94 protein-coding genes, 1 tRNA gene, 1 pseudogene and 1 riboswitch (2 of these 97 running past the window's edge) are annotated in these 113,924 nt (G+C 64.3%); of the genes and pseudogenes, 45 read left to right on the top strand and 51 right to left on the bottom strand.

Annotated features, from left to right (window positions below; all coding sequences use genetic code 11):
• From tnpC to ACTG4X_RS13405, 22 genes and pseudogenes are all read right to left on the bottom strand, one after another.
• On the bottom strand, positions 1-1,006 hold the 5' portion of the coding sequence (gene tnpC, locus ACTG4X_RS13510) for an IS66 family transposase (RefSeq protein WP_440534390.1). 596 nt of this gene lie to the left of the window's left edge; 1,006 of the gene's 1,602 nt are visible here — the first part of the coding sequence; the start codon lies at positions 1,004-1,006; its stop codon lies beyond the left edge, outside the window.
• A gap of 85 nt (positions 1,007-1,091) precedes the next feature.
• Positions 1,092-1,439 carry an IS66 family insertion sequence element accessory protein TnpB gene (tnpB, locus tag ACTG4X_RS13505; protein ID WP_097197973.1) on the bottom strand — a complete coding sequence of 116 codons (348 nt, stop codon included), beginning with the start codon at positions 1,437-1,439 and terminating at the stop codon, positions 1,092-1,094.
• On the bottom strand, positions 1,436-1,831 hold the full coding sequence (gene tnpA / locus ACTG4X_RS13500) for an IS66-like element accessory protein TnpA (RefSeq protein WP_440532379.1): 396 nt from the start codon (positions 1,829-1,831) through the stop codon (positions 1,436-1,438). Before tnpA ends, tnpB begins: the two co-directional genes overlap by 4 nt.
• A gap of 202 nt (positions 1,832-2,033) precedes the next feature.
• Positions 2,034-2,348, bottom strand: coding sequence for a hypothetical protein (locus tag ACTG4X_RS13495; protein ID WP_440534001.1), 315 nt, complete (start codon positions 2,346-2,348; stop codon positions 2,034-2,036).
• A gap of 10 nt (positions 2,349-2,358) precedes the next feature.
• The gene (locus ACTG4X_RS13490) at positions 2,359-2,826 is read right to left on the bottom strand and encodes an SMI1/KNR4 family protein (RefSeq protein WP_440534000.1); all 468 of its coding nucleotides are present in this window, start codon (positions 2,824-2,826) and stop codon (positions 2,359-2,361) included.
• 6 nt (positions 2,827-2,832) lie between these two features.
• Positions 2,833-4,182 (bottom strand): hypothetical protein, encoded by a 1,350-nt coding sequence (locus ACTG4X_RS13485; protein WP_440533999.1) that lies wholly within the window; start codon positions 4,180-4,182, stop codon positions 2,833-2,835.
• A 23-nt stretch (positions 4,183-4,205) separates the two neighbouring features.
• On the bottom strand, positions 4,206-4,604 hold the full coding sequence (locus ACTG4X_RS13480) for a hypothetical protein (protein WP_440533998.1): 399 nt from the start codon (positions 4,602-4,604) through the stop codon (positions 4,206-4,208).
• A gap of 11 nt (positions 4,605-4,615) precedes the next feature.
• A complete protein-coding gene (locus ACTG4X_RS13475; RefSeq protein WP_440533997.1) occupies positions 4,616-22,096 on the bottom strand; it encodes an Ig-like domain repeat protein in 17,481 nt (5,826 codons plus the stop codon).
• A 451-nt stretch (positions 22,097-22,547) separates the two neighbouring features.
• On the bottom strand, positions 22,548-23,813 hold the full coding sequence (locus ACTG4X_RS13470) for a glycosyltransferase (protein WP_440533996.1): 1,266 nt from the start codon (positions 23,811-23,813) through the stop codon (positions 22,548-22,550).
• A 234-nt stretch (positions 23,814-24,047) separates the two neighbouring features.
• A complete protein-coding gene (locus ACTG4X_RS13465) occupies positions 24,048-24,419 on the bottom strand; it encodes a hypothetical protein (RefSeq protein ID WP_440533995.1) in 372 nt (123 codons plus the stop codon).
• A gap of 87 nt (positions 24,420-24,506) precedes the next feature.
• Entirely contained in the window at positions 24,507-24,650 is a 144-nt protein-coding gene (locus ACTG4X_RS13460) for a transposase domain-containing protein (RefSeq protein ID WP_440533994.1), read from the bottom strand.
• Positions 24,650-25,300 (bottom strand): annotated as a pseudogene (locus ACTG4X_RS13455) (IS66 family transposase). Before ACTG4X_RS13455 ends, ACTG4X_RS13460 begins: the two are co-directional and overlap by 1 nt.
• Before the next feature lie 367 nt (positions 25,301-25,667).
• Positions 25,668-25,744: transfer RNA gene (locus ACTG4X_RS13450), tRNA-Pro, on the bottom strand.
• A 26-nt stretch (positions 25,745-25,770) separates the two neighbouring features.
• Complete coding sequence (locus tag ACTG4X_RS13445; RefSeq protein ID WP_440533993.1) at positions 25,771-26,229, bottom strand: MerR family transcriptional regulator; 459 nt, start codon at positions 26,227-26,229, stop codon at positions 25,771-25,773.
• Between the two features lie 64 nt (positions 26,230-26,293).
• Positions 26,294-26,665 carry an integration host factor subunit alpha gene (locus tag ACTG4X_RS13440; protein ID WP_093053063.1) on the bottom strand — a complete coding sequence of 124 codons (372 nt, stop codon included), beginning with the start codon at positions 26,663-26,665 and terminating at the stop codon, positions 26,294-26,296.
• Positions 26,666-26,670: 5 nt separating this feature from the next.
• The gene (pheT, locus tag ACTG4X_RS13435; protein ID WP_440533992.1) at positions 26,671-29,112 is read right to left on the bottom strand and encodes a phenylalanine--tRNA ligase subunit beta; all 2,442 of its coding nucleotides are present in this window, start codon (positions 29,110-29,112) and stop codon (positions 26,671-26,673) included.
• A gap of 38 nt (positions 29,113-29,150) precedes the next feature.
• On the bottom strand, positions 29,151-30,227 hold the full coding sequence (pheS, locus tag ACTG4X_RS13430; RefSeq protein WP_093053069.1) for a phenylalanine--tRNA ligase subunit alpha: 1,077 nt from the start codon (positions 30,225-30,227) through the stop codon (positions 29,151-29,153).
• Between the two features lie 113 nt (positions 30,228-30,340).
• Entirely contained in the window at positions 30,341-30,700 is a 360-nt protein-coding gene (gene rplT, locus ACTG4X_RS13425; RefSeq protein WP_007832499.1) for a 50S ribosomal protein L20, read from the bottom strand.
• A 24-nt stretch (positions 30,701-30,724) separates the two neighbouring features.
• Entirely contained in the window at positions 30,725-30,928 is a 204-nt protein-coding gene (gene rpmI / locus ACTG4X_RS13420; protein WP_007832497.1) for a 50S ribosomal protein L35, read from the bottom strand.
• Positions 30,929-31,090: 162 nt separating this feature from the next.
• Positions 31,091-31,642 (bottom strand): translation initiation factor IF-3, encoded by a 552-nt coding sequence (infC, locus tag ACTG4X_RS13415; RefSeq protein ID WP_426392414.1) that lies wholly within the window; start codon positions 31,640-31,642, stop codon positions 31,091-31,093.
• A gap of 176 nt (positions 31,643-31,818) precedes the next feature.
• The gene (gene thrS, locus ACTG4X_RS13410) at positions 31,819-33,726 is read right to left on the bottom strand and encodes a threonine--tRNA ligase (protein WP_426392412.1); all 1,908 of its coding nucleotides are present in this window, start codon (positions 33,724-33,726) and stop codon (positions 31,819-31,821) included.
• 219 nt (positions 33,727-33,945) lie between these two features.
• Positions 33,946-34,257 carry a putative quinol monooxygenase gene (locus tag ACTG4X_RS13405; RefSeq protein WP_093081669.1) on the bottom strand — a complete coding sequence of 104 codons (312 nt, stop codon included), beginning with the start codon at positions 34,255-34,257 and terminating at the stop codon, positions 33,946-33,948.
• Between the two features lie 115 nt (positions 34,258-34,372).
• Here ACTG4X_RS13405 and ACTG4X_RS13400 point away from each other — a divergent pair, with 115 nt between their 5' ends.
• A complete protein-coding gene (locus ACTG4X_RS13400; RefSeq protein ID WP_440533991.1) occupies positions 34,373-35,335 on the top strand; it encodes a GlxA family transcriptional regulator in 963 nt (320 codons plus the stop codon).
• A gap of 101 nt (positions 35,336-35,436) precedes the next feature.
• Here the strand turns inward: ACTG4X_RS13400 and aceA are convergent, their stop codons facing one another.
• Complete coding sequence (aceA, locus tag ACTG4X_RS13395) at positions 35,437-36,768, bottom strand: isocitrate lyase (RefSeq protein ID WP_093053080.1); 1,332 nt, start codon at positions 36,766-36,768, stop codon at positions 35,437-35,439.
• 206 nt (positions 36,769-36,974) lie between these two features.
• A complete protein-coding gene (locus tag ACTG4X_RS13390) occupies positions 36,975-37,388 on the bottom strand; it encodes a gamma-glutamylcyclotransferase family protein (RefSeq protein WP_440533990.1) in 414 nt (137 codons plus the stop codon).
• A 38-nt stretch (positions 37,389-37,426) separates the two neighbouring features.
• Between ACTG4X_RS13390 and ACTG4X_RS13385 the strand changes: the two genes are divergently transcribed.
• Together ACTG4X_RS13385 and ACTG4X_RS13380 are read left to right on the top strand one after the other, a co-directional pair.
• Entirely contained in the window at positions 37,427-38,350 is a 924-nt protein-coding gene (locus tag ACTG4X_RS13385; RefSeq protein WP_426392406.1) for a DMT family transporter, read from the top strand.
• Between the two features lie 155 nt (positions 38,351-38,505).
• A complete protein-coding gene (locus tag ACTG4X_RS13380; protein WP_093081677.1) occupies positions 38,506-38,949 on the top strand; it encodes an SWIB/MDM2 domain-containing protein in 444 nt (147 codons plus the stop codon).
• 40 nt (positions 38,950-38,989) lie between these two features.
• Here ACTG4X_RS13380 and ACTG4X_RS13375 read toward each other — a convergent pair whose 3' ends face one another.
• Positions 38,990-39,769: an AraC family transcriptional regulator gene (locus ACTG4X_RS13375; RefSeq protein WP_440533989.1), complete on the bottom strand. Its 780-nt coding sequence runs from the start codon at positions 39,767-39,769 to the stop codon at positions 38,990-38,992.
• Positions 39,770-39,872: 103 nt separating this feature from the next.
• Here ACTG4X_RS13375 and ACTG4X_RS13370 point away from each other — a divergent pair, with 103 nt between their 5' ends.
• On the top strand, positions 39,873-40,169 hold the full coding sequence (locus tag ACTG4X_RS13370; protein WP_093081682.1) for a hypothetical protein: 297 nt from the start codon (positions 39,873-39,875) through the stop codon (positions 40,167-40,169).
• Here ACTG4X_RS13370 and ACTG4X_RS13365 read toward each other — a convergent pair.
• Complete coding sequence (locus ACTG4X_RS13365) at positions 40,132-41,859, bottom strand: thiamine pyrophosphate-binding protein (RefSeq protein WP_307614302.1); 1,728 nt, start codon at positions 41,857-41,859, stop codon at positions 40,132-40,134. The two genes, ACTG4X_RS13370 and ACTG4X_RS13365, sit on opposite strands and share 38 nt — an antisense overlap.
• 94 nt (positions 41,860-41,953) lie before the next feature.
• On the opposite strand from ACTG4X_RS13365, the gene ACTG4X_RS13360 reads away from it, so the two are divergent.
• The 10 genes from ACTG4X_RS13360 (at position 41,954) to ACTG4X_RS13315 (ending at position 52,413) form a co-directional block, all read left to right on the top strand.
• Positions 41,954-42,619, top strand: coding sequence for a TetR/AcrR family transcriptional regulator (locus ACTG4X_RS13360; RefSeq protein WP_093053100.1), 666 nt, complete (start codon positions 41,954-41,956; stop codon positions 42,617-42,619).
• A gap of 145 nt (positions 42,620-42,764) precedes the next feature.
• Complete coding sequence (locus ACTG4X_RS13355) at positions 42,765-43,757, top strand: tripartite tricarboxylate transporter substrate binding protein (RefSeq protein ID WP_093053103.1); 993 nt, start codon at positions 42,765-42,767, stop codon at positions 43,755-43,757.
• Positions 43,758-43,785: 28 nt separating this feature from the next.
• Entirely contained in the window at positions 43,786-44,559 is a 774-nt protein-coding gene (locus ACTG4X_RS13350) for an ABC transporter permease (protein ID WP_093053105.1), read from the top strand.
• A 52-nt stretch (positions 44,560-44,611) separates the two neighbouring features.
• A complete protein-coding gene (locus tag ACTG4X_RS13345; protein ID WP_440533988.1) occupies positions 44,612-45,613 on the top strand; it encodes an ABC transporter substrate-binding protein in 1,002 nt (333 codons plus the stop codon).
• Between the two features lie 156 nt (positions 45,614-45,769).
• The gene (locus ACTG4X_RS13340) at positions 45,770-46,549 is read left to right on the top strand and encodes an ABC transporter ATP-binding protein (RefSeq protein ID WP_440533987.1); all 780 of its coding nucleotides are present in this window, start codon (positions 45,770-45,772) and stop codon (positions 46,547-46,549) included.
• Between the two features lie 11 nt (positions 46,550-46,560).
• The gene (locus tag ACTG4X_RS13335; protein WP_440533986.1) at positions 46,561-47,991 is read left to right on the top strand and encodes an enolase C-terminal domain-like protein; all 1,431 of its coding nucleotides are present in this window, start codon (positions 46,561-46,563) and stop codon (positions 47,989-47,991) included.
• Positions 47,992-48,041: 50 nt separating this feature from the next.
• Positions 48,042-49,205 carry a Gfo/Idh/MocA family protein gene (locus ACTG4X_RS13330; protein ID WP_206174280.1) on the top strand — a complete coding sequence of 388 codons (1,164 nt, stop codon included), beginning with the start codon at positions 48,042-48,044 and terminating at the stop codon, positions 49,203-49,205.
• Between the two features lie 11 nt (positions 49,206-49,216).
• Positions 49,217-50,404 (top strand): dihydrodipicolinate synthase family protein, encoded by a 1,188-nt coding sequence (locus ACTG4X_RS13325; protein ID WP_440533985.1) that lies wholly within the window; start codon positions 49,217-49,219, stop codon positions 50,402-50,404.
• A gap of 8 nt (positions 50,405-50,412) precedes the next feature.
• On the top strand, positions 50,413-51,291 hold the full coding sequence (locus ACTG4X_RS13320) for a sugar phosphate isomerase/epimerase family protein (protein WP_093053123.1): 879 nt from the start codon (positions 50,413-50,415) through the stop codon (positions 51,289-51,291).
• 729 nt (positions 51,292-52,020) lie between these two features.
• A complete protein-coding gene (locus ACTG4X_RS13315) occupies positions 52,021-52,413 on the top strand; it encodes a DUF5071 domain-containing protein (RefSeq protein WP_440533984.1) in 393 nt (130 codons plus the stop codon).
• Positions 52,414-52,551: 138 nt separating this feature from the next.
• Here the strand turns inward: ACTG4X_RS13315 and ACTG4X_RS13310 are convergent, their stop codons facing one another.
• From ACTG4X_RS13310 to ACTG4X_RS13300, 3 genes are all read right to left on the bottom strand, one after another.
• Positions 52,552-52,899: a hypothetical protein gene (locus ACTG4X_RS13310; RefSeq protein WP_143042572.1), complete on the bottom strand. Its 348-nt coding sequence runs from the start codon at positions 52,897-52,899 to the stop codon at positions 52,552-52,554.
• A 61-nt stretch (positions 52,900-52,960) separates the two neighbouring features.
• Positions 52,961-53,491, bottom strand: coding sequence for a hypothetical protein (locus ACTG4X_RS13305; RefSeq protein WP_143042573.1), 531 nt, complete (start codon positions 53,489-53,491; stop codon positions 52,961-52,963).
• Positions 53,492-53,608: 117 nt separating this feature from the next.
• Positions 53,609-54,034 carry an Imm6 family immunity protein gene (locus ACTG4X_RS13300; RefSeq protein WP_093053135.1) on the bottom strand — a complete coding sequence of 142 codons (426 nt, stop codon included), beginning with the start codon at positions 54,032-54,034 and terminating at the stop codon, positions 53,609-53,611.
• Between the two features lie 1,020 nt (positions 54,035-55,054).
• Here ACTG4X_RS13300 and ACTG4X_RS13295 point away from each other — a divergent pair.
• Entirely contained in the window at positions 55,055-56,503 is a 1,449-nt protein-coding gene (locus ACTG4X_RS13295; protein ID WP_440533056.1) for an IS1182 family transposase, read from the top strand.
• A gap of 1,177 nt (positions 56,504-57,680) precedes the next feature.
• On the opposite strand, the gene ACTG4X_RS13290 is transcribed toward ACTG4X_RS13295, so the two are convergent.
• Both ACTG4X_RS13290 and ACTG4X_RS13285 read right to left on the bottom strand, forming a co-directional pair.
• Positions 57,681-58,718 (bottom strand): IS110 family transposase, encoded by a 1,038-nt coding sequence (locus ACTG4X_RS13290; protein WP_097197991.1) that lies wholly within the window; start codon positions 58,716-58,718, stop codon positions 57,681-57,683.
• A gap of 290 nt (positions 58,719-59,008) precedes the next feature.
• The gene (locus ACTG4X_RS13285; protein ID WP_440533983.1) at positions 59,009-59,278 is read right to left on the bottom strand and encodes a hypothetical protein; all 270 of its coding nucleotides are present in this window, start codon (positions 59,276-59,278) and stop codon (positions 59,009-59,011) included.
• A gap of 474 nt (positions 59,279-59,752) precedes the next feature.
• On the opposite strand from ACTG4X_RS13285, the gene ACTG4X_RS13280 reads away from it, so the two are divergent.
• The 5 genes from ACTG4X_RS13280 to arsC all read left to right on the top strand — a co-directional run bounded on the left by ACTG4X_RS13280 (position 59,753) and on the right by arsC (position 65,309).
• Positions 59,753-60,847 carry a DNA glycosylase AlkZ-like family protein gene (locus ACTG4X_RS13280; RefSeq protein WP_440533982.1) on the top strand — a complete coding sequence of 365 codons (1,095 nt, stop codon included), beginning with the start codon at positions 59,753-59,755 and terminating at the stop codon, positions 60,845-60,847.
• Positions 60,848-61,115: 268 nt separating this feature from the next.
• A complete protein-coding gene (locus tag ACTG4X_RS13275; protein WP_440534389.1) occupies positions 61,116-63,302 on the top strand; it encodes a TonB-dependent siderophore receptor in 2,187 nt (728 codons plus the stop codon).
• Positions 63,303-63,401: 99 nt separating this feature from the next.
• Positions 63,402-63,570, top strand: a riboswitch (FMN riboswitch).
• A gap of 99 nt (positions 63,571-63,669) precedes the next feature.
• On the top strand, positions 63,670-64,185 hold the full coding sequence (locus tag ACTG4X_RS13270) for a 6,7-dimethyl-8-ribityllumazine synthase (RefSeq protein ID WP_097199467.1): 516 nt from the start codon (positions 63,670-63,672) through the stop codon (positions 64,183-64,185).
• A 32-nt stretch (positions 64,186-64,217) separates the two neighbouring features.
• Positions 64,218-64,904, top strand: coding sequence for a glutathione S-transferase family protein (locus ACTG4X_RS13265; RefSeq protein WP_097199468.1), 687 nt, complete (start codon positions 64,218-64,220; stop codon positions 64,902-64,904).
• Between the two features lie 24 nt (positions 64,905-64,928).
• On the top strand, positions 64,929-65,309 hold the full coding sequence (gene arsC / locus ACTG4X_RS13260) for an arsenate reductase (glutaredoxin) (RefSeq protein ID WP_093057799.1): 381 nt from the start codon (positions 64,929-64,931) through the stop codon (positions 65,307-65,309).
• Between the two features lie 4 nt (positions 65,310-65,313).
• Here arsC and queG read toward each other — a convergent pair whose 3' ends face one another.
• Positions 65,314-66,387, bottom strand: a complete 1,074-nt coding sequence (gene queG / locus ACTG4X_RS13255; protein ID WP_440533981.1) for a tRNA epoxyqueuosine(34) reductase QueG — start codon at positions 66,385-66,387, stop codon at positions 65,314-65,316.
• Between queG and tsaE the strand changes: the two genes are divergently transcribed.
• The 3 genes from tsaE to ACTG4X_RS13240 all read left to right on the top strand — a co-directional run bounded on the left by tsaE (position 66,373) and on the right by ACTG4X_RS13240 (position 68,781).
• Positions 66,373-66,879 carry a tRNA (adenosine(37)-N6)-threonylcarbamoyltransferase complex ATPase subunit type 1 TsaE gene (gene tsaE, locus ACTG4X_RS13250; protein WP_093180203.1) on the top strand — a complete coding sequence of 169 codons (507 nt, stop codon included), beginning with the start codon at positions 66,373-66,375 and terminating at the stop codon, positions 66,877-66,879. The two genes, queG and tsaE, sit on opposite strands and share 15 nt — an antisense overlap.
• On the top strand, positions 66,876-68,342 hold the full coding sequence (locus tag ACTG4X_RS13245; RefSeq protein WP_093057800.1) for an N-acetylmuramoyl-L-alanine amidase: 1,467 nt from the start codon (positions 66,876-66,878) through the stop codon (positions 68,340-68,342). Before tsaE ends, ACTG4X_RS13245 begins: the two co-directional genes overlap by 4 nt.
• Before the next feature lie 151 nt (positions 68,343-68,493).
• Positions 68,494-68,781 (top strand): glycine zipper domain-containing protein, encoded by a 288-nt coding sequence (locus ACTG4X_RS13240; protein ID WP_093057920.1) that lies wholly within the window; start codon positions 68,494-68,496, stop codon positions 68,779-68,781.
• Positions 68,782-68,849: 68 nt separating this feature from the next.
• Here the strand turns inward: ACTG4X_RS13240 and ACTG4X_RS13235 are convergent, their stop codons facing one another.
• A complete protein-coding gene (locus tag ACTG4X_RS13235) occupies positions 68,850-69,518 on the bottom strand; it encodes a DedA family protein (protein WP_093057801.1) in 669 nt (222 codons plus the stop codon).
• 47 nt (positions 69,519-69,565) lie between these two features.
• Here ACTG4X_RS13235 and ACTG4X_RS13230 point away from each other — a divergent pair, with 47 nt between their 5' ends.
• The 4 genes from ACTG4X_RS13230 to ACTG4X_RS13215 all read left to right on the top strand — a co-directional run bounded on the left by ACTG4X_RS13230 (position 69,566) and on the right by ACTG4X_RS13215 (position 74,415).
• Positions 69,566-70,063: an N-acetyltransferase family protein gene (locus ACTG4X_RS13230; RefSeq protein ID WP_440533980.1), complete on the top strand. Its 498-nt coding sequence runs from the start codon at positions 69,566-69,568 to the stop codon at positions 70,061-70,063.
• Between the two features lie 31 nt (positions 70,064-70,094).
• Positions 70,095-71,312, top strand: coding sequence for a dienelactone hydrolase family protein (locus tag ACTG4X_RS13225; protein WP_440533979.1), 1,218 nt, complete (start codon positions 70,095-70,097; stop codon positions 71,310-71,312).
• A gap of 27 nt (positions 71,313-71,339) precedes the next feature.
• On the top strand, positions 71,340-73,250 hold the full coding sequence (gene mutL / locus ACTG4X_RS13220; RefSeq protein ID WP_440533978.1) for a DNA mismatch repair endonuclease MutL: 1,911 nt from the start codon (positions 71,340-71,342) through the stop codon (positions 73,248-73,250).
• Positions 73,251-73,437: 187 nt separating this feature from the next.
• On the top strand, positions 73,438-74,415 hold the full coding sequence (locus ACTG4X_RS13215; protein WP_093057805.1) for an alpha/beta hydrolase: 978 nt from the start codon (positions 73,438-73,440) through the stop codon (positions 74,413-74,415).
• A gap of 19 nt (positions 74,416-74,434) precedes the next feature.
• On the opposite strand, the gene ACTG4X_RS13210 is transcribed toward ACTG4X_RS13215, so the two are convergent.
• Genes ACTG4X_RS13210 through ACTG4X_RS13195 form a run of 4 tightly spaced genes read right to left on the bottom strand, consistent with a single transcriptional unit; the run spans position 74,435 to position 78,406 of the window.
• Positions 74,435-76,681 carry a molybdopterin cofactor-binding domain-containing protein gene (locus tag ACTG4X_RS13210; protein ID WP_440533977.1) on the bottom strand — a complete coding sequence of 749 codons (2,247 nt, stop codon included), beginning with the start codon at positions 76,679-76,681 and terminating at the stop codon, positions 74,435-74,437.
• Positions 76,682-76,691: 10 nt separating this feature from the next.
• Positions 76,692-77,165: a (2Fe-2S)-binding protein gene (locus ACTG4X_RS13205; protein ID WP_440533976.1), complete on the bottom strand. Its 474-nt coding sequence runs from the start codon at positions 77,163-77,165 to the stop codon at positions 76,692-76,694.
• A 36-nt stretch (positions 77,166-77,201) separates the two neighbouring features.
• Complete coding sequence (locus ACTG4X_RS13200) at positions 77,202-77,558, bottom strand: c-type cytochrome (RefSeq protein ID WP_440533975.1); 357 nt, start codon at positions 77,556-77,558, stop codon at positions 77,202-77,204.
• On the bottom strand, positions 77,555-78,406 hold the full coding sequence (locus ACTG4X_RS13195) for an SDR family oxidoreductase (protein WP_440533974.1): 852 nt from the start codon (positions 78,404-78,406) through the stop codon (positions 77,555-77,557). The genes ACTG4X_RS13200 and ACTG4X_RS13195 overlap by 4 nt, the downstream gene beginning before the upstream one ends.
• A 162-nt stretch (positions 78,407-78,568) precedes the next feature.
• Between ACTG4X_RS13195 and ACTG4X_RS13190 the strand changes: the two genes are divergently transcribed.
• From ACTG4X_RS13190 to ACTG4X_RS13175, 4 genes are all read left to right on the top strand, one after another.
• The gene (locus ACTG4X_RS13190; protein WP_093079985.1) at positions 78,569-79,486 is read left to right on the top strand and encodes an AraC family transcriptional regulator; all 918 of its coding nucleotides are present in this window, start codon (positions 78,569-78,571) and stop codon (positions 79,484-79,486) included.
• Between the two features lie 52 nt (positions 79,487-79,538).
• Entirely contained in the window at positions 79,539-80,564 is a 1,026-nt protein-coding gene (gene miaA, locus ACTG4X_RS13185) for a tRNA (adenosine(37)-N6)-dimethylallyltransferase MiaA (RefSeq protein ID WP_440533973.1), read from the top strand.
• Positions 80,561-81,214 carry an ABC transporter ATP-binding protein gene (locus ACTG4X_RS13180; protein ID WP_093057810.1) on the top strand — a complete coding sequence of 218 codons (654 nt, stop codon included), beginning with the start codon at positions 80,561-80,563 and terminating at the stop codon, positions 81,212-81,214. Before miaA ends, ACTG4X_RS13180 begins: the two co-directional genes overlap by 4 nt.
• A 227-nt stretch (positions 81,215-81,441) precedes the next feature.
• Positions 81,442-82,782 carry a TIGR03118 family protein gene (locus tag ACTG4X_RS13175; protein ID WP_440533972.1) on the top strand — a complete coding sequence of 447 codons (1,341 nt, stop codon included), beginning with the start codon at positions 81,442-81,444 and terminating at the stop codon, positions 82,780-82,782.
• Between the two features lie 4 nt (positions 82,783-82,786).
• Here ACTG4X_RS13175 and ACTG4X_RS13170 read toward each other — a convergent pair whose 3' ends face one another.
• The gene (locus ACTG4X_RS13170) at positions 82,787-83,752 is read right to left on the bottom strand and encodes a threo-3-hydroxy-L-aspartate ammonia-lyase (protein WP_435460660.1); all 966 of its coding nucleotides are present in this window, start codon (positions 83,750-83,752) and stop codon (positions 82,787-82,789) included.
• 115 nt (positions 83,753-83,867) lie between these two features.
• Here ACTG4X_RS13170 and ACTG4X_RS13165 point away from each other — a divergent pair, with 115 nt between their 5' ends.
• The 5 genes from ACTG4X_RS13165 (at position 83,868) to ACTG4X_RS13145 (ending at position 88,558) form a co-directional block, all read left to right on the top strand.
• Positions 83,868-84,572, top strand: a complete 705-nt coding sequence (locus ACTG4X_RS13165; protein WP_440533971.1) for a GntR family transcriptional regulator — start codon at positions 83,868-83,870, stop codon at positions 84,570-84,572.
• Positions 84,569-85,444, top strand: coding sequence for a phytanoyl-CoA dioxygenase family protein (locus ACTG4X_RS13160; protein WP_440533970.1), 876 nt, complete (start codon positions 84,569-84,571; stop codon positions 85,442-85,444). The genes ACTG4X_RS13165 and ACTG4X_RS13160 overlap by 4 nt, the downstream gene beginning before the upstream one ends.
• Before the next feature lie 4 nt (positions 85,445-85,448).
• Positions 85,449-86,810: an NAD(P)H-dependent oxidoreductase gene (locus ACTG4X_RS13155; protein ID WP_440533969.1), complete on the top strand. Its 1,362-nt coding sequence runs from the start codon at positions 85,449-85,451 to the stop codon at positions 86,808-86,810.
• 156 nt (positions 86,811-86,966) lie between these two features.
• Positions 86,967-87,329: a YciI family protein gene (locus tag ACTG4X_RS13150; RefSeq protein WP_093057816.1), complete on the top strand. Its 363-nt coding sequence runs from the start codon at positions 86,967-86,969 to the stop codon at positions 87,327-87,329.
• Entirely contained in the window at positions 87,326-88,558 is a 1,233-nt protein-coding gene (locus ACTG4X_RS13145) for an RNA polymerase sigma factor (RefSeq protein ID WP_440533968.1), read from the top strand. Before ACTG4X_RS13150 ends, ACTG4X_RS13145 begins: the two co-directional genes overlap by 4 nt.
• Before the next feature lie 23 nt (positions 88,559-88,581).
• Here ACTG4X_RS13145 and ACTG4X_RS13140 read toward each other — a convergent pair whose 3' ends face one another.
• The gene (locus ACTG4X_RS13140; RefSeq protein WP_093057818.1) at positions 88,582-89,304 is read right to left on the bottom strand and encodes an NUDIX hydrolase; all 723 of its coding nucleotides are present in this window, start codon (positions 89,302-89,304) and stop codon (positions 88,582-88,584) included.
• Positions 89,305-89,390: 86 nt separating this feature from the next.
• On the opposite strand from ACTG4X_RS13140, the gene ACTG4X_RS13135 reads away from it, so the two are divergent.
• The 3 genes from ACTG4X_RS13135 to ACTG4X_RS13125 are packed head-to-tail and all read left to right on the top strand — an operon-like array spanning position 89,391 to position 91,477.
• Positions 89,391-90,008, top strand: a complete 618-nt coding sequence (locus ACTG4X_RS13135; RefSeq protein WP_440533967.1) for a DUF4291 domain-containing protein — start codon at positions 89,391-89,393, stop codon at positions 90,006-90,008.
• Positions 90,009-90,020: 12 nt separating this feature from the next.
• A complete protein-coding gene (locus ACTG4X_RS13130; RefSeq protein WP_093057820.1) occupies positions 90,021-90,581 on the top strand; it encodes an NADAR family protein in 561 nt (186 codons plus the stop codon).
• A complete protein-coding gene (locus tag ACTG4X_RS13125; RefSeq protein ID WP_093057821.1) occupies positions 90,578-91,477 on the top strand; it encodes an ADP-ribosylglycohydrolase family protein in 900 nt (299 codons plus the stop codon). The genes ACTG4X_RS13130 and ACTG4X_RS13125 overlap by 4 nt, the downstream gene beginning before the upstream one ends.
• Before the next feature lie 13 nt (positions 91,478-91,490).
• Here the strand turns inward: ACTG4X_RS13125 and ACTG4X_RS13120 are convergent, their stop codons facing one another.
• Positions 91,491-92,915 (bottom strand): serine hydrolase domain-containing protein, encoded by a 1,425-nt coding sequence (locus ACTG4X_RS13120; protein ID WP_440533966.1) that lies wholly within the window; start codon positions 92,913-92,915, stop codon positions 91,491-91,493.
• An 81-nt stretch (positions 92,916-92,996) separates the two neighbouring features.
• Between ACTG4X_RS13120 and ACTG4X_RS13115 the strand changes: the two genes are divergently transcribed.
• Positions 92,997-95,600 (top strand): FtsX-like permease family protein, encoded by a 2,604-nt coding sequence (locus tag ACTG4X_RS13115; protein ID WP_440533965.1) that lies wholly within the window; start codon positions 92,997-92,999, stop codon positions 95,598-95,600.
• 13 nt (positions 95,601-95,613) lie between these two features.
• Here ACTG4X_RS13115 and ACTG4X_RS13110 read toward each other — a convergent pair whose 3' ends face one another.
• Positions 95,614-98,115: a penicillin acylase family protein gene (locus tag ACTG4X_RS13110; RefSeq protein WP_440533964.1), complete on the bottom strand. Its 2,502-nt coding sequence runs from the start codon at positions 98,113-98,115 to the stop codon at positions 95,614-95,616.
• A gap of 109 nt (positions 98,116-98,224) precedes the next feature.
• Between ACTG4X_RS13110 and ACTG4X_RS13105 the strand changes: the two genes are divergently transcribed.
• The 3 genes from ACTG4X_RS13105 (at position 98,225) to ACTG4X_RS13095 (ending at position 100,950) form a co-directional block, all read left to right on the top strand.
• Positions 98,225-99,310 carry a PLP-dependent cysteine synthase family protein gene (locus ACTG4X_RS13105; protein WP_093177625.1) on the top strand — a complete coding sequence of 362 codons (1,086 nt, stop codon included), beginning with the start codon at positions 98,225-98,227 and terminating at the stop codon, positions 99,308-99,310.
• Complete coding sequence (locus ACTG4X_RS13100; RefSeq protein WP_440533963.1) at positions 99,310-100,380, top strand: lipocalin-like domain-containing protein; 1,071 nt, start codon at positions 99,310-99,312, stop codon at positions 100,378-100,380. The genes ACTG4X_RS13105 and ACTG4X_RS13100 overlap by 1 nt, the downstream gene beginning before the upstream one ends.
• A 96-nt stretch (positions 100,381-100,476) precedes the next feature.
• A complete protein-coding gene (locus ACTG4X_RS13095; protein WP_093079945.1) occupies positions 100,477-100,950 on the top strand; it encodes a YXWGXW repeat-containing protein in 474 nt (157 codons plus the stop codon).
• A 54-nt stretch (positions 100,951-101,004) separates the two neighbouring features.
• On the opposite strand, the gene ACTG4X_RS13090 is transcribed toward ACTG4X_RS13095, so the two are convergent.
• The 6 genes from ACTG4X_RS13090 to ACTG4X_RS13065 form a co-directional block, all read right to left on the bottom strand.
• Positions 101,005-101,991 (bottom strand): branched-chain amino acid ABC transporter permease, encoded by a 987-nt coding sequence (locus ACTG4X_RS13090; RefSeq protein ID WP_176928912.1) that lies wholly within the window; start codon positions 101,989-101,991, stop codon positions 101,005-101,007.
• A 10-nt stretch (positions 101,992-102,001) separates the two neighbouring features.
• Positions 102,002-102,877, bottom strand: a complete 876-nt coding sequence (locus tag ACTG4X_RS13085) for a branched-chain amino acid ABC transporter permease (RefSeq protein ID WP_093057828.1) — start codon at positions 102,875-102,877, stop codon at positions 102,002-102,004.
• Positions 102,878-102,919: 42 nt separating this feature from the next.
• Positions 102,920-104,116, bottom strand: coding sequence for an ABC transporter substrate-binding protein (locus ACTG4X_RS13080; protein WP_093057829.1), 1,197 nt, complete (start codon positions 104,114-104,116; stop codon positions 102,920-102,922).
• A gap of 54 nt (positions 104,117-104,170) precedes the next feature.
• Complete coding sequence (locus ACTG4X_RS13075; RefSeq protein WP_440534388.1) at positions 104,171-105,319, bottom strand: ABC transporter substrate-binding protein; 1,149 nt, start codon at positions 105,317-105,319, stop codon at positions 104,171-104,173.
• Positions 105,320-105,432: 113 nt separating this feature from the next.
• Positions 105,433-106,140, bottom strand: coding sequence for an ABC transporter ATP-binding protein (locus ACTG4X_RS13070; protein ID WP_440533962.1), 708 nt, complete (start codon positions 106,138-106,140; stop codon positions 105,433-105,435).
• The gene (locus ACTG4X_RS13065) at positions 106,140-106,910 is read right to left on the bottom strand and encodes an ABC transporter ATP-binding protein (RefSeq protein WP_093079935.1); all 771 of its coding nucleotides are present in this window, start codon (positions 106,908-106,910) and stop codon (positions 106,140-106,142) included. Before ACTG4X_RS13065 ends, ACTG4X_RS13070 begins: the two co-directional genes overlap by 1 nt.
• 256 nt (positions 106,911-107,166) lie before the next feature.
• Here ACTG4X_RS13065 and ACTG4X_RS13060 point away from each other — a divergent pair, with 256 nt between their 5' ends.
• Entirely contained in the window at positions 107,167-108,366 is a 1,200-nt protein-coding gene (locus tag ACTG4X_RS13060; RefSeq protein WP_440533961.1) for an AGE family epimerase/isomerase, read from the top strand.
• 61 nt (positions 108,367-108,427) lie between these two features.
• On the opposite strand, the gene ACTG4X_RS13055 is transcribed toward ACTG4X_RS13060, so the two are convergent.
• The 4 genes from ACTG4X_RS13055 to ACTG4X_RS13040 are packed head-to-tail and all read right to left on the bottom strand — an operon-like array spanning position 108,428 to position 113,434.
• Positions 108,428-109,990, bottom strand: coding sequence for a DHA2 family efflux MFS transporter permease subunit (locus tag ACTG4X_RS13055; protein WP_093057834.1), 1,563 nt, complete (start codon positions 109,988-109,990; stop codon positions 108,428-108,430).
• 50 nt (positions 109,991-110,040) lie between these two features.
• Entirely contained in the window at positions 110,041-111,375 is a 1,335-nt protein-coding gene (locus ACTG4X_RS13050) for an HlyD family secretion protein (RefSeq protein WP_093057835.1), read from the bottom strand.
• A 54-nt stretch (positions 111,376-111,429) separates the two neighbouring features.
• On the bottom strand, positions 111,430-112,905 hold the full coding sequence (locus ACTG4X_RS13045; protein ID WP_093057836.1) for an efflux transporter outer membrane subunit: 1,476 nt from the start codon (positions 112,903-112,905) through the stop codon (positions 111,430-111,432).
• On the bottom strand, positions 112,898-113,434 hold the full coding sequence (locus tag ACTG4X_RS13040) for a MarR family winged helix-turn-helix transcriptional regulator (RefSeq protein ID WP_093057837.1): 537 nt from the start codon (positions 113,432-113,434) through the stop codon (positions 112,898-112,900). Before ACTG4X_RS13040 ends, ACTG4X_RS13045 begins: the two co-directional genes overlap by 8 nt.
• Positions 113,435-113,510: 76 nt before the next feature.
• On the opposite strand from ACTG4X_RS13040, the gene ACTG4X_RS13035 reads away from it, so the two are divergent.
• A protein-coding gene (locus ACTG4X_RS13035) for an ABC transporter transmembrane domain-containing protein (RefSeq protein WP_307617093.1) crosses the window boundary here: on the top strand, positions 113,511-113,924 show its start. The gene runs 1,371 nt beyond the window's last position; 414 of the gene's 1,785 nt are visible here — the first part of the coding sequence; its start codon is at positions 113,511-113,513; its stop codon lies beyond the right edge, outside the window.

The following is a 113,924-nucleotide window of genomic DNA, read 5'->3' as shown; positions in this document are numbered from 1 at the left end:
GGCTCCAGCAAGCCGCCTCGACCACCCGGCCGTCTTCATACAAGGGGTGGTAGCCAGCGAAGGCATCAGCTTGCAGGATTCCCTTGAAGTGCCGCAGATGGCGCACGGGGTGTTCGCCCCTGCGGTTCGCCGAGTACTGGAACCACACCGCCGGCGGCGCTGTGTCGCCGCTGGGGCGGTCATCCCTCACGTACACCCACAGGCGTCCAGTGCGCGCCTTGGCACCGGCGCCGCCGAGCACGCGGATCGGCGTGTCGTCACCGTGGATCTTGTCAGCCGCCAACACGTAGCGGCCGATGGCTTCGGCCAGCGGGCTCAGCAAGCGTGCCGCCTGCGCCACCCAGTCGGCCAGGGTCGAGCGCTGCAGCTCGACGCCTTCACGGCTGTAGATCTGGCACAGCCGATACAAGGGTGTGTGATCGCAATACTTGCTCACCAGCACGTGCGAGAGCAGCCCGGCGCCGGCCATGCAGCGATCGATGGGGCGACTCGGCGCGGGCACCTGCGTGATCGTGCTGCAGTTCGCGCAAGCGAGCTTGGGGCGAACGTGGCGCACAACATGGAAGCTGCCCGGCTCATAGTCGAGTACCTCCGCGACGTCCTGGCCGATCTCGCGAAGACCGCGGCCGCAGGCCTGGCAGTTGCAACCGCTGTGCGGCGTATGCATCACGGTGCGCCGCGGCAGATGATCTGGCAAGTCGCGCACGCCGGTGCGCTGTCGCGCCTGGCGCTTCTTGCGGCCTTGATCGATGGACGTGACGTTGGAAGGGTGCTTGCCATCAGCGTCGTCTTCGCCCGGCACCGCGGGGGTCACCGCCGGCTGCGCGAGCTGCCCGCCCACGAGTTCAAGCTGAGCGTGTTCAAGCTGCTCGCTGGAGCGGCCGTACTTCATGCGCCGCAAGTACGCCACTTCAACCTTGAGCTTCTCGACGGTCAGCAGCGCGATCTTCAATGCCTCTTGCGAGCGCTGCACTTCGCCGCTGAGCGCGGCGTTGGCGGCAAGCAGTTCCTGCGAGGTCATGGCTACGACTGTGCCGGTCGGTACCTGGCCCTACAACGGGAGTTGTCCTGTCAACTTGGCCGATGCTCCACTACGCCGCTGCGCGTGGCTGCCAGGTGCGCTCGGGTCGGCGCCAGTCGATGCCTTCGAGCAGCATCGACAGCTGCGCACCGCTCAACGAGATCGATCCCGACTCGGCCTGTGGCCAGACGAATCGCCCTCGCTCCAGCCGCTTGGCCAGCAGGCACATGCCGTCGCCGTCACTCCACAACAGCTTGACCAGGTCGCCGCGCCGCCCGCGGAAGACGAAGACGTGGCCGGAGTACGGATCCTCGGTGAGAGCGGTCTGCACCTTCGCCGCCAGCGTGTCCATGCCGCAACGCATGTCCGTCACGCCAGCGGCCAGCCAGACGCGGGTGCCCGCCCGCGGGCCGATCATGCACTCTGGCGCAGCGCGCGCAGGACGCTGCACAGACTGTCTTCGTCGACAGCGCCACGCAGTCGCAATTGCGCGCCGGCGAACTCCAGTTCGATGACGCCAGTCCGCGGTGTCGGTCTCGATGACGATGGGGCAGGCGCAGCGGAAGTCGGAATGGACATGACCTCGGTCGCCGGTGCTACCTCTATCGGCAACAGCACCGCCGGCGGCGCGTCGCCTGCGGCTCGAACATGCTCCCTGCGCCACTTGAACAGCATGTTGGCGTTGATGCCACTGCGCAGCGCGATCGCCGATACGGACGCGCCTGGCTCCAGGCTTTGTCGCACCAGCTCCTGCTTGAACGCACGGTCGTGATGTCGTCGGCCGGCCTTCGAGTCTTGCTCACTCTTCATGGTGTGCACCATCTCCTTTAGCGCACACCTCCAAGCGGGTCTGCGATTGAGGTCAGATGCTTCCTGCAGCCTGCGCATCAGGCAAGGACGGCCTTCGTCGGACCATTACGGGCTGACGAGCAGCGAACACCATCAACGACGAAACCCTCACATACCTCAGCCTTGCAGCTGGGGCGGTGAGGGCTTTTTTGTTTAGCGGCAGTTAGCTAGCAGCCGGGAAATTCTGATCTACAAAGACTTCTGCAAATCGTTCGGGATCAATCGCCAAGTCGCTGGCGCGCGCCGATTCGAGATTTCGCTCCCATAGGAGTCGGATTTTTTCTGGCAAAGAGTCAGGGAACTGCATCTGCGCACGCACAATTTCTGACCAACTTCCTTGCATTCCATACGTTTCTTGAAGCTTGGGCTCCATGCGTTGCAATGTTGTAGCGTAGCGCTCATCCAACTGCCCTATTGCATCGAGTACGTAGAACTCCAGCAGTCTTAGAAATGGTCTCCCAGCATACCTGCTTGTCATGGTGCAACTCTCATATGAAGTCGGGGTTTAGCTCCAAGGAATCAATGAAGTCCTCTAGATTGTTAGCAATTTTCACTCTCTTCCCTCCCTCATCATGTAGATACAGCCAAACTGACGATTCGGCCTCACTCAGTTGAAGATATATCTGGTTTCCACCACCATCTGCCCCTAATGGCAGCGTCTTTTCCCCCAGCAATGATGACCACATTGCGAATGCAACCCTGACGTTTTCAATGGCAGGATTCGCAAGCGAGTAGAACCAGTCGACACTAAACAAATTTCCTGGGACACCACTTCCCAGTGGACGGAAACATCCAATCTCTGGATGACCACCGTCTGCCCGCTTCATCAACTCTCGATAACTAGCTGGAAGATGGCCACCAGCAAGACGTTCGAGATTTTCAAACTCTCTCTCGTCCCCGTTAAAGCCTGTCGAGGGCAGACCCCCGATATTTATGTTTATTCGATCTACGTTCATTTGCTGCTAGTTTTTAGGTGCCCCTGCTGGGATTGCCCACTCAGCATAACCGCCCGATGCACCAGTATTAGGATGCAATGCTCGCCACCATGATGATCCCGGTGTGTGCTGATAACTGGGGACAAGTCGCATGATTCCCTGCTGACCAAAAGCCGTCGAAGAAGAAGCATGCTCCCATATCCAGCCACTCGGCCTAGTCCTTCCGCCAATGGCTGATACAGAGTCTTGCACGCCTGGAATTAATTTTTCCATCATCACCGAGAATTCCGAATCCGCCTGTAAGGCTTTATCAAGAGCCGCATTGGCCCGATTAAAATGAACATCTCTACTCTTGCCAAAATCAACCACATCAAGCTGCGTTTCAAACGCAACGCTGTATGTGGCTGGCTTGTTTGGAATTGGCTCCAATCCGATCCCAATCGCCCCACGTTGAGATCTGCCATAGCTTGGCAATGCAGCATCAAGGTCAACGGCCTTGAATGCATAGTCCTGCACTCCCAACTCACGCAAACCAGCGGCACCCAAGCGCGCGACATCCCGAATCGACTGGGCGCCTCCCAGCACGCCGGCAGCGATAGCCGAGGTCTGGTTCGCGTTGATTCGAGCCGCGCCAATCTCATCGCCTTGTGCTCTTAAGGCTTCTGCACGAGCATAATTCTCAGCGATGTTGTCGATGACCTGGCCCGCAACAACACGAGGCGAGGTCACCAGGTTGACGACACCCTGCGCCAATGCACCTTGCTCAATCCACGCCTGCTGAATGATCGGGCTGTCATGGTTCACCCCAGCGGTCAGGATGTCACCAATCTGGAGCACGGTGTTGCCCAGAATGCGCACCGTGCTATTGGCAGCCTCGATGCCCGTCAGCGCCACACCTTGAACACCGCCGACAAGCTGATAGGCTAGTTCCTCACCCGTCGTGAGCGACCTGCCATAGGGCGATGGAAGGTTGCCAACAGGCGGCAAGACTCCAGCCACCAAGGCACTCTGCGGACGAACTGACATCGCATCCGCGCTCGTATCGAAGTCGTGATGCGTGACCCCTGTGTTTCGATCACGCCAGACGCTTACCTGCTGGGGATCTGGGTACATCGATGGCAGGTACCCACCGCCGGAATTCAGGGCCGACTGCACCTCCACCGGCAACGCCGTCATGCCTCCCGCTCTGCCCGGCACATAGGTTGCAGCCGAAGCCGATCCAGCCTGTGCCTGCATCTGCTGAACCCGTTGTTCATGCGAAGCCGCGTTCAGGTAGTCATCGTCCTGAATGTCCGACCCGTTGCGGTAGTCCTTCTCAGACCACGGGCCAACGCCCTGTGTTTTCTGCCCATTGGCCGCTGCGATGGAGTCGCCCAACGCATTGCCAAATCTAGCCTTTATTACTTGATATCTAATTTTTCCAAAATATTTCCAATAATAGCTTTAACAGGCGGAGAGCCTTTTTCCGCAAACGCCTGAAGTTCCGCCACAACTCTCAAAGGAATTTTTTCGACATTTTTATCTCGCAGAGTATCCGCAGCAGCGAGCACGACTTCCTTGTCAGAGGAATCTAACAGTCTCAGCAATACCAAAACCGAAGTCGGATGCACTGTCAAATCCAAAGTTTCAGCACAACGAATTTTCCACTGACTCGTTCTCAGCGAGCAATTTACCAACAGCTCATCCCAGGCACTTTCTTCAAACCTCGAAATTATTTTCGATGCGATATCAATGCCTTCGTCATACCAATAGTCAACCAGAAAATCAAGTTTCAAATAATCATCATATTCAGAGAACATATAACTTTTTTCTAAGGTTTTGGAGCCAGTCCAAGTGAGTCAAGCAAGCTGAATGGTCCGCCTGTTGGGTATGCCGAGGTTACACGGTTGCCGATCTTGATAACTTCCATGTTGACCCCTCTGACCGTACCTCGGTAAAAAGTTGAACCGTCTGATAGACGTGCGGCGATTGCATTTTCCGGAGCACCAACTCTTTGAATGGCGTCCAGAAAATCCGCATCCGACCATGTCGCGGGCGCAAGAGTACTTGATTTAATTTTTGAAACATTTCCATCGGCAAATTGCTTTACAAGTTTCACCGAAGAAGTACCATCGGGATTGCTCCTCAGCACCTCCACAGCATAATTAGGAAGATTATTACCAATTTCACCAGAATGCGCGCCAATTAATCCATTAGAGGGGGTCCCATCAGATCTTAATTGACGTTGTCCCCAGAGGATTTTCTCCTGCATCTCTGCCGATACATATGTAGTGGGCATTTGTGGGCCAACAAAATCAGAACCCGCAGCAGAGCCGCTCAGCGATGGCCCGGACTCAACAGCATAGAGTCTTCCTCCCATGCGACCTATTTGGCTTTCGGCTATCTCCGCAGCCTTTGGTGCAAGCCAACGCGCTGTATTCACCGCCCCCTCTACGCTCGCGACTCCCACCGTGGTGGCCACCTTGCCCGTACCTGCAGTCGCCACCCCGCCCCAAAGAAGCCGAGCGCCATCTTCTGCAATTTGGCTTGCGTCGGTCCTCGCCAAGTAGGCCTCGGCCTTGTTGTAGCCCGCGTACATCGCGTTGAAGGGGTGTGTTGCGGCATAGCCCAGGGTGTTTCCAAGCTGCGCCCGCGCATTGCCATTCGTCGCCAGCGTGTAGAGGCCGATCCCAGCATCCGCAAGGTCATATCCAACGTTGGTGCCAATGCGTCCAGCAACACCCCCCGCCTTCCCGATCCAGCTATCGGAGTTGGCGATCATCTCGTTGTAAGGTGCAACGGCAGACGCACGAGCAGACGCGCTGCCCTCCATCAGGAAGTTTCTTTCTGCAGGTACGCTGGTTAAACCGAACTCCACGTGATACCTGCCAGCCGCGTCGATCCAGCCTTGGACATCGCCTGAGCCACCATCGCGCGCGAGACTCTGGGCAGCCAAATCTTGGGCGCGGGAGAGATTCTGCTTGCGCATCGCAGTGATCTCCGCGTCACTGATTCCAGCGTCAGTACCCACCTCGCCGGTGCGCAACATGCCGGGCTGCGCAGACTGGCTGTCTTGCCAACCCAAGATGCCGTTTCCGGAAGGCTCGGTGTTGTAGTTCGACCTCGATGTCATCGATGGCCCGTCACTGAACATCCCCAGGATGCGCGACCTTTCGTCGGCGCCCACCGGCCCTGGAATGCTGCTCGCGCTGCCTTGCCCGTTGGCCGCTGCGATGGAGTCCCCCAGTGCATTGCCAAGTGCCCCCTCGAAATTACGCCAGCCAGTGATACCGCGGCTCGACGGTTGATAGCCGTAGGGGTTCGCGGGATCGATGCTACGGTTCGCAGCCGCCAGAGAGTCACCAATGATGTTCCCGAAAGCATCTGACGCCACCGAAGCTGCGGTGATCTTCCCGCCGCGTACCACTTGCGCAATCACGCTGCTGCCCACGCCGGAAACCAAGCTTTTGCTGAACTCGAAGCCCATCGTTGGGTCGTAGTTCATCGCCTGATTGAGGCCCTGTCCAATCGCCGAGCTTGCTGCAGCAGCCGCCACCCCTCTCCAACTGAACTGGTCTTGGAGCCCAGTAGCTACGGCAACCCCCTGCGTGAGCGCATTCGAGATCGCTGCACGCCCCACTGCCTGCCATCCGTTACCAGCAAGCAGACTTCCAGGCACGTTCAGTGCCGCGCCTACACCAGCACCAACTCCCGCCCCAAGCGCACCTAGCGCCACACCTCTCCAGCTGAAGCTGTCTTGCACTCCCAACCCGATGCCCACCGCCTGACTGGCTATCGAGCCGACAGCGCCACCAACAGCCGCTGCTGCGGCTCCCACCACTCCATAGCCACCGCCCATGGCGGTCAGCCCCGTCGTCATGGTCGCCCCAACTCCGGCAGACGCTGTTGCCGTCCCTGCGGTTCCTGCCGCTCCCCAAGCACCTGCAGCTGCGCCCGCGGTGTAGATCGTGACAACGATCGCCACAATGGCCACGATCACCTGCCCAAGACCACCGCAGCCCTTGTCCTGGCTTTGGGGCAGCGCCATCATGGTGGGATTGGTATCCCCCAGGATCTTGCTTGGGTCGTACGGCCTGAAGGTGCCGCTATTGTCCGAGTTGGACACATGCGCCGGGATTGTCAGCACCTGTCCCACGCGCAACTCTGCGTTGCCGCCCAGTCCGTTGGCGTCGGCGATCAGGTACCACAGGCTCGAATCGCCGTAGGCGTTCTTGGCGATGCCCTGCAGCGTATCGCTCGCCCCGACGGCATAAGTGCCCGGCGTACCCGCCGGGTAGTTGCCGTTGATTGGCTGATAGCCAAAGCTGAAGCTTGCCTCCTGCTTGTAGGGCGTAAAGCCGGGCACAGGGAAGCTGACGCCCGCATAGCGCTGGTCGGGTACCCAGCCGTAGCGGCCAAGCACCTCCCCGTTCACCACCAACTGGCGTTGCCCCTGCATCGGCGTGGCCGGGTTGCCGTAGTAGGCGTACAGGGCCGTGCCGTTGGCATCGTTGACGAAGAAGTGGTTCTGCGTGACCGTCTGGTTGCCCGGATCGCCGGTGTGCGTCAGGAAGCCGTTGACGTCATAGTTGTACCCGACGCCGCCTTGTGAAATCGGCGTCCCGGCAGAGCCTCCCGCCGCCGCTACAGTCTGACTGAGACTGATCGCCTGCTTGTATCCCTCACCCCGCTGCACCCCGTTTTCGGTGCGCGTGAAGGTCGGGTTCAACGGGTCCGCATTAGCGGTGAGGTAGCCCAACACGTTGCCCGCGGCATCGTACTCATAGGTGACGCCAGTGAAAGTTTGTCCACTGGGCGTTACCAGCGGCGACACGTAGGCCAGGGTGCTCTGATAGGTGATCCGACCGTTGGCGTCGTACTGGCTAATGCGTGCCTGGATCGGGTCGTTACCCGTCACGCCTTGAGACACGCTATGCAGCGCGATGTAGCCGGAATCCAGCGCTCCGGGACTGTTGGTGAGAACCCGGCCAGCCCCGTCGTAAGTGCGAGACTCCACCAGCACGTTGTCACGCGTGACGGTCTTCAAGCGGCTCAATCCGTCATAGCCGTAAGTCTCGACGGTCTCCCCAGCCTGTGGAGCCCACTGGCCATTGGCATCAAGCTCGATTCGCACCCCTTCCCGCGTGTCCATGACGCGACGGCCGTTGTAGTCGTACTCAAGCCGGTGGCCTTCAGCCCCCAGAACCGAGCCATCCACGCTGGACGAATCCACCAGGATCTGACGGTTCATCGCGTCGTACTGGAAGTAGCGATGCGTGTCCGAAGGCAGCGTGTTGACATCCGCATTGTTCAACTGAGTACGGATGTGCGTGCGATTGCCAACCTTGTCGTAGTCGACCGTCAGCGTGACGCCTCCACTGCCGTCATTGACCCAACGCATGCGCCCCAAGGCATCATAGGCAATGGAGTTATCCTGGTAGGTGACGCCGCCTTGCACCGTCTTCTCGCGAAGTCGGCGCCCTCCCAGGTCGTAGGCGTAGGCCGTTTCCTGCCCGATGGCACCGTCGGTCGCCCGGATCAACTGACCCGCTCCATCGTAGTCAAAACTCAAGTTCTGACCACGGGTGTTGGTCTGTGTCTTCAGTTGCGCAAGGCTGTCGTACGTGTAGCTATACAGCGCTCCACCAATATCGCGGTGCGCCGTCAGCTTGCCGAAGTAGTCGTATGTCCAGGTTGCCAACGCACCGTTGGCGTCCATCTCAATCACCTTGCGATTGAGTGCGTCGTAGCCGGCATAGGTGGTCTGCCCCATCGGCTGCGTTGTCCATATCAGGTTACCCCGAACGTCGTAGCCGTATTTCGTCGTCTCGTTGTTCCCGTTGGTTTGAGAGACCAGACGTCCGGCTTCATCCCAACGCTGCTTCTGCACAACCCCTTCCGACACGAAGTTCGTACGCACGTTGCGGTTGAGCTTGTCGAAGGTAAAGGAGGTGAGGTTGTGCTCGGCATCCGTGGTGCTCACCCTGTTGCCGAAGGCGTTGTAGGTATGGCTGACCACACCCGTGTCTACCCCGTTGCCGTCCGCGTGCAGTTCCCTGACGAGATTGCCGCCGTCATCCCACTCCTGGCCGTTGACGTTGCCATTGGCATCGTGCACTGCCACCTGCCGGCCCATCGCGTCGTAGTAGATGGAAGTCACCGGTGCATTCGCATTGACGACGTTCCCATTGGCGTCGATCCCGGATACGCCATCGCTGTCCGTCTGCACCTGACGCACCAGCTGATTGTTGGCGTTATAGCTGTAGTGCGTCACCCAGTTCGAGGAACGCGGGTCACTGATACTCACCACGTTGCCCCATCGGTCCACGTTCTGATGGATCTCCGGCTGAACGGATGTGTTGGGCACGTCCGAAGACTCCCGCGCGGCCAACTTCTTCACGATCACTCGCCCCAGCGCGTCGTACACCGTCCCCGTGTACCGGCTGTTGGGATCGCCACTTTCGCCAGATATCTCTGCAGTCTGCCGGCCGAGACGGTCGTATTTCAGCGTCTTGGCAACGCCGTTCCCTGCATCCGTCCATACCAGGTTACCGGCATTGTCATAGTCGAATGTCTCAGCTCCAACCTGCGTCTCTCCTGCTTGTACCTGCTTCGAGACAAGCTCTCCGAACGCGTTGTAGTCTAGCGAAGTACTGACGCGATGGTCGTCCGTGTTACCAACGCCCAGCCAGTTGGCTCCGTTCGCATCCGCGGGTGTTCCCTGCCAACGAACGACCCAGTTTCCTGCACCATCCTTTTGCAGAATGCGAATCGCGGATACCGTAGCAATCGGCTCTGCATCTGGTGTGAGGCTGACGCCTTGCAACTGCAACGCACTCGCCGCAATGGCGTAGCTCTTCGAGTAGGTCGCGCTGTGGCCGGGCTCGGTCGTTGGCTCCGAGTCCTCATCACCAGGAATTGCACGCGCAGGGGTCGTGTAGTCGATCTCGAACTTGACCTCGCCGCCTGCGGCGTCAATGACGTTTCCGAGTTGCGTGAGCTTGATGGTGCCGTTGCCTACGCCTGTGCCACCCTGCGGCGGAATGACAGGATTTCCATTTTCATCGAGAACGGGGTACTCCCCTGGGGTCACAGCCGCGCGTGGATTACTACTGTAGATATTTCCTCTTGCAGTCGCATCGTTGCTGTAGTCGGCCGTGTCTGTCACCGTCCCGCGTTCGAGGACCTCAGTCTGGCGCCCGAGCGCGTCATAAAAGTACTCTTTGCGAAGCTCGGTCTTCGATCCGTCGCTCTCGGTGACGTATTGACGCTCGACGGCGACCTGTCCACGCTCGTTGTACGCGTAGTAGTGATTGACTCCCATCTCGTCCGTGCTCTGCGTCAGACGACCTTGAGCGTCATACTTCGCAAAGCTCGTCCGGTCAGTACTCGCTACGAGATCGACATCGTCGAACGGATCGGCCTGGATCGTTGCGGCCGTGTAGAACTGGTCCCCGACCAAGGGGTTGAACATCCTCACAATCTCGGTATCGAGGGTGGAGCTTTGTGCCTCTCCCACATAGCCAACCGTTCCAATGAACGTCGCATTGAAGTTCTGAACGAGATTCTGGACCTCATCCCAGCTGGTCGTCAGCAAGTGATAGGCCGAGAAGCTCTGGAGCTCCGGAGGCCAGAATGGGGGAAGTCGCAGCTGCACCTTGTACAGCGGGATCGTTCCTGTGTCCTCGTTGTCGGCCAAGTACCCCAGGATCCCCTCGTCATGCCAGATTCCCGATGCCAGCAGAATGTCGCGCTCGTTGCTTGACTGGGTGTAGTAGTGCAGTGGTCCGAAGAAGTCGCTGCGCAAGCGATAGACGGGGCTGCCCCCATCGAAAGGGACCGAAGACATGTAGCCCGACCCACCGATAAGCGTCCACCCTCCAGCCTGCGCGCTTGCGACTTCCGGATTCGGAATATGGATGGACGACGGCATGGGCCGAGGATCTACAGGAGCTCCTTCACTCCCTCCATTCAGATACTGGGTCTTGCTGACCACATTCCCATACACATCACGCCTGAAGACCGTCAACGGCCTCACCATCGTGACGCCATCGGCACCTGGACGCGCGGGCTCCTCTACCGCAACCACCCGACCGAGCGCGTCATAGTAGCTATAGGTTGATGCCCCAGCCGCATCGATCGTTCGGGTCAGATTGCCAACTGCGTCATAACGGAAGGTTGTTGTCAAGTCTCCGCGCGTGCTGCTACCGTCGCTGGCAACGCTGTACTCAACGTGCACCCGAGTTTCGGAGGTCTTTCGATTGTTTCGGTCATAGCTCGTCAGCACACGGCGGTCGTTGGCCGCATCGAGTGTTGGCGAAAGCGCAGCGCCATCACTCACAGAGACTGAGAACCCGGTCCAGCCAGCCAGGCTCGCGATGCCGTTCCAACCGTCGAGAGAGCGCGCGAACTCTGTCCTGTCGACCACATTCCCAACAGCATCAAAGGCCTGCTTGGTGAGGTAACCCAGCGCATCGACCGTTGCCGCGAGCTGACCTTTGCGGTCGTAGTAGTTCGATGCCGACAGCACCCAATCGTCCGCCCCCAAGCTCTGTGCGACCTGGACCAGATCACCAAAGCTGTTGTACGTGTTGCGAGTAATCTTCCCAGCCGTCCCCTGCGAGCCCGTTGCCGCGTCGTAGACGGCGACCTCGGACTCTTTTACCTCAATCGAGCGGCCCAAGCGGTCGTAGGTCGTCAAGATCGTTCGATCACGGCCATCCGTCTCAATAGCGGCCTCGATGTCCTCCGAGCGAGGGACAACAATTTCTCCCCACCACTCCTCTCGAACGCGAATGTCACCCCCTACCTCGAATGCATAACGCGTGAGGGCGACCGTGTCTCCGAAAGTACTGCGGGTGTATCCCGTCACGTATCCGAGTGCATCGACCTCATATCGAAGCCGGCCCAGATTGTCGTACGACCTGATGCTGAAATTCCCGGCCACATCGCGATTCGCGATCGCGTCTCCGAAGGCATCGTAGATGGTCGTCGTGTACAGCCGTTGCGGCGACTCAAGGCTTACTTCGCCCACTTCGTAGATATCCACTTCGGGATAATCCACACGAATCTGACGCCCGACTCTGTCGTACGTGTAGTCTGTACTTCTTTCCGACGAAAGACCAACGCCTTCCGTGCGGCGCGTCATGTTTCCGAGGACGTCATACCGCATTTCGGTCACGACGGAGCCGAGCCCGCTTTGCTCGTTATCGACCTGGAGTCGATCCTTGAATCCGCTCTTGAGGGCTGTGATTTCGACTTCTGGAGAGACCTCCCTGACAAGACGGCCTAGGCCATCGTATTCATAGGTCCAAACGGATCCTTTCGCGTTGGTATAGCTCGTCTTGTTGCCGAGCATGTCGTAGGTCCAGGACTCCGAGTAACCCAAGGCGTCGATGCTCAGGACAGTCCTGCCTAACGCATCAAATACGGAGGATTTCGTTCGATCTTGTTCGTCGGGTTCCAGCACGGCTTCGATTTGGGATGCGGTAGCTGTCGTTGCCAGCGAAATTGGCCGCGCATACTGCGTGGTGCTGCTGACCTGCCCAAGGCCGTCGTACTCTGTCTTGGTGACATAGCCCTGTGCATCGATCGCAAAGACTGGTCGACCTGCAGCGTCGTGCACCATGCGAGACGTTCGATCATTTGCAGCGTCTTCCATGACGAGGGCCCGAACATCGCTGGTCGTCGCCTCATCTGCAAGGGCGGTCGTGTTGATCGGCGATGCGTACTTGCGCGATTCGGTCAACCGGCCGATCCCGTCATACCTCAGCTCAGTAAGCCCCCCCAGCGCATCGATCGAAAGTACCTGGCGTTGCCCCTGGTCGAAGAAATGACGGGTAACTCTATCGGCCAGTGCATTCGAAGATCGGCCCGCGAGAATGTCCTGTTCGCTGAGGGTGTCTCCCGCAGCCGATAGATCGGGCCGATTGGCGTAGGCGATCTCTTGAGTGACGTTGCCGAAGGCGTCATAGACCTGCTGGGTCAGGCCTCCCATGGCGTCAACGACGAATGTGCGGCGACCCGCGGCGTCGTAGGTCATTCTGGTGACGCGGTCGGCGGAAGGATTGCGCTCGAGGGCTTGCTCCAGGAGCTCAGGCGTCAACCGCAGGAAGACGTTCACCGTCGGGTCGAACCGCGCGCTGGTCTCCACCGAACTGGACACTGCGGCCCTGGACGCTTGCCCGTAGCCGCTCAGGGTTCTGTCGCGATCGCCAACACCCCCGTGGTCCCAATAGCCGAATGTCGCTCCACCTTCAATGGCATTGGCAAACTGTTCCGTCCGAACAAGTCGTCCAGCTCCATCGTAAATATTGCGCGTGACTGCGGCTTCCGGGTCGACGGTGTAGCTGAGCCTTCCGGCCGCATCGTAGACGTAGTAATAGCTGCGATCTTCCTCAGGCGAGGAATAGCCCATCGGCTGCCAGTACGTGAAGCTGGTGTGCACCGTCTTTCGCAGCAACCTACCGACGCCGTCGTAGTCGAAAGAAACCTCCTCCCGTCCATCGAGCGCTGGGCCGTAGGGGTTGTCTTCGGTCCAGGGACCTTCCCAGCGCGAGCGGTATTCCACCCTATTGGCGGCGTCGTAGATATAGCGCGTGTACTGGTCCTGACCGCTGCCCTCAATGCTCTGCGGAGATTGCCCATTTCCCAACGCATTCGCATAGCTGATGTGCATCACCACGTTGCCGTTGGCATCGTACTCATTCTTCTGTACGGCACCGACACCATCGACAGTCCATGTCATTCGACCTGCGGCGTCGTAGATATTTCGCGTCTGCTGATCCCGCGCATTGTCTGGTTGAAGCACCAGATCCGAACGTCCGTCCCACGCTGACAGCGCCACCGCGGAGAGCGCTTCGGCATAGACGCGTTGCTCGATCACATTGCCGGCGTTGTCATAGACGTTGTGCGTAACACCACCTGCGCCATCGACTCTCCACGTTGCGCGGTTCGCTGCATCAAAGACGGTTCGAACTCGCTGATCCCTTGACGGGTCCGCGATGACATCCGGGCCCGAGCTTCCATCCCATGAGGCAAGTGCTGTTGCCGTGAGCTGGTTTGCGTATGCCCGACTTTCGACGACATTTCCATTGCCGTCGTACAAATACTGGGTGACGCCAGCCGTGCCGTCGACTGACCAAGTCCGGCGATTGAGCGCGTCATAGACGGTGCGGATACGTTCATCGCGCACGGCATCCGCAACGACTGCGGGGTCGGAGTCCAGTGCCCAAGCGCTTCGATCGATGCGGTTGGCATATACGCGCATCTCGGTGACGTTGTTGCTTGCGTCGTAGACGTACTTGATTACCGCGCCCGTTCCGTCAACCGTATAAGTCAGCCGATCGTCTTTGTCGTATCGGCGTGATTGAACAACGTCCGATCCGACCACTGGAGTCAGAAGCGCGGCAATATCTTCCGGTTGCGTTGGCGATGGTTGGCCAAGGATTGCCTCCAGATTTCCGGGTGATATGGAGGTCGCATAGGCGACTGTCTCGATCAGACGAGCTTCCGCGTCATAGCGGTTCTCTTGTACGTCGCCCAACGAGTTGATACTGAAAACCTGCCGGTTGTTGGCGTCGTACACGTAACGCGTCGAGTTTCCGTTCGCATCGGTGAACTCGATCATGTTCCCGGCGGCGTCGTACACGTACTGACGCACGAGATTCATGTCTTGCGGATCAAACTGCTCCTTGATGCGCCTGCCGAGGTCATCGTAGGTATAGACCGTCAGCGTACCCCTCGGGTCGACGACATTCAATGTCGTGCCGTTTGCATCGTAGGTGTAGGTCGTCGCCAGCGCCAGGTTGGCGGGATCCACGATCTGCCGCACGACGCGGCCGTCCAAGTCAAAATCGGTCTGCGTGACCGTGCCTCGCGCGTCCGTGACCTGAACCGCCTGTCCCTTCGCGTCATACACGTAAGTCGTGACAAGGTTCAAGCCCTCGGCATCCACAGTGCGTGTCAATACGCGCCCTGCTGCGTCGTACGCAAACTCCGTGACCACGCCATTGGCATCGGTGGTGCTGGTCTTGAAACCTGCCTTGTCGTATGTGTTCTCGGTGACAACACCCTCGGGCGCCTCGGTACGCACGAGGTTCCCGCTCCTGTCGTACGCGTAAACGACTGTGTTCCCACGTCCATCGGTGACGCTTTGCGTCTGCCCTTGGCGCGTGTGAACTGTCGTCGTGCTGATCCCCTCGGGGGTCGTCACTGTCACACTTCGATTTGTGACGTCGTAGCTATAGGCAGTAACGTTGCCGAGCGCATCACGCTGCGTCAATACCCGGTTGAATGCGTCATAGGTTGTGATGCGCTCTGCTTGCAGTGCATCGACGGTCGTGACGACTCGACCAAGGCGGTCATAGGTATATACGCTGCTATGGCCATTGGGGTCGATGCTTTCGATCAGTCTGCCAAAGGCATCGTAGACCTTGTTTGAAACAGCCAGGCCGTTCCCCTTGGATGTCTCCACGGCCAGACCTCGACGGTCATAGACGACACTGTCGAAGATGCCCAGTCCACTCTGAAGGCCGACAAAGCTCGCGATCACCTCGCGGAATGCGTCGTAGGAATAGAAGGTGGTCGACCCCAGCGCATCGGTGCTACTGATCAGCGCTCCCGTCGCAGCGTAAGCACGCGAGGTGCGCGAGTCCTTACTGGTATCCGCCACACCAGCCAACATGGAAGACAGCGTATCGGTATTCAAGCCTCCCGGCGTTGTTGCGCCGAGCGTCGCGACGTCAACCCTGGTGCCAAAGGTGGCTTGCTCGATCAGCTGACCCAAGGCGTCGTATCGACTTCCTGCGACCTCACCCAATGCATTGACCGTATATGCCAGGCGGCCGACGGCATCGTAGAAGAACAGCGTGCGATGCCCATTGGCATCGGTGGTGCTGATTCGCCTGCCAGCCGCATCGTAGGTGTGCGTCAACCCGTTGTCAGCCCAAGCACTGAACGTATCGTCTTGTCCTATCGCTGCGCTACCGCGCCCGTCAAGTTCTCCAATCAGACGTCCTTGAACGTCATAGCGCAGCCGTTCAACCCGCTCATCAACCGTTCCCGCTGCGGAGACCGTCTTCACCAACTGGCCCACATTGTTGTAGGAGAAGGTGGTTGTGGTTCCTTCCGTGTCTGCTTGGCTGATGAGTTGATTGGCCGCAGACCAAGTCTGAGTTACATGCTGATCACGAGCGTCAAGCAATGGCCTCACATTCGCAAGCGCTGCGTTGCTCGCAATCGAGCCGACCTTGTTGTAGTACCGGATGGATTCAACAACATTTCCTCGTGCGTCGTAGACGGTCTCCGTCAAGTACCCTTCACCGTCTACCACCCCAACCAAGCGTCCTCGCGCATCGTAGAAGTTGTACGCATGCACGTCGTTCCCGCCTGCGTTGGGCCTGAGGCTGACGAGGCTATGGCTTGCACTCGCTGCAGCAATCGCAACAGCTCGCTGCGCGGCGGTCTCCAGTCCTGCCACTCGATCTGCATATCGAATTGTCTCGACAAGCTCTCCCGCCGCGTTGTACTTGTACTCCGTCAGATAGCCTTCTTCGTCCAGGTAGCCTTGGATCTTCCCGTCTTTTCGGTACACCTGATCGACTCGCCGATCAGCTTCGCTCTCATCGACGTAGAGTGTCGTGCGCTCCTCGGTCTGAACGATCTGTTCGAAGTTGAATTCGGATACTTGCGTGCGCTCGTCGCCAAGGTAGATCGCGGTGAAATTCTGAGCTCCACCAGGAAGGTTGGCTGCCGGAAGCGTTGCGATCCCATTGACGACTTGAGCGGATCCCAAGAAGTGAGATCCTTGGTAGAAGTTAACTACTCCATCGATCGGAGAGTTGTCCGTCCGAGAGACCCGTACAGAAAGAGAGCCGGTCGCAGGAAGGGGCGTGGCACTCAGGTTCTCCAGCTGTGGCCATGCCTTGACAATTGTCACGACGCTGGTTGTCTCGGACGCAGCATTGTTCCCATCGCCAGAATAGACGGCGCGGATCTGGTGTTCCCCCACCGAGAGCCCGGTCACCAACAACTCGGTGACCCCACCCGCCAACGAAGCAGTTCCCAGCAAGGTTTGCCCATCGTAGAAAGTGATGGTTCCGCTCCTTGGCTGGCCGCTGCCTCCAGGCTGCGCTCTCAGGCGCACGGGTGCTCCATCTTCGGCCTCGAACGTGAGGATGTCCACGTACGAAGCAGGCTTGTCAACACGAATATCGAGCCAGGCTTCGAAGCCCCAATAGGAGGAGGAATAGCCCAGATGATTTGCATCACCTGAGTACTGCACGCGAACCTGATGACTCCCCAAAGGCAGGGTGCTGGATGTGAAAGTCGCAACGCCATCCACCACGGTGGCCGGACCGACGCTGACCCCGTTGTTCAGCAAAATGTAGACCGAACCGGTGAACGGTGGCTTAGTCCCGCTGTTGCTCGTATTCCGGAGATTGATGGTGAAGGTCACAGGCTGTCCAGCAACTGCGCTGGACGGGGATGTGTAAACCGATACGCCTGTGGAAGCCTTGTCAACATAGGCTTGATACTGCGCAACGCCCGTCACAGACCCCTTGGTGAAGACGACTTTAAGATCAATCGATCCTGCCGGTAGCCCCTCGATCCTGATTCGGCCCGGCGTGGCGGGATCCGCCTGGTAGGTGCCTACGATCGTCTGTCCATTGAAGACGGTGTAGTGCCCACCCGCGAGATCCTGTCCACCGGGGAACTCCAGCGCGAGCTCGATGGGCTGGCCGACGGTCGGGTAACTTGGCCCAATAACAGACATTGCCTGTGTTGCGGGGGGTTGGATGTTCTGCCCACCTGCGCTGACCTGCATCAAGGGCTGCTGCGCAGCCACGCTGTCCAGGTGCAGCCCATCCCCGGAGTACACCGCGCTCAAGGTGACGTTGCCCCCCACGGGCAGGTAGTTGGTCACCAGGACTGCATGACCATTGATCACCTCTGCCGAGCCAAGCCACGTGCTTCCCGCGAAGAAATCCACTTGCCCGCTTGGAGCGGGTGTCCCGCCATCGACATTCGCAGTCAGTGTGACCGCTTGGCCTTGAACAACGCTGGTGGCCGACGCTGAGAGCGTCGCGCTCGTCTGATATTTTTCAACGACAACCTGCGAATACCCTTCCGTGGTCGCATAGAGCTGGCTTCCTTCGTAGGAAAATCTCAGGTTGTGAACACCCGCCGACAAGCTGGGCACACTCAACGTGAAGACCCCGTCGATCAGTGAGCCACTCCCAAGCAGCTGACCGCCTTCAAAGACATGGACCGTGCCCGTCGGGGTGGGACCCAACTCATAACTGCCCCGAATGGAGGCCTTGATGCTCACAGGAGATCCGGCCTTGGGCACTTCGGGCTCGGTGCTGACATCGATGGCGCTCCACCAAACCGAAGCGTCATAGACGATGGGCTGAATAAGCACGTTTGGCGATGCTTGATCGATCGCGAAAGGCTTGTGATTCGCATCGCCGGAGTAACTGGCGGTGATGCGGTGCGTGCCAATGGTCCCCCCCGACCACGTCATGGTGGCCACACCGCCCACGAGGTTGGCGGACCCGATCAGCACACCGTCACTGTAGAAGTTGATGGTGCCCGCAGCGGGTATCCCCGAAGTGGAATTGACCCTTGCCGAGATCGCGATCGGCTTGCCTACAACCGAAACCTGATCGGGCATCGACGTGGTCAACTCGATATCGGGCTCATCGCGCTCGACCGTTACATCCACCTGCCCTACGGAGATCGGCCCCTCCTGCCAGGAGTTTCCTTCATACACAATCGTCAGGTTGTGTGTACCGGTTGACAGAGTCGGAAAAAAGATCTTCCCGTCTTCTTGGTAGAGCGCCTTGCCGACCAGTGTTTCTCCATCGAAGACGAGAAAGGAGCTCGGCGATGGGTAAGACAAACCAGGAACCGTGATACCGATTCCAATTGGCTCTCCGACAGTCACTACGATGGCGGTCGGACTGATCGTTAGAGGCTGTACGACAGGTGCCGCGGGATTCTGAGCGGAAGCGGTGACCTCGATCGCCAGATGCCCCGTACTGATACGGTCAGTGTCCAAGATGCTGGCACTGATGGCGACCTGCGCACCAACAGGTAGGTAGTCAACGGTGAGGGTCGCCCAGCCACCGCTTGCCTGAGCACTTCCGATATATTGATTGTCGGCAAAAAATCTGATCTGCCGATTCGACATATCGTCGATAACACGCACCCTGATCGTGACCGGACTGCCCTGCGCTACCTGGGTAACGGAGGCCTCTAGATCCAGCAGCGTCGCTCCCAAGTATGCGGAACCTTGGGTAGCAAGGCGATAGGCATCTCCGCTGTACTGCGCGCGGAACGCAGGTGGATGCCCCGTAGGATCGGCGGGATAGTTGACATCGAGCGTCGCGATCCCATTCACAACAGTGCCGCGTCCAATGAAGGCGGTTCCGTCGTAGAAAGCAACCTCACCAACGAACGGCTGGTTGTACTCGGCGTCACTCGATACCTGAGCCGTCAATCTGAGGCCCGTTCCAGTCGAGGCCGCCTTGAGAGAAAGATCGCTTTGAGATTTTTCGACCCGTATCCGTGCTTCTGCGAATGTCGACGCGTGTTTCGCATCTCCGGAGTAGACAGCGCGAATCAGAACATCGCCAACCGGAAAAATTGGTGCAGACAGAGATGTCATGTAGTCCACGACAGGAACCACGCCAAGCAGGATGCCATTGGCATAGAAGCGGACATCCCCACCGCCCCCCGTGAACCCCTCGGGAAGTACGCTGTTGAGGTACATCGTGAGCTCAGGCGCGCTGCCGCTGACGATCTCCGAGTTTGAAAGCGACAAGCTCGCCGAGCTCTCTGCCGGGGTCACGACAATGGAGACCGCCTTCGAGACGCTCGCTAGTGACTGGCCTTGGGCCGTATAGGAAGCTCGGATATTGTTCAGACCCGACTCCAGCCAATCGGTCTCGAGGCCTGCAATGCCGTTCACGACAGGGACGGTCCCAAGGATGATGTTTCCCCTGAAAAACGTCACCACGCCCGCATCGCCTACCCCCTCGACCTTGGCTTCCAAGTAAACCAACGAGCCCGCTGACACGGAGCTGGCATTGGTACTCAGCGTGACAGGAATCGCTCCAAGGCGACCGAGAGCCACGCGCACAACATCCGCGCCCGTCACTGACGAGTTTGCGCTCTGTTCTTGGGCGCGTTCAATCTCCTGAACGTCAATCTGGTTGGCCAAACGAGTGCTCGAGACCACCCGTGAAGCACCGTCGTAGACTGTTTCGGTGACGTAGCCGAGCGCGTCGACCTTGAAAATCAGTCTGTTGGCGTTGTCGTAGAAGTTCCAGACCTTCTGGTCCTGCGGTTGGGACTGCGGGCGCAAGCCCGCAAGACTCGTCTGCGTGTTGGTACTCGACCACGCGGTGGTTGGATGCCCCGCCTCGTCCACAAGAGCCGCGGTATCGATCGGGGTGCTGTACGCAATCGTTTCTCGAAGAAGTCCGGCCGTGTCGTACACGTATTCGATCAATGCGCCCGTCGCATCGATGTCCGCGATCTTGCGCCCCATCTCGTCATAGAGCATCCACTTGCGAGCTCCCGTGGGATCCTCGCTCATCAGCAGATTGCCTCGAGCGTCGTAGCTGTATGTCGCTACACCCAACACCCCGCTTCCCACACTGTGCTGAGTGGTGCTGACCAGCCTGCCCGCATGATCGAAGGCGGAGGTGGTAATCAGCCCATTCGCGAGAGTGACAGCTGTCTTGCCATTCGCGTCGTCATACGAGGTGATGGTCGTGCTGGGAGTTGTACTTCCGTCCAGACTCGGCGCTTGTACACTGAGTACGCGCCCCAGGCCATCGTAGGTATAGCTGGTGACCGCGCTCGAGCTGCCCGGTTCAATTTTCTGAAGGAGCAGGCCGCGGGCGTCGTAGATATAGTGGGTGACTGCGGCGGATGCGCTGATTCCTTCTCCGTCAACACCGATTTCCGCATACTCCGCACTGCTCACGATCGAGCCTCGTGCGTCATATGCAAGGTCCATGCGAGCTGTCTGCCCCAGATCCTGTGTCTGGCGCCAGGCAACGACTTCGCTTTCGGTAACGGATGCATCCCCAGCGAGTCCGGCGAGGTCGTACGCTCCCCCTTTGAACTGAATGGATGCGGTACGTTGCCCGAAGCTGTCGTAGCGGTACTCGGTCACGCCACCTTCAGCCGAAATGACGAATCGCAACTGCCGCGAGTTGCCCTGCGCGTAGACGTAGCGCACGGTCTCGGGCTGGGAGGCGGCCGCTCCGGCGGTTGCCGCCGTTGCATAGACGGTATCCGTCAGCAGCTGATTGCCAGCGCCATAGGTACGAACGCGGGTGTTCCCGGTCGCATCGATTTCGCTGAGCAGGTTGCCTCGAGAGTCGTATGTCAGGTCGACTGAATTCCCTCGCCCATCGGTGATCTGCAGCACATTGCCTTGCAGATCGTAGGCATAGTCGACAACATTGGCCCCGCTCGCGTTGTTGTCGGTCACCCCTTGGCGCAGCCGCAGGAGCTGACCTTGGGTGTCGTATTCGTAGACGCTTTGCGCTCCAAGGGGATCCGTGACAGTTGTCGTCAGCGCATTGGTGTCGTACGCGAACTGCGTCACTGCACCGAGCCCGTCGGTGACGGTGGCGACCTTGTAGATGCCGCCAGACTGGACGTATGTGAAGGTCAACGACGTGCCGTCGCTTTGGACGACGCTGGCAACCCGGTGACTGCTGCCGTCGTACGTGTACGTCGTAACGTAGGTGTTGCCGTCGGAGACATCTCCGTCTTCCGGGGTCAGATCGACCGAGACACTCGAAAGACGGCCATCGGAATCGTATGCATAGCGCACGTGCGTACGACTTGCGCCGCTCGCATCTTCGGTGCGGATTGCATTCAGCTGCGTGCCGACGTAGTCGTAATGGGTGACCTCGCCGCTGGCATCGGTTACCGATTGGACCGTACCGTTGCTGTTGTAGAGGTAGCTGACAGTATTTCCGTCCGCGTCCGAGGCACTCAGAAGACGGCCCTGACCGCTGGCTTGGTAGCGCTCGGAGGCTCCGGTGGCTCCATCGGTCCAAACAAACTCCGAGGCGCCGCCGTCGTAGTCGATCGTGTCAAAGGCACCTGCGCCATCGCTGCTGACGTAGAGACTCTTCGAGGCGTCCCAGACATAGATGGCCTGGGCTCCATCGCGATCTACCCGAGCAAGACTACTGCCGGCTGCACCCAGAATCCCCGTCAAGATGACGGACTGCCCGAACGCCCCTACCCGCCAGTTGTCCGCATTGTCGTCATCCAGCAAGCCTTGGCTGTTGTATGTTCGTACGCTCTGAACGTCCAGGCCCCTGCCGACCAACAGGTCATCCCCGCTCTGCAGTACGAGATTGCCTGTCGCTGCGTTAACGAACGCCTGCTCGCCGCTCCTCCCCTGCCCAGCAGCGCCTTGAGCTCCCCGTCCCCCCAAAACTGCCAACGAGCCCAGGCTCAGTCCCAGACTATTGCCACTGACGATTGCGACCATTTCTCAGCCCCGACGTGTCCTGCGAACCGCCGAAATGGAAGCCAGCGAGTCAATCCGCGCCTCATTGGCGACGGCGTTACGCCCTCATGCGCAATCCTCTTGCCTCTGGCTAGACCAACCTACTGCGACTGGCCTACGGTTCTCTCCAATACATCCAGCGCAAAAGGAAAATGTTTAGCGAGAGTGGCTCAATGCCGACTAGAAGTTGGGGATTTAGATTAATTCCAAATAGTTAATTCCCATGGTGTCCCAACGGCAACCAAGCTGAATCGGGCATGAGAATGTGAGGTTCTAGAACCAATGCGTCTAACAACTCGGTGCGATCTCGCACCAGTCGGCCGTCCGAGTACCTACCAGCTACAACTTGTGCCGCCGCCCGCACACGGGTATCACTTAGAAGGCCGTCGATCGCAGCACGAATCGGTTCTCGACCGGGAAACCAGGCGAGGCCCAAACCCTGAGCCTGCATCCGAAGTGCCAACTGATGCTTTTCCAGATCGATCGGAACCATCAGCTGGGCCTTTCCAGCCAGTAGCGTTGAAGCAACGACACCGGCCGATCCATAGTTCACCACAGCATCTGCGCGCTCGAGCGCAGTGGTCAGGTCTACGGGCTCTCTTTCAATCCAGATCGAACTGCCGCGGTAACGCTCCAAGTGTGCTTGTGGCACCTCTGGCCAGACGCAAAGCACGCTCGCCTCTGCCGACTTCAGTGACTCCAAAATCGTGAGAATGCTTCCCGCGGATCCTCGCATGTAAGCGAAGACTCGCTTGCCATTCATTTGCTGACCTTCCAACCAGTCAGACCGAAAAGCCGTAGCGTCGAGCGTGACGGGGCCGATATGGCGCATGCCTGAGCGCACGCCATAGGGATCGGTTTCAGGCAATCCATCGTGCACCTTTGTAGGCCACGCAAGATATTCCTCAAGCGTACGTACTCTCCCGATGGATTTGCTCGCTTCATGGATCGAGCTGGCCAGATGTTCGACGCTAGGCGTCACGGAGTCGCTCCCCAAGGGATGATCAGGCCCGCCAGAGAACGCTGGGAACGAGCCTGGAGGCGCATCAAAACCGTTGGTCAACTGCACGACCGGAAGCGCCTGACAGCACGCGGCGAGCAGCGCAACGGGCGAATAGTCGCAAACGACCGCGTCTGGCTTCAGCTCGTCGAACAACTTCACCCACTGCCTCAGCGCATGTGTTAGCGCACTGGCATCTGAAAATCCGACTGCCAGCAGGATATCGGCGAAGCATCGAGGTATCGCATGCAGCCCTTGCGTTCGCACGACTCGACTACCCTCCTTCCCTACAACTGGAGCCACGTGGCACTCATCTGTGCTCCAGATGAGTAATTGCCCAGCAAACTTGGAAGGCACGATCCAGGCCGGAACACCTCCACGGCGTTTGATTTGCGCGGAGAACTCCCTGAGCCGGACAAGATGACCAAGGTTTTTTCCTTGCTCCCAAATCAACAGAATTCGCGGGCTCATTGAGATCAAGTATCTCCGAGGCAGCACTGACGCGTCTGGTCCCGTATCATGTTAAGCACTAGCGTGACGAAGTGCCGCAACGTAGGGCACGGCTATCAAAAAATTAAAAAGAGGCTAGCAACTGCCGCCTTACCAGCCTCTATCAATACTAGTCGCGTGAAATGGCGAACAGGCAAAGAGTCTATTGCCAATGGGTAAGCGCACAGCGATGGCATCTTGACGTAGACGCCTGAAAACAATTGGTCAGGGCGCAGCCTGTTGGAGGAGGGCCTGGAACGCGGGCGAGAGGTCTGCGCCGTGCACAAGCATGCGGTGCAACTCGGACTTATGTATGTCCACATAGTGGCCAGCTGGTGTTCCCCACATGAGACGATTTGACTCAGCCTGAAGTGGCTGCTTTGGGTCTTCGAAGTGCATGAGCACCTCGCCAGTTTGAAGGCCGCAGATCTCACATCGAAAAAGGTGGCGAACGGGCATCTTTGCGACAAATGCGCGGCGCATCGAGCGGCACTGTTCGACGAGTTCCGTCTGCATTTCGTAGTCCCTTTGCGGCGCGCAGACAGTGGCCACTTCCAACAGGTCGGCAAAGGACAGTAGTGCCCCTTCTTTGGTCATGTCGCCCCTCCTCGGCAATCGGGGAATTCTGCCTCACAGGCGTGCACGAGTGAGTTGCGGCTCGCTCGATAGCGCTGGCATCCACTGTCAGTTCGCAAGGGGAGACGCCCAGCGGCGCGGCAGCAAATCCTGGATGCGACTCGCCGGCTGCGTCGGCAATCGCTCCAGCACGTCTTTGAGACAGACGTACGGCTCATGCCTATGGATCTTGGCCAAGTGCACCGGGCTCATTACTGCGGCGGCGCGCTTTCCAGCGCGCAAGCTGCCTGCGAGTAACCAGTTCGCCCCCCTAGGGCAATGGGCCGAATTTGGCTCTCTACCTGGTTGTTGTCCACTGGCAGATCGGCGGCGTCGATGTAGCTCGTCAAAGCCACCCAGCGCTTCAGGCCGTAGTCGATGGCTTTGGCTGTGGTTGTGGCATAACCCTTCAGGCACCGTCTGTCGCTGTGCGGTGAGCCATTGATGCCCGGGGCCTCGGCTACCTTGCGTGATTGCTCCTGGCGCACGCGTCTGCACTCTTCAAAGGCCAAGTCGGCGACGGCACGCTCGACTTCGTAGAGTTCGCCGAAGAACTTCAGCGCCTGCTCGCCGACTGGGCTTCCGTGATTGCCCCACCGCTCATGGAACTTGCGCCTTGCATGCGCCAGACAGCCGGCCTCGGTGATGCCGAGTTCGAAGCACGCCTTGTAGCCCGAGAAGTCGTCACACACCTGCATGCCAGGTCAGCCGTGCTCACCTGGGCGCCCGAGGAACGCGCAGGCATGCTGCCCGCCACGGCTTTCGGCGAAGTCGAACACTACGGCGCGCAGCGCATCGTAAGTGGTCGTGCAGTAGCACGAGAGGTACGCCCGATGCGTCTTGCCATTGCCAGGCTTGAGCATCGCCACCTGCACCTGCTTGGTCTCGGGTGGCACGCAAATCGTTGCTCGGTGCCGTGTGAACTGGTCGGACAGGTGATCAGCACGAGGCTGTCTCTGGGCGGCGTTGCCGATGAGCGACTCGGGCGGCAGCCCGGATTACGCGTGAAGCAGAGGCACGCGTTTGCCCATCGAGAAGTGGGCGCCGGGGCTGACAGTGTTAGGCGGCTGGCCGCACACGGCGGCAACACCTTAAGCATCGAGCCGTTGAGCGGCGATCACACGTATCCTTGACGAATGGCAACTCAACGTTTTAGGGCACCAATAGGGCACGCAGCTCAGAAATGACAAAGGGGTTAGCAACTACTACGCTGCTAACCCCTGTCAATACTGGTCGGTGTGAAAGGATTCGAACCTTCGACCCCTTGCACCCCATGCAAGTGCGCTACCAGGCTGCGCCACACACCGAAGCTCTCGATTATAGCGGTTGAAATTCAGCGTCCGAGGGTCAGCAGCTCACGAATTTCAAAGAGTTCGCGCCGCAGGTGCAACAACTGCGACAGGTCGACCGTCTGCGTGGCAGACGACGAGGGCGAATCCTGCACCACGGCGGCATCGAATTCTTCCTGGTCGATCTCGATGGCCTCCATGCCTTCGAGCGGCACCTCGCCCGCCTTGCGACGGTCGCGTTCACCTTGCACGAGCTCCTGAAGCTTGTTGCGCGCACCGCTGATCGTGAAGCCCTGGTCGTAGAGCAAATCGCGTATGCGGCGGATCATGAGCACCTCGTGGTGCTGGTAGTAGCGGCGGTTGCCGCGCCGCTTCATGGGCCGCAGCTGCGTGAACTCCTGCTCCCAATAACGCAGCACGTGCGGCTTAACGCCGCACAGTTCGCCGACCTCACCAATGGTGAAGTAGCGTTTGACGGGAATCGGAGGGAGCGTTTTCTCCATTGAAATCAAGACTGTGCGCGGGAAACCTGAGAGATTACTCTACGCAGGCGCGCAGCACCAAGCACTATTCGGCGCCCAGGCTCCACTCGACTTCGGATGCGCCGTTCTGGTCGATGCTTCCATGAATCTGCTCCTTGAGCTTCGCACTCGCGTGGAACGTGGCCACGCGGCGCTCGCCGATCGGAATGGCCTCCCCCGTGCGCGGGTTGCGGCCCGGCCGGGGCGCCTTCACGCGGATCTGGAAGTTGCCGAAGCCCGAGATCTTCACGTCCGTGCCTTCGACGAGACTGCTGGCCACGAGCTCGAAGAACGCCTCGACCATGTCCTTGGACTCACGCTTGTTCAGGCCAATCTGCTCGAACAGCAGGTCGGCCAGATGCGCCTTGGTGAGCGCAGGCGTTTCGAGGGCCTCGAGCGTGAATTCGGCAGCGTTCATTCTCATCATCCCCTCAAGCGGCCGCCGAGCTTGGCGTCCAGTTGTTCGACGATTGCACGGACTGCGGGCTCGACCTGCTCGTCCGTCAGGGTGGCGTTGTCGCTCTGGAAACTGAGGCGAACCGCCATGCTCTTCTCGCCTTGCGCCAACGCGCCCGGCGCAGCCACGGCACCATCGCGCAGCGGCTGCGGGCGATAGATGTCGAACAGCGTCACGTCGCGCAGCAGTCCCTGCGCAGCTGTCGTCGCGCGGATGGCCTGCACCAGTGCATCGTGCGTGACGGCTTCAGCCACCACCACGGCAAGGTCACGCTCCACGGCCTGATGCTTGGGCACTGGCTGAGCAACCGGCACTGGGCGCGCCGTGACGGCGTCGAGGTCGAGTTCGAACAACACGGGCGCTTGGGCGAAGTCCCACTTCTGGCGCCAGCGCGGATGCAGTTCGCCGACGAAGCCGATGGCCTTGCCGCCAACCAGCACACGCGCCGAACGGCCCGGGTGCAGGGCCGGATGCTCGGCCACCTCGAAGCTGGGCACCAGCGGCGCGAGCAGTGCTTCGACGTCGCCCTTGACGTCGTAGAAGTCGACGCGCTGCGGCTTGCCGTCCCAGCGCGACTCGTCGGCGTCGCCCCAGGCGAGGCCCGCAACGCGCATCGGCTGGTTCACGCCGCGCACGGTGCTGTCGGTGGTGGCAACGCTGTCGTCGCGCATGAACACACGGCCCACTTCGAACACGCGCACGCGAGGCGCCTTGCGGTCGAGGTTGAACTTGAGCACCTGCAGCAGCGAGCCCAGCAGCGACGAGCGCATCACGCTCATCTGGCTGGCGATGGGGTTCAGCAGCTTGATCGGGTTGGCATTGCCTGCGAGGTCTTGCTCCCAATGCGCTTCGACGAAACTGAAGTTGATCGTTTCCTGATAGCCCAGCGCTGCGACGCTGCGGCGCACCGCGAACCGGCTGCGCTGCGCCTCGGGCCGCACGCGGGCGGTGATGGGGGCGAGCGGCGCGGTGGTCGGCAGGTTGTTGAAGCCGATCAGGCGCGCGACTTCCTCGATCAGGTCTTCTTCGATCAGCAGGTCGAAGCGATGCGGCGGCGGGGTCACGGTCAACGTGCCCTCGCCTTCGGTGATCGCGAAACCGAGGCGATTCAGCGCGTCGGCGCATTGCGCTTGCGTCAGCGGCATGCCGATCACGCGCGCCGCACGCTCGACGCGCAGCGTGACGGGCACGGCCTCGGGCACGCTCAGCGTCTGGTCGTCCATCCTGCCGGCCTCGCCGCCGCAGATTTCGACGATCAGCTGCGTGATGCGCTCGATGATCTGCACAGTGCGGCTCGGATCGACGCCACGCTCGTAGCGATGGCCCGCATCGGTCGAGAAGTTGAAGCGGCGCGAACGGCCCTGCACCGCCTCGGGCCACCAGAAAGCGGCTTCGACATAGATGTTGCGCGTGTCGTCGGTCACCGAGGTGGCGTCCCCGCCCATGATGCCGGCGAGCGATTCGACTTCGCGGTCGTCGGCAATCACGCCGACCTTCTCGTCGACGGTGATGGTCGTGCCGTTGAGCAGCTTGAGCTGTTCGCCCGCCTTGCCCCAGCGCACCGTGAGGCCGCCGTGGATCTTGTCGAGATCGAAGATGTGGCTGGGCTGGCCGTATTCGAACATCACGTAGTTCGAGATGTCGACCAGCGGCGTCACACTGCGTTGGCCGCAGCGCGCAAGGCGCTCGACCATCCACGCCGGTGTGACGACCTTGGTGTCGACGCCGCGCACGATGCGACCCGAGAAGCGGCCGCAGAGTTCGGGAGCCTCGACCTTGACCGGCAACACGTCGGCGAACGACGTCACCACCGGCGCGATGGCAGGGGTCTTGAGTGGCGCACCAGTGAGCGCGGCGAGTTCGCGCGCCACGCCATAGACGCTGAGGCCGTGCGCCAGATTGGGGGTGAGCTTGAGCGTGAGCAGCGCGTCGTCGAGCTTGAGCACGTCGCGCACGTCGGCGCCGATGGGCGTGTCGGCATCGAGCTCGAGCAGGCCGCCGTGGTCTTCGTTCAGACCTAGTTCGCGCGCCGAGCACAGCATGCCCTGGCTCTCGACGCCGCGCAGCTTGCCGAGCTTGATGAGGAAGGGCTTGCCGTCTTCACCCGGCGGCAGTTCGGCGCCGACGAGTGCGCAAGGCACCTTGATGCCAACGCGCGCATTGGGCGCGCCGCACACGATATTGAGCAAGGCGCCCTGCCCCGCGTCGACCTGGCACACGCGCAGGCGATCGGCATTCGGGTGCTGCTCGGCTTCCTTGATTTCGCCGACCACGATGCGCGTGAAAGGCGGCGCCACCGGTCGGCGCTCTTCGACCTCGAAGCCGCCCATGGTGAGCGTTTCGGCCAGTGCGGCGCTGTCGAGGGGCGGGTTGCAGAACTCGCGCAGCCAGGATTCCGGGAATTGCATCTCTTCGATCTCGATCTGGTTTTTCTATGGAGGGGTGCTTACTGGAACTGCGAGAGAAAACGCAGGTCGCCGTCGAAGAAGAGGCGCAGGTCGTTCACGCCGTAGCGCAGCATCGTGAGCCGGTCGGGGCCCATGCCGAAAGCGAAGCCGATGTAGCGCTCGGGGTCGAGGCCCATGTTGCGAACCACGTTCGGATGCACCTGGCCCGAACCCGACACCTCGAGCCAGCGGCCGGCCAGCGGCCCGCTCGCGAACTGGATGTCGATCTCGGCGCTCGGCTCGGTGAACGGGAAGAAGCTCGGACGGAAGCGCAGCACGAGGTCATCGCGCTCGAAGAAAGTGCGGCAGAAGTCGGTGAAGACGACCTTCAGGTCCTTGAAGCTCACGTTCTCGCCGAGCCACAGGCCTTCGCACTGGTGGAACATGGGCGAGTGAGTGGCGTCGCTGTCGACGCGGTAGGTGCGGCCCGGGGCGATCACGCGGATCTCGGGCGCCTTCACGGTGCCGGTAGTGTCGGCCGCAGCGGCTGCGAACTCGGCGGCGTACTTCTTGATGTGCTGATGCGCATAGCGCACCTGCATCGGGCTGGTGTGCGGACGCAGGTTGTAGGGAATGCCGTCGTCGCCGTTGATGTCGACGTAGAAGGTGTCCTGCATCGAACGCGCCGGATGATTCGGCGGATTGTTGAGCGAGGTGAAGCTGTGCCAGTCGCTCTCGACTTCGGGGCCGTCGGCCACGTCGAAACCCATGCTGGAGAAGATCTCCTCGATGCGCTCCAGGGTACGACTCACGGGGTGCAGTCCGCCGGGAATGCGGCGACGGCCTGGCAGGCTCACGTCGAGCGCTTCGGCGCGCAGTTGCAGCGAGAGCTCTTCGTCGGCCAGTTGCTGGCGGCGGTCGGTCAACGCGGCCTCGATGGCCTGCTTGGCGACATTGATCGCTGCGCCGCGGGACTTCTTCTCTTCGACACTCAGCGCGGCCATGCCCTTCATCAGCTCGGTGATGCGGCCCGACTTGCCGAGGAACTGGGCCTTGGCGTTTTCGAGCTCGGCGGGCGTTTTCGCTTCGGCGAAGGCGGCGCGTGCGGTGTCGACCAGGGAGTCCAACTCGTTCATAGCAACAAAAATCTTCGAGGGGAAATAAAAAAGAGCTGGAGCCTTTTCAAGCGCCAGCCCTTGAGCCGTGGGCGCAGGAAGCTGCCCGGAGGCAGCACCCCTGCTGTGCAGAATCAAGCAGCCAGCTTGGCCTTGACCTGCTCCACGATGCCGGCAAAAGCGGCCTTGTCGTGCACGGCGATGTCCGCAAGCATCTTGCGGTCGATCTCGATACCGGCCTTGCGGATGCCGTTGGCGAACTGGCTGTAGGTCAGGCCCAGTTCACGCGAGGCGGCGTTGATACGCGCGATCCACAGCTGACGGAACACGCGCTTCTTGGTACGGCGGTCACGGTAGGCGTATTGGCCTGCCTTCATCACCGCCTGTTTGGCGACGCGGAAGACATTGCCGCGGCGACCGCGGAAACCCTTGGCGAGTGCGAGAACTTTCTTGTGGCGGGCGCGAGCCGTTACACCACGTTTGACGCGAGGCATGTGTGTACTCCTTGTTCGTCTGAGTTAAATGCCACGGCCGGGCAGCATGGCGGCGACAGAAACCATGTTGGTCTCATGCACTGCGACTGCACCACGCAGGTGACGCTTGTTCTTGGTGGTCTTCTTCGTCAAGATGTGACGCTTGAAGGCTTGACCGCGCTTGACGGTGCCACCGGGACGAACGCGGAAACGTTTTTTCGCGCTGCTCTTGGTCTTCATTTTGGGCATGTGAATGCTCCTTTAGTTTGTGCTCGTGAGGCGCCATGGATGCTCCACGGACTTGTTGGCCCCGAGACACTTCTTTATCCCGCCCCTGCCGGCATCTCTTGCGAGGCGCTGGCAAGGGCGAAATCCCTTCGAACCTTCTCTTCTCTACTGCAACCCTGACGCTCAGGCTGTTGCGGGCGACGCTGCCGGCGCGGCAGCGGCATCTGCAGCCGGCTTCGGCGCAGCGCCACCAGCCTTCTTGCGGCCCGGCGCGATCATCATGATCATCTGCCGGCCTTCGAGCTTCGGAAACTGCTCGACCATGATCAGGTCGCCCAGTTCGTCGCGAATACGCTGCAGCAAAGCCAGACCGAGCTCCTGGTGCGTGATCTCGCGGCCGCGGAAGCGCAGCGTGATCTTGCATTTGTCGCCCTCATCAAGAAAGCGCTTGATGTTGCGCATCTTGATGTTGTAGTCGCCATCGTCGGTACCGGGCCGGAACTTGATTTCCTTGACCTCGATGACCTTCTGCTTCGACTTCGCCTCGGCTGCCTTCTTCTGCTCGTGGTACTTGAACTTGCCGTACTCGATCAGGCGGCACACGGGCGGGTTGGCCGCCGCAACGACCTCCACCAGGTCCACGTCCTGCTCACCGGCAAGGCGCAGAGCCTCGGCAAGACTCACGACACCCAATTGCTCGTTATCCGGGCCGATCAGGCGGACTTCCGGGGCCATGATTTCCCGGTTCAGGCGGTGTTGGCGTTCCTCGCGGTGGCGGCGGTCGCGGAATGCAGTAGCGATGGTCAGAATCCTTCAAAATTTGCTACAAAATCTGTAGCGAACACCGGTCAGTCCTCGCGGACAAACGGCATGATTTGGCTTTGAAACATATGGGGTGTTCCGAAGACAAATCAACGCTTGTCGGCAATATCCTGGACGAGCCGTTGCACGAACGATTCGAGGGACATTGCACCGAGGTCTTGATTGCCCCGGGCGCGCACTGCGACGGCACCTGCTTCCTTTTCCTTGTCGCCTACGACAACGATATAAGGGAGCTTTTGCAACGAATGCTTCCGTATTTTATACGTAATCTTCTCGTTGTGCAGGTCAAGCTGAACCCTAAGCCCTTGATTTTGCAGCGCTTTCGCAACTTGCGCAGCGTAATCAGCCTGTCCTTCACTGATATTGAGCACCGCCACCTGCACCGGAGCGAGCCACGCAGGCAGCGCGCCCGAGTGGTGTTCGATCAGCATGCCGATGAAGCGCTCGAGGCTGCCGACGATCGCGCGGTGCAGCATCACGGGGTGCGCGCGGCCGCTCGATTCCGTCACGTATTCGCCGCCCAGGCGCTCGGCCGTGTTGAAGTCGACCTGCATCGTGCCGCACTGCCACTGGCGGCCGATGGCATCGCGCAGCGTGTATTCGATCTTGGGGCCGTAGAAGGCGCCGTCGCCCGGTGCAATGACGAAATCGACACCCGAACGGCGCAGTGATTCCATCACCGCGTGCTCGGCCTTATCCCACAGCTCGTCGGAGCCGACGCGGTTCTCGGGCCGCGTGGCGACCTTGTAGAGGATGTCCGTGAAGCCGAAGTCGGCATAGACCTTCTGCAGCTGCTCCGTGTACGCGATGCACTCGTCGAGGATCTGGTCCTCCGTGCAGAAGATGTGCCCGTCGTCCTGCGTGAAGCCGCGCACGCGCATGATGCCGTGCAGCGCACCGCTAGGCTCGTTGCGGTGACACTGGCCGAATTCGCCGTAACGCAGCGGCAGGTCGCGGTAGCTGCGCAGGTCGCTCTTGAAGATCAGCACGTGGCCCGGGCAGTTCATCGGCTTGAGCGCATATTCGCGCTTCTCCGACTCCGTCGTGAACATGTTGTCGCGATAGTTCTGCCAGTGGCCCGTTTTCTCCCACAGGCTCTTGTCGAGGATCTGCGGGCCCTTCACTTCCCAATAGCCCGTGTCGCGGTAGATGCCGCGCATGTACTGCTCGACGGCCTGCCACACGGCCCAGCCCTTGGGGTGCCAGAACACCACGCCCGGCGCCACTTCGTCGATGTGGAACAGGTCAAGCTCCTTGCCGAGCTTGCGGTGGTCGCGCTTCTCGGCTTCCTCGATGCGCTGGATGTACTGGTCGAGCTGCTTCTTGTCGGCCCAGGCCGTGCCGTAGATGCGCTGCAATTGCTCGTTCTTGGCGTCGCCGCGCCAGTAGGCGCCGGCCAGCTTCGTGAGCTTGAAGACCTTCAGGAAACGCGTGTTCGGCACGTGCGGGCCGCGGCACATGTCGACGTATTCCTGGTGGTAGTACAGGCCCATGGCCTGCTCGTCGGGCATGTCCTCGACGAGGCGCAGCTTGTAGTCCTCGCCGCGCGACTTGAAGACTTCGATGACTTCGGCACGCGGCGTCATCTTCTTGACCACGTCGTAGTCCTGCGCGATCAGCTCGCGCATGCGCGCCTCGATGGCGGCCATGTCCTCGGGCGTGAACGGGCGTTCGTACGAGATGTCGTAATAGAAGCCTTCGTCGATCACGGGCCCGATCACCATCTTGGCCGTCGGATAGAGCTGCTTCACCGCATGGCCGACCAGGTGGGCCGTCGAATGGCGGATGATTTCCAGGCCTTCGTCGTCCTTGGGCGTGATGATCTGCAGCTTGGCGTCATGGTCGATGACGTCGCTGGCATCGACGAGCCTGCCGTCGACCTTGCCGGCCACCGTCATCTTGGCCAGGCCGGGACCGATGGACTGGGCGACTTCGGCCACCGAAACCGGGCCGGGGAACTCGCGGCGCGAGTTGTCGGGGAGCGTGATCTGGATCATTTGAAGAAAACCTCGGGGAGAAAAACAAAAAAGCGCGGTGGATGCCGCGCTTTGCTTGGTTGTGAAGCTGGCAGAAACCAGCGAGCGCGGGGCTACCGGCCTTTTCCTTCAGTGAAGAAAAAGCCGCTGAATCCTTGCGGAGTAGTTCGCGGTGTCATAACCAAGGTGCCTTTCTCGCTCTTGTTGAGTGCAGAGCCCGCAATTCTAGCCGCTGCCCGTTCAGGACGCGGGCGCCGCATTCTTGAGTCCCAGCACTTCAATGGGCTCGATCGACGGCGGCTTGGCGAACAGCTCGGGAGCCTTCGCCATCAGCGCCTGGGCGATCGGGCCGGTCAAATGAGCCTGGCGACCGGCTTCGTCTTCGAACGCGTCGAACACGCCGAAGGTGCTCGGCGACAGGCGCAGCGCAAACCAGATCGGCGTGGTCTTCTCGTCGCGCGCCATCGCAAGGCCGGCTTCGAGGAACTTCTCTACATCGCCTTCCTTGCCCGGCTTGGCTTCGAGGCGAGCGAACAGTGCGTACTTGATCATGGGTGATCTCCTGAGTTGAACGGCGCGCGACATTGCGCGGCGTTGGTATGGACTCTAGGCAGCCGTTGTCTCTGGAGCTATTGGCGTTTTTGACATCTTTGATATCGTTATGGCCATGAAGCTCGATGTACTCGCTCTCGATGGCGTGTTCGACACCGGCCTGTCCACGGTGCTCGACGTGTTCACCACTGCCAACGAACTCGCTGCCATGCTGCAGCTCGACGTGGCGCCGTTCGAAGTCACGGTGACGGGCGTTCGCAAGCGGGTGAGAACCTCGCAGGGGCTCACCGTTCCGGTGGCTCGCGCGCTCGACGCCAGCTCCGCGGATTGGCTGATCGTTCCAGCGCTCGGCTGCAAAATGCCCGAAACACTGGAACCCGCCTTGTGTCGCCCCGACGTGCGCGACGCCTGCGCCGCGTTGCAGGAACGCGCAAGCAAAAGCGCCAATCTGGCCGCCGCCTGCATCGGCACCTTCGTGCTCGCGGAATCGGGCGTGCTCGATCACCAGAAGGCAACCACGACCTGGTGGCTGGCCACGCTGTTCCGCCAGCGCTACCCTGCCGTGCAACTGGAAGACTCACGCATGCTGGTCAGCTCCGGCAATCTGATCACGGCCGGCGCGGCGCTGAGCCATGTCGACATGGCGCTGTGGATCGTGCGCCAGGCCAGCCCCGAACTCGCCACGCTGGTCGCGCGCTACCTGATCGTCGACTCGCGGCCTTCGCAGTCGGCCTACGTGATCTCCGACCACCTCTCGCATTCCGATCCGCTGGTGGAGCGCTTCGAGCGCTGGGCGCGCGGCCGGCTGGCCGACGGCTTCTCGCTCGACGAGGCCGCACAGGCCGCGGGCACCAGCAAGCGCACGCTGGCCCGCCGCATGCAGCAGGTGCTGGGCAAGAGCCCTCTCTCCTACGTGCAGGACCTGCGCGTGGAACGCGCGGTGCACCTGCTCAAGACCAGCGACAAGAGCCTGGAGCAGATCGCCGGCATGGTGGGCTACGCCGACGGTGTCACGCTGCGCACCCTGCTGCGCCAGCGCCTGGGCCGCGGCGTGCGCGAGGTGCGCCTCGAAGCCTGAGCACGCAACGGACGCAAAAAAGCCCGGTACGTGGCCGGGCTGAAAGTGACAGCGAAATATCTGCCTGTCGAAAGACCGACCCGAGAGGGTCGATCACCCGATCAGTGGAACTGCTCTTCCTCGGTCGAGCCCGACAGCGCCTTCACGCTGGACGAACCGCCCTGGATCACGGTGGTCACGTCGTCGAAGTAACCGGCGCCCACTTCCTGCTGGTGCGACACGAAGGTGTAGCCCTTGTCGCGCGCGGCGAACTCGGGTTCCTGCACCATGTTGACGTAGTGCTTCATGCCTTCACCGCGGGCGTAGGCGTGGGCGAACTGGAAGGTGTTGAACCAGTTGACGTGGATGCCGGCCAGCGTGATGAACTGGTACTTGTAGCCCAGGGCCGACAGGTCTTCCTGGAACGAGGCGATCTGCTTGTCGTCGAGGTTCTTCTTCCAGTTGAAGGAAGGCGAGCAGTTGTACGACAGCAGCTTGCCGGGGCAGGCGGCGTGCACAGCTTGTGCGAATTCGCGGGCAAAGCCGATGTCCGGCACGCCGGTTTCGCACCACACCAGGTCTGCGTAGGGCGCGTAGGCCACGCCGCGGCTGATGGCCTGCTCCAGGCCGTTCTTCACGCGGTAGAAGCCTTCCTGCGTGCGCTCGCCCGTCAGGAAGGGCTTGTCGTTGGCGTCGTGGTCCGAGGTGATCAGGTTCGCGGCTTCCGCGTCGGTGCGGGCCAGGACGATGGTCGACACGCCCAGCACGTCGGCTGCAAAGCGCGCGGCAATCAGCTTTTCGCAGGCTTCATGCGTCGGCACAAGCACCTTGCCGCCCATGTGGCCGCACTTCTTCACGGCAGCCAGTTGGTCTTCGAAGTGCACGCCAGCTGCGCCGGCCGTGATCATGTTCTTCATCAGTTCGAAGGCGTTGAGCACGCCGCCGAAACCGGCCTCCGCGTCGGCCACGATGGGCAGGAAGTAGTCGATGAACTCCTTGTCGCCCGGGTTGACACCGCGGCCCCACTGGATTTCATCGGCGCGGCGGAAGGTGTTGTTGATGCGACGGACCATCGTCGGCACCGAGTCGTAGGCGTACAGCGACTGGTCGGGGTACATCGTCTCGGAGCTGTTGCCGTCGGCTGCGACTTGCCAGCCCGACAGGTACACGGCTTCCAGGCCAGCCTTGGCCTGTTGCATCGCCTGACCGGCGGAGATGGCGCCGAACGCGTTCACGTAGCCCTTCTTGGAGCCGCCGTTGATCTTGTCCCAGAGCTTCTCTGCGCCGCGCTTGGCCAGCGTGTGCTCGATGGGGAACGAACCGCGCAGGCGCACCACGTCGGCCGCGCTGTAGCCACGCTTGACGCCCTTCCAGCGCGGATCGGTGGCCCATTCCTTTTCGAGGGCGGCAATCTGCTGTTCGCGGCTGAGTTGTTCTGTGAGGGTCTGGGGCATGGTCACTCCGTGAGGTTGATTGAAGGTTGGGCGCTGCGGCCGTGGAGTTACTGTAATCGGCCCGCAGACTCTTATGTCTTATAGAAGACATATTTTTCAATCAATTAAATCAATAACTTACAGAGATATTTCTCAATGCAAAATTATTTTTCTCATATTGAGAAAAAATATTGCGGCGCAGCAGCCATCTATTTCGCAATGCGAAATCAATGTTTCGGTTGTGAAAACGAGGCATCGATTCGCACTGCATGCGCAATCCAATCGCCGCTTTCGATCACGCGGCGACCCGCAATGCGCGTCGGATGGATCTCGTAGACCAGGCAATCGAGCCACTGCCCGCCAACATCCACGCGCACCTGCCGCTTGATGTACTCGCCTGAGTCATCGTCAGCCACTTCCTCGAGCACGTCGAGTGCGGCCTCGACCGCGGGCTCGACGACATAGACCTCGCCCTTCACGCGCCCCACTCCACCCAGCACGACACCCGGATAGGCGCCCAGGTCATACAGCGTGCCGGAAATGCTCGCATCGCCCACCCACACCGGCGCGGGCCGATAGCGCGCGATGTCGTTGCGCCCGCCGCGGCGCAGCGTGCCGTAAACAAAAACGTGGGGCATCATCGAAACCGCCTTCTCCGCAACTACAGAACTTCAGTCTATTGAACTCCGCTGCTCCCGCATCAGGCCGCCTCGTGGCCTACGGCTGCCTGGCCCTGAGCATGTCGCTCGTCGGCGGCTACGTCGCCCTCTCCAAGCCCCTTGTCGCCGCCTTTCCTGTGCTGCTGCTCGCATGGCTGCGCTTCGGCATCGCCGCACTGGCCATGCCGCATTGGCTCAAGCGCACACCCGACGAACCGCCAATGACCGCGCGCACGCGCTGGCTGGTGTTCCTCGAGTCGTTCCTCGGCAACTTCATGTTCTCGATCTGCATGCTGTTCGGCGTGAGCCTCACGAGCGCGGTGTCGGCGGGCGTGATCATGGCGTCGATCCCCGCGTGCGTGGCCGTGGCGAGCTGGCTGTTCCTGCGCGAGCGCATCACCGTGCGCATCGGCCTGGCCATCGCATGCGCCGCGCTCGGCATCGGTCTGCTGGCACTTTCGCCGGCGCACGCACCGGCATCGCCCGCTGCTTCGTCGGCATCGATGCCCTGGCTCGGCAACCTGCTGGTGTTCTGCGCGGTGCTCTGCGAGACGGCGTACGCGGTGATCGGCAAGTCGCTCACGGGACGCCTGGGGCCCAAGCGCATCGCCTCGCTCATCAACCTGTGGGGCTTCGTGCTCTCGCTGCCCTTCGGCATCTGGTTCGCGCTGCAATTCGATTTCACCGCGGTGCGCTTCGGCACTTGGGCGCTGCTCGTGGTCTATGCGCTCGCTGCAAGCATCTGGACGGTGTGGCTCTGGATGACCGGACTTCGCCACGTACCAGCCGCACAAGCGGGTGTCTTCGCCGTGATGCTGCCCGTGAGCGCAGCCCTCGTCGGCGTGCTCGTGCTGGGTGAAAACCTCTCTTCGCCACAGCTGGTTGCGTTCGTCATTGCTCTCGCGGGTGTGGTGCTTGCGACATGGCCTGGGCGCCGAACGTGAAAAACAGGGCTTCTCCCCTCTGAAAAAACAACAACTCCCAATGAAAAAAGCGCTTTTTCCCTTGGAAACGCGTTTTTTCTCATTTAGCATCCGCATTGCCACTGGAGACGCAAGTTTTTCATTGGTGAGTGTTCAACCAAAAAAGGAAATCAACCATGGCAACTGCAAAGAAGGCTCCGGCCAAGAAAGCTCCGGCAAAGAAGGCCGCTCCCGCAAAGAAGGCGGCGGCTCCTGCGAAGAAGGCTGCACCGGCCAAGAAGGCTGCTGCTCCTGCCAAGAAGGCTGCTCCGGCGAAGAAGGCTCCTGCCAAGAAGGCCGCTCCCGCAAAGAAGGCTGCTCCCGCCAAGAAGCGCACGCCCAACGCCGCGTTCATGAAGGCCCTGACCCCCAGCCCGGCACTCGCCGCTGTGGTCGGCTCGACGCCGCTGCCGCGTACCGCTGTCGTGAGCAAGCTGTGGGACTACATCAAGAAGAACAACCTTCAAGACAAGGCCAACAAGCGCAACATCAACGCCGACGCCAAGCTGAAGGAAATCTTCGGCAAGGCCCAAGTGTCGATGTTCGAACTGGCTGCGCTGATCGGCAAGCACGTCAAGTAAGCGCTCAGGGGCCTCGCGCTCCTGAATCAAAAAGCCCGCTTCATGCGGGCTTTTTTTTCGCCTGCGGCAAGGCCACGCTTTCTTCGAAGAAGCGCGACGGCGTGCGGCCGAAGTGCTTGCGGAAGGCTTCGATGAAGGCACTCACGGAGCTGTAGCCCACCGTCAGCGCCACCGCCGTCACGGGCTCCTTCAGGCTCAGCAGCTCGACGGCCTTGAGCAACCGCGCCTGCTGGCGCCATTGCGCGAAGCTCAGGCCCGTTTCCACGGCGAAACGGCGAGTGAGCGTCCTGCGCGCCATGCCGATGCGATCGGCCCATTCGTCGATGCTGTCCGGCAACGCCGGATCATTGGCCACCGCAGCAGCCATCGCGGCAAGGCGCTTGTCCTGCGGCATCGGCAGGTGCAGCGACGGCCTGGCGCTCGCCGCAAGCTCATCGATCAGCACGCCCACCAGGCGTGCACGGCGCGGCTCCAGCAGGGGCTCGGTGGCATTCATCGAGGTCAGCCGGTCGACCAGCCCCTGCACCAGCGGCGTGACGGCAAACACATGCGGCCCGTCCGGCAAGGACGCCGCCATCATCGAGTCGATGTGCAAGCTCCAGCCCGCGGTGGCACCAAAGCTCTGCGCCGCATGGGCGCAGCGCGGTGCGATCCAGCCGATCCACCCCGGCGGCTGCACCCAACGGCCCGAAGGCGTCTCGATGACCTGCAACCCCTCGCGCAGTGCGAACAGCTGGCCGGTTTCATGCGCGTGGTAGTCCGTGACGCGCGGCGCCTCGTAGGCGTTGATCCAGAGCTTCACAGGGGCCTCAGCAGCCATGGTTGGCCCGCCAGAGGTATCGATTGGCCCCGCGCCGCAAGCCCGAACGCGCGCCGCTGCCTAGCATCGAGTTCATCCTCACCAACCCATCCAAGGAACATCCATGAAAGCCCAAGACGTACTGCCCGACGGCGCAGACTTCACCGTCGTGAACGGCCGCACATTGCGCAAGGGATCGGTCGGCGCCTTCCTCGCCAACGTTCGCATCCTCGAAGACGCAAGCGCGTCGGCCGCCGACAGGCACGCCGCCGAGCAAGACCTGGTCTCCCTGATCCCCGCCCTCGACGCGCTCGGCCTGTTCGACGTGTTCGAGCTGCGCTCGCCGTCCTTGCGCGACGAAGTGGCCCGACATCGCTCGGCACTCAGCCCTGCGCCTGCTGCTGCTTCGCCGAACGCGTGATCGACGCCAGCGTGCCGCGCGTGGTGATCACTTCGGGGTCGAGCGGGATCTCGATCAGCGTGCCCGTATCGGCCGCCAGCGCACGCAGCAGCGCGGCTTCGAACTGCGCCGTTTCCGTCACGCGCTCGGCCGCATAGCCATAGGCGCGCGCGAGGCCGCAGAAGTCGGGGTTGCGCAGCGCGGTGCCGCTGGTGCGTTCGGGGTACTCGCGCTCCTGGTGCATGCGGATGGTGCCGAACATGCCGTTGTTGAGCAGCACGACGATGCTCTTGCCGCCGTGCTGCGCAGCCGTCGCCAGCTCCTGCCCGGTCATCAGAAAATCGCCATCGCCCGCGATGGTGAAGGCCACGCGCCCCGTCGCAAGATTGGCTGCGATGCCGGCCGGCACCCCATAGCCCATCGCCCCGCTGGTCGGCGCCAGCTGCGTCTTCGCGCCCTTCGCGAGCCCGTGATAGCGAAAGTAGCGATGCACCCAGCTTGCGAAGTTGCCCGCGCCGTTGGTAATGGCCGCGTCCGCCGGCAAGTGCTTCTGCAGCAGCGCGACGACCTCTGCCATGTCGACCGGCCCGCGCGGCGTCTCGGCGGGCATGCCGGCCAGCGGCTGCGGCACAAGGTTGGCCTCGTAGTCGGCGTGGGCCTGCAGCGTCCATTCTTCCCAGGGCAGCGTCGGCGGCGCGCTCAGCACCTCCAGGCTGCGCGCGGCCGCGCTCATGCCGGCGTTGATCGCCAGGTCGGCCTGGTACACGCGGTTGAGCTCTTCGGCGCTCGCATGGATGTGCACCAGCGTCTGCTTCGCCTTGGGCGCTTCGAGCAGCGTATAGCCGCCGGTCGTCATCTCGCCCAGGCGCGGACCGATGGCCAGGATCAGGTCGGCGTCTTTCACGCGCTGCGCGAGCTTCGGGTTGATCGCGATGCCGACATCGCCCGCATACAGCGGATGGTGGTTGTCGAAAGTGTCCTGAAAGCGGAAGGCGTTCGCCACCGGCAGTCGCCAGTTCTCCGCAAAACGCTGCAGCGCCTGCGCGGCCTGCGTCGTCCAGCCGCCGCCGCCGGCAATCACCAGCGGGCGCTGCGACTTCAGCAGCAGTTCGCGCAAGGTGCGCAGCGCGCCCGGGTCGCTCCAGGGCTCCACCGCTTCCACGCGCGCCAGCGGCCGAGCCGTCGTCTCGCTGCGCAGCATGTCCTCCGGCAGCACAAGCACCACCGGCCCCGGCCGTCCGTTCATCGCGGTGGCGAAGGCGCGCGCGATGTACTCGGGAATGCGGTTCGCATCGTCGATGCGCTCCACGCGCTTGGCAAAGCCCTTGGTGCTTGGCCCGAAGAAGCTGCCGTAGTCGACCTCCTGGAAAGCCTCGCGGTCGCGGAAGTCACTGCCGACGTCGCCGACGAACAGCACCATCGGCGTCGAATCCTGGAAGGCGTTGTGCACGCCGATCGATGCGTTCGTCGCGCCGGGCCCGCGGGTGACGAAGCACACGCCCGGCCGCCCGGTGAGCTTGCCGTGCGCCTCGGCCATGAAGGCCGCGCCCCCTTCCTGCCGGTTGACGATGAAGCGCGTGCGATCGCGGTACGCATGAAAGCCGTCGAGCACCGCCAGGAAGCTTTCGCCAGGCACGCCGAACGCCATTTCCATGCCCTGTTCGACCAGGCACTCCACGATCAGGTGGCCCGCGGGTTGTGATGTACTCATGAGAAGTAGAACCTCAGCTGCAAATGTCTTCGGCAATTATGTGCGCCCGCTCCAGACGCCTTGCGTTAATTCCCCAATTGGTTAAATTCGCGCCATGAAGGCCTCCAAGGACCCCTCACCCGACGCCGCCGAAGTGATCGAACCCCGTTCGCGCGACGCCGACCGCTCGCAGCTCGCCATCCTCGCGTCGGCGCGCGACGAGTTCTCCGCGCGCGGCCTCGCCGGCGCGCGCATGGACAGCATCGCCGAGCGCGCGGGCCTCAACAAGCGCCTCATCTACTACTACTTCGGCAGCAAGGACGACCTGTTCCTCGCGGTGCTGGAGCGCACCTACGCCGACATCCGCGAGGCCGAGCAGCGCCTGCATCTCGACGAGATCGAGCCGGTCGAGGCCATCCGCCAGCTGGTTTCGTTCACCTGGCACTACTACCTCGAGCACCCCGAGTTCATCACGCTGCTCAACAGCGAGAACCTGCATTGCGCGGCGCACCTCAAGCGCTCCGAGCGCATCCAGGAGATGAACTCGCCGCTGGTACAGCTGCTCGACACCGTGCTGGAGCGCGGCCGGCGCGACAACCTGTTCCGCGCCGGCGTGGACCCTGTGCAGCTCTATATCTCCATCGCGTCGCTCTGCTACTTCTACCTCTCGAACAACCACACGCTCTCGGCCATCTTCGGCCGTGACCTGCGCGCACCCAAGGCAATGGCGCAACGCCTCTCGCACATGACTGATCTCGTGCTGGGCTACGTCCTGCACTGAGCTTCATCAGCGCGTCTTCGCACTCTCCGGGTATCTACTAGGCAGCGGCCGTTGACGCTGCGGCGCAGCCGTTCCTACAATCGATAATTCACTCATTGGTGAATTGATCGGTTCAAGAAAGCGGCCCGACCGCGCGGAGACATCCATGAAGCTCTTTGCCAGCACTGCACGCACCACCGTCGTTGCCTCGCTGACCTGCATCGCTGCACTGCTACCGGGCCTGGCCGCCGCGCAGAACGGCTACCCCAGCAAGCCCATCCGCGTGATCGTTCCCTTCGCGGCCGGCAGCACCACCGACATCATTGCCCGCGCCATCACCGACAAGATGAGCGCCAGCATGGGCCAGACGCTGGTGGTCGACAACCGCGGCGGCGCCAGCGGCACCATCGGCCAGCAGGCGGTGGCCACGGCCGCGCCCGACGGCTACACGGTGATGATCCATTCGTCGTCGCACACGGTCAGCCCTTCGACCTTCGCCAAGCTGCCGTTCGACACGGTGCACGATTTCGCGGGCGTCACGCCGATCTCGTCGCTGCCCAATGCGCTGGTGATCTCGCCCAGCAAGAACATCAAGACGCTGCCCCAGCTGCTGGCCGCCGCGCGCGCCAAGCCCGGCAGCATGAACTTCGCCTCTGCCGGTCAGGGCAGCGCGACGCACCTGAACGCCGAGAAGTTCAAGATGGCCGCCAAGATCGACGCGACCAACATTCCCTTCAAGGGATCGGGCGAGGCCGTGACCGAAGTGCTTTCGGGCCGCGTCGACTACTACTTCTCGCCCATTGCTCCGGTCATCGGCCAGATCAAGGAAGGCCAGTTGCTGGCGCTGGCGGTCGGCTCGCCCAAGCGCGCCGCCGCCCTGCCTGACGTGCCCACCACCACCGAGGCCGGCGTGCCGGGCTCCGAGTTCAACTTCTGGATCGGAATGATGGCGCCCGCCAAGACGCCGCGCGACGTCGTCGAGCGCCTGCACGCCGAGGTAGCCAAGGCACTGGCCACGCCCGAGGTGAAGGAGCGTTTCGCCAAGCTCGGCGCCGACGCCTGGACGCTCAAGCCCGAGCAGTTCGACGCCTACATCAAGGAAGAGATCGCGAGCAACGCGCAGCTCGTGAAGGCAGCCGGGCTCTCGGTCCAACAGTAAGCCCCCCCTGAAAGCCCCGGCCCTCGCCATGTTCCGCAAGCTCCTGCTCTCTCCGGCCCTGCGCCCTTTCATCCTCATCTTGCTGCTGCTGGTGCTGTGGGACCTGGCGATCCGCCTCTTCAAGATTCCGGCCTACCTGATTCCCCCGCCGTGGGAGGTCGTGAAGCAACTCGTCGCCGAGTGGCCGCGCCTGCTCGCCGAAAGCTGGAAGACCACGCTCGCCACGCTGGGCGGCTTCGGCCTGACGATCCTGATCGGCATTCCGATCGCGATGGTCATCGCCTACTCGCGCGTCGTCGAGTCGTACGTTTATCCACTGCTGGTGTTCTCGCAGAGCATCCCGAAGGTCGCCATCGCGCCGCTGTTCGTGGTGTGGTTCGGCTTCGGCATCTTCCCGAAGGTGATCAGCGCCTTCCTGCTGGGCTTCTTCCCTGTGGTGGTGTCCACGGTGATGGGCTTCAAGTCGGTCGAGCCCGACATGCTCGACCTCTCGCGCTCGATGGGTGCGAGCCGCCTGCAGACCTTTCTCAAGATCAGCCTGCCGCAGGCGCTGCCTTCGATCTTCAGCGGCCTGAAGGTGTCGGTCACGCTGGCCGTGGTGGGCGCGGTGGTCGGTGAATTCGTCGGCTCCAACTCGGGCATCGGCTACGTGCTGCAGGTTGCCAACGGCAACTTCGACCTGCCGCTGATGTTCGCCGCGCTGGTGGTTCTCTCGAGCATCGGCGTCATTCTTTTCGTCGCGGTCGACCTGGTCGAGCGCGTGATGATTCCCTGGCACGCCTCGCAGCGCCACGCGAACTGAGTTTTCCGTTTCAAGTTCCTTCGCAAAGCCAACAACTCCCGGAGACAAGACCATGAAGAAACTGCTTCCCTCTCTGCTCGCCGCAGCAGCGCTCGCGACCTTCGCCATCGCTCCTTCGTACGCCCAGGGCGACAAGCCCAAGGACAAGGTCACGCTGATGCTCAACTGGTACCTGTACAGCGAGCACGCGCCCTTCTTCCTCGGCAAGGAAAAGGGCTTCTACGCCGAAGAAGGCATCGACCTCGACATCCAGGAAGGCCGCGGCTCCGCCGTCACCGCGCAGGCGGTGGCCGCCAAGTCGGCAACCTTCGGCTACATCGACGTCACGACCATGATCAAGGCCGCCGCCAAGGGCGCGCCGCTGAAGTCGACCGGCGTGCTGTTCCAGGTGAGCCCGATGTCGGTCATGGGCTTCACCGAGAAGAACATCAAGACGCCGAAGGACATCATCGGCAAGACGGTGGCCGTCACGCCCGGCGACTCGATGTCGCAGATGTGGCCGCTGTTCCTCAAGGTCAACAACATCACGGCCGACCAGGTGAAGATCGTCTCGGGCGACGGCCAGACCAAGCTCAATGCCGTGACCAACGGCCAGGCCGACCTGCTGCTGGGCTACGTGATGGACCAGGCCATCAAGCTGCAGGACGCCACCGGCAAGCCCGTGACGCCGATCCGCTTCGCCGACTCCGGCGTGAACCAGATCAGCTCCGGGATCATCACCAACAAGAACCTGCTGACCGAGAACCCCGACCTGGTGAAGCGCTTCATGCGCGCCTCCACCAAGGCCGCCGAAGCTGCCGAGAAGAGCCCCGAGGCCGCGGTCGACGCAATGCTCAAGGCCAACCCCAAGGCCGGCGTGCGCGACACCCTGATCGTCGGCATGAAGCAGAGCGTGGCGCTCTATCACACGAAGGAAACGGCCAACCAGCGCCCGTACCGCGTGGCGATGAAGAACGTGAGCGACTCGCTCGACCTGCTGGTGCAGTACGGCGGCATGGATGCGTCCACACGCGGCAAGCCCGAAGACTACGTAACGCTCGACTTCCTGCCGTAAGCAGGCTCGCCCCCAGGCTCCGCGCACTTCGTGTCGCTTCTCCTTCCCCCTACCGGGGGCAACACCTGCGGCCCGGCAAAGCCGGTTCCGCGGTGTTCCCCGAAAAGACCTCAGCATCCCGCCGCCTCGTCCGCTTCCGTCCTTTAACTACTCTCCATGTCCACTGAAGTCCTGATCGAAGCGCGCGGCGTCTCGAAGATCTACCAAAGCAAGGACGGCCCGGTCGAGTCGCTGAAGCCGCTCGACTTCGCCATCAAGGAAGGCGAGTTCGTCTCCGTCGTCGGCCCCTCGGGCTGCGGCAAGAGCACGCTGCTGAAGATGGTGGCGGGCCTGCTGCCCATCAGCGGCGGCAGTCTCACGCTGGCCGGCAAGCCGATCAAGGGTCCGCAGAAGGACGTGGGCATCGTGTTCCAGAGCGCGGTGCTGCTGCCCTGGCGCAGCGTGGAAGACAACATCCTGCTACAGGCCGAGATGCGCCATCTGCCCAAGGCCGCCTCGAAGGACCGCGCGCGTCAGCTCATGGAAATGGCCGGCCTGAAGGGCTTCGAGGGCAAATACCCCTGGCAGCTCTCGGGCGGCATGCAGCAACGCGCATCGATCTGCCGTGCGCTGTTGCATGACCCGTCGGTGCTGCTGATGGACGAGCCCTTCGGCGCGCTCGACGCGATGACGCGCGAGAAGATGAACCTGGAGTTGCAGCGCATCTGGATGGCGTCGAAGAAGACGGTGATGCTCATCACCCACAGCATTCCGGAAGCCATCTTCCTGTCGGACCGCGTGATCGTGATGAGCGAGCGGCCCGGCTCCATCGCCGCGGTGTACGACATCGACCTGCCGCGCCCGCGCACGCTCGACATGATGGCCTCGGCCGAGTTCGGCGCGTACACGAAGCTGGTGCGCGCGCATTTCTTCTCGCAGGGCATCCTGGACCACTGAAAGCGCCAGCCATGGAAGCCATCTGTTTTCACGTCGAGGAGATCCGCTTTGCCGAGCGCAACGTCACGCTGCGGCTGCCGTTCCGCTTCGGCGCGGCCACCGTCACGGCCTGCCCGCAGGTCTACGTGAAGGCCCGCATCCGCTTTGCGGACGGCCGCACGGCCGAGGGCTGCGCCGCCGAGATGATGGTGCCCAAGTGGTTCGACAAGAACCCGGCCCTCACCAACGAACAGAACTTCGAGCAACTGCGTTTCGCCTTGCGCGACGCGCGCGAAGCCTACACGGCCGAGCCCGACACACAGACCGCCTGGACTCACTTCGCGTCGAACTACGCCGCGCTGCAGGCGCGCGCCAGGGCCAAGGGCCTGCAGCCGCTCGTGGCCAGCTACGGCCCGGCGCTGATCGACCGCGCCCTGCTCGACGCACTATGCCTGCACAGTGGCGTGAGCTTCGCCGCTGCGATGAGCGGCAACCTGAGCGGCATCGACGTCGCAGGCAGCGGTCTGGCCGATGACCTCGCAGGCTTCGACATGCCCGGCTTCCTGTCTAGGCAATCGCCGCGCACGCGCATCGCGGCGCGCCACACAGTCGGGTTGGCCGATGCCATCGACGACAGCGACGCCCAGCCCGACGCCCCCACCGACGGCCTGCCCACGACGCTCGCAGCGGCCGTGCGCCGCTACGGTCTCACGCACTTCAAGCTCAAACTGTGCGGCAACACCGCGCAAGACATCGACCGGCTTCAACGCATCGCCCGCGTGATAGACGGCCACGCACAGCTCGTGACGCTCGACGGCAATGAGCAATACGCCGATGCGGACGACTTCGGCGTCTTCCTCGACCGCATGCTGTCCACTCCCGTGTTGTGGAAGCTCTCGCAGAAGACGGTCTTCGTCGAACAGCCGATCCGCCGCGATGCAGCCCTGCAGCGCGACGTGTCCGCGCTCGGCAAGCGCATTCCGCTGCTCATCGACGAATCCGACGCCACGCTCGAGGCCTTCATGCAGGCCCGCGCGCTTGGCTACACCGGCGTATCGAGCAAGAGCTGCAAGGGCTTCTACAAGTCGGTCATCAACGCAGCGCGCTGCGCGCATTGGAACGCCTCCGAGGAAAAGCCGCGCTACTTCCTCTCTGGCGAAGACCTCACCATGCAGGCCGGCATCGGCGTGCAGCAAGACCTGGCGCTGGTCTCCTGGCTCGGCCTCTCGCACGTGGAGCGCAACGGCCACCACTACGTCAACGGCCTTGCCGCGGCTCCCGAGGCTGAACAGCAGGCACTGCTGCGCGCCCATCCAGGCCTGTACGAACAAAGCGACGGCGCAGTGCGCCTCGCCATCCGCGACGGGCAGCTCGATCTGTCCTCGCTCGCCACCGCGCCCGGCTTTGCCACCGGCAAACCCGGCGCCGGCATCTCGTGGGACGCCATGCGTTCCGTCTACTGAAGCCCCCCGCTTCGATCTGCAATCTCTCTCGCATCTCAAGGAAGAAAACGATGGCCACCCAACGTCTAGGAATCATCATGCACGGCGTCACCGGTCGCATGGGCATGAACCAGCACCTGATCCGCTCGATCTGCGCCATCCGCGCGCAAGGCGGCGTCACGCTGTCGAATGGCGACAAGGTCATGCCTGACCCGATCCTCATCGGCCGCAACGCCGAGAAGATGGAAGCGCTGGCCAAGGCCCACAACATCGCGCGCTGGGGCACCGACCTCGACAAGGCCCTGGAGAACAAGGACGACACCATCTTCTTCGACGCCGGCACCACGCAGATGCGCCCTACGCTGCTGGCCAAAGCCATCCGCGCCGGCAAGCACGTGTATTGCGAGAAGCCGATCGCCACCAACCTGAACGAAGCCGTCGAGATCGCGCGCCTCGCCGAAGGCTCGGGCCTGAAGCACGGCGCCGTGCAGGACAAGCTCTTCCTGCCCGGCCTGCGCAAGCTCGACATGCTGCGCCGCGCCGGCTTCTTCGGCCGCATGCTCAGCGTGCGCCTGGAGTTCGGCTACTGGGTGTTCGAGGGCGACCTGCAGCCCATCCAACGCCCGAGCTGGAACTACCGCAAGGAAGACGGCGGCGGCATGATCCTGGACATGATGTGCCACTGGCGCTACGTGCTGGACAACCTGTTCGGCGAAGTGAAGTCGGTGTCGTGCATCGGCGCCACCCACATCCCCAAGCGCTGGGACGAAGCCGGTAAGCCGTATGAGGCCACCGCCGACGACGCGGCCTACGCCACCTGCGAGCTCACCGGCCACAACGGCGAACCCGTCATCGCGCAGATCAACATGAGCTGGGTCACGCGCGTGCGCCGCGACGACCTCGTGACCTTCCACGTCGACGGCACCGACGGCTCGGCCGTGGCAGGCCTGTCGAGCTGCCGCGCCCAGTCGCGCGTAGCCACGCCGCGCCCGGTGTGGAACCCCGACGAGAAGCAGATGATGAATTTCTTCGACCAGTGGCAGGAGATTCCGGACTCGCAGGTCTACGACAACGGCTTCAAGATCCAGTGGGAGCACTTCATTCGCCACGTGGTCGAGAACGAGCCGTACAAGTGGACGCTGCCCGAAGGCGCCAAGGGCGTGCAGCTGGTCGAGGCCGCGCTCGAATCGTGGAAGGACCGTCGCTGGGTCGATGTTCCGGCGCTGAAGGTCTGAGGTCCCTCGCCATGGCTCTTTCGCTGAACCTCCCTACCGCCGGCGGCACGCTCGCGCCCTACGCGCTGCGCGGCACCGCACCGGTGAAGCCCGATGCGGGCATCAAGTTCAACCGCATCGCCTACTCGGCCGCGCACGTGGTGGCCGATCCGCTGGCGGCCATCGACCCGTGGCTGCAATGCGCAGTCGACTGGGACACCACCATCGCCTACCGCCGCCACCTGTTCTCGCTGGGCCTGGGCGTGGCCGAAGCCATGGACACCGCGCAGCGCGGCATGGGCCTGGACTGGCCGACCTCGCTCGAGTTGATCCGCCGGTCTCTCGATGCAGCCAAGGACATGCCGGGCGCACTGGTTGCGTCAGGCTGCGGCACCGACCACCTGAACATCGACGACGTGAAGAGCGTCGACGACGTGATCCGCGGCTACGAAGAGCAGATGGCCGCCATCGAGGCACTCGGCGGCAAGCTGATCGTGATGGCCAGCCGCGCGCTGGCCCGCGTGGCCAAGAGCCCGGCCGACTACGAGCGCGTGTACGACCGCATCCTGAGCCAGGCGAAGCAGCCGGTAGTGCTGCATTGGCTGGGCGACATGTTCGACCCGGCGCTGGCGGGCTACTGGGGCACGAAGGATGTCGATGCGGCGATGGACACGGCGCTGGGCATCATCACGGCCCATCCGGACAAGGTCGACGGCATCAAGATCTCGCTACTCGACAAGGACAAGGAAATTGCGATGCGCCGGCGCCTGCCGCCGGGCGTGCGCATGTACACGGGCGACGACTTCAACTACGCCGAGCTGATTGCCGGTGACGGCTTCGGCAGCGAGCCGACGCATGGCAAGAGCGATGCGCTGCTGGGCATCTTCGACGCCATCGCCCCCGCCGCGAGCGCCGCCCTCGGTGCGCTTGCGCAGGGCAACACCGAGAAGTTCCACGCGATCCTCGGCCCGACGGTGCCGCTGTCGCGCCACATCTTCGCGGCGCCCACACGCTTCTACAAGACCGGCGTGGTGTTCATGGCGTGGCTCAACGGCCACCAGAAGCACTTCACGATGGTCGGTGGTCAGCAAAGCACACGCTCGTTGCAGCACTTTGCCGAGCTGTTCCGGCTGGCCGATGCGGCCAACCTGCTGGAGCAGCCGGAGCTGGCGATTCAGCGCATGAAGACGCTGCTGGCTTTGCACGGCGTGGAAGGCTGATTCGGACCATGCGCGATTTCTCTCAGAACCACGACTGGCTGTCGATCAACACCGCCACGGTGCGCAAGCAGTGCGGCGCGGAGGTTTCGCTCGACCGCATCATCGACCAGTGCGCCGAGCGCGGCATCCGCGCGATCAGCCCCTGGCGCGACCAGGTGGCGGCTGTCGGACTCGACAAGGTGGCGAAACAACTGAAGGCGCACGGCATCGGCCTCTCGGGCTACTGCCGCGGCGGTTTCTTCCCCGCGCCCGATGCGGCCGGCCTGAAGGCCGCGCTCGACGACAACCGCCGCGCCATCGACGAAGCAAAAACGCTCGATGCGCCCTGTCTCGTGCTGGTGGTCGGCGCCCTGCCCGGCACGCTCGAAGGCAAGGTCGCCTACAAGGACATCGGCCGCGCGCGCGGCGAGGTGCGCGACGGCATCGCCGCATCGCTCGAATACGCTCGCGAAGTCGGCATGCCGCTCGCCATCGAACCCCTGCACCCGATGCAGGCGGCCGACCGCGCGTGCATCAACACGCTGGAACACGCACTCGACCTCTGCGACGAACTCGACGCAGGCAAGAGCGGCATGCTCGGCGTGGCCCTCGACATCTATCACGTGTGGTGGGACCCGAAGCTGCAGCAGCAGATTGCCCGCGCCGGTCGTGAGCGTCTGCTGGCGTACCACGTGTGCGACTGGCTCACGCCTACGCGCGATCTGCTGAGTGATCGCGGGATGATGGGTGATGGTGTGGTCGAGCTGAAGAAGATCCGTGGGTGGGTCGAGGACGCGGGGTTCTCCGGTTTCAGCGAGGTCGAGATCTTTTCGAACCTTGACTGGTGGCAGCGGCCCGGCGCGGAAACGCTGGACGTCTGCATCGAGCGGCACAAGCAGGCTGTCTAGAGCTGTTCATTGTTCAGGGCGCGGGCACGGACCACCGGGCATTCCCCCTCCACAAATGCCCCGCAGCCTGCGGGCTCCATATTTATTTCGCTGCAGGGAGCACCCGATGGCCTGCGCACAATGAGCGCAGCTGTGACGCTGGCAGCTTGACCGCTGCTGCGGATCGCAGATGAGCATGCGGGAGCGCACCACTGAGCTTTTGTGTGAGACGAGCAGCGGACAAGCAGAAGTTCGAAGGGCTGATCCTGGCCGCGGTCGAAATTGGAGTGACTGCGTTCAATGTTCGATTCAGACTGGGTGCTGACCTGCGATAGCGCTGGTCGGAGGGGTACTATCGGCCACGAGCAGACATCCAAACTGACCATGAAGGCAATCGCAAGAGAGGGTACATGGCTGTACGACGGACAAATTCCTACGGGTGTTCGTGTCGTGCAGTGCAACGTCCGCTACGGCACAGGAGACCGCCAAGATCCACCAGAAATCTGCAACGACTCCTTGGTCGCTGGTTTCGATGTCCAGTGGGCGTCTCCAGTGTCACCAAGTACATATCCCGTACACGCATCCGCGGTTTTCCCCACGCTTGCCGAGGCCGTCGCGTATGCGGAAGGCACGGCTTGGGCCGCAGGATCTCTTAAATGGTCGCAGGGGGTCGAGTGATCGCTCTCCAGTTCGGTCGGTCGAGCTACTGTTGTCAGACAGTAGTGGCTGTTGAACATGCGGGAGAACTCATTGCCTAAGAAGATGGCCCACTTATTGCCGGTCGACAAGCACGACCTGCCGAAGGCCGAAGCGATCGTCGCTCTTGGCTATCCGGCTGTCGACGCGCTTCTCCCTGAGTTGATCGCTTGGATGCAAGACATCAACTGGCCTGTTGCGAAGGTCTTGATTCCCTTTCTGGCTGGCATAGGTGAACCACTGGCACCTCATCTGTGCATGATCTTCGAGTCTGAAGACCATATCTGGAAGTACTGGGTGCTCGACAAACTTGTCGCTCCGTCACCCAGGCTCGCAATGGCCGTCGGGCCGTACCTTTTGCGCCTGGCCTTGAACCCGAGCCCAGGAGAAAGCGAGGAAGGGGTTGATGAGATCGCTCGAAGGATCCTAGCGGAGAACGCAGCCTGAGTAGGCCAGTACAACGTCTTTCGGATGTCTGCTATCGAGGATCGGGGACGTCTCTTTTGGGCCCGTTGCAGTCCTTCGCAAGGTCGGCCTTATCGACGCAAAGCGGACGGCCGATGCGCGTTGTTTGCGGGGTCTACCTTAGACGGCCGGTGAAGCAAACATGACCCGAAGAGGTATCCCGTGCTCGTGAGCCGCATCAACGACCTCGGTCGGCACGTCTAGGTTTGCCCAGTTGCGCGGCGTATAGATATTGATACCGAGTTCCAGCGCTGCGTATTTCCCCGACAGCGTCTCTCGGATCCAAGCCAGAGCATCGCTGATGTCGCCGACTGTGCACTCGACGCGGTGATAGACCATTCGCGGCTCTCTCACTCCGACACCGCCGGTGAATCGAGGGAAGCGCTTAGAGAATAAGCCAAAGACATCTTCGTGAATGCCGCGCACGACGAACGAATAGGAAACTGCATCGGGATCAGATTTGCTCATGTCTGTAGGCTAGCCTATCCGAAGCAGACCAAGTCAAGCGACAGCTTGTGGCCGACAGCCGCTATGCCTTACGGAACAGCAACATGTCAGGGGCGTTTGGTTGCGTCAATCGGTTCAGCATAAGCCCGCCACTTTTTGGCATCGACAAACGCCACCAGGCGCCGTTCGGTTCCGCATAGAACGTTACGTCGCCCTCATCCAGTGCTTGTCCAAGATACGGCGACGGAAATCTCGCAGGTACTTCGTAGACGCCCAGCTTGCTCATGTGGCACCTGACCAACCATACAACCCGGTAGTGCTCGCTGATGCTGGACTCTTCGGTACTTGGCAGGGGATATGGCCCAGCCAGTTTTCTCCTGTGTTCGATTGCCCAGGGTGGGGGTTCACCCGACTCAATAAATGCATACAGCCCCCGCCATGACTCAGGTTCCGGCCAGGTCTCTCGGTAGCGGTGGCGCTCTTCTTCCTTCAAGGCCAGAAAGAAAATTCTCCATTGACCCCAGTACGCCTCACCCCAGCCCATGCGCCACCCGACGCTACCCCATGGGATGTCAGGATGCTTGATCCACAGCGGTGACATCGCGACTGTCATGTTTCTGTGATTGGCGAGTTGGGGTGGAAGGTAGACCGAGGCGGTGAAGGTCGGCTACTGGCCGAATTTTGCCGGACATGCCGAATGGCTGTTGTTGCCTGTGATACCGCTCCGAACCTAGCGAAGCTTTGCCCCTGCGATCCTGGCTCGGCTTTCATCGGACAGCATCGGCGCGATATTCATCAGTGCGTGCCACTCGCCCTCACCGAAATTCTCGACGCTCTCGGATGGTGACATGTTCATCTCACGGCACGCCTGTAGAGCTATCAGGCCAATCACCAGAAAAGCGGCGGTCATCGCGCGGCCCGCATCGCTGTTGGCCTCATATAGGGTCGACCGGAAGGGCAAGTTCGCCTCGCCATCGATGTATTCGCAAAGCAGACGAGGGTCAACGTCGCGCCCCTTCACCCATTCCCAAGAGAGTTTTAACCCCTGCGCCAAAAGCACTCTGTCTTCGCCTGTCAGGTCGCTAGCGTCAAGGAGACGGTCTGCGATCAAAAGTCCAAGAGCCAGATTGTTTGGAAGGGTGAAATCGCAATCCATGGATTAATTCTTCTACGAACCCAGATTGAACGTCGGCTCTGGGGCGCATTGTCCCAACATGTCGAATAGCCGCTTCTGGCCGAAGCCGACCGGTCGACGGTAATCAATGTGCAGCGTCGGAACGGGCACGCGGCGCGCTGCAGGCAGCACAGTAGTTCGCGGCGGGAGTTCGAAGCGGTTTCCCGCATTCAGAGCAAGGTGGCCCGTAGAGGCTCAGGCGATGGTGGTAAAGAGCAAGAGGATTGGTTTCTTTGAAGCCTGTGATGCGCTCATACGTTGCTAGCGCTTGCTCTCCAACGTCCGCCTGTGCCTGACTTAAGTCAGCCCCTGTTTTCTCACGATATTCCCGTATCTGTGCCATGAAACTCGTAGGGAAGACCAGTTGATATTCCTCCTCAGTGAGAATCGGGAGGTCGATTTTGCATCGCCAGCAATACATAGAGGTGGCCACTCTTCCTTGATCCTTTCTATGAAGCACATACCTTCCGGAAGCAAAAACTGCGCGCCCGGCTGAACGACCGATCTTGGCCGACTGAAGCCGCAAAGGTGCTCAGAGCGTTGGACCAGACGCGGCGAGAAACGACACCAGAAAGCAGTCGCTCAGCTACGGTTGATCTCAACGGCAATGGCATTCGCGAAGGCCATCCTTAGAACCTGTCATTGTCCTTGGATACACAAGAGCCATCACCCCCTCCTTGTTTTGAGTAGCACAAGAATCATGGCATCGCTGCGCAGGTGAGCCGAACCACTTGTCGCCATAGAGGGTGACAAGTACGCCAGCTAAGCCAAATGTGACGACGACGAGAGCCGCAACCAAATCACGTGGCATGCCGCGCTTCTTTCTCTGGTGCTTTTGCAATCAACTGCTCCAGTATCAGTGCCACCGCCTTCAACGACTGTTCCTGGCCGAATTTTGCCCGACGCGGTGAACGCCCGGTTCTGGCCGAGGCTGTGTGAAAACGCTTCGCCGTCGGCACTCATCCAAATAAAATCATGGCACCCGTTCCCAGCGAGGTGCCCATGAAGCGATTCATCGAAGGCGAAGACCGACAGCAGGTTGCACTGCTGCCGGAATGTCTTGATGACTATATCGGCGAAGACAACCCGGTGCGCGTTGTCGACGTTTTTGTCGATGAACTTGATCTTCAAGCACTCGGCTTCAAAGGAGCAGATCCAGCCGCGACCGGCCGGCCGGCGTACCACCCGGCGGTGCTGCTCAAGCTCTACATCTACGGGTACCTGAACCGCATCCAGTCCAGCCGGCGTTTGGAACGCGAGGCTCAGCGCAACGTCGAGTTGATGTGGCTCACCGGCCGGCTGGCCCCGGACTTCAAGACCATTGCCGACTTCCGTCACGACAACGGCGCTGGCATCCGCAATGTCTGCAAGCGCTTCGTCGGCATGTGCCGAGAGCTCAAGCTGTTCACGCAGGCCATCGTGGCCATCGATGGCAGCAAGTTCAAGGCAGTGAACAGCCGGGACCGCAACGTCACGCCAGCCAAGATCGACAAACGCCAGCAGCAGATCGAGCAAAGCATTCAGCGCTATCTGGACGCGCTGGAGACCGCCGACCGCACGCAGCCTGCGGAGGTCGAAGCCAAGACCGAGCGGCTGCAGGACAAGATCAAGAGGTTGCGCGATCAGATGCGCCAGCTCGATGAAACCAAGGAGCAGTTGCAGCACGATCCGGATGGGCAACGTTCAACCACCGATCCCGACGCACGCTCGATGATCTCGCAGGCAAAGGGTTCAGGCTTGGTGGGCTACAACGTCCAGACGGCGGTCGATGCGAAGAACCACTTGATCGTGGCGCACGAGGTCACGAACGTCGGCAACGACCGCGCGCAGCTCAACAGGATGGCACGTGCTGCGCGCGAGGCGATGGACAAGCCCAGACTTCAAGCCTTCGCCGACCGGGGCTACTTCAATGGCACGGAACTCAAGGCCTGTGAGGACGACGGCATCACGGCCTTCGTGCCCAAGCCGATGACATCGAACGCCAAGGCCGCGGGTCGCTTCGACAAGACCGACTTCATCTACATCGCGAAGGACGACGAATACCAATGCCCTGCGGGTGAACGAGCGATCTACAGGTTCAGCACGCTGGAGAAGAACGACAACAAGCTGCACGTCTATTGGCCCAGCGCCTGCCCTGGTTGCGCCATGAGAGACCAGTGCACGACCAGCAGCTACCGCCGAATCCGACGCTGGGAACACGAAGCGGTGCTTGATCGGGTGCAGCAACGCCTTGATCGCAAGCCCGACGCCATGACCTTGCGACGACGCACCGTGGAGCACGTGTTCGGTACGCTGAAACACTGGATGGGATCAACCCACTTCCTGACCAGGACTCTGGCGCATGTGAGCACCGAGATGAGCTTGCATGTGCTGGCCTACAACTTCAAGCGGGTCATGAAGGTGCTGGGATTCACCAGGACGATGAAGGCGATGCAATTGGCTGGGGCATGAGCCCTTTTAGTCGCACTCTCGCCGCGTAGATCGGTCTGCCCGTTGCGGCGCTGGTCTGACGGCCGCGTTCTGTCTCTACTGTGCGCTGTCGAGCGGCCGAGTTCGGCATACTCATGTGCCGAGTGCGTTTCCACACAGCCTCGGCCGACTTCAGTCGAAGCACCGCTGGAGGCAGGGGACTCCGTATCGGGGACTAATCTCAAGCACTTCCGGGTTCTGTTCGCATGGATTGCGAGTATGTGGTTGGAGTCACATCCCAAGTATCCGAGTCGCGAGATCGCCACGTTAGTAAGCCCATCAAGTCGCCTTCCCCGCCGTAAACGCGAATGTTCGCAGGGCTGAGAACGCCTGAAGTACGGTAGGTCCCGCCTCCAATAAAGTATTGCGATTGCGGCTCGACCACCCCAAAGTCACACTCCGCATGCTTGAGCAGAGGCTGTGCGACGTCCAGAAACTGGTAACTTGTTCCCCCACAGCAGAGTGCCCGTGCAGGATGGCGACGCTCAAGCCGCCACCGTAAATACGCCGCCAGTTTCTCCTGAGCCTGCTGTAGATCGAGATTTTCTGTCTGCAAGGGGTATTCCACCGGTCGACCCGCGCGGACTGCGCCGTAAGCATCCTCGAACACTCGCGTTACTGCAATGTCTTCGACTATGCAAACCGTGGCGCAGTCCTTGCACCAACCAGGTCGTACAGGGATGGTGTACAGATCTGCGACCGGCACTTGAGCGCCAGGTGGCACGTGGTCGAAGTTGAGGTAGTAGTAGCCTTCGGTATGCGCAAACCCGAATCGCTCACGGCAACTTGTGCATTGATAGTAGCTTGGGAGCATTTTCAGTTCGGGACGGTGGCTGGCGTTTGTACGTCGGGTCCTGGCCGAATTTTGCCCGACAGCACGAACGGCCGTACATGGACGCCCCCAAATATGCCAGGCATTCAGTTGATGATGACTTGAAGGTTCGATTGCACCCGTACATTCGGACTTTCGCTGCGGCTTTTCGCCGCTGTCCCTGATGGGGTTTGCTGGTCGGCTCCTCTATCGGTTGTCCGCACTCCGAGTGCCCCGGACGTTTTGGGCTTCGCCAACCACGGTCTAACCTGTTTTGCCATCACTGCGTGATTGCCTGAGCAATCGGTGGTTCAGTCTCCTGCCTTCTGTGTTGATGGGTTGGGTCGGCTACGCAGCGAGCTGCGGCGGCACGTAGTTAGGTCGGAACTCCCGCCCATGGGCTAGCAGTGCCCAGACCGTTCGCACGTTCTTGTTGGCCAGTGCCACAGCAGCCACGTTCGGATGTCGTCGGTTCAGCAGGCTCGCCAGCCACACGTTGGTGTTCACGGCCTTGCGCTGCGCCGCAACAATGGCCGAGCGCGCGCCGTGAATGAGCAAGGTGCGCAGGTACACGTCCCCGCGCTTGCTGATGCCCAGGAGCGTTGGCTTGCCTCCGCTCGAATTCTGCCTCGGCACGAGGCCGAGCCAAGCCGAGAGCTGCCGGCCGTTGTCGAAGCTGTTCGCATCCGCGATGGAGGCCACCAGAGCACTGGCTCCCAGCGGTCCGATGCCGGGAATCTTCTCGAGCCGGAGGCTGAGCTCGCTGCTGCGATGCCAGACCTTGATTTGGTCCTCGAACTCGTCGACCAGCTTGTCCAATTCCTTGAGGTGCTCGGTTAGGCGAGCGATGAGTCGGCGGAACGTTCCGGGCAGCTGGTTGCTCGCGTCTTCAAGCAGCTCGGGGACTTGCTTGGCGACGTGGCAGATGCCCTTCGGGATGACCAGGCCGAACTCGCCCAGGAGGCTGCGAATCTGGTTCGCCTGCGCCGTGCGGGCGATGACAACGCCTTGGCGCGCGCGATGCAGCGACAGCACGGCTTGCTGCTCGACGCTCTTCACCGGCACGAATCGCATGTTGGGTCTGGTGACGGCCTCGCAGATGGCTTCCGCATCAGCCACGTCGTTCTTGTTGCTCTTCACATACGGCTTGACGAACTGTGGCGACATCAAGCGAACCGTGTGGCCGAAGCCCTGCAGGGTTCGCGCCCAGTGGTGGGCGCTGCCGCACGCCTCCATGCCGATGAGACACCGAGGCAAGTTCACGAAGAATGCCGTCATTTGGTCGCGCCGCAGTTGCTTGCGCAACGCGACCTTGCCATGCTCATCCACTGCGTGAACCTGGAACACGTTCTTTGCCAGGTCAATGCCAACAGTCGTAATCTTCATGGTGGACGCCCCTTTCAGTTCAAGTGGTTGCTGACACTTCCACTGTGGCACATCGATGCCGGTACGGGTGGGGGCGTCCATCCCATTGGTTATGGCCGATAGTACCTATCCACCTCGCCAGCGCCAACGACGGCATCGCTGCAAAGCAGATGCCCGCATTGTCCACCGCCGATCAGCTCGGAACACATAGCTGCCATCGAGCCCTACCCCGCAAACTTCAATTAACCCGAATTCCCTTCACCACGAAGGCCTCAGGCGGGCCGCGAAACCCGCAGCCCGCGGACCGGCCGCTAACCGCCGGTCTCAGGCGCCCCACGCCGCGCCTTCTCGCTCATCTGGAACAGCTCTCCGGCCTTGCGCGCCAGTTCAGCCGCAAGCCAAAGCAGGTTGTCCAGTCGTCGAGGCCCATCACCGCTGCACCAGTCGATCTCTTCCCCGTGGCAGACCCACAGTAGAGCTTCGAGTTGAGAGAGGGTGTTTTCGAGAAGATCCGCCGGGTCTTGGGCGTTGTCTTCGGAAGCTACCGGCGTGCGAGGCCGGGTTATAGTCTTGGTAGCCATTTTTGTGCGGTTCCTTTAGGGGGTGTGCACGAACTTGGTTAGACGGCTGGGGTGCTGATAACGCCCCGGCCGTCGCCTTTTGATACCTCGCATCTGCATCGCTGCTTTCGCACCGACAACCTGCCGCGAGGCAAGCAGCCTTCAAACATCTCGGTGGCTGTGTGTGTTGCGCCTTTCTTCTTCCCTTGTTGGGGTATCGAGTGACAGGGGCATCCACTCTAGAGAAGAACCCGGCGAAATAGCCGCTCCATGCGGCACGAAGTCCCGACGACCGCCAACAAATGCAGCTTCTGCAGCGGCGCTGAACGCTCACGCCGATGGGGTGCCTTGCGCAGCGAAATAAAGGGGGAGCCCGAAGGGCGGAGGACATTCGCGGAGCAAGGTACCCCGTCGGCGTGAGCGCCCTGAACGACAACGGAGCCCAACGCACAACGCAGCAAAGCGAAAGTCCGCCGCCTGTGCTGCAATCCGCTGATGCCTGCCCCGACCCTCGACGACCTGCGCCGCTACACGGTGGCGCGCACCCTCTTCAAGCCCACGACGCTGCCCGCCGCGATCCGGCACTTGGGCTTCGTGCAGGCCGACCCGATTCGCGCGCCCGCACGCGCACAAGATCTCACGCTGCGCCACCGTGTGAAGGACTACCGCGCGGGCGACCTCGAAAACCGCTACACCCGCCTCGCCGTCGAAGAAGACTGCCTCGTCAACTACGGCTTCCTGCCACGCGAACATCTCGCGCTGATGCACCCGCGCGAAGCCAAGCGCACATGGGACGCCGACACGCGGCGCAAGGCCGCCGATGTGCTCGCCTACGTGCAGGAACACGGCCAAGTACATCCACGACAGGTAGAGCAGCACTTCGCGCATGGCCGCATCAAGAACTACTGGGGCGGCTCGAGCAACGCGACCACGCACCTGCTCGACGAAATGCACTATCGCGGCATGCTGCGCGTGGTGCGGCGCGACAGCGGCACGCGCGTCTATGAGGCCGTGACGCACCAGCCCGCCGACGACAGCCCTGCCGGCCGCGCACGGCGCGCCGCCGCGCTGATCGAACTGGTGGTGCGCAAATACGCGCCGCTGCCTGCCGCGAGCCTCACCTACCTCGTGCGCCTGCTCGGCTACGGTGCGCCGCATCTCTCGCTGCAAACGCAGGCGGCCCTGCGCATCGCCCGCGAAGAACTGCTCGCAAGCTGCCGCATCGACGGGACGACCTGGTACTGGCCCGCTGACGAAAACCCGGCCTCGCGCCGCCACGCGCCCGACGACGCCGTACGCCTGCTCGCCCCCTTCGACCCCGTCGTGTGGGACCGCCGCCGCTTCGAACTGCTCTGGGACTGGACGTACAAGTTCGAGGCCTACACGCCCGCGCCCAAGCGCCAGTTCGGCTACTACGCGCTGCCGATGCTGTGGCATGACCGCGTGATCGGGTGGGCCAACGTCACCGCGCCCGAAGGCCGGTTGAAGCCAGCCTTCGGCTATGCCGGCAAGAAGCCGCGCGACGCGGCCTTTCGCGCAGCGCTCGGCGACGAACTGCAGCGCATGACGCAGTTCCTCTCCGGGCGCTGACACCTTTCTTCCTATAATCGCGCGGCCTCAGCCAGCCGCCCGCAACGGGCCGCCAGCCGTCTTCGAAGGAACGAAGACCGCAGCCGCAACGGCTGCTCCCCCCGACGACGCAAGAAAAACCTACAACACCCACCGGCCGTCAGCCTTGATTGATTGAGCGAGCCGCCGGTAGCGCTCGTCCGGATTGAACCGAATCCGAGAAGCCATGGCACGCCCCGCTGCGCGCCGCAGCCACTCCCCTTACCGCAGGACTCAGGAGAAGCTGCACATGACATCGAAGAAGCATCGCCGCCCGACGTGGCACCTTTCACACACCCGCCGCGCCACGCTCGCGGCCACCGCCGTGGCGCTGAGCGCCGCCGTACCGGCCTATGCCGAAGAAAAAGACGAAGCCGGCGAGCCCCGCAGGGCACTGCCCACCGTCACCGTATCGGGCGATTCGGGCGAGACCGCAACCGGCCCGGTGACCGGCTTCGTCGCGAAGCGCGGAAGCTCGGCAACCAAGACCGACACGCCGCTGATCGAAACGCCGCAGGCCATCTCGGTGGTCACGCGCGACCAGATGGAGGCGCAGAGCGCGCTCACGCTGCGCGAGACCACCAACTACACGGCCGGCGTGGTGTCGAGCTACTTCGACAGCCGCGTCGACTCGTTCAAGGTGCGCGGCGGCGACGCCATCCAGTACCTCGACGGGCTGCAGCGCAGCTACGGCACCTACAACACCACGCGCGTAGATCCGTACATGCTGGAGCGCGTCGAGCTGCTGCGCGGGCCCTCTTCCGTGCTCTACGGCCAGGGCGGCATCGGCGGCGTGCTGAACCTGGTGTCGAAGCGGCCGCAGGCCGAGCAACAGCGCGAGGTGCAGGTGCAGCTGGGCAGCCACAACCGCAAGCAGGTGGCGGCCGACTTCACCGGTCCGCTCGACACCGAAGGCAAGTGGCTCTATCGCCTGGTGGCCGTGAACCGCGACAGCGGCACGCAGGTCGACCATGTGCCCGACGACCGCATCCTGCTGGCGCCCTCGCTCACCTGGCGCCCGAACGCCGACACCTCGCTCACGCTGCAGGCGCTCTACCAGAAGGACAAGAGCGGCTCGCTGATCGGCTTCTTCCCATGGCAGGGCACGCTGCTGCCGTCGCTGTACGGCCAGATTCCCACCTCGACCTTCACCGGCGAGCCGGGCTTCGACCGCTACGACACGCGCAACACCTCGCTGGGCTACCTGTTCAGCCACCGCTTCAACGACACCTGGACCTTCAGGCAGAACCTGCGCTCGACCGAGAGCAAGGTGGTCTACAACTCCTCCTACACCAGCTTCACGGCCAACCGGCTCACCAGTCGCCCGGCGCGACCGGTGTTCAACGCCGACCAGCGCACCATCGAGCGCGACCTGGTGGTGCAGCTCAACGGCGGCAAGATGCTGCTGATCGACAACCAGGCCGAGGCGCACTTCAAGACCGGCGCGGTGGAGCACACGCTGCTCGTCGGCGCGGACTTCCAGCGCAACGAGACCTCGCAGCTCACCGGCCGCGGCCGCGCGGGCGCGCTCGATGTGTATGCGCCGGTGTACGGCAACTACACGGCGCCCACCTTCCTCACGCGGCAGCCCGCGGTGCTGCAGAAGCAGGCCGGCATCTACGTGCAGGACCAGGTCAAGTACGGCCGCTGGATCGGCCTGCTCGGCCTGCGCCACGACAAGGCCACCACCGACACCGAGGGCCGCCCCGCGGTGGCGGTCGACGACAAGGCCACCACCAAGCGCGCCGGCATCGTCTACCTGGCCGACGGCGGCTGGGCGCCGTACCTGAGCTATGCCGAGTCCTTCCTGCCGCTGGGCGGCGCGGACGTGAACAACACGCCCTTCAAGCCGCAGCGCGGCAAGCAGTGGGAGGCTGGCGTGAAGTGGGAGCCCGAAGGCCAGCGCACCTCGTTCATGGCGGCGGTGTACGACCTGCGCGACACCAATCGCAAGACCACCGACCCGACCAACCCGCTCAACAGCATCCAGCTCGGCGAGGTGCACGTGAAGGGCCTGGAGCTCGAGTACAAGGGCAGCATCGGGCGCGACTGGGACTGGATCGCCTCGTACGCCTACACCGACGCACGCGTGTCGCGCAGCAACGGCGCCGACCTGGGCAAGCGCATCTCGGGCGTGCCGAAGCACACGGCCTCGGCCTGGCTGATGCGCCGCTTCACGATCGGCGGCGTGTCGGGTTTCTCGGTGGGCGGCGGCGTGCGCTACCTCGGCAAGTCATGGGACGGCATGGACGCCAACCCCGTGCCCTCTGTCACGCTGCTGGATGCGATGGTCGCCTGGGACAACGGCCCACTGCGCCTGTCGCTCAACGTGGGCAACCTGACCGACAAGGTGCAGATCACCACATGCCTGGCGCGCGGCGACTGCTTCTACGGCCAGCGCCGTACAGTGACTGCGGCCGCCACGTATCGTTTCTGAAGAAAATCCCCGCTCGAGCGAAGGTCTGCCGCGCGGGCGACAGGTCCGTACGGCGATGGGCTCCTAGAATCGCCCCCGCTGTCCGGTTCGCCGGGCGGCAAGCGTTCTCAGGGCGGGGTGCAATTCCCCACCGGCGGTAATGGCGGCTCTTCTGAAAAAAGGCCGTACAAGCCCGCGAGCGCCTGGAGCTTGCAACAAGTTTCAGGGTCAGCAGATTTCGGTGCGATTCCGAAGCCGACGGTCACAGTCCGGATGAAAGAGAGCGCGAAATGCGGGCTCGCTCGCGCGCATTGCTTTGCCGTGCGCGCAGGTAGCCTTGCGGTTTCGTGCGCCCTGATTCAGGAAACCTGCTTTCAAGAGGCACACCATGAGTCAGATCAACGACCTTCCCCTTTCTGCCGTTACCGCGTCGGGTTCGCCGCGCGGCAAGCGCATCGCATTCGTCGAGGCGCAGTGGCATTCCGACATCGTCCACCAGGCGCGCGACGCCTTTCTCGAAGAAATGGACCGCCTCGGCGTGGCGCGCGAGCTCATCGACATATTCGACGTGCCCGGTGCCTTCGAGATTCCGCTACATGCCAAGCGGCTCGCCAACTCGGGCAAGTACGCGGCCATCATCGGCTGCGCGCTGGTGGTGGACGGCGGCATCTACCGCCACGAGTTCGTCGCGAACACGGTGGTCAGCACGCTGATGTCGCTGCAGCTGGAGACCGACGTGCCGATCTTCTCGGCCGTGCTCACGCCGCACCACTTCCACGAGCATGTGGAGCACCGCAAGTACTTCCACCGCCACTTCGCGGTCAAGGGCACGGAAGTGGCCGAGGCCTGCTTCAAGACTCTCGAAGGGCTGAAGAAGGTCGACGCGCTGCTGGCAGCTGCGTGACAACAGGCGCAGGCCTGCAGTAATCTGGGCGGATGAGCTCTTCATCATCCGCCCGCGAAGACCGCTACACCCTCTACGGCGCCCCTGGCTCGGGCGCCACGCCGATACATGCCGCGCTGACGCTGATCGGCGCGCAGGTCGAAACTGTCGACGTCGCCACGTGGGAGAGCGATGCCGAGCGCGAGCGCGTGTCGGGCGTCAACCCGATGCGCCAGGTGCCCGCGCTGGTGCTGCCTTCGGGCGAGGTGATGACCGAAAGCGCGGCCATCCTGATCTGGCTCGGCGACCGTTATCCGCAAGCCGGGCTCTGCCCCGCATCCGACGATCCGCTGCGCTCGCGTTACCTGCGCTGGATGGTCTATCTGCCGGCGGCCATCTACTCGCTGTTCTGGGTGCGCGACGACCCGCAGCGCCTCGTGCCCGACCCCGCCGCACAAGCCGCGATGCTCGAACGCTCTGCCGAGCGCATCGCGCACTGCTGGCACCTGATGGACACGCAGATCGACGAGCCCGCGCCTTACCTTCTGGGGGAGAAACTGAGCATGCTCGACCTGTACGTGACCGTGATGTCGCGCTGGACGCCGGGCCGCAGGCGCTTCTACCGCGTGGCGCCGCGCATGGCCCGGGTGGTGCGCCGCGTGGATGCCGACCCTCGGCTGGCGGAGTTCTGGGCTGCGCGCTTTCCCTTCACCATGGACCCGAGCGCTCCGGGAGGCTGAGCCCTGTTTTCTATCATCGACACCATGACCGTACGCACACCGACCACCGTCTACCCGATGACCATCTACCACAAGCCCAACTGCAGCACCTCGCGCAACGTGCTGACGTTGATCCGCGAAAGCGGCGTGGAGCCCGAGATCGTCCTGTACCTGGAAACGCCTCCGCCAAAGAAAAAGCTGCGCGAGCTCGCGAAGGCGATGGGCATGGGCGCGCGCGAACTGCTGCGCACCAAGGAAGCGCCGTACGAAGAACTGAAGCTGGCCGATTCGAAGTGGACCGACGACCAGCTGTTCGACGCCATCGTCGAGCACCCCATCCTGCTGCAGCGGCCCATCGTGGTGTCGCCGCGCGGCACGCTGATGTGCCGGCCATGGGGGCGGGTACGCGAGATCCTGCCGGCCTGAAGCGTCAGCTCGCGGCCTGCTGCGCCAGGCCCCACGCGACATGCTCGCGCACGAGTTCGCTCGGGTGTTCGGCCCGCGTCGCCAGTGCCTCCTGCGCATCGCCCTCGCCCGCTCGCGCCGCATTGCCCAGCGCCACGGCGATGTTGCGCAGCCAGCGCTCATGCCCGATGCGGCGGATCGGGCTGCCTTCGGTGCGGCGCAGGAAGTCTTCTTCGGTCCACGCAAAAAGCTCAGCCAGCGTGCGCCCCGTGAGTCCTTCGCGCGCATCGAAGTCGGGCAGCTCGCTCTTCTTCGCGAACTTGTTCCAGGGGCAGATCAGCTGGCAGTCGTCGCAGCCGTAGATGCGGTTGCCCATCAGCGGACGCAGCTCCAGCGGAATGGGCCCGCTGTGCTCGATGGTCAGGTAGGAGATGCAGCGCCGCGCATCCAGCCGTTGCGGCGCGATGATGGCCTGCGTCGGGCAGATGTCGATGCAGGCACTGCAGCTGCCGCAATGCGCAGTGACGGGCTCGCTCGGCGGCAGTTCCATGTCGACATAGATCTCACCAAGGAAGAACATCGAGCCGGCATCGCGGTCGAGCACCAGCGTGTGCTTGCCGCGCCAGCCCTGCCCGCTGCGCGAGGCCAGCTCGGCTTCGAGCACGGGGGCGGAGTCGGTGAAGGCGCGGTGGCCGAAGGGGCCGACCTCTTCGGCAATGCGCTCGGCCAGCTTGGCGAGCCGGTTGCGCAGCACCTTGTGATAGTCGCGGCCCCGCGCATAGACCGACACGATGGCCTCGCCGGGCCGCGTGAGGCGGTCGAACTCGATGGCCTGCCACTCGGGCTGCGTGCTGCGCGGCAGGTAGTCCATGCGCGCGGTGATCACGCTCACCGTGCCCGGCACCAGCTCGGCCGGACGGGCGCGGCGCGTGCCGTGTGTTTCCATGTATTGCATCTCGCCATGGAACCCATGGGCCAGCCATTGCATCAGACCGGCCTCGGCGCTCGATAAATCGACGCCCGCGATTCCGATTTGGGAGAATCCGAGTTCCCGGGCCAAAGCCTGAATACGAACAACGAGTGGATGGCTGACGATCACTTGCCGATTGTAGAAACGACCCAGAACGCCCGCAGCCTGCGCTGGCGCAGCGAGGACGACACCGACGCTTTCGCGCTGGCCCTCGCGTCCTCGCCCGCATTGCGCGATGCCTTCATCGCGCTGCATGGCGACCTTGGCGCCGGCAAGACCACTTTCGTTCGACACCTGCTGCGCGCGCTCGGCATCGCAGGGCGCATCAAGAGCCCCACCTATGCAGTCGTAGAGCCCCACGAGGCGCCCGACGGCCTGCAGATCTTCCATTTCGACTTCTACCGCTTCGCCGATCCGCGCGAATGGGACGACGCCGGCTTCCGCGACATCTTCGCGGGACCGGGCCTCAAGCTGGCCGAATGGCCAGAGAACGCCGCGGGCCGCACACCGGTTGCCGACCTCGCTATTAAAATAGAAGCAATGACTGACGACACACGCAGCGTGACCCTCCTCGCGAACACCCCTCGCGGCAGCGATCTGCTGGCGCGCATCGCCGCATGAAGGCGACCGGCCTGAAACGGCGCGTGCTGCTGCAAGGCGGCAGCATCGCGCTGATGCTCGGCGTGCACCAGATCGCCCGCGGCGCCACCATCCTCGCCGTGCGCGTGTGGCCCGCAGCCGACTACACGCGCGTGACCATCGAATCCGATGCGCGGCTCAACTCGCAGCAGCTCGTGGTGGGCAGCCCGCCGCGGCTTGCCGTCGACATCGAGGGCATCGACCTCAGCCCCGAACTGCGCGAGCTGGTCGGCAAGATCAAGCCGGGCGACCCGTTCATCAACGGCCTGCGCGTCGGGCAGAACGCGCCGAAGGTGGTGCGCATCGTGTTCGACCTGAAGCAGGCCGTGGTGCCGCAGGTGTTCTCGCTCGCGCCCGTGGCCGCGTACAAGCACCGGCTGGTGCTCGACCTGTACCCCGAGCAGGCGATCGACCCGATGGAAGCGCTGATTGCCGAGCGCCTGCGCGATGCGCCTCGCGCGGGCAGCGGCAGCAACACGAACAACGCCCCGGCCGTGGCCGGCATCGTGCCCTCGGCCCCGGCCGCACCTGCGGCCGATCCGCTCGGCGAGCTGATGGCGCAACAGTCGATGCGCCCCGGCCCGCAGACGCCGCCACCCGTGCTAATCACGCCGCCACCGCCCGTGGTGGGCACCGCGCCCGTCAGGCCTGTGGCGCCCCCTCCCCCGGTGGCTGCCGCACGCGGCGGCAGCAGCACCGCCGCCACGGCCAGCCGCACCGACCGCATCATCATCGTGGCGCTCGACCCCGGCCACGGCGGTGAAGACCCCGGCGCCATCGGCCCCAACGGCACGCGCGAGAAAGACATCGTGCTGCAGGTGGCGCACCGGCTGCGCGAGCGCATCAACGCAAGCAGCGTGAACGGCAGCCCGATGCGCGCCTTTCTCACGCGCGACGCCGACTTCTTCGTGCCGCTGGGCGTGCGCGTGCAGAAGGCGCGGCGCGTGCAGGCCGACCTGTTCGTGAGCATCCACGCCGACGCCTTCACCACGCCCGCCGCGCGCGGCGCCAGCGTGTTCGCGCTGAGCCAGAGCGGCGCGTCGAGCAGCGCGGCACGCTGGATGGCCAACAAGGAAAACGATGCCGACAAGGTCGGCGGCGTGAACGTCGGCGGCCACGAAGCGCAGGTGCAGCGTGCCCTGCTCGACATGAGCACCACCGCTCAGATCAACGACAGCCTGAAGCTCGGCGGCGCGATGCTCGGCGAGATCAAGAACATCGGCGCGCGGCTGCACAAGGGCCAGGTCGAACAGGCCGGCTTCGCGGTGCTGAAGGCGCCGGACATCCCGAGCGTGCTGGTGGAGACAGCCTTCATCAGCAATCCGGAAGAAGAAGCCAACCTGCGCCGCGTCGACTACCAGGAGAACCTGGCCGACGCGCTGATGCGCGGCATCCAGCGCTACTTTGCGCAGAACCCGCCTCTGGCGCGCAGCCGGCAACTCTGATCGGCCGCGCGACTTTGTAAAGCCAAAGCGTGCACTGCTGTCCCACGCCGTGCGGCCCACGAGTCCGCACAGGCAGGCGCGGCAGGCTCCTACACAGATGCCACCGGCCTTCTGGACATGATGACTCATCACTCCTCGAAAGGTGGACATCATGAACACACGTCTCTGGATCGCTGCATTCGCAGCCACTTCGGTCATGACGATTGCAGGCTGCGCGAGCGGCCCTAACCAGAACCTCGGGACTGGTGTGGGCGCCGTCGGCGGCGCGCTGGTGGGTCACGCCATCGGCGGCAACACTGCAAGCACGGTGGGTGGCGCGGCCATCGGCGGCATCATCGGCAACCAGGTCGGCCGCAATGCCGACGAACGCAACTACTACAACCAGCAGCGCTATCCGCAAGGCAGCGGCTACTACCCGAGCAACGGCCCGAACTACTGAGATACGGCCTGAACGAAAAAGCGCGCCAGTGGCGCGCTTTTTTTGCTGGTTGATCGGCCAGGCAATCGTCAGGCCTGCGAGGCCTGCGCCTCGCGTGCCTTCTCGGCCTTCGAGGCGCGCCATGCGCCGAAGATCGCCAGCAACCCCGGCACGAAGATCAGCGCCCAGATGATCTTGTCGAGATGCTGGCGCACGAACGGCAGATTGCCGAAGAAGTAACCCGCTGTTGCAATGCCCAGCACCCAGATCAGCCCGCCCACCACGTTGAACATGGTGAACTTCGCGCGGCTCATCTCGGCCACCCCGGCCACGAAGGGCGCAAAGGTGCGAATGAACGGCATGAAGCGCGCAAGAATGATCGTGATGCCGCCGTAGCGCTCGTAGAAGCCGTGGGCCTGGTCGAAGGCCTTGCGATTGAAGAAGCGCGAGTTCTCCCACTGGAACACCTTCGGCCCGAAGTAGCGGCCGATCGAATAGTTGCACTGGTCGCCCAGAATGGCCGCCGCAATCAGGACCCCGCAGGCGAGCGGGAAGTTCATGAGCCCCGCGCCGCACAGTGCGCCAACGATGAAGAGCAGCGAGTCCCCGGGCAGGAACGGCATCACCACCGCACCGGTCTCGACGAAGACGATGAGGAACAGCAAGGCATAGACCCAGGGGCCATAGGCAATGACAAAGGCCTCGAGGTGTTTGTCGACGTGAAGGATGAAGTCGACGAGAAAGCTGATGATTTCCATGGCCGCGGATTATCCTTGTTGAAACCGAACGCCCTGTGAATCACCCCATGCTGCACATACGCGCTGCCATCGACGCAGACTGGCCGGCCATCTGGTCCGTGCTCGAACCCACCTTCCGCCGCGGCGACACCTACACCTTCGCGACCGACGTCACCGAAGCCGAGGCCCGTCATGCGTGGATGAACCTGCCCGCCGCCACTTTCGTGGCCTGCGACGCGCAGGGCGCGGTGCTCGGCACCTACGTCATCAAGGCCAACCAGCCCGGGCACGGCTCGCACGTGAGCAACTGCGGCTACGTGGTGTCCGAGGCCGCGCGCGGCCTGGGCGTGGCATCGGCGCTGTGCGAACACTCGCAGCAGGAGGCCGTGCGCATGGGCTTTCGCGCGATGCAGTTCAACTTCGTGGTGTCCACCAACGAAGGCGCGGTGCGCCTCTGGCGCAAGCTGGGCTTTGCCATCGTCGGCACGCTGCCCGGCGCGTTCAGGCATCCGCAGCATGGCTTCGTGGATGCCTTCGTCATGTTCAAGCAACTGCAGCAGCCATAAGACTTACTTACCCCACCCGGAGAAACACACGATGACAGGCCAGTACATCCAGATGAAAGCCGCTGATGGCAGCGGTACCTTCCGCGGCTACCTCGCCCTGCCCGAAGCCGGCACCGGCCCGGGCCTGGTGATCGCGCAGGAAATCTTCGGCATCAACCACACGATGCGCGAGGTGGCCGACTACTACGCCGAAGAAGGCTATGTGGCGCTGGTGCCTGACCTGTTCTGGCGGCAGGAGCCGAACGTGGAGCTGGGCTACTCGCCAGACGACTGGCAACGCGCCTTCGCGCTCTACGGCGGCTTCGACGAGGCCAAGGGCATGGAAGACATGCAGACCGCCATCGATGCGCTGCGCGGCCGCGCCGAGGTGCCTTCGAAGAAAGTCGGCGTGCTCGGCTTCTGCCTGGGCGGCAAGCTGGCCTACCTGGCGGCCTGTCGCACCGATGCGGATGTTGCCGTCGGCTACTACGGCGTGGGCATCGACGCCGCACTCGACGAAGCCGACAAGATCAAGCGCCCGCTCACGCTGCACATCGCAGAGCTCGACAAGTTCTGCCCGCCCGAGGCGCGCGACCGCATCGTCGCCGTGCTCCGGGGCCGGTCCGGTGTCTCGCTCTACGTGTATCCCGGCATGGACCACGCCTTCGCACGCGCCGGCGGCGAGCACTTCCACAAGCCCTCGGCGCTGATGGCGCACGAGCGCAGCATCGCCACGCTGAAGGACGCCATCGGCCCGCACTACGACCTCTCGGCGCTGTGGGACAAGCACTGCGAATGCGAGTTCGCCACCCGCAACGTCGACGACACCATGTCGACCATGGTGGCCGAGCCGTACGTCAACCACATCCCGACCATGACCGGCGGCGTGGGCTACAAGGCGCTGCATGCGTTCTATACGAACCACTTCGTCAACAGCAATCCGCCCGACACCTCGCTGGTGCCGATCTCGCGCACGGTGGGCGCCACGCAGGTGGTGGACGAGATGCTGTTCTGCTTCACCCACACCACCGAAATCCCGTGGATGCTCCCGGGCGTCGCGCCCACGGGCAAGCGCGTCGAAGTGCCACTGCTCGCGGTCATCAAGTTCCGCGGCGACAAGCTCTATCACGAGCATATCTACTGGGATCAGGCCAGCGTGCTGGTGCAGGTGGGCCTGCTCGATGCGAAGCTGCTGCCCGTAGCCGGAGTCGAGACGGCGCGCAAGCTGCTCGACGAGACGCTGCCGTCGAACACCCTGATGCCACGCTGAAAACGACACGGCTTTTAGAATGCCCCGGTGAGCGCCCTCCCCACTTCCATCACCCCCACCGAACGCCGCCCGATCCGCGAACTTCCCGACGAACTGATCAGCCAGATCGCCGCCGGTGAAGTCGTCGAGCGCCCCGCATCGGTGGTGCGCGAGCTGCTGGACAACGCGCTCGACGCGGGCGCCAGCCAGATCACGGTGCGGCTGGCCTCGGGTGGCGTGCGGCTGATCTCGGTGGAAGACGACGGCCTCGGCATTCCGCGCGAGGAACTCACGGTGGCCCTGCGCCGCCATGCAACCAGCAAGATCGCCAGCCTCAACGACCTCGAGACGGTCGGCACGATGGGCTTTCGCGGCGAGGCGCTGGCCGCCATCAATGCGATTGCCGAGCTCAGCATTCTTTCGCGCTTCACTGGCTCCGACACGGCCTTCGCGCTCGACGGACGCACCGGCGAGCTGCGGCCGGTGGCCCGCTCCACCGGCACCACAGTCGAGGTGCGCGAACTGTTCTTTGCAACACCCGCGCGCCGCAAGTTTCTGAAGACCGACGCCACCGAACTGGCCCATTGCATCGAGGCGGTGCGCCGTCATGCGCTGGCGCGGCCCGAGGTGGGCTTTTCGGTGTGGCACGACGGCAAGCTGGTCGAGCAGTGGCGCGCCGCCACCACGCGCGAGCAGCGGCTGGCCGATGCGCTGAGCGACGAGTTCGTAGCGCAGAGCGTGGCCGTCTATCGCGAAGGCGGCCCGGTGCGCGTGGTCGGCCGTGCCGGCATTCCGGATGCGGCGCGCTCGCGTGGCGACCAGCAGTTCTTCTACGTCAATGGCCGCTTCGTGCGCGACAAGGTGCTGTCGCACGCGGTGCGCAGCGCGTACGAAGACGTGCTGCACGGCCAGCGCCAGCCGATTTACGCGCTGTACCTGGAGATCGATCCGGCGCGGGTCGACGTGAACGTGCACCCGACCAAGATCGAGGTGCGCTTTCGCGACGGGCGCGAGGTGCATCAGGCGGTGCGCCATGCCATCGAGGACGCGCTGGCCGCCCCGCGTGCCGGAGATGCAGTCGCGCCAGCGGGTGCGGCTCCGCAGCCATTTTTCAAGCAGACCCCGCTGCCGTCGAACGCCAGCTGGGCTCAGCCCGCCATCAATTTCACATCGCAGGAGCGCGGCGCCGGCGATTTCGAGGCGATGTGGCCCCGGCGCAGCGAGCAGCCGGCGCAGCATGCGGCGGAATCGACCGCATCGTCTCTTTGGCCCCAGGCCAGTGCGGCGGCGGCAACGTTCCAGGCCCCTGTCGGGCTGCCCGTGGCCGCGGCCGCGGCAAACACGGAGGCTGCCGCCTTCGCCACCAACGAACAAGCCTGGCCGCTGGGCCGCGCGCTGGCCCAGCTGCAGGGCATCTACATCCTGGCCGAGAACAGCCAGGGCCTCGTGATCGTCGACATGCACGCGGCGCACGAGCGCATCGTCTACGAGCGGCTCAAGGCGCAGCTCGACGGTGCGTCCATCAGCAGCCAGCCGCTGCTGATTCCGGCCACTTTCGCGGCCACGCCGCAGGAAGTGGCCACGGCCGAGGCCTGCGCCGAAGTGCTGCCGACGCTGGGCCTGGAAATAACTCCCTTCTCGGCACGCACGCTAGCGGTGCGCGCCGTGCCCGGAACGCTGGCCGACGGCGATCCCGTGGAGCTGGCGCGCAGCGTCCTGGCCGAACTGGGCCAGCACGACGCGAGCACGGTGGTGCAGCGCGCCCAGAACGAATTGCTGTCCACCATGGCCTGCCACGGGGCGGTGCGGGCCAACCGCAAGCTCACCATCGACGAGATGAACGCACTGTTACGTCAGATGGAAGCAACAGAACGTTCGGACCAGTGCAACCACGGCCGGCCGACCTGGCGCCAGCTGTCGGTTCGCGAGCTGGATTCGCTGTTCATGCGCGGCCGATAGGGCAAATCGGCGCTTTAAGCCTTTTTTCTAGGGTTTTCCGCAGTCATCGGGATTGCGGGCACGCACGTTGCATAGGCTCGGTAAAGCGCCTGTGAGCGTTGTTTCGGGGGGTTACCAAGGTGCAGTGTCGGCGCACCAAGGTGAAAGCAGGTGAACTTTTCCGCCGACTTCGCTGTCCCTCAACCCCATGATGAAACGCTGGACCCTCCTCGCGTCTGTCCTCTCGCTTTGTGCCCTGCTGGCAGCCGGTTGCTCGACGCTCGACGAACAGCAACGCGAATGGATCTTCCAGCCCAGCGACCGCAGCTGGGGCAACACTGCCTCCATGACCCAGGGCATGGAAGACGTGTGGATCGATTTCCAGTCTTCCCTCACCGGTGAGCCCGCTCGCCTGCACGGCCTGTGGCTGGGCGGCGCGCCCGAAACCACCGACACCCCCGTGATGCTGTACCTGCACGGTGCTCGTTACAACGTGGCCGGCTCGGCGCCGCGTATCCAGCGCATGCACGAACTGGGCTTCTCGGTGCTGGCCATCGACTACCGCGGCTTCGGCAAGAGCTCCAAGGGCCTGCCCTCGGAAGAGTCGGCCCGCGAAGACGCCCGCGCCGCCTGGACCTGGCTGGCCGCGCGCCACCCCAAACAGCACCGCTACATCTTCGGCCACTCGCTCGGCGGCGCCATCGGCATCGACCTGGCGGCGCATGTGAACGACGAGAGCGGCACCATCGTCGAGAGCACCTTCACCTCGATCGCCGACGTGGTCAGCGGCTTCAAGTGGGGCTGGCTGCCCTTCGGCCCGTTCATCACGCAGCGATTCGAAGCGATCAACACGGTCAAGGACATCGGCTCGCCGCTGCTGGTGGTGCATGGCACGGCCGACAGCCTCATCAACCCGACGCTGGGCCGCAAGCTGTATGACGCGGCCACCGTGCCCAAGCTGTTCGTGCTGGTCGAGGGCGGTTCGCACCACAACACCAATTCGATCGGCGAGGCGCAGTACCGCGCGGCGCTGACGCAGCTGTTCCGCATGAAGCCGGAGAGCATGGTCGCCAGCAATGGCGGCGTGGCGAACCGGCCGCAGCCACGGCTTGCACCGCCTTCCGCCGCGCTGGCGCCGCAGGATGTGCGCGGCGAGGTTCGCGCGCCGGCACCGGCCGCCATCTAGGTTTCGTCCGCGCCCGCCGTCAAGCCAGGTTGAAGGGCAGCTGGCGCAAGGGCTTGCCCGTCAACCGTGCAATGGCGTTGGCGAACGCAGGCGCCAGTGGAGGCAGGCCGGGCTCGCCCATGCCGGTGGGCGCATCGGCGCTGGGCACGATGTGGATATCGAACTCCGGCATGTTGGTGATTCGGGCTACGGTGAAATCGCCGAAGTTGCTCTGCTGCACGACGCCGTCCTTCAACGTGATCGCACCGCCGGACAGGCACGTCGACAGCCCCATCACCGCCGCGCCCTGCACTTGCGCCTCCACACTGCGCGGGTTGACCGCCAGGTTGCAGTGCACGCCGCTGGTGACGCGATGCAGCACCGGCTGGCCGTCCTTCACTGAAGCTTCCACCACATAGGCCACCACGGAGTCGAATGACTCGTGCACGGCTACGCCCCAGGCACGACCGTCCGGCAGCTGCCTCTTGCCGTAGCCGCTCTTGTCCACGGCCAGTTGCAGCGCAGCGCGGTGGCGTGGGTGCTTGTCTGCGAAGAGCTGCATCCGATAGGCCACCGGGTCCTGCTTCGTGCTGCGGGCGATCTCGTCGATCAGGGTCTCCATCACGAAGGCGGTGTGGGTGGAACCCACGCTGCGCCACCACAGCACGGGCACGTTGACCTGGGGGTGATGCACCGTCAGGCGCATCGGCAGCGGGTACGGATCGCGCATGCCCTCCGTGGCCGTGGCGTCGATGCCGTCCTTCACCTGGAATTGCCCGAACACCGTGCCCGTGGTGATCGACTGGCCGACGATGACGTGGTCCCACGCCAGGATCCTGCCGCGCTCGTCGAAGCCGATGCGTGCGCGGTGCAGATGCATGGGGCGGTAGTAGCCGCCCTTGATGTCGTCCTCGCGGCTCCACAGCAGGCGCACCGGCACGTCGAAGCCGGCGGCACGCGCGGCCTTGGCGATCTCGCAGGCCTCGACCACGAAGTCGCTGGTGCCCACGAAACGCCGGCCGAAGCCGCCGCCCGCCATCTGCACATGCACCGTCACCTGCTCGGGCTTGAGGCTCAGCACGCGCGCGGCGGCGGCAGCGTCCAACCCGGCGCACTGGGTGCCGACCCGCAGCTCGGCGCGCCCGTTCAACAGCTTGACGGTGCAGTTCAGCGGCTCCATGGGTGCGTGAGCGAGATAGGGGAAGACGAACTCGGCTTCCAGTTGCCGGGGCGCCGTGGCCAGCGGTGCCATGTCGGCGTCGAACTTGCGTGAGCCTGGGCGGCCGGCCAACTCGCGGTACTGCGCCAGTTGCTTTTCGGTGTCCACCTTCTCGACGGAGGCCGTGTCCCACTGCAGCTTCAGCGCGTCGCGGCCCAGCTTGGCGGGCCAGTAGCCATCAGCCACCACGGCTACGCCTTCGGCGCCGCGGTCCAGCGGCACGCGCAGCACGGCCTTCACGCCCTTGACGGCGCGCGCCGCGCTGTCGTCCACCGAGGCCAGGCGAGCGCCGAACACCGGCGGATGCGCCACGACTGCCGTGAGTTGGCCCGGATGCCGCACGTCGATGCCGAAGTCCTGGCGCCCGCTGCTCTTGGCGCGCGCGTCCAGGCGCGTGGTCGGACGGCCGATGATCCGGAAGTCCTTGGGATTCTTCAGCGTGACCTTCTCCGGCACCGGCAGGGCCATGGCAGCTTCAGCCAACTCTCCGTAGCCCAGCTTGCGGCCGCCCGGGCCGAGCACCATGCCGGCCTGCGTGCGCAGCGTGGCCACATCGGCCTTCCAGCGCGCCGCTGCCGCCGACAGCAGCATGGCCCGGGCACGGGCACCCAGTTCGCGGTACTGCGTGAAGCTGTTCTTGATCGAGTGGGAGCCGCCTGTCATGTTGATGCCGAAGAGCGGATCGACATAGGCGGCGTCGTTCGAGCCATTGCGGCTGCGCACCAGGGCCCAGTCCGCGTCGAGTTCCTCGGCCAGGATCATTGGCAAGCCGGTCTGCACACCCTGGCCGAATTCCAGCCGGTTGATGGTCACCGTGACTTCGCCGTTGGAAGCGATCTGCACGAAGGCCGATGGCTGCTGCGTCGGCTTGAGCGCGCCAGCCGCCTGCGCCGCACCGTCGGCCTGCGCCATGGCCAGGTGAGGAAAGGCGCCGAGCGCGAGGCCGCCAGCCCCGGCCATCTTCAGGAAGCTGCGGCGAGGCAGCGTGGCAGCTTCGCCGGTCAGACCTTGGGCCATCAGGCGCTGCATGGCGCGCGGCAGTTCGCGGTAGTCGATGTTGGGCAGCATGGCGGCTCCTTCAGGCAAGAGTCTTGGCCGCATCGGCCACAGCGGCGCGAATGCGGGCGTAGGTGCCGCAGCGACAGATGTTGCCGACCATGGCCGAATCGATCTCCTCCGCGCTGGGCTGCTTGCCTCGGGGCAGCGATTTGAGGAAGGCCGTCGCGCTCATGATCTGGCCGCTCTGGCAGTAGCCGCATTGCGCCACGTCGTGCTTGACCCATGCGGTGTGCACGGCTGCGCCGACCCGATCGCTGCCGCTGGTCGTTGCTTCGATGGTGGTGATCTTCTTGCCCTCGGCGGCCGAGATGGGTGTGATGCACGAGCGGATGGCCTGGTCGTCCAGATGCACGGTGCAGGCGCCACACAGCGCCGCGCCGCAGCCGAACTTGGTGCCGGTCATGCCCAGCGTGTCGCGCAGGGCCCAGAGGATGGGAGTGCCGGGGTCGGCGTCGACCGTGTGTTCACGGCCGTTGATGTGGAGCGCGCTCATGTTCGGTTCTCCGTAGGTATGTAGGTTGGATCTGATTCACTTGGCGCCGTCGAGCAGCCATTGCGCGAGCGACTGCACGTCGGCATCGGGGATCTGGGTTTGCGACGGCATCGGCATCGGGCCCCACTTGCCCGAGCTGCCGGCCTTGATGCTTGCAGCCAGCTGCGCGGCCGTTCCCTTTCCTTCGCCGTACCTTGCCCCGATGTCTTTCCAGGACGGACCCACCACTTTGGCTGTGGCCTGGTGGCATGCGACGCACGCGTACTTCTGCGCCAGCGCCTGGCTGGCCACTGCGCGTGCCGGCCACGCGACGACGCTCACGCCAATACCCAGCGCCACGACGAGGGAAGCGGCAAAGGAACCGTGGACAGCTGCGGTGCGATCGTTGGTCATTGCTGTCCCCGGTCGTCGTGGGCAAGAGACGTGGACAGGCCGCGATGGGCGCCCGCCTGCGCAAGCAGCGCGTTGGCCTTGGCCTCGAAGGTCTGCACGGCATCGGCACCTGCGGCGAACCGGGCCGGCGGCTCTTCGAGCGCAGCAAGCCGCACGATGGCGTCGGCGAGCTTGGCGGGGTCGCCGCCCTGCTTGCCGCTCATGCTGCTCCAGGCGGCAACGGTTTCCCTGGTGCGCTCGGCGTAGTCGTCGATGTTCGGCTCGGCGAAAGTGGTCGAACCGGCGGTGAGCAGTTCGGTGCGAAAGAAGCCCGGCTCCACCAGCATGGTGCGTATGCCGAAGGGGGCAAGCTCAGGGGCAAGCGACTCCATCCATCCTTCGACGCCAAACTTTGCCGCGGCATAGGCAGTGCAGAACATTCCGCCGGCAATCCCCGCAGTCGAAGAGATGGTGAGCAACAGGCCCGAGCGCTGCTTGCGCATCATCGGCAGCACGGCGCGGGTGACGTTCATCGGGCCGAACAGCAGCGTCTCGATCTGGTTGCGGACCTGCTCGGGGCTCAGCTCCTCGAAGAAGCCGGCGTAGAAGTTGCCCGCGTTGTTGACCAGGACGTCGATGCGCCCGAACTTCGCGATGGCGGCCTCCACTGCGGCCTGTGCGTCATCGAGGCGGGTGACATCGAGCTTGACGCTCAACAGGTCTGCATGGGAGCCGATGGCCGCAGCCACCTTCACGGGGTCGCGGCCAGTGGCCACGACAGCATGGCCGGCGGCCAGCGCTGCTTTGGCGATGTCGACGCCCAGGCCCCGGCCTGCGCCGGTGATGAACCAGATTTTCTTGTCGGTCATGGGAATGTTCCTTTCGGTTGGTGCCAGTGTCTGCCCAGGAACCGTCGACCCGTTTGCCGAAAGCGCGCGTGTTCTTGCCTGAAACGACGGGACTGCGCCAGAAATGCGGACCGAGCGAAATGCGCGAGCTAGACTTTGCCGGAGCACCCCGAAAGGATTCAAATGGAAGCGCCGCAGCTGACGCAGCAAAGCGAATCGGCCGTCCTGAGCGGCTTGGCCAAAGCGGTCGGAAGCATTGTCAAAAATGACGGCGACTTCATCACCGCCATTCCCGAACTCTCGCTCCACCGTCGCAGTGCCACGACCGAGCCTGTTCATTGCATCTATGGCTTTGGTGTGGGCATCACCGTCAGTGGGCAGAAGCGGGTTGCGCTCGGCGAGGAATTCTTCGACTACGCCGCTGGGCAATCGCTGCTGACCACGGCTGACCTTCCCGTCGTGGCGCATGTCACCCAGGCCAGTGCCGCGCGGCCTTTTCTGGGCATCATGCTCAAGCTCGACTCTCGCGCCATCGTGCAGGCGGCAGCCGAGATGGCGTTGCCCCAACCGACAAAGGACTACAGCTATCGAGCCATGTCGCTCGGCGATCTCGATCCGACGCTGCTCGGCACAGTGACGCGGCTCGTCGAGCTGCTGGCCGAGCCCAAACTGATTCCCCAGATCGCTCCACTGCTTCAGCAGGAAATCGCCGTTCGCCTGCTCGCCGGGCGCCATGGCCAGCAGTTGCAGCGCCTCGTGGCAGTCGGCTCTCCAGGCCAGCAGGTGGCGCAGAGCATGGCCTGGCTCAAGATGAATTTCACGCAGCCTGTGCTGGCGGACGAACTGGCCGCTTCCGTGCATATGAGTCCATCGACGTTCCGGCAGCACTTTCGTGCCGTGGCGGGCATGAGCCCCATGCAATACCTGAAGCAGCTGCGCCTGCAAGAGGCCCGGCAACTGATGCTGAACCAGGGCATCGATGCCGGCACCGCGGGAGTGCGCGTGGGATACGAAAGCGCCTCGCAGTTCAGCCGCGAATACGCCCGTCTGTTTGGAGCGCCGCCGCTGCGCGACATCAAGCGGATGCGGGAAACGACCTGAGCAAGACCCGCGCTGCAGACCGGCGCGCGCCATTTGCTACCCTCGGCGCATCATGTTTCCCAGCTCCGCACCGGCCGCCGAGGCCGCTCCCCCGGCATCGCCCGCCGCTGCGCGTTCCGGTCCGCCGCGCTACGTGGCGCTTGCCGGCCCCACCGCTTCGGGCAAGACGGCCGCCGCATTGGCGCTGGCGCGGCTGCAGCCGGTCGAAATCATCAGCGTCGATTCAGCGCTGGTCTACCGCGACATGGACATCGGCACCGCCAAGCCCACGGCCGCCGAGCAGGCTGCCGCGCCGCATCACCTGATCGACATCCTCGATGCGCGCGACAGCTACAGCGCGGCCGCCTTCGTGGCTGACGCCACGCGGCTCATCGGCGAGATTCGCGCACGCGGCGCGCTGCCGCTTCTGGTGGGCGGCACCATGCTGTATTTCAAGGCGCTGTTCGACGGCATAGACGCCATGCCCGCGGCCGATGCCGCGGTGCGCGCGCGCATCGACGCCGATGCCGCCACGCTCGGCTGGCCCGCCATGCACGCGCGGCTCGCGCAGGTCGACCCGGTCACGGCCGCGCGGCTGGCGCCGCAGGACAGCCAGCGCATCCAGCGCGCGCTCGAAGTGTGGGAGAGCAGCGGCCAGCCGCTGTCGAGCTTTCATGCGAGCGACAACAAGACGGCCAGCGCAGTCGAAGGCGGCGTGCTGTTCTCGCTCGAACCGACCGACCGCGCCTGGCTGCACACGCGCATCGCCGAGCGCTTCGATGCGATGCTGGCAGCCGGCTTCCTCGACGAAGTACGCGCACTGCGCGCGCGCGGCGACCTGTCGACCGACCTGCCCTCGATGCGCTGCGTCGGCTACCGGCAGGCTTGGGAAACGCTCGACGCCTGCGGCGATGCCGCTCCCGACGCCAAAGCCATGGCCGATCTGCGCGAACGCGGCATCGCCGCCACGCGCCAGCTTGCCAAGCGGCAGATCACCTGGCTGCGCAGCATGCCGCAGCGCACCGTGATTGCCTGCGACGCCCCCGATGCGGTGCAGACCGCCGTTCAACTGATCGCCAAGACCACTCAATCCGGATGACGCTGCGCATTTCCAACCTCGGCAAGCACTACGGCGATGCGCCTGTCTTCGAGAACGTGACGTTGGGCGTCGAGCCCGGCGAATTCGTTGCCATCGTGGGCGAATCGGGCGTCGGCAAGTCGACGCTGCTCAACTGCATGGCCGGCCTCGACAGCTGGGACCAGGGCACGGTGACGCACGATGGCACCGACATCGGTGCGCTCGACGGCGAAGCCTGCGCGCTCTGGCGCCGGCGCCACGTGGGCTTCGTGTTCCAGGCCTTCCATGTGCTGCCGCACCTCGACGTGGCGCAGAACGTATCGCTGCCGCTGATGCTGCTGGGCCAGCAGAAGGACAACGACGGCCGCGTCGCCCACATGCTCGAAGCGGTGGGCCTGCCCGGCATGGGCGCGCGGCTGCCGCAGACGCTGTCGGGCGGCCAGTTGCAACGCGTGGCGATTGCGCGCGCGCTGGTGCACCGCCCCGCCCTGCTGCTGGCCGACGAGCCCACGGGCAACCTCGACCCGACCACCGCCGCGAAGGTGATGGAACTGCTGATCGGCCAGACCCGCGAGCATGGTGCGTCGCTGGTGCTGGTGACGCACTCGGAGAGCGCGGCCGCCCGCGCGGACCGCCTGCTGCATCTGCGCGCCGACGGCATCGCCACCTGAGACTTCCTGGCTACGCCCAATGCCATCGCCAAGTCCGGCAAAAGTTGGCAGAAACAGAGCCGGATTTTTGAACCTCCAAGACGGGTGCTCATAGCATTCGACGGCCCGTAGCCAAGCCACCTGCGAACACACCGACGCCTGCAGTTCATCTGCTTCAAAGGCATGGTGGTCCCGCGTGCTCAGCCAATTCATAAAACGGCTTTGCAATGCAATCAGGGGGATCACTCATGCTCGACAGAAGAAACTTCGTTCTAGGCACGCTCGCTTCATCGGCGCTAGTCGCCTGTGGCGGGGGCAACGACACCGCTGCCAACCAATGTTCATCGGCGCCGGCCGCCTGTGGTGGCGGCAACAGCGGCAGCAGCAATAGCGCCGCTGTCAACCGATACCGCCAGGCCAATTTGCTGGCCAGCCACACCCGCTACGGCGCTTCCTTCACGGAGCCGGAATTCATCAACGGCTGGGGCATCGCCATCCGCCCGGCCGGTGCCGGCGGCCATTTCTGGGTTGGCGGCGGTGGCATCTCCTGGCAATACCTCGGCGACGTCACGCGTTCGGCCGACCCGGCATTGCGCGCACTGCACCAAGACGGCCTGCGCGAAGTGACCGTACCGGGCTCGGATGCCAGCACGAGCGACGACAGCGCAGGCAAGGTCACCGGCGTCGTGTTCAACGGCGCGGCCCTGACTTCGGACCTGTTCCGGGTTCAAGGCCAGCCGGCCGGCGAGCGCACGCTGGACGGTTCGGCGCGCTTCGTCTTCGTCACCGACAGCGGTAGCGTCAGCGCCTGGACCGAGCGCGATGCAGACAGCGGCGCCATCGTGCGCATGGACGGCCCGGCCGTGGAGGTCTTCAACGGTGCCGATCAGGGCATGGCCTTCTTCGGCGCCGCCATCCACACCGGCCGCTGGGACCGGCTGTGGCTGGCCGACTTCGGCGCGCAACCGCAGATACGCACACTGGACGCGCAGTGGCAGTTGGTGCCGACGCAGGGCTTCGCCAACCCCTTCGCGAGCGGACCGGCAGGCGCGGCACGGCCGGGCGACCCAGTGCCTTTCAACATCCAGGTGGTGAACGACGGAACCCGGGACCGAGTGTTCGTGCTGTATGCGATCAGCCAGGCCGGCCCAGCCGAAGCGCATGCCTTCCACGCCGGCGAGGAAGATGCGCTGGATGCCGCGGCCGAAGCCGCAACGGGCAATCGCCCCTCGCGCGGCAGGCTCGCCGAATTCGATCTGGATGGTCGTCTGCTGCGCGTCTATGCGGATGACGGCCGGCTCAACGCGCCCTGGGGCGTGGCCATTGCGCCCGCTGACTTCGGCGCGCTGTCGGGCTTGCTGCTGGTCGGCAATTTCGGCGGGGTGGGCCGCATCTGCGCTTTCGATCCGGCCAGCGGCCAGTATGTGGACGACTTGCGCGATGCGCAGGACCGGCCCGTGTCCATCGCCGGCCTCTGGGGCCTGCAGTTCGGCAATGGCGTGGCGCTCGGCGACAGCAATGCGCTGTACTTCGCGGCCGGGCCGCAGGACGAAACCGAAGGGCTCTTCGGTTCGCTGCGCACGGCCTGAAGCCTTATGTCTGCGGCGCGAGGAAGGTCGCGTAGCGCGACAGGTCGACGTTGCCGCCGCTAATCACGATGCCCACGCGCTTGCCGGTAATCGCCTTGCCCGCAGCAATCGCACCCGCGAAGGCGAGGCAGCCTGTCGGCTCCACCACCATCTTCATGCGCTCGGCAAAGAAGCGCATCGCATCGACGAGCTGCTCGTCGGTAACGGTGAAGATGTCGTCCACGTCGCGGCGGATGATGCCGAAGGTGTACTCGCCCAGATGCTGCGTCTGCGCGCCATCGGCAATGGTCTTCGGCGTTTCGATGTGCACGATCTTCCCCGCCCGAAACGACTGCTGGCCGTCGTTGCCCGCCTCGGGCTCCACGCCATATACCTTGCAACTCGGCGCCAGCGCGCGCGCCGACAGCGCCGAACCCGACAGCAACCCGCCGCCACCCAGGCACACGAACAGGTGGTCGAGCGGGCCTGTTTCCTCGATCAGCTCCTTCACCGCCGTGCCCTGCCCCGTCAGCACGTCGGGGTGGTCATAGGGCGGAATCATCGTCATGCCGCGCTCCTGTGCGAGCTGCTTGGTCAGCGCCTCGCGGTCTTCGGTGAAGCGGTCGTACATCACCACTTCGGCGCCGTAGCCCTTGGTGGCGGCGACTTTGGCGGCCGGTGCGTCTTTCGGCATCACGATCACGGCCGGCATCGACAGCAGGCGCGCCGACAGCGCAATGGCCTGCGCATGGTTGCCCGATGAAAACGCAATCACGCCGCCCTTGCGCTGCGTTGCGTCGAACTTGGACAGCGCATTGAACGCACCGCGGAACTTGAACGCACCCATGCGCTGGAAGTTCTCGCACTTGAAGAAAAACTCGGCGCCCCAGCGCTCGTTGGCGGTGGTGGAACGCAGCACCGGCGTGCGGTGGGCGTGGCCTTCGAGCCGCGCGGCCGCGGCGATGACGTCGTCGTAGGTAGGTAGTTGCATGTGTCCGAGCTTAGCGGCGGCTTGCAAATTTTTGCAGCCCCGATGGGTAAAAACCCGGGATACGCGTCGGCCGTGAACTCCGTACTCTGTATACAGAGTTCAAAGAAAGCCGCCCATGCCCGCCCAGCTCGTCAGCATCGAAGCCGCCCCCGACCTCGTCGACCAGGTCTACCGCGCCCTGCTCGGCGCCATCAGCAGCGGCACGCTCGCGCCGGGTGAGCGCATCACGCAGGAAGACATCGCGCAGCGCCTCTCGGTGTCGCGACAGCCGGTGCTGCAGGCGCTGCGGCTGCTGAAGAAAGACGGCTTCGTGCTCGATGCACCCGGCCGCGGCGTGCTGGTGGCGCCGCTGGAAGCCGAGGCGATGCGCAAGGTCTACCAAGTGCGCGGCGCGCTCGACGTGCTGGCCGCTCGGCTGGCGGCGCAGCAGCGTTTTCGCATCGACCCGAAGCTCATCGAACGCGGTCGGCGCGCAGCGCGCGGGCGCAATGTCGAAGCCATGATCGACGCCGACGTGGCCTTTCACCAGGCCATCTACGAGGCATCGGGCAACCCGCTGATCGGCCAGAGCGCCGATCAGCACTGGCGCCACCTGCGCCGCGCGATGGGCGCGGTGCTGCAGGCCGAGCCACAGCGCGAATCTCTGTGGGACGAACACGAGGCCATCACCGTAGCCATTGCAGCCGGCAACGTCGAGCGCGCCTCGCGCCTGAGCGAAGAACACGTCTCGCGGGCCAGCGAGGCACTGAGCGAACGGCTCGCGCAGCAACTGGCGCGAGCCGCATCCGTCATTCCCACGAAAAAAGGAGACAAGGCATGAAGCTGACCCCCGAGCAACGCGCGCAGTTCGAGCGCGACGGCTATCTGTTCTTCCCCGGCCACTTCTCGGCCGAAGAGACGAAGGTGCTGACCGACGCGGTGCCCGATCTCTACAGCAGGCGCGAGGCCTTCAACGTGCGCGAGAAAGGCTCCGACGCCGTGCGCACGAACTTCGCCGCGCACCTCATCAGCGAGCCCTTCGCGCGGCTGGCGCGACACCCGCGCATGGTCGGCCCGGTGACCGATCTCTTCGAGGAAGAGGTCTACATGCACCAGTTCAAGATCAACGGCAAGATGGCCTTCGAAGGCGACGTGTGGCAGTGGCACCAGGACTACGGCACCTGGCTCAACGACGACCTGATGCCCACCGAGCGCGCGATGAACGTCGCGATCTTTCTCGACGAGGTGACCGAGCACAACGGCCCGCTGATGTTCATTCCGGGCAGCCACCGCAAGGGCGTGGTCGATGCGAAGCATGACCTCACGACCACCAGCTACCCGTTGTGGACCGTGGACAACGACCTGATCCGCCAACTGGTTGATCGCGCGGGCGGCAGGCACGGCGGCATCGTCTCGCCCAAGGGGCCGGCCGGTTCGATGATCCTGTTCCACAGCTGCCTGGTGCATGCCTCGGGCAGCAATCTGTCGCCCTTCAACCGCGTGGCGGTGTACCTGAGCCTGTGCGCGGTCAGCAACCACATCCGGCGCCACAAGCGGCCCGAGTACATCGCGCACCGCGACTTCACGCCCATCGAGATGCTGCCCGACGACTGCCTGCTGAAGCCGTACCCGGTCGATGTGCCGTGGAAAAACGGCCTGCCCGAGAGCGCACTGCGCACCTCGCTCGACGTGCTCGACACCGCGGAGGCCTGACCCCATGAGCCTGCACACCCGCCTGCAACAACGTGCCGCCGAAGGCCGCCCCATCCGCATCGGCCTGATCGGTGCCGGCAAGTTCGGCTCGATGTACCTCGCACAGATTCCACGCACGCCCGGCGTGCAGCTGGTGGCAATTGCTGATCTTTCGCCCGACGCTGCCCGCGTCAACCTCGAACGCGTGGGCTGGCAGCCCGAGCGCGCCGCGGCTGGCTCGGTGCAAGAGGCGCTGAAGCACGGCACCACCTGGATCACCGACGACTGGCAGGCCGTGACGCGCGAGCCGTCCATCGACATCGTGGTCGAGTGCACCGGCAACCCCATCGCCGCGGTCGACCACTGCCTCGACGCCTTCGCGCACGGCAAGCACGTGGTCAACGTGACGGTGGAGGCCGACGCCTTCTGCGGCCCGCTGCTTGCGCACAGGGCGCAGCAGGCCGGCGTGATCTATTCGCTGGCCTTCGGCGACCAGCCCGCGCTGATCTGCGACCTGGTCGACTGGGCGCGCACCTGCGGCTTTCCGGTGGTGGCGGCCGGGCGCGGCCACAAGTGGCTGCCGCACTTCACCGAATCGACGCCCGAGACGGTGTGGGGCAACTACGGCCTCACGCCCGAGCAGGCAAAACGCGGCGGGCTCAACCCGAAGATGTTCAACAGCTTTCTCGACGGCTCCAAGCCGTCCATCGAAAGCTCGGCGGTGGCCAACGCCACCGGGCTCACGGTGCCTTCGGACGGCCTGCTCTACCCGCCCGCGAGCGTGGAAGACATTCCCTTCGTCACGCGGCCGAAAAGCGAAGGCGGCGTGCTCGAACGCAAGGGCATGGTCGAGGTGGTGTCATCGCTCGAAGCCGATGGCCGCAAGATTCCCTACGACATCCGCATGGGCGTGTGGGTCACGGTAGAGGCCGAAACCGACTACATCAAGAACTGCTTCGAGGAATACAACGCCCACACTGACCCGAGCGGGCGCTACTTCACTCTCTACAAGCGCTGGCACCTGATCGGCCTGGAAGTCGGCATGTCGGTGGCCAGCGTGGCGCTGCGCGGCGAGCCCACCGGCGTGGCCACCTGCTGGAACGCCGACGTGGTCGCCACAGCCAAGCGCGACCTCGCAGCGGGCGAGATGCTCGACGGCGAAGGCGGCTACACGGTCTGGGGCAAGCTGCTGCCGGCCGAGCGCTCGCTGCGCCTGGGCGGCCTGCCGCTCGGGCTGGCGCACAACGTCAAGCTGGCGCGCCCCGTGAAGAAGGGCCAGAGCCTGAGCTGGGCCGACGTGGCGATCGACACGACGACTGCCGCCTACAGGCTGCGCAACGAGATGGAAGCCATGTTCGCACCCTCCATCAGGGCCAGGGCAGCATGACGGCCTAGGGCATAGGTGGTGCAACCGTTGCGCCAAACGGCAATCGCATAAAAAATATTCTGCTCGACACGAACCCCGTGTCGAAATGACTGGCTGCGGGCCGTCATTGTGGTGAGCGATCTTGCTCAACAGCCTTTTCCTTGACGGAGAGACACCATGCAGTACATGTTGATGTTCTATCAGCCCGCGGCCGAATTCGAACAGCGCGACAACGCGTCCTCGCAGGCCTACCGGGCCAGCTGGGTCGCGTATGCCGACGCCGTGCGCCAGGCCGGCATCTCGCTCGGCGGCCACGGCCTCTTCCCGCCCATGACCGGCACCACGCTGCGCGTGCGCGGCGACAAGCGCCAGGTGCAGGACGGCCCCTTCGCCGACACCAAGGAGCAGCTCGGCGGCTACTTCGTGGTCGACGTGCCCGACATCGACGCCGCGCTCGAATGGGCTGCGCGCGCGCCCTGCGCGACCAGTGGCGGGGTCGAGATACGGCCTGTCTTCATGGCGACCGCCGTAGCCGCATGAGTGATCCGGCGGTTCAGAGAGCCGCCGAACGTGCGGCGCGCGATTCTTACGGGCGGCTGCTGGCCATCCTGTCGGCGCGCACGCACGACATCGCCGCGTCGGAAGACGCACTGGCCGACGCCTTCGCGCGGGCGCTCGAGCGCTGGCCGTCCGACGGCATTCCCGTGCAGCCCGATGCCTGGCTGCTGAGCGTGGCTCGGCACCGCAAGCTCGACGCCTGGCGCCACACCCGCGTGCAGGACGCGGCCACGCAGAGCCTGCTGCTGCTGGCCGGCGAGGTCGACGAAGGCACCACCGACGGCGCGGCCGTGCCCGACGAGCGGCTGCGCCTGCTCTTCGTGTGCGCGCACCCGGCCATCGACGCGGCGGCCCGGGCGCCGCTCATGCTGCAGACCGTGCTCGGCCTCGACGCGGCGCGCATGGCTGGCGCCTTCCTGACCGCGCCGGCCACGCTCGGCCAACGGCTGGTGCGTGCCAAGGCCCGTATCCGCGCGACCGGCATTCCATTCGAATACCCGCAGGCGCGCGACCTGCCGCAGCGACTGCAGGACGTGCTCGACGGCATCTACGCCGCCTACGGCACCGGCTGGGACGACGTGGACGGCGCCGATGCCCTGCCCCGCGGCCTCACGGCCGAGGCCATCGACCTCTGCCGCATCCTGTGCGGCCTGATGCCGAACGAGCCCGAGCCGCTGGGCCTGCTCGCGCTGATGCTGTTCTGCGAAAGCCGCGCCGCGGCCCGTCGCAGCGAGACCGGCGCCTACGTGCCGCTCGACCAGCAGGACCCGCTGCGCTGGGACCCGGATCTGCTCGCGGAGGCCGAACGTTGTCTGCGGCTGGCATCGGACATGAAATCTCTCGGTGCATACCAGCTTGAAGCGGCCATCCAGTCGGCCCATTGCGAACGCCGCGTGGGCGCGCCGGTCGCGCCCGAAGTGCTGGTGTCGCTGTACGAAGGCCTGCTGGCGCTGCGGCCGAGCATCGGCGCCCAGGTCAGCCGGGCCTGCGCGCTGGCGAACGCGCGCGGCCCCGAAATCGGCCTGCGGGCGCTCGAAGCCATTCCCGCGCTGGAGGTAGCGAACTACCAACCGTTCTGGGCGGCGCGTGCGCACCTGCTCGCGGCCGGCGGCGCACGTTCCGCCTCGCGGCAGGCCTATGACCGCGCCATCGGCCTGAGCGCCAGCGCGGCGGTTCGCGCGTACCTGCATGCGATGTCGGATCGGCTCTGAGCGAACGGCTCAGGGCCCCAGACTTATTTCGCGTTGAACGTGCGGGGAAACAGCGCTGCCTGCGAACGATCGCGCAGCCGGTAGCTCATGGCCGGTCGGCCGAGGCTGCCGGTGAGCATTCCCGCCTCTTCCATGAACCCGCCGTCGAGCATGCGCTTGCGAAAGGCGCTTTTGTCGATACCGCGGCCCAGAACAACCTCGTAGGTCTGCTGCAGCGCCGGCAGGGTGAACGGCTCTTCGAGCAGAAAGGCCGGCAGCGAGGTGTATTCGACCTTGCTGCGCAGCCGGGCAACGGCCGCGTCGAGCAGTTCGCAGTGGTCGAAGGCCAGCCGCTTGCGCGAAGCGGCATCGACCTCGAACCACGCCACTTCGGGCGCGTTGGCGCCGCTGCGCAACTGCATGGCCTCCGCGGGAATCAGCGCATAGAAACAGTGCGTAGCCGACCAGCCGCGCGGATCGCGCTGCGCGCCACCCCAACTGCCGAGCTGTTCGAGATAGGGCGTCACCACACCGGTCTTCTCGCGCAGCTTGCGCAAGGCGCAATCGAGCAGCGTGGCGTCTTCGTCGATGTTCACGAAGCCGCCCGGCAACGCCCACTTGCCGGGGAACGGCTCGACCGTGTCGGAGGGCCGCTTCACCAGCAGGACTTGCAGCGCGTTGTCAAGCACGGTGAACGTCACCACATCGACCGTGACCAGCGGGCGCGGGAAGGTCAGGGCCGGAAAGTTTGACGAGGGGGTGCTCACAGGAAGGCTTGACTCCGGATTGATTAGTTGTACTATACAACCCTTAATTAGTTGCATAGGGCAACTCAAAAAAGAAGAAGCAAGAAATGAACAACGCTGTCACACCCCTTCCCGTCGAACCGCACGTCGCCCAACGCGCGCGCTGGCCGCAGAGCGGCCAACACATCCTCGCCCACCACGACGCGGCATCCGTCGTCGTGTACCAGGCCTACCGCCCCGCCATCGGCGAATATGCGATCCGCCACGGCCGACTCGACGGCCCGGACTTCAGCCTTTCGCGCATGAGCTGGATAAAGCCCAACTTCCTCTGGATGATGTACCGCTGCGGCTGGGGCACCAAGGAAGGCCAGGAGATCACGCTCGGCCTGCGGCTGCGTCGTGCTTTCTTCGAGCGCGTGGTGCGCGAGGCCGTGCCATCGACCTTCAACCCCAGCTACCCGAGCCGCGAGGCATGGCAAGCAGCGGTCGAGAGCTCGGAAGTGCGCCTGCAATGGGACCCGGATCACTCGCCCAGCGGCCACAAGCTGGAACGCCGTGCGATCCAGCTGGGCTTGCGCGGCCGTACGCTCGCGGCTTTTGCGAGCGAAGAACTGTTGGAGGTCATCGACATGCGCGCCTTCGTGGACGCACAGCGCCCCTTGGCGCAAAACGACAACCCCGAATTGCAATTGCCGGTGGAGCATCCGCTCGACATCGGCGCCTGAGGAGAAAAAGAAATGACGACGACACCGCGCAGCATCCAGGATCTACCTGCGTATTTCGCACAGGGCCATCAGCCCGAGTACCTGCTGTTCTGGGGCCACCAGGCGCCCAAGACCGGCGTGAACAAGAGTTGCTTCAGCCAGTGGTTCGAGGCCGAATTCACCGTCGATGGCACGCACTACCGCACGGCCGAGCATTTCATGATGGCCGGCAAGTCGCGCCTGTTCGACGATGCGGAAACCTGCGAGCAGATTCTGGCGGCCCGCACGCCGGGCGAAGCCAAGAAACTCGGCCGCAAGATCCGCGGATTCGACGAAGCGGCATGGGTGGCTGCGCGCCTCGACATCGTGACGCAGGGCAACATCGAGAAGTTCTCGCAGAACCCAGCACTCGGCGCCTTCCTGCTCGGCACCGGCCATCAGGTGCTGGTAGAGGCCAGCCCGGTCGATTCGATCTGGGGCATTGGCCTCGCGGCCACCGATCCTGCGGCGCAAGAGCCACGCGAATGGATGGGCCTCAACCTGCTGGGCTTTGCTCTGATGGCCGCACGCGATGCGCTGAGGAAAGCGCAATGACCAGCATCGAACGCTATCGAGGCTGCCTGCTCGGCCTGGCCTGCGGCGACGCCGTGGGCACCACGGTCGAGTTCCGCACGCGCGGCACCTTCGCGCCCGTGACCGGCATGCAGGGCGGTGGCCCTTTCGGGCTGATTGCCGGCGAATGGACCGACGACACCTCGATGACGCTGTGCCTTGCGGCGAGCCTGATCCACCGCAAGGGCTTCGATGCGGTCGACCAGATGAACCGCTACTGCAACTGGCGCAGCGTGGGCTACATGAGCAGCACCGGGCAGTGCTTCGACATCGGTTTGACCGTGTCGGGCGCTCTTACCCGCTACCTCGCGTCGGGCGATCCGTTCTCGGGCGACCCCGATCCGCGCACGGCCGGCAACGGCGCGCTGATGCGGCTCGCACCGGTGCCGATGTTCTATGCAGCGAGCGCCGAGGCCACTTGGCAGCAGGCCGGCGAAAGCACGCGCACCACGCACGGTGCGCTGGAGGCGATCGAGTGCTCGCGACTCTTCGCGCTGCAGTTGCGCGCGGCATTGCGCGGCGAAAGCAAGGCGGCGATTCTTGCGACCGTGCCGATGGAGCCGCTGAGCGAGAAGGTCGCGGCACTGGCGCGCGGCGACTACGCCTCGAAGCCCATCGAGCGCATCAAGGGATCGGGCTACTGCGTCGAATCGCTCGAAGCGGCGCTCTGGTGCTTTGCGCACACCGAATCCTTCGAGGACGCCGTGCTCGCTGCGACCAACCTCGGCGACGACGCCGACACCACCGCCGCGATCTGCGGCCAGCTGGCTGGTGCCTTCTACGGCTTCGGCGGCATTCCGGAGAGTTGGCTCAGGCAGCTCGTCATGCGCGGCGAAATGGAGCAGATGGCCGACCAGTTGCTGGAGTTGGCCAGCTAGTCGTGTCGCGCAGTCACTCCTGCGGCACAGCGACCGATTCCCCCACCCGCTTCGCATCGAGCTGGCTACCACCCTGCGTCAGAGACACCGCGACCACCGCGTTCCCCGCATCCCGCCGGAACACGAACTGCGCGCCGATGCCGGTCACGGCAAACCGGTCGTTGCCGGTGGGCGTGAGCGCGTTGTAGCCGCGCCCGGTCTCGCGCACCAGCAGCTTGCCGCTGCGCACGGTGAAGCTCAGCGACTTGGCCTTCGTCACGCGGAACTCGCCCTTGTAGTCTTCCAGCCGCTTCGGATCGACCGGCACCTCCACCGTCGGCACCGGGTAGCGGCTCTTGCCGATGGCCAGCATCACGGGCTGCATCGGCGCGCGTGCGTTGCTGCTGAGCACGATCATCGCTTCGCCGGTGTCGGGCGCGAGCAGCCATAGCGTGCGGTAGCCCTCGGTGACGCCTGCGTGCCAGTAGGTGCGCCGGCCGCCTTCGGGGCCGCGCACCATCACTGCGTAGCCGATATCGGCGCCCTCGTAGCGCGCCAGCGGCGTAAGCATGCGCGCGGCGGCCGGGCCGAGCGGACCGCTGGCGCCCGCGAGGATGGCGCGGCTGAAGGTCATCATGTCGGCGGCGGTGGAGCGCAGCGCGCTGGCCGGCGCGTAGGCCAGCATGTCGAAGAGCGGCTGGCGGCGGTCGCCGGCAAAGGCCGGGGCCATGCGCGAGGCCTTGTCGCCGAGCGAGATCACGGTGTCGTTCATGCCCAGCGGCTCGGTGATGCGCGCGCGCACCAGTTCGCCCCACGAGGTGTTGTAGTGCTCGGCCAGCAACTGGCCGAGCAACGCCATGCCGAAGTTGCTGTACGCGCCCTCGCACGGCGGTGCGGCGGCAGTGAGCTTGATGCGCGCGAGGGACGCCCAGAACATGGGCTTGTCGAAGGTGCGGAACTGCTCAGCGAGCGGCGCGCCGCCCGTTACGCCATCGGCCATCACGGGCATGCAGCCCGTATGCGTGACGAGCTGGCGCAGCGTGACCGAGGTCACGGCGGACGATAGGCCTTCGACCTTGCCGGCGAGCAGCTTGCCCACGGTGTCGTCGAGCTTGAGGTCGCCGCGCTCCACCGACTGCGCGAGCAGCAGGCCGGTGAAGACCTTGGTGACGGAGCCGATCTCGAACATCGGCTGCTCGGCACCGCCAGCCGCGATGGCGCGCGGCGACGACGGAGGCTCGGGGTTGTAGGCGGCGCCGTAGGACGCCTGGCCGTTGCGCAGCGTGCCCACCACCAGCGTGCCCCGCTCGGCACCGAGAGCGGCTTTGGCCAGCACCGTCGGGTCACTGGCGAGTGTCAGGGGCTGCTGAAGCTGTGCGGCGGCGTGGCCTGCCAGCAGCGGTGCGAGGAGCCAGGCCGCAAGCCAGGGGCGGTACAGGGCACGGGGCAAGAGCCGCATCGTCGGATTCCTCAGGCGTCGTCGAAGAGGCGTCATCGTGCCACGGCGGTGTAACACCGCGCGCGCCGCGACAATTGCCCGATGCGCGCACTGCTCACCACCTTCTCCTGGCAGGAACTCCGCCACCACCCCTGGCGCAACGCGGCGGCTGTGCTGGCCGTGATGTTGGGCGTGGCGTTGGCCTTCTCGGTGCAGTTGATCAATGCGTCGGCGCTCGACGAGTTCGCGAGCGCGGTGCGCTCTGTCAACGGCCAGCCCGACCTGGAAGTGCGCGCCGTGCAGGGCGGCTTCGACGAGGCCGTGTTCGAGCGGCTGGCCCGGCACCCGCAGGTGGCGCTGGCGAGCCCCGTGGTCGAGTTCCAGGGCTTGGCGCTGGCCGGCGAGCGCCAGGTGCCGATGCGCGTGATGGGCGTCGATGCGCTGGTGCTGCCGACCATCGCGCCCGCGCTGATGCCGCAGGCCGCGGTCGGTGCCGACCGCTTCTCGCTGTTCGCGCCGGGCCATGTGTTCCTCAACGCCGCGGCACGCAGCGCACTGGGCCTGCCGGCGGAAACGCCCGCCGGAACGACGGAGACGATGCAACTGCGCAGCGGCGACGCATGGCACAAGCTCGACGTGGCCGGCCATGTCGCCGCCAGCGGCACGGCGCTCGCGGTGATGGACATCGCGGCGGCACAAGAGCTGTTCGGCCAGATCGGCCGGCTCAGCCGCATCGACCTGCGGTTGGCGCCCGGCACGGACAGGGCCGCCTTCATGGCCTCGCTGCAGCAGTCGCCGGGCTGGCCAGCGGGCGTGCAGTTTGCCGAGCCCGGCGATGCGGCGCAGCGCGTGAGCAACCTGTCGCGCGCCTACCGCGTGAACCTGACGGTGCTGGCGCTTGTGGCGCTGTTCACGGGTGCGTTCCTGGTCTTCTCGGTGCTGGCACTCAGCGTGGCCAAGCGCGCGCAGCAGTTCGCGCTGCTCGGCGTGCTCGGCCTCACGCCGCGCGAACGGCTGCGGCTGGTGCTGGCCGAATCGCTGGTGCTGGGGCTGATCGGCAGCGCGGCGGGTCTCGCGCTGGGTACGGCGCTCGCGGCCTTTGCGTTGCGCGTTCTGGGCGGCGACCTCGGTGGCGGGTACTTCGAAGGCGTGGCGCCCACGCTGCACTGGAGCGCGGGCTCGGCGTTGCTGTACGGCGGACTGGGCGTGCTGGCCGCGCTGGTCGGCGGCTGGTGGCCCGCGCGCGCGGCACAGGCGCTGCCCGAAGCACAGACGCTCAAGGGCCTGGGCGCCGCGCCTACGCAGGGCAACGGCCACTGGCTGGCGCTGGGGCTGATCGCGCTGGGCGCGGTGCTGGCCAACGTGCCGGCCATCGGCGGCATTCCGGTGGCGGCATACCTGTCGGTGGGCTGCCTGCTGGTCGGAGGCATCACCGCCCTGCCCTGGCTGATCGCGCTGCTGTACGACCGAGTGGCGCCGATGTTCGCGCGACGCGTGCTGCCGATGCTGGCGGTGGAGCGCGCGCGCCGCATGCGCGGCACGGCCGCCGTGGCGGTCAGCGGCGTGGTGGCAAGCCTGAGCCTTGCCGTCGCACTCACGGTGATGGTCGCGAGCTTTCGCGATTCGGTGACGCACTGGCTCGACGTGGTGCTGCCGGCCGACCTGTACGTGCGCGCCACCTCGGGCGGACGCGGCAGCAACAGCGGCAACAGCAGCAGCACCGACACCGCGACTTTCTCGCCGGCCTTCGTGCAGTCGCTGGCGCAGCTGCCCGGCGTGGCACGCACGGGCACGCTGCGCACGCAATCGCTTCAGCTCGATGCAACACGGCCCACCGTGACGCTGATTGCGCGCAGCCTGGAAGGCGGGGCGACGCAGTCGTTGCCACTGGTGGGTGCCGCGCTGCCCGTGCCCGAGGGGCAGATCGGCATCTACGTGAGCGAGCCGATGGTGGAGCTGTATGGCGCAAAGCTGGGCACGGCCTTCACTCCGCTGTCGGATGCGATGGGCCTGCGGGCGGGTTCGAAGAAGGCGCAAACGTTCTTCGTGGCGGGCGTGTGGCGCGACTATGCGCGGCAGTTCGGCACAGTCACGATGGATGCGCGGGACTTCGAGCGCATCACCGGCGAGCGCAATGTGAGCGACGTGGCGTTGTGGCTTGCGCCCGGAGCGTCGGAAGGCGCGGTGCAGACCGCAGTGCGCACTCTGGCAGCACGCCAGGGCGGCTCATCCGCCGAGTCCGTCGAGATCGCATCGGTGGGGCAGATTCGCGCGACCTCGCTGCGCATCTTCGACCGCAGCTTCGCCGTCACCTACTGGCTGCAGGCGGTGGCCATCGCCATCGGGCTGTTCGGCATTGCCGCGAGCTTCAGCGCGCAGGTGCTGGCGCGGCGCAAGGAGTTCGGGCTGCTCGCGCACCTGGGCTTCACGCGAAGGCAGGTGCTGGCAGTGGTGGCCGGTGAAGGCGCCGCGTGGACCGCCATCGGCGCCGTGGCCGGATTGGGACTGGGGCTGGCCGTGTCCGTGGTGCTTGTGAAGGTCGTGAACCCGCAGAGCTTCCACTGGAGCATGGACCTGCTTGTGCCATGGGGCCGCCTGCTGGCACTGTGCGCGGCGGTGGTGGCCGCCGGCACGGTGACGGCCTGGATGGCGGGCCGGGCCGCCGCCGGCAAGGACGTGGTGCTGGCGGTGAAGGAAGACTGGTAGCGCCCTCGGCGTCTCAGCGCGCCGGCGTCAACTGGATCCTCTCCACCGTTTCCTTCTCGACAGCCCCCCGGCTGTAGACCAGCGGCACGTACTTGCCCTCGAGCCACAGCGGCGCAAGGTCACGGTAGTTCGGGCTCTCCGGGTTGCCCGACTGGCCCGGCGTGTTGATGACGCGCGAGGCGTCCCAGTTGCCCACGTCCAGCACCATGCGGAACGATGCGCCCGCCGTCAGCTTGTAGTCGCTGGCCCGGTAGGTGGCCGCCATCGGCGTGAAGGAAGAACCGGACATCGGCCAGTCGCCCACGTCGAGCTTCTTGCGCGTGGCGGCATCGACCACGCCGCCGAGCGGATGGCGGAACTCGGCGCGGTGCAGCGCGCCCCACTTCCAGGTCGCGGGGTCGGGGCCGAGCTTGGTGGTGAGCTCTTGCATCGCTACTGGCAGTGTCTTCAGCAGCAGTGCATCGCGCTGCTCGTTCGTGACCCAGCCGAAGGGGCTTTCGAGCAGCAGCACCATGCGCGTGTTGTCGCCGGGCGCGGCCAGCGCGGCGCCTGCATCGCCTGCGCCGGCCTTTAGCACGGCGGCACGCAGCGGCTTGCTGCTCCACACCTCGTACAGCGCGGCGGCTGCGCTGTCGCGGTCCATGGTGCCGTCCCAGCTTTGCAGCATGCGCAGCGCTGTTGCCGTTTGCGCGTCGTCACTGCGCAGGCCGGCCAGCAGCTTCAGCACGCGCTGCGCGGGCGTCGCGACGATGTCGTTCTGCATGCGCTCCGAGTCTTCGATGGAGAAGCGCGAACCCGCCGCCACCTTGGCCGCGAACAGTTCCTTGAGGCGTCGCGCACGCGCCGCGTCGCTCCACTCGTAGCCCACGCCCTTCTTCGCGGCGGGATGGTCGGGCGGAATGTTGTTCTCGTTGGCGGTCACCACATAGCCGCGCGCCGGGTTGAACTCCGAAGGCAGCTCGTCGCCGTTGCGGAAGCCCGACCATTCGTAGCGCCCGTCGCCGGGCACCGGCATCAGCCCGTCCCAGTTGGGCCGGATGGGCGTGAGGCCGCCGGGAATCCAGCCGACGTTGCCGCTGGTGTCCGCATAGACCTGGTTCTCGCCGGGCGCGCCCCAGCGGTTCATGGCCGCGCGGAACTGGTCCCAGTTGCGCGCGCGCATGTAGTCCATGGAACCGAAGTACGGCGCCATGCCGGGCTCCAGCCACGCCGCGCGCAAGGCATACGCACGCTGCTTGCCCGGCTCGGCCAGCAGCACCGGGCCGTGGCGCGTGAAGGTGTTGACCACCTCGCGCGGCGCGCTCTCGCCCTTGACCGCGATGCGTTCGGTGACGCGCACCATCGGCTCCCAGCGACCCTGGTAGCGGTACTCGTTGGCATTGCGCGGGTTGAGCTGGTACACGTACAGGTCTTCCTGGTCCATGTAGAAGCGCGTGAGGCCGAAGGCGATGGTGCCGTTGTGCCCGATCGACAGGCCCGGCAGGAAGGGCTCGCCCGCGCCGATGGCGTCCATGCCAGGTGCGCTCAGGTGCGTCATGTAGCGCAGGCTGGGCGCACCGTGGGCGCGGTGCGGGTCATTGGCCAGGATGGGACGGCCGGTAGACGTGAGCTTCGGCGAGATCACCCAGTTGTTGCTGCCGTAGGCGCCGGTCGGGTCGCCTTGCGAGGCCTGCAGTTGTTCTGCTTCGTCGCTGTCCGGCAGTTGGGCCACCGGTGACGCCAGCCGCGTGTTCGCCTTGGTGAACTGCGGCGACTCGGTTGCGCGCATGTAGGCCGCGCGCAGTTCGGCCGCAGGAATGGTGCACGGGTCGAGCCCTGGCGGTACGCGCGGGTTGATCGGCGGATCGAGCTCGCGGCGCAGCCAGTCGGCCTTGATGCCGGCGCCGCCCGCGCAGTAGGCTTTGGCGCGATCGATCTCCGACGTGAAGTTGAGCGTGAGGCCGTGATGCCGGATGCGCACCACGTCTTCGGGCGACCACGTGGCCGGCTGGTAGCCCAGCAGTGCGAACTCCGGCGGCAGCAACGAAGGCTGCGCGCGCACCTGCGCCACATACGCATTGACGCCGGCCGTGAAGGCCTCGGCCACGCGCTTGGCGTCGGAGCCGTAGGCCAGCCACTCGCGGTACATGTCGCCGCGGTAGAGCACGGCACGCGCGGCGCGGTCGTTCTCGACCCATGCGGGGCCGAAGTCCTTCGCCATTTCGCCGAGGCCGCGCTTGCGCCAGAGGTCCATTTGCCACAGGCGGTCGCGCGCGGCGATGAAGCCCTGCGCCACGAATGCGTCGTAGAGCGTGCCCGCATACAGATGCGGCACGCCCCAGCGGTCGACCAGCACCTCAGCCGGCTTCTCGAGGCCGGGCACGGCGAACGATGAGGAAGGACGCGTGGGCGTCTGCGAACCGGGAGGCCCCGACGCGCAACCCACAAGCACGAAAGCTGCGAGCGCAACAACGCCGAAGGAATGCCTTTGACCTAACGAGCGCCGCGATGCGGGGCGCAGGTTTGTTCTTTTCATGTGTCTCGTCTCCTGCCTTGTTGTAGATGGCAGGGCACAGTATCCCGATTTGCGCGCCTCATCGCACCTTGTGGGCGTTACAAGGCATGACTTGTAGACTGGCGCCGATATGCAGCAGCAAACACCTTCCACCTCCTCGTCCTACTGCAGCGGCTGGCTCGGCGGCGCAATCCGCCGCATCGAAGCCGACTACCAGCGCAGTGCCGACACGCACCTGATCCCGCTGCCCCTGCCCTCGCTCGCGGCGCACGGCATCGACATGTACCTGAAGGACGAATCGACGCACCCGACCGGCAGCCTCAAGCACCGGCTCGCACGTTCGCTCTTTCTCTATGCGCTGTGCAACGGATGGGTGCGCGAAGGCACGACCATCGTCGAGGCATCGAGCGGCTCGACGGCCGTGAGCGAGGCCTACTTCGCGCGGCTGCTGGGCCTGCCCTTCATCGCGGTGATGCCGCGCACCACCTCGCCCGAGAAGATCGCGCAGATCGCCTTCTACGGCGCGAGCTGCCACTTCGTCGACCATGCCGCGCAGGTGTACGAAGAAGCGCGTGCACTGGCCGAGCGCACCGGCGGCCACTACATGGACCAGTTCACGTATGCCGAGCGCGCGACCGACTGGCGCGGCAACAACAACATCGCCGAGAGCATGTTCCAGCAGATGTCGCGCGAGCGGCATCCGGTGCCGAAATGGATCGTGGTGGGCGCGGGCACGGGCGGCACCAGCGCAACCATCGGGCGCTACCTGCGCTATCGCTGCCACGACACGCAGGTGTGCGTGCCCGACCCCGAAGGCTCGGTGTTCTCGGCCTACCACCGCACGGGCGACGCCACGCTGACGGCCGCCGGCTCGCGCATCGAGGGCATCGGCCGGCCGCGCGTGGAGCCCAGCTTCATCCGCACGCTGGTCGACCGGATGATCGAAGTGCCGAACCTCGATTCGGTGGCGGCCATGCATGCGCTGTCGGCGCTGCTGGGCCGCAAGGTCGGGCCGTCGACGGGCACCAACTTCATCGGCATGCTGGCCGTGGCGCAGGAGATGCGCGCGGCCGGGCAGCAGGGTTCCATTCTTTCGCTGCTGTGCGATGCGGGCGAGCGCTACCTGCCGAGCTACCACGATGCGACCTGGGTGCAGAACGCCTTCGGCGACATCGGGCCGGCGCAGCAGCGCATCGATGCGCTGGTGGCGTCGTGATGTCTCCCATGCCACTGCTGTCGCGCCGCGGCCTGCTGCTGGCGGCGCTCGCGTCGGGTCCGCTGGCGGCATGGGCATTGCCCGAGCGCCGGCTGGAGTTTCCGCGCGACTTCGGCAGCCACCCTGATCTGCGCACCGAGTGGTGGTACATCACCGGCCATGCGAAGACGCCGGCGGGGCGCGAGTTCGGCTACCAGGTAACCTTCTTCCGCTCGCGCGTCGAGGCCACGCAGGGCATGCGCTCGGCCTTCGCGGCGAAGCACCTCGTGTTCGCGCACGCAGCCGTCACCGACCTCGAAGGCCGCGTGCTGCTGCATGACCAGCGCATCGCACGCGCGGGCTTCGGCGTAGCGGAGGCGAGCACGAGCGACACCGATGTGCGCATCCGCGACTGGTCGCTGGTGCGGGAAAAAGACGGCATCTACGTCGCGCGCATTCCGGCCGGCGAGTTCTCGCTCGACCTGCGCTTCACGCCCACGCAGCCGGTGCTGCTGCAAGGCAACGCAGGCCTCTCGCGCAAGGGCCCCGATGAATCGCAGGCGAGCTACTACTACAGCGAGCCGCAGCTCAAGGCGCAGGGCAAGCTCACGCTCAAGGGGCAGGCCTTCGACGTGGGCGGAACCGCGTGGCTCGACCACGAATGGAGCGAAGCGCTGATGCACCCCGAGGCCGTGGGCTGGGACTGGATCGGCATGAACCTCGATGACGGCAGCGCCCTCACCGCCTTCCACCTGCGGCGCAGCGACGGCAGCGCGCTGTGGGGCGGCGGCTCGTTCCGCCCGCGCGATGGCGTGGCTCGCACCTTCAAGAATGACGAGGTGCGCTTCGAGAGCCTCAAGACCTGGGACAGCCCGCGCACGCAGGCAAGGTACCCGACGCAATGGCGCGTACAGACGCCCTCCGGCAGCTTCGAGGTGCGCGCCCTGCTCGACGACCAGGAACTGGACAGCCGCGGCTCAACCGGCGGCGTGTATTGGGAAGGCGTAAGCGACCTGCTCGACGCCCAGGGGCGCCGTGTAGGCCGTGGCTACCTGGAAATGACCGGCTACGCCGCACCGCTGAAGCTGTAACCGTTGTAGCCGCGCACAAGCACTGACAACCAGCCGCCTCCCGCGTGCGTTGGGAATAATGTCCAGAACTCATCTGAAAACCAGAGGATCCCTACCATGAAGATTCGACTTGCCGTGCTGGCCGTGGCCGGCGCCCTTTCCATCCTTGCGAGCCCCCTTGCCGCCAACGCGCAGGTCTCGGTGAATATCAACGTGCCCGGGCTGGTGATGACGGCGCCGCCGCCGCCACGCTACGAACCCCTGCCACCGCCGCGCGGCGGCTTTGTCTGGGTGCCGGGCCGCTGGGCCTGGGACGGCCGTGCCTACGGATGGCGTCCGGGCGGCTGGCAGCCCGAGCGCGCGGGCTACGCCTATGCCCCTGGCCGCTGGGTCGAGGACCGCGGCGGCTGGCGCTGGACCGAAGGCGACTGGCGCCGGCGCGAGGCTTACCGTGAAGCGCGCCGTGAACGCGAATGGGAAGAAGAGCATCGCCGCCGCGACCATGATCGCGACTATCGGCGCGGCCATGACCACGATCGCGACCGCGGCGATTTCTGCCCGCCCGGCCAGGCGAAAAAAGGCAACTGCTGATGCAATGAAAAAAGGGAGCCGAGGCTCCCTTTTTCATTGCAGTTGCCTTGCTTGCTATTTGGCTCGTCGCCGCTCGATGAACGCAATGATCTCGCCCATGATCCCCTTGCGGAACGCCAGCACGCAGATCACGAAGATCAGGCCCGTGACCATGGTCACCGACTCGCCCAGCGTGTTGAACCAGTCGATCGTCGTGATGCGCGCCAGGAAGTTGCCGAGTTCGCCGATCTTGTTCTCCAGCAGCACCACCACCGCCGAGCCCACCAGCGGACCCGACAGCGTGCCTAGGCCGCCCACCAGCGTCATCAGGATGACCTGGCCCGAAGCGGTCCAGTGCACGTCCGACAACGTGGCGAAGCCCAGCACCAGCGTCTTGAGCGAACCGGCCAGGCCCGACAGCGCCGCGGAGATCACGAAGGCCAGCAGCTTGAAGCGGCTCACGTCGTAGCCCAGCGACAGCGCGCGCGGCTCGTTCTCCTTGATGCCCTTGAGCACCTGGCCGAAGGGCGAGTGGATGGTACGCACGATCAGCAGGAAGGCCGCGACCACGATGACCAGCGCGACGTAGTACATCGTGAGGTCGTTCGACAGATCGATCAGGCCGAACAGCTTGCCCCGCGGCACGCCCTGCAGGCCGTCTTCGCCGCCCGTGAACTTGGCCTGCAGCGCGACGAAGAACATCATCTGCGCGAGCGCCAGCGTGATCATCGCGAAGTAGATGCCCTGCCGGCGAATGGCCAGCACGCCGAAGAGCCAGCCGAGGAAAGCGCCAGTGAGCGTGCCCGCGATCAGGCCCAGTTCGGGCGTGAGGCCCCAGACCTTGATCGCATGGCCCGCAACGTACGCGGAGCCACCAAGGAAGGCCGCATGCCCGAACGACAGCAGGCCCGTGAAGCCCAGCAGCAGGTTGAAGGCCGCGGCGAACAGCGCGAAGCACATCAGCTTCATCACGAACACCGGGTAGGCGCCGAAGAATGGCGCCAGGAGCAGCGCGACCAGCAGCAAGGCGTAGACGACGGTGGAGATTTTTTTCATGTTCATGCCGTTCGCCTTATTTCTCTTTGCCGAACAGGCCGGCGGGGCGAATCAACAGCACGATGACCATGATCACGAACACAACCGTAGACGATGCCTCGGGATAGAAAACCTTGGTGAGCCCTTCGATCACACCGAGCCCGAGGCCCGTGAGGATGGCGCCCATGATGGAGCCCATCCCGCCGATCACCACCACGGCGAACACCACGATGATGAGGTTCTGCCCCATCAGCGGCGACACCTGCATCACCGGCGCGGCCAGCACGCCTGCGAAGGCCGCGAGCGCGCAGCCGAAGGCGTAGGTCAGCGTGATCATCAACGGCACATTGACGCCGAAGGCTTCCACGAGCCGCGGGTTCTCGGTGCCGGCGCGCAGGTAGGCACCCAGGCGCGTCTTCTCGATCACGTACCAGGTGGCGAAGCACACCACGAGCGAGGCAACGACCACCCAGGCGCGGTAGTTCGGCAGCACCATGAAGCCAAGGTCGGTGGCGCTCGACAGCGCATCGGGCGCGTCGTAGGGCAGCCCCGACACGCCGTAGATCGAGCGGAACACGCCCTCGATCAGCAGCGTGAGCCCCAGCGTGAGCAGCAGGCCGTAGAGGTGATCGAGCTTGTAGATCCAGCGCAGCAGCAGGCGCTCGATGAGCACGCCGAAGATGCCGATGACGACGGGCGCCGCGATCAGCATCACCCAGTAGTTGACGCCGAGGTACTCCATCGCCATCCACGTCAGGACGGCGCCGAGCATGAACAGCGCGCCATGTGCGAAGTTGATGACGTTCAGCAGGCCGAAGATCACCGCCAGCCCGAGGCTCAGGATGGCGTAGAAGGAGCCGTTGACCAGCCCCAGGAGGAGCTGGCTCAAAAGCGCGGGAAGGGAAATGGTCATAAGCGTTTCAACGAACCCGGGCGGCTGCGCGCCCGCGGGGGATCACTTCCAGAGGGCGCACTTGCTCTCGGCCTTCGTCGTGAAGACCTCTTCGCCCTTGAGCTTCTGGATTACCTTGTAGTAGTCCCACGGCTGCTTGGATTCGGCCGGCGACTTGACCTGCACCAGGTACATGTCGTGCACGAAGCGGCCGTCGGCGCGCACGGTGCCCTTTGCGTAGAAGTCGTCGATGGGCGTGGCCTTGATCGTCTCCATCACCTTGTCGGCATCGACCGTCTTGGCAGCCTGCACGGCCTTCAGGTAGGTCATGGTGGCCGAATAGTCGGCGGCCTGGATGTCGGTGGGCATGCGCTTGGTCTTCTCGAAGAAGCGCTTGCCGAAGGCGCGCGTCTTGTCGTCGAGGTTCCAGTCCCAGCTGGTGGTGAGCAGCAGGCCTTCTGTGTTCTTCAGGCCCAGGCTGTGCACGTCGGTCACGAACACCAGCAGGCCGACCATCTTCATGGTCTTGGTGATGCCGAATTCTTTGGCCGCCTTGATCGAGTTGATGGTGTCGCCGCCTGCATTGGCCAGCGCCAGCACCTGGGCCTTGGAGTTTTGCGCCTGCAGCAGGAACGAAGAGAAGTCGGAGGTGTTGAGCGGATGCTTCACGCTGCCCACCACCGTACCGCCCTTCTCTTTCACGACCTTGGAGGCATCGGCCTCCAGCGCCTGGCCGAAGGCGTAGTCGGCCGTGAGGAAATACCAGCTCTTGTCGCCGCGCGCAATCACCGCGCTGCCGGTGCCCTTGGCCAGCGCCACGGTGTCGTAGGCGTAGTGCACGGTGTAGGGGCTGCACTGCTCGTTGGTGAGCGCCGAGCTGCCCGCGCCGTTCACGACGAATACGCGCTTCTTCTCCTGCGCCACCTTGGCCATGGCCAGGGCGGTGCCCGAGCTGGTGCCGCCGAACAGCATCGTCAGGCCCTGCGTGTCGATCCATTCGCGAGCCTTGGAGGCTGCGATGTCGGCCTTGTTCTGGTGGTCGGCCTGCAGCAGCTCGATGGGCATGCCGTTGACCTTGCCGCCGAAGTCGTCGATGGCCATCTGGATCGCGAGGGCACCGTTCTTGCCCTCCACGTCCGCGTAGAGGCTCGACATGTCGGTGATGAAACCGATCTTGACCTTGTCCTGGGCCTGCGCGGCGCCAACGGCCATGAGGCAGGTAGCGGCGAGGCAGGCAGAGGCGATGAGCGTGCGTTTCATGGGATGGTTCTCTCGGTTGACTTCGGTGGAAGGGTCTGGCGCGGCGTCAGCCGGTTATTTCCAGAGAGCGCATTTCGTCTCGGCCTTGGTCGTGAAGACCTGGTCGCCCGGCAGCGTCTTGAGCACCTTCAGGTAGTCCCAGGGCTTCTTCGATTCGGCGGGCGACTTCACTTCGACCAGGTACATGTCGTGGATGAAGCTGCCGTCGGCGCGGATGGTGCCCTTGGCATAGAAGTCGTCGACCTTGGTGCTCTTGAGCTGCGCCATCACCTTGTCGGAGTCGGTGGTCTTGGCGGCGGCCACGGCCTTCAGGTAGGTCATGGTGGCCGAGTAGTCGGCGGCCTGCACGTCGGTCGGCATGCGCTTGGTCTTCTCGAAGAAGCGGTTGGCGAACTTGCGCGATTCGTCGTTCAGGTCCCAGTACCAGCTGGTGGTGTGCAGCAGGCCTTCGGTGTTCTTCAGGCCCAGGCTGTGGATGTCGCTCAGAAAGACCAGCAGGCCGGCGGTCTTCATGGTCTTGTTGATGCCGAATTCCTTGGCCGCCTTGATCGAGTTGATGGTGTCGCCACCGGCGTTGGCCAGGCCCAGGATCTGCGCCTTGGAGTTCTGCGCCTGCAGCAGGAACGAGGAGAAGTCCGAAGCGTTCAGCGGATGGCGCACCGCGCCCACCACCGTGCCGCCCTTTTCCTTCACCACCTTGGTGGTGTCGGCTTCGAGCGCGTGGCCGAAGGCGTAGTCGGCCGTCAGGAAGAACCAGCTCTTGCCGCCGCGGTCTACAACCGCCGCGCCGGTGCCTTTGGCCAGCGCCACGGTGTCGTAGGCGTAGTGGATGGTGTAGGGGCTGCACTGCTCGTTGGTGAGCACCGAGCTGCCCGCGCCGTTGTTGAAGTACACGCGCTTCTTCTCTTCCGCAACCTTGGCGGTGGCCAGCGCGGTACCGGAGTTGGTGCCGCCGAAGACCATGGTCACGCCGGCCGTGTCGATCCATTCGCGGGCCTTGGAGGCGGCGATGTCGGCCTTGTTCTGGTGGTCGGCAACCAGCAGCTCGATGGGCTGGCCCAGCGCCTTGCCGCCGAAGTCGTCGATGGCCATCTGGATGGCGGTGGCGCCGCCCTTGCCTTCGAGGTCGGCATACAGGCTCGACAGGTCGGTGACGAAGCCGATCTTCACTTTTTCCTGCGCCTGCGCGGCGCCTGTGCCCATGGCGAGGACGGCGACGGCGGTAGCGATGAGGCCGAGTTTTTTGTTCATGGTGTTGTCTCCTGAAGAAATCTTTGTGGGATGCGAGAAAAGGTCTTGTGGACGTGTCTTTTGCTTCAGACGCCGAGCAGCTCGGTGAGCACTGGCATCTTGGCTTCGAGCTCGGCGGCGCCGAACTTCTCGACGATGCGGCCGTGCTCCATCACGTAGAAGCGGTCGGCCAGCGGCGCGGCGAAGCGAAAGTTCTGCTCCACCATGACGATGGTGTAGCCCTTGGAGCGCAGCGTGGTGATCATGCGGGCCAGCGCCTGCACGATGACGGGAGCCAGGCCTTCGGAAATCTCGTCGAGCAAGAGCAGCTTGGCGCCCGTGCGCAGGATGCGCGCCACGGCCAGCATCTGCTGCTCGCCGCCCGACAGGCGCGTGCCCTGGCTGTTGCGGCGCTCGGCCAGATTGGGGAACATGGTGTAGATCTCTTCGACCGACATGCCCTGTCCCGCGCCCTTGAGTTCGGGCGGCAGCAGGAGGTTTTCCTCGCACGAGAGGCTGGCGAAGATGCCGCGCTCTTCAGGGCAATAGCCGATGCCCAGGTGCGCAATGCGGTGCGTCGGCATGCCGATGGTCTCTTTGCCATTGACCTCGATGCTGCCCTTGCGTGCGCCGGTCAGGCCCATGATGGCCCGCAGCGTGGTGGTGCGGCCCGCGCCGTTGCGGCCCAGCAGCGTGACGACTTCGCCGGGCTGCACGACCATGTCGACGCCGTGCAGCACGTGCGATTCGCCGTACCAGGCTTGAAGGTCCTTGATTTCCAATGCGGCGGTCATCAGTGGGCCCCTTGGAGTTGGCCGTCGGTGGTGCCCATGTAGGCTTCCATCACCTGCGGGTTCTTCGAGACTTCGGCGTACGGGCCTTCGGCCAGCACGGCGCCGCGCTGCAGCACGGTGATGGTGTCGGCAATGGTCGAGACCACGCTCATGTTGTGTTCGACCATCAGGATGGTGCGTCCGGCCGACACGCGCTTGATGAGTTCGGCCACGCGGTGCACGTCTTCATGGCCCATGCCCTGCGTGGGTTCGTCGAGCAGCATCAGCTCGGGTTCCATTGCGAGCGTGGTCGCGATCTCGAGCGCGCGCTTGCGGCCGTAGGGCAGGTTCACGGTCTGTTCGTCGGCGAGTTCTTCGAGGCCGACTTCAGCCAGCAGCTCGCGGGCTCTGGCATCCAATGGCTTGAGCGACTTCTCGCTCTTCCAGAAGTGGTACGAGGTGCCCAGCCTGCGTTGCAGGCCCAGCCGCACGTTCTCGAGCAGCGTGAGATGCGGGAACACGGCCGAGATCTGGAACGAGCGGATGATGCCGCGCCGCGCGATCTGCGCGGGCCGCTCGCCGGTGATGTCCTGCCCATTGAACAGGATCGTGCCGGTGGTCGGTTCGAGGAACTTGGTGAGCAGGTTGAAGCAGGTCGTCTTGCCGGCACCGTTCGGACCGATGAGCGCGTGGATGGATCCGCGCACCACCGACAGGTCGACCTTGCTGACCGCCGTGAACCCTTTGAATTCCTTGGTGAGCTGGCGTGTTTCGAGAATGACGTCGCTCATCTCGCGAAGTCGCCCGGGTACGGAAAAAGAATGTCGGTCATGCGGTCCATCTCAATGCGCCACCATCGAGCGCGGACCGATTGTTCGTGGGCCTACCCCGCTTGCATACTGGGGCAAATGCCTATGCTGCAGTGCAACCTGCACGAACCGGCGCACATTCGAATCGGGGACTGTCGTTATGACGACAAAGAAAGCTCCGGCGGCATCGGAAACCCCAAGCCGGTGCGCGCAGGGGTCTGCGTAGACTGCAACCAACATGCCGGACTTCCGCTCTCCCGACTTCCTGACCGACCACATCCTGCACACGCTGGCTTTCTACGAGCCGCGCGACCTCGATGCCACGGGCGGCTTCTTTCATTTCTTCAAGGACGACGGCACGGTGTACGACCGGCGTACGCGCCATCTCGTGAGCAGCACGCGCTTCGTGTTCAACCATGCGATGGCGTATCGCCGCTTCGGCATTCCCGCGCATCTTGCAGCCGCGCGGCACGGCCTTGCGTTCGTCGAGCATGCGCACCGGCAACCGGGTGGCGGCTATGCATGGCAGATCGACTGGCACCAGCAGCGCGCCACCGTGCAGGACGGCACCAATCACTGCTACGGCCTGGACTTCGTGCTGCTCGCGCAAGCGCATGCGCTGATGGCCGGCATCGAGGAAGCGCATGCGGGGCTGGAGCACACCTGGCAACTGATGGAACAGCATTTCTGGGAGCCACGGCACCAGCTCTATGCCGACGAGGCCACCACCGACTGGCGCATCGGCGCCTATCGCGGACAGAACGCCAACATGCACGCCTGCGAGGCCCTGATGGCCGCATTCGAAGCCACGCAGCAAACGCGCTACCTCGACCGCGCGCTGGCAGTGGCCGAATCAGTGACCGGCAAGCAGGCCGCGCTGGCTGACGGACTGGTGTGGGAACACTACCGCGAAGACTGGTCGGTCGATTGGGACTACAACCGCGGAGACAAGAGCAACATCTTCAGGCCCTGGGGCTTCCAGACCGGCCACCTGACCGAGTGGGCCAAGCTGCTGCTGCAGCTCGAAGGCCATCTCGCCACCAAGGACCGTACGGCCGACTGGATCGTGCCGCGCGCGCGCCATTTCTTCGACACCGCCATGTTCCGCGGCTGGGACGCCGACAACGGCGGGCTGGTCTACGGCTTCGGCCCCGACGGCAAAGTGTGCGACGACGACAAGTACTTCTGGGTACAGGCCGAGAGCTTCGCGGCGGCCGCCCTGCTCGCGGTGCGCACCGGCGAGGCCAGCTACTGGGACTGGTACGACAGCATCTGGGCCTACAGCTGGGAGCACTTCGTCGATCACCGGCACGGCGCGTGGTATCGCATCCTCACGCCGCAGAACCGGAAGATCAGCGACGAGAAGAGCCCCGCCGGCAAGACCGACTATCACACCATGGGCGCGTGCCACGACGTGCTCAGGGCACTGCGAAAATAAGAACCCCCAGGCTCCTTGCGGAGGCTGGGGGTGGTTGGATCGGCGTGAAGACGATGCGCAGTCAGTGTGCTCCGGCTGCGGCGTCGCCACCGGCGCCGCCCTTCTGCGGCCTTGCCAGCCACACCAGCGGAATCAGCAGCAGGAACAGGATCGCCGACGCGTAGAAGATGTCGTTCGTGGCCAGCATGTAGGCCTGCTGGTCGACGATGCGGTTGATCTGCCCCAGCACCTGGTCAGCGCTGAAGCCGCTGGCGTTGAGCCCGGACATCGCGCTCGTGGCTGCGTTGTTGCCCTGGTTGATCGTCTCGGCCAGTTGCGTATGGTGCAGCGTGGCACGGTTGTCCCACAGCGTGGTGGTGATCGACGTGCCCATCGCACCCGCCGTGATCCGCAGGAAGTTCGACAGCCCCGACGCGGCCGGGATGCGGTCTGGCGTGAGGCCCGACAGCGTGATGGTCACGAGCGGGATGAAGAAGAACGCCATCGCGATGCCCTGGATCACCGTAGGGATGATGATGGTGACGAAGTCGGCCTGCGTGTTGAAGTTCGACCGCATCCACAGCACCAGTGCGAACACCAGGAACGAGAAGGTCGCGTAGCGGCGTGGATCGATCTTGGCCACCGTGAGCCCCACCACCGGCGAGAAGAAGATCGCCAGCAGCCCCACGGGCGCCATGATCATCCCCGCCTGCGTGGCGGTGTAGCCCATCCACTGCTGCAGCCACAGCGGCAGCAGCACCACGTTGCCGAAGAACAGGCCGTAGGCCACGGCCGTTGCCACGGCGCCCGACCAGAAGTTGCGGCGCTTGAACAGCGACAGGTCGACCACCGGGTGCTTGTCGGTCAGCTCCCAGACCAGGAAGAACGCGAAGCCGACCACGGACACCACCGCCAGCGTGACGATCTGCGCCGAGTGGAACCAGTCGAGCTCCTTGCCCTTGTCGAGCATCAGTTGCAGCGAGCCCACCCACAGCACCAGCAGCGCGAGGCCGACGGCGTCGATAGGCACCTTGTGCGTGCTGCTCTCGCGCTTGCGGTACAGCGTCCAGGTGATGGCGGCCGCGACGATGCCCACGGGGATGTTGATGTAGAAGATCCACGGCCACGAGATGTTGTCGGTGATCCAGCCGCCCAGCAGCGGCCCCATCACCGGCGCGACCAGCGTGGTCATCGACCACATGGCCATCGCAAGGCCTGCCTTGGCGCGCGGATAGCTCGACAGCAGCAGCGTCTGCGACAGCGGAATCATCGGGCCGGCCACGAAGCCCTGCAGCGCGCGAAAGGCGATCAGCGTCGTCATGTTCGGCGCCAGGCCGCACAGCAGCGAGGCGACCATGAACAGGATCACGCTGGCCATGAACAGGCGCACCTGTCCGAAGCGCTGCGTCATGAAGCCCGTGAGCGGCACCGCGATGGCGTTGGCCACCGCGAAGCTGGTGATGACCCAGGTGCCTTGCGTGGTACTCACGCCCAGGTCGCCCGAGATGGCGGGCAACGACACGTTCGCGATCGACGAATCGAGCACGTTCATGAAGGTTGCCGCAGACAGCGCTACCGTGCCCCAGACGCGGGCTGCGCCTTCGAGCGGTGGATGCGCAACGTAAGCAGGAGCAGCGGTGGCCATTGCGGTCGCGCGAACTGTTTGCCTGAGTTACCCGAGGGAAGCGCGGGCGATCAGCCCGGCTGCCCTTGCACTGCCACCGATGCCGCGGCGGGCGCGCTCGACGGTGCCGCCGAGCCCTTCGACGGCGCGGTGGCCGTTGCCGGTGCGCTGCGGCCGAGGTTGGCCGCGACGATGCGGTCGACTTCGGCGTCGGCGCCGCGGTCGAGCTGGCTGTACACGGCCGTCTGCGTCAGCGCGGTGGCGCGCGGCGCGTCGGCGAGCATCTTGCCGCTCTTGGACGAGATGTCGACTTCGGCATCCATCGACAGGCCGATGCGCAGCGGGTTGGCCTTGAGCTGCTCGGGGTCGAGCGCGATGCGCACGGGCACGCGCTGCACCACCTTGATCCAGTTGCCGGTGGCGTTCTGCGCGGGCAGCAGCGCGAATGCACTGCCGGTGCCGACGCCCAGGCCCGCAACCTTGCCGGTGTACTCGACCTTCTTTCCGTACACGTCGGCCGTGAGCTTCACGGGCTGGTCGATGCGGATGTTGCGCAGCTGCACTTCCTTGAAGTTGGCGTCGACCCACAGCTGGTTGAGCGGCACGATCGACATCATCGGCGTGCCGGCGGCCACGCGCTGGCCGAGCTGCACTGTGCGCTTGGCGACATAGCCGTCGACCGGTGCGGGCATGGCCACGCGCTGGGTGGCGAGGTAGGCCTCGCGCACCTTGGCGGCGGCGGCCAGCACGCTCGGGTGCTGGGCCACGCTGGTGCCGTCGGTCAGCGACTGGTTGCTGACCAGCGCTTCCTTCGCGGCGACCACGCCGGCCTGCGCCGCGGCGAGTGCGCTCTTGGCGGTGTCGAGTTGCGTCTCGGCGTGGTTGAGCTCTTCCTTCGACACGGCGCCGTTGCCCGACAGCGCGCGGCGGCGCTGCAGGTCGTCCTGCGCCTTGGCGATGTCGCTCTGCGCCTTCACGATGTCGGACTGGCGCAGCGTGACCTGCGCGGCCAGCGAGCCGTTGTTGGCGTACAGCGTGCGCACCTGGCGCACGGCCTGCGCGAGCGCAGCCTCGGCCTGTTCGAGCGATACCTTGGCGTCGGCCGGATCGAGCTGCACCAGGGGCTGGCCGGCCTTCACGAAGTCGGTGTCGTCGGCGCCGATGGCCATCACGGTGCCGCCGATCTGCGGCGTGATCTGGATGACGTTGCCCTGCACGTAGGCGTTGTCGGTGTCCTCGTAGTGGCTGGCAACCAGCCATTCGTAGAGGCCCCAGCCGCCGCCGACGACGATCACCACCGCGGCGAGCGCGGTGAGTGCGCGGCGGCGCTTGCCGCTGTTGGCGGGCGCCTCGGGGGCTGCAGGAGCTGCAGCTGCAGCGGGCGTCGGAGTGTTGTTGTCGCTCATGATGAAGTTCTTTCCGAAGACGAGGAAGTCGGGTCAGTTCTGGTCGGTTCTTGTTCAGTTCACTGCGGCCGCGGGGGCCGAGGCGGTGGCCGTGGCCGGGGGCTGCCAGCCGCCGCCCAGCGCGCGCGCCAGGCCCACCTGCGTGTCGAGCGCGCGGGCGGCGAGGTCGACGGCCAGCCGGCGCTGCGCCAGCACGGAGGTTTCCGCGGTCAGCACGTTGAGATAGTTGCCGAGGCCCGCGCGGTAGCGCTGCACAGCGATGTCGTAGGCGCCTTCGGCAGCGGTCTGCGCTGCGCGTTGTTCGGTTTGCTGGCGCGTGATCGACTGCGCGCTCGTGACCTGGTCGGCCGCATCGCGCACCGCGTCGAGCACGGTGGCGTTGTAGCTTTCGATGGCCACATCGAGGTCGGCCGACTTGCCGCGCAGGTTGGCGCGCAGCTTGCCGCCTTCGAAGATCGGCAGGCTGATGGCCGGGCCCACGCCCCACTGCTCGCTGCCCGACTTCAGCAGCTTGCCGAAGCCCAGGCTCTGGAAGCCGACGAAGGCCGTGAGGTTCACGTTGGGATAGAAGAGCGTCCTGGCGTTGGCCACGTCGCTCGTGGCTGCCTCGACGCGCCAGCGCGCGGCGGCGATGTCGGCGCGGCGGCCGAGCAGGTCGGCCGGAATGCTGCCCTGCAGTGCCATCGGCTTGACGCCGGCAAGCACCGGCGGCTTGAGCGATGCCGACACATTCGGCTGGCCGACGAGCGCGTCGAGCGCGTGCTGCTGCAGCGCGATCTGCTCGTTGAGCGATTCGATCTGCTGGCGTGCCTCGGGCAGGCCGCCTTCGCTCTGGCGCAGTTCGAGGCGGGTGTCGAGGCCGGCGGACACGCGGTCGCGCACGAGCTTGAGCGTTTCGTCGCGCTGCGCCAGCGTGCGCTGGGCGACGGTGAGCTGGTCGTTCAGGCGCGCCCATTGAAAGTAGCTGCGTGCCACGTTGCTCGCGAGCAGCACGCGGGCGGCATCCGCATCGGCAGCCGCGGCATTCGCCGAGCCGATGGCGGCGTCGAGCGCGGTGCGGTTCTTGCCGAAGAAGTCGAGCTCCCAGCTGGCGCCGAGCTGCAGCAGGCCGATGTTCTGCGTGGAGCCGCCCAGCGGTGCCGGGTAGATGTAGTTGCTGTTGAACTTCTGGCGATCCAGGTCGAGCTCGGCGTTGACCTTCGGCTTGAGGGCCGAGCCGGCGATGTCGGCGGAGGCCTGCGCGCGCGCGAGGCGGGCTTGCGCGACCTGCAGGTTGGGGTTGCCGGCCACGGCCTGGTCGATCAGCGAATTGAGCTGCGTGTCGCCGAAGGCGAGCCACCATTGGCTGTCGAGGCGGGACACAGGCGCCGCGGCGCTGTCGGGCGCGATGCCCAGCGACGAGGCGTCGCGCAGCTTGGCCTGCGAGCCGATGCCGGCCATGTCGGCACATCCGGCAAGTGCGACCACGAGCAATGCTGCGGCCACGACGGGGGTGCGACGCACAGCGCGCACAGCGAGGGAATCAGTCATTTTTATCTCCACGGGCCGCGAGGGCCTGGGCGTTGTCGAGGATGCGGCGCAAGTAACCCTTGAGCTGCTCCCATTCTTCGGCGCTGAAGCCAGCGAGGTGTTCGTTCTGCACACGGCTGAGCACGTAGGGCACTTCCTTGGCGGCGGCACGGCCTTCGTCGGTGAGTTCGATGTTGACCACTCGGCGGTCTTCGAGCGAGCGCACGCGGCGGCACAGGCCCTTGGCTTCGAGGCGGTCGAGCAGGCGCGTCATGGCGCCGGTGTCGAGCTCGCAGGCGCGGGCCAGTTCGGCCACGGTGGTGGCGGCGCCGGTGTGCAGCTTGTAGAGAGGCAACCATTGCGGATAGGTCGGGCCGCCGGGCTCGCACATGCGGGTTTCTACTGCCTGACCAACCAAAGTGATGATGCGGCGCATCAGATAACCGATGCTCTCTTCGGTCGAGTAGGTCTCCGCGCGATAGAAGACAGGCGGGCGACGCTCGGCGTCGGCAGGGACCGACGGGGCTACTGGAATGTTTGCATCGCTCATGGGCAAAATATTAGCTGCCGAGGCAGTAATTGTCAAGGCCGCCTTTGTGAAGGCAAGGGATCGTTAGAATCGGCGCATGGCTTCTACCCCACCGTCTTCCATGGCCAAGGGCTCGCCCCGGTCGCTGTCGGGCCTGAGCCCTTTTCTTCGCCCCTACCGCGTGCAGATCGTGCTGGCAGCCCTCTTTCTGGTGCTGGCGGCGGTTACCACGCTGGTTTTCCCTATCGCTTTGCGCAGTCTGATTGACGGCGGCTTGATCAGTACCGACAAAGGCGCCCAGACCATGGCGCTGCGCGAGCACTTCGGCGCCCTCTTCGCGGTGGCCGTGGCGCTGGGCGTTTTCTCGGCGGCGCGCTTCTATACGGTGAGCTGGCTGGGCGAGCGCGTGACGGCCGACATCCGCAACGCGGTCTACGGCCATGTGCTGAAACAGAGCCCCGTCTTCTTCGAAACCACGCAGACCGGCGAAGTGCTGTCGCGCCTGACGGCC

The sequence above is a fragment of the Variovorax sp. YR566 genome (genome assembly GCF_051992195.1).
Lineage (GTDB): Bacteria > Pseudomonadota > Gammaproteobacteria > Burkholderiales > Burkholderiaceae_C > Variovorax.
This window is presented reverse-complemented; position numbering and strand designations above follow the sequence as displayed.

What these genes read in the sequence shown, in the direction of transcription:
- ACTG4X_RS13380 (WP_093081677.1), top strand. Translation starts at nt 38,506, where the DNA reads ATGGCAACTGCAAAGAAGGCTCCGGCCAAGAAAGCTCCGGCAAAGAAG.
- ACTG4X_RS13095 (WP_093079945.1), top strand. Translation starts at nt 100,477, where the DNA reads ATGAAGATTCGACTTGCCGTGCTGGCCGTGGCCGGCGCCCTTTCCATC.
- ACTG4X_RS13405 (WP_093081669.1), bottom strand. Translation starts at nt 34,257, where the DNA reads ATGATCAAGTACGCACTGTTCGCTCGCCTCGAAGCCAAGCCGGGCAAG.
- ACTG4X_RS13150 (WP_093057816.1), top strand. Translation starts at nt 86,967, where the DNA reads ATGCAGTACATGTTGATGTTCTATCAGCCCGCGGCCGAATTCGAACAG.
- tnpB (WP_097197973.1), bottom strand. Translation starts at nt 1,439, where the DNA reads ATGATCGGCCCGCGGGCGGGCACCCGCGTCTGGCTGGCCGCTGGCGTG.
- ACTG4X_RS13285 (WP_440533983.1), bottom strand. Translation starts at nt 59,278, where the DNA reads ATGGCTACCAAGACTATAACCCGGCCTCGCACGCCGGTAGCTTCCGAA.
- ACTG4X_RS13160 (WP_440533970.1), top strand. Translation starts at nt 84,569, where the DNA reads ATGAAGCTGACCCCCGAGCAACGCGCGCAGTTCGAGCGCGACGGCTAT.
- ACTG4X_RS13060 (WP_440533961.1), top strand. Translation starts at nt 107,167, where the DNA reads ATGCCGGACTTCCGCTCTCCCGACTTCCTGACCGACCACATCCTGCAC.
- ACTG4X_RS13465 (WP_440533995.1), bottom strand. Translation starts at nt 24,419, where the DNA reads ATGACCAAAGAAGGGGCACTACTGTCCTTTGCCGACCTGTTGGAAGTG.
- ACTG4X_RS13165 (WP_440533971.1), top strand. Translation starts at nt 83,868, where the DNA reads ATGCCCGCCCAGCTCGTCAGCATCGAAGCCGCCCCCGACCTCGTCGAC.
- ACTG4X_RS13050 (WP_093057835.1), bottom strand. Translation starts at nt 111,375, where the DNA reads ATGAGCGACAACAACACTCCGACGCCCGCTGCAGCTGCAGCTCCTGCA.
- ACTG4X_RS13120 (WP_440533966.1), bottom strand. Translation starts at nt 92,915, where the DNA reads ATGCGGCTCTTGCCCCGTGCCCTGTACCGCCCCTGGCTTGCGGCCTGG.
- ACTG4X_RS13265 (WP_097199468.1), top strand. Translation starts at nt 64,218, where the DNA reads ATGAGCTCTTCATCATCCGCCCGCGAAGACCGCTACACCCTCTACGGC.
- aceA (WP_093053080.1), bottom strand. Translation starts at nt 36,768, where the DNA reads ATGCCCCAGACCCTCACAGAACAACTCAGCCGCGAACAGCAGATTGCC.
- ACTG4X_RS13090 (WP_176928912.1), bottom strand. Translation starts at nt 101,991, where the DNA reads ATGAACATGAAAAAAATCTCCACCGTCGTCTACGCCTTGCTGCTGGTC.
- ACTG4X_RS13135 (WP_440533967.1), top strand. Translation starts at nt 89,391, where the DNA reads ATGAACAACGCTGTCACACCCCTTCCCGTCGAACCGCACGTCGCCCAA.
- arsC (WP_093057799.1), top strand. Translation starts at nt 64,929, where the DNA reads ATGACCGTACGCACACCGACCACCGTCTACCCGATGACCATCTACCAC.
- ACTG4X_RS13290 (WP_097197991.1), bottom strand. Translation starts at nt 58,718, where the DNA reads ATGAAGATTACGACTGTTGGCATTGACCTGGCAAAGAACGTGTTCCAG.
- ACTG4X_RS13305 (WP_143042573.1), bottom strand. Translation starts at nt 53,491, where the DNA reads ATGACAGTCGCGATGTCACCGCTGTGGATCAAGCATCCTGACATCCCA.
- ACTG4X_RS13080 (WP_093057829.1), bottom strand. Translation starts at nt 104,116, where the DNA reads ATGAAACGCACGCTCATCGCCTCTGCCTGCCTCGCCGCTACCTGCCTC.
- ACTG4X_RS13225 (WP_440533979.1), top strand. Translation starts at nt 70,095, where the DNA reads ATGACAGGCCAGTACATCCAGATGAAAGCCGCTGATGGCAGCGGTACC.
- ACTG4X_RS13365 (WP_307614302.1), bottom strand. Translation starts at nt 41,859, where the DNA reads ATGAGTACATCACAACCCGCGGGCCACCTGATCGTGGAGTGCCTGGTC.
- ACTG4X_RS13345 (WP_440533988.1), top strand. Translation starts at nt 44,612, where the DNA reads ATGAAGAAACTGCTTCCCTCTCTGCTCGCCGCAGCAGCGCTCGCGACC.
- ACTG4X_RS13085 (WP_093057828.1), bottom strand. Translation starts at nt 102,877, where the DNA reads ATGACCATTTCCCTTCCCGCGCTTTTGAGCCAGCTCCTCCTGGGGCTG.
- tsaE (WP_093180203.1), top strand. Translation starts at nt 66,373, where the DNA reads ATGGCTGACGATCACTTGCCGATTGTAGAAACGACCCAGAACGCCCGC.
- miaA (WP_440533973.1), top strand. Translation starts at nt 79,539, where the DNA reads ATGTTTCCCAGCTCCGCACCGGCCGCCGAGGCCGCTCCCCCGGCATCG.
- ACTG4X_RS13100 (WP_440533963.1), top strand. Translation starts at nt 99,310, where the DNA reads ATGTCTCCCATGCCACTGCTGTCGCGCCGCGGCCTGCTGCTGGCGGCG.
- ACTG4X_RS13460 (WP_440533994.1), bottom strand. Translation starts at nt 24,650, where the DNA reads ATGAGCCCGGTGCACTTGGCCAAGATCCATAGGCATGAGCCGTACGTC.
- ACTG4X_RS13055 (WP_093057834.1), bottom strand. Translation starts at nt 109,990, where the DNA reads ATGGCCACCGCTGCTCCTGCTTACGTTGCGCATCCACCGCTCGAAGGC.
- ACTG4X_RS13340 (WP_440533987.1), top strand. Translation starts at nt 45,770, where the DNA reads ATGTCCACTGAAGTCCTGATCGAAGCGCGCGGCGTCTCGAAGATCTAC.
- thrS (WP_426392412.1), bottom strand. Translation starts at nt 33,726, where the DNA reads ATGATCCAGATCACGCTCCCCGACAACTCGCGCCGCGAGTTCCCCGGC.
- ACTG4X_RS13335 (WP_440533986.1), top strand. Translation starts at nt 46,561, where the DNA reads ATGGAAGCCATCTGTTTTCACGTCGAGGAGATCCGCTTTGCCGAGCGC.
- ACTG4X_RS13070 (WP_440533962.1), bottom strand. Translation starts at nt 106,140, where the DNA reads ATGACCGCCGCATTGGAAATCAAGGACCTTCAAGCCTGGTACGGCGAA.
- pheS (WP_093053069.1), bottom strand. Translation starts at nt 30,227, where the DNA reads ATGAACGAGTTGGACTCCCTGGTCGACACCGCACGCGCCGCCTTCGCC.
- ACTG4X_RS13370 (WP_093081682.1), top strand. Translation starts at nt 39,873, where the DNA reads ATGAAAGCCCAAGACGTACTGCCCGACGGCGCAGACTTCACCGTCGTG.
- ACTG4X_RS13075 (WP_440534388.1), bottom strand. Translation starts at nt 105,319, where the DNA reads ATGGGCACAGGCGCCGCGCAGGCGCAGGAAAAAGTGAAGATCGGCTTC.
- ACTG4X_RS13275 (WP_440534389.1), top strand. Translation starts at nt 61,116, where the DNA reads ATGACATCGAAGAAGCATCGCCGCCCGACGTGGCACCTTTCACACACC.
- ACTG4X_RS13320 (WP_093053123.1), top strand. Translation starts at nt 50,413, where the DNA reads ATGCGCGATTTCTCTCAGAACCACGACTGGCTGTCGATCAACACCGCC.
- ACTG4X_RS13295 (WP_440533056.1), top strand. Translation starts at nt 55,055, where the DNA reads ATGAAGCGATTCATCGAAGGCGAAGACCGACAGCAGGTTGCACTGCTG.
- ACTG4X_RS13240 (WP_093057920.1), top strand. Translation starts at nt 68,494, where the DNA reads ATGAACACACGTCTCTGGATCGCTGCATTCGCAGCCACTTCGGTCATG.
- ACTG4X_RS13300 (WP_093053135.1), bottom strand. Translation starts at nt 54,034, where the DNA reads ATGGATTGCGATTTCACCCTTCCAAACAATCTGGCTCTTGGACTTTTG.
- ACTG4X_RS13170 (WP_435460660.1), bottom strand. Translation starts at nt 83,752, where the DNA reads ATGCAACTACCTACCTACGACGACGTCATCGCCGCGGCCGCGCGGCTC.
- ACTG4X_RS13280 (WP_440533982.1), top strand. Translation starts at nt 59,753, where the DNA reads ATGCCTGCCCCGACCCTCGACGACCTGCGCCGCTACACGGTGGCGCGC.
- tnpA (WP_440532379.1), bottom strand. Translation starts at nt 1,831, where the DNA reads ATGAAGAGTGAGCAAGACTCGAAGGCCGGCCGACGACATCACGACCGT.
- ACTG4X_RS13110 (WP_440533964.1), bottom strand. Translation starts at nt 98,115, where the DNA reads ATGAAAAGAACAAACCTGCGCCCCGCATCGCGGCGCTCGTTAGGTCAA.
- ACTG4X_RS13390 (WP_440533990.1), bottom strand. Translation starts at nt 37,388, where the DNA reads ATGATGCCCCACGTTTTTGTTTACGGCACGCTGCGCCGCGGCGGGCGC.
- ACTG4X_RS13105 (WP_093177625.1), top strand. Translation starts at nt 98,225, where the DNA reads ATGCAGCAGCAAACACCTTCCACCTCCTCGTCCTACTGCAGCGGCTGG.
- ACTG4X_RS13145 (WP_440533968.1), top strand. Translation starts at nt 87,326, where the DNA reads ATGAGTGATCCGGCGGTTCAGAGAGCCGCCGAACGTGCGGCGCGCGAT.
- ACTG4X_RS13190 (WP_093079985.1), top strand. Translation starts at nt 78,569, where the DNA reads ATGGAAGCGCCGCAGCTGACGCAGCAAAGCGAATCGGCCGTCCTGAGC.
- rplT (WP_007832499.1), bottom strand. Translation starts at nt 30,700, where the DNA reads ATGCCTCGCGTCAAACGTGGTGTAACGGCTCGCGCCCGCCACAAGAAA.
- ACTG4X_RS13355 (WP_093053103.1), top strand. Translation starts at nt 42,765, where the DNA reads ATGAAGCTCTTTGCCAGCACTGCACGCACCACCGTCGTTGCCTCGCTG.
- ACTG4X_RS13490 (WP_440534000.1), bottom strand. Translation starts at nt 2,826, where the DNA reads ATGAACGTAGATCGAATAAACATAAATATCGGGGGTCTGCCCTCGACA.
- ACTG4X_RS13245 (WP_093057800.1), top strand. Translation starts at nt 66,876, where the DNA reads ATGAAGGCGACCGGCCTGAAACGGCGCGTGCTGCTGCAAGGCGGCAGC.
- ACTG4X_RS13215 (WP_093057805.1), top strand. Translation starts at nt 73,438, where the DNA reads ATGATGAAACGCTGGACCCTCCTCGCGTCTGTCCTCTCGCTTTGTGCC.
- ACTG4X_RS13350 (WP_093053105.1), top strand. Translation starts at nt 43,786, where the DNA reads ATGTTCCGCAAGCTCCTGCTCTCTCCGGCCCTGCGCCCTTTCATCCTC.
- ACTG4X_RS13440 (WP_093053063.1), bottom strand. Translation starts at nt 26,665, where the DNA reads ATGAACGCTGCCGAATTCACGCTCGAGGCCCTCGAAACGCCTGCGCTC.
- ACTG4X_RS13155 (WP_440533969.1), top strand. Translation starts at nt 85,449, where the DNA reads ATGAGCCTGCACACCCGCCTGCAACAACGTGCCGCCGAAGGCCGCCCC.
- ACTG4X_RS13210 (WP_440533977.1), bottom strand. Translation starts at nt 76,681, where the DNA reads ATGCTGCCCAACATCGACTACCGCGAACTGCCGCGCGCCATGCAGCGC.
- ACTG4X_RS13310 (WP_143042572.1), bottom strand. Translation starts at nt 52,899, where the DNA reads ATGAGCAAATCTGATCCCGATGCAGTTTCCTATTCGTTCGTCGTGCGC.
- ACTG4X_RS13040 (WP_093057837.1), bottom strand. Translation starts at nt 113,434, where the DNA reads ATGAGCGATGCAAACATTCCAGTAGCCCCGTCGGTCCCTGCCGACGCC.
- infC (WP_426392414.1), bottom strand. Translation starts at nt 31,642, where the DNA reads ATGGCCCCGGAAGTCCGCCTGATCGGCCCGGATAACGAGCAATTGGGT.
- ACTG4X_RS13180 (WP_093057810.1), top strand. Translation starts at nt 80,561, where the DNA reads ATGACGCTGCGCATTTCCAACCTCGGCAAGCACTACGGCGATGCGCCT.
- ACTG4X_RS13065 (WP_093079935.1), bottom strand. Translation starts at nt 106,910, where the DNA reads ATGAGCGACGTCATTCTCGAAACACGCCAGCTCACCAAGGAATTCAAA.
- ACTG4X_RS13375 (WP_440533989.1), bottom strand. Translation starts at nt 39,769, where the DNA reads ATGGCTGCTGAGGCCCCTGTGAAGCTCTGGATCAACGCCTACGAGGCG.
- ACTG4X_RS13175 (WP_440533972.1), top strand. Translation starts at nt 81,442, where the DNA reads ATGCTCGACAGAAGAAACTTCGTTCTAGGCACGCTCGCTTCATCGGCG.
- ACTG4X_RS13325 (WP_440533985.1), top strand. Translation starts at nt 49,217, where the DNA reads ATGGCTCTTTCGCTGAACCTCCCTACCGCCGGCGGCACGCTCGCGCCC.
- ACTG4X_RS13270 (WP_097199467.1), top strand. Translation starts at nt 63,670, where the DNA reads ATGAGTCAGATCAACGACCTTCCCCTTTCTGCCGTTACCGCGTCGGGT.
- ACTG4X_RS13205 (WP_440533976.1), bottom strand. Translation starts at nt 77,165, where the DNA reads ATGAGCGCGCTCCACATCAACGGCCGTGAACACACGGTCGACGCCGAC.
- ACTG4X_RS13330 (WP_206174280.1), top strand. Translation starts at nt 48,042, where the DNA reads ATGGCCACCCAACGTCTAGGAATCATCATGCACGGCGTCACCGGTCGC.
- rpmI (WP_007832497.1), bottom strand. Translation starts at nt 30,928, where the DNA reads ATGCCCAAAATGAAGACCAAGAGCAGCGCGAAAAAACGTTTCCGCGTT.
- ACTG4X_RS13130 (WP_093057820.1), top strand. Translation starts at nt 90,021, where the DNA reads ATGACGACGACACCGCGCAGCATCCAGGATCTACCTGCGTATTTCGCA.
- ACTG4X_RS13480 (WP_440533998.1), bottom strand. Translation starts at nt 4,604, where the DNA reads ATGTTCTCTGAATATGATGATTATTTGAAACTTGATTTTCTGGTTGAC.
- ACTG4X_RS13045 (WP_093057836.1), bottom strand. Translation starts at nt 112,905, where the DNA reads ATGACTGATTCCCTCGCTGTGCGCGCTGTGCGTCGCACCCCCGTCGTG.
- ACTG4X_RS13445 (WP_440533993.1), bottom strand. Translation starts at nt 26,229, where the DNA reads ATGGAGAAAACGCTCCCTCCGATTCCCGTCAAACGCTACTTCACCATT.
- pheT (WP_440533992.1), bottom strand. Translation starts at nt 29,112, where the DNA reads ATGCAATTCCCGGAATCCTGGCTGCGCGAGTTCTGCAACCCGCCCCTC.
- ACTG4X_RS13195 (WP_440533974.1), bottom strand. Translation starts at nt 78,406, where the DNA reads ATGACCGACAAGAAAATCTGGTTCATCACCGGCGCAGGCCGGGGCCTG.
- ACTG4X_RS13125 (WP_093057821.1), top strand. Translation starts at nt 90,578, where the DNA reads ATGACCAGCATCGAACGCTATCGAGGCTGCCTGCTCGGCCTGGCCTGC.
- ACTG4X_RS13230 (WP_440533980.1), top strand. Translation starts at nt 69,566, where the DNA reads ATGCTGCACATACGCGCTGCCATCGACGCAGACTGGCCGGCCATCTGG.
- ACTG4X_RS13200 (WP_440533975.1), bottom strand. Translation starts at nt 77,558, where the DNA reads ATGACCAACGATCGCACCGCAGCTGTCCACGGTTCCTTTGCCGCTTCC.
- ACTG4X_RS13235 (WP_093057801.1), bottom strand. Translation starts at nt 69,518, where the DNA reads ATGGAAATCATCAGCTTTCTCGTCGACTTCATCCTTCACGTCGACAAA.
- ACTG4X_RS13115 (WP_440533965.1), top strand. Translation starts at nt 92,997, where the DNA reads ATGCGCGCACTGCTCACCACCTTCTCCTGGCAGGAACTCCGCCACCAC.
- ACTG4X_RS13495 (WP_440534001.1), bottom strand. Translation starts at nt 2,348, where the DNA reads ATGACAAGCAGGTATGCTGGGAGACCATTTCTAAGACTGCTGGAGTTC.
- ACTG4X_RS13360 (WP_093053100.1), top strand. Translation starts at nt 41,954, where the DNA reads ATGAAGGCCTCCAAGGACCCCTCACCCGACGCCGCCGAAGTGATCGAA.
- ACTG4X_RS13400 (WP_440533991.1), top strand. Translation starts at nt 34,373, where the DNA reads ATGAAGCTCGATGTACTCGCTCTCGATGGCGTGTTCGACACCGGCCTG.